Origin of the sequence: Levilactobacillus tongjiangensis (assembly GCF_003946345.1) — a bacterium.
In the GTDB taxonomy this organism is placed as follows: domain Bacteria; phylum Bacillota; class Bacilli; order Lactobacillales; family Lactobacillaceae; genus Levilactobacillus; species Levilactobacillus tongjiangensis.
In genome coordinates this window covers 1-115,343 of the sequence record NZ_RHNY01000004.1, presented here as the reverse complement: position 1 = coordinate 115,343, position 115,343 = coordinate 1, and the positions used below count along the sequence as shown (strand labels likewise).

Annotated in this window: 87 protein-coding genes and 4 pseudogenes; 26 read left to right on the top strand and 65 right to left on the bottom strand. The window is 47.9% G+C overall.

All coding sequences use genetic code 11. The features are described from left to right. Positions 1-147: 147 nt before the first annotated feature. The 4 genes from EKM75_RS03280 to nudC (EKM75_RS03265) form a co-directional block, all read right to left on the bottom strand. A complete protein-coding gene (locus EKM75_RS03280; protein WP_125692084.1) occupies positions 148-5,253 on the bottom strand; it encodes a DUF5776 domain-containing protein in 5,106 nt (1,701 codons plus the stop codon). Positions 5,254-5,340: 87 nt separating this feature from the next. Beyond that, the gene (locus EKM75_RS03275; RefSeq protein ID WP_125692082.1) at positions 5,341-6,852 is read right to left on the bottom strand and encodes a phosphodiester glycosidase family protein; all 1,512 of its coding nucleotides are present in this window, start codon (positions 6,850-6,852) and stop codon (positions 5,341-5,343) included. A 519-nt stretch (positions 6,853-7,371) separates the two neighbouring features. Then, a complete protein-coding gene (nudC, locus tag EKM75_RS03270; RefSeq protein WP_125692079.1) occupies positions 7,372-8,193 on the bottom strand; it encodes an NAD(+) diphosphatase in 822 nt (273 codons plus the stop codon). Between the two features lie 95 nt (positions 8,194-8,288). Then, positions 8,289-9,113, bottom strand: a complete 825-nt coding sequence (nudC, locus tag EKM75_RS03265; RefSeq protein WP_125692077.1) for an NAD(+) diphosphatase — start codon at positions 9,111-9,113, stop codon at positions 8,289-8,291. Positions 9,114-9,379: 266 nt separating this feature from the next. Between nudC (EKM75_RS03265) and EKM75_RS03260 the strand changes: the two genes are divergently transcribed. From EKM75_RS03260 to EKM75_RS03240, 5 genes are all read left to right on the top strand, one after another. Next, a complete protein-coding gene (locus EKM75_RS03260) occupies positions 9,380-10,297 on the top strand; it encodes a hypothetical protein (RefSeq protein WP_125692075.1) in 918 nt (305 codons plus the stop codon). A gap of 215 nt (positions 10,298-10,512) precedes the next feature. After that, positions 10,513-11,397 carry a hypothetical protein gene (locus EKM75_RS03255; protein ID WP_125692073.1) on the top strand — a complete coding sequence of 295 codons (885 nt, stop codon included), beginning with the start codon at positions 10,513-10,515 and terminating at the stop codon, positions 11,395-11,397. 171 nt (positions 11,398-11,568) lie between these two features. Further along, positions 11,569-12,396, top strand: coding sequence for an undecaprenyl-diphosphate phosphatase (locus EKM75_RS03250; protein ID WP_191988789.1), 828 nt, complete (start codon positions 11,569-11,571; stop codon positions 12,394-12,396). Between the two features lie 294 nt (positions 12,397-12,690). Next, positions 12,691-13,095: an aggregation-promoting factor C-terminal-like domain-containing protein gene (locus EKM75_RS03245; RefSeq protein ID WP_125692069.1), complete on the top strand. Its 405-nt coding sequence runs from the start codon at positions 12,691-12,693 to the stop codon at positions 13,093-13,095. 200 nt (positions 13,096-13,295) lie between these two features. Then, entirely contained in the window at positions 13,296-13,835 is a 540-nt protein-coding gene (locus EKM75_RS03240) for a hypothetical protein (protein WP_125692067.1), read from the top strand. Positions 13,836-13,892: 57 nt separating this feature from the next. Here EKM75_RS03240 and EKM75_RS03235 read toward each other — a convergent pair whose 3' ends face one another. The 3 genes from EKM75_RS03235 to EKM75_RS03225 form a co-directional block, all read right to left on the bottom strand. After that, positions 13,893-15,062: an AbrB/MazE/SpoVT family DNA-binding domain-containing protein gene (locus EKM75_RS03235; RefSeq protein WP_125692065.1), complete on the bottom strand. Its 1,170-nt coding sequence runs from the start codon at positions 15,060-15,062 to the stop codon at positions 13,893-13,895. Positions 15,063-15,257: 195 nt separating this feature from the next. Continuing rightward, entirely contained in the window at positions 15,258-16,073 is an 816-nt protein-coding gene (locus EKM75_RS03230) for an aldo/keto reductase (protein ID WP_125692063.1), read from the bottom strand. Between the two features lie 58 nt (positions 16,074-16,131). Continuing rightward, positions 16,132-16,998 (bottom strand): aldo/keto reductase, encoded by an 867-nt coding sequence (locus EKM75_RS03225; protein ID WP_125692215.1) that lies wholly within the window; start codon positions 16,996-16,998, stop codon positions 16,132-16,134. A 118-nt stretch (positions 16,999-17,116) separates the two neighbouring features. On the opposite strand from EKM75_RS03225, the gene EKM75_RS03220 reads away from it, so the two are divergent. Both EKM75_RS03220 and EKM75_RS03215 read left to right on the top strand, forming a co-directional pair. Next, positions 17,117-17,992 (top strand): LysR family transcriptional regulator, encoded by an 876-nt coding sequence (locus EKM75_RS03220; protein ID WP_125692061.1) that lies wholly within the window; start codon positions 17,117-17,119, stop codon positions 17,990-17,992. A 176-nt stretch (positions 17,993-18,168) separates the two neighbouring features. Next, on the top strand, positions 18,169-19,209 hold the full coding sequence (locus EKM75_RS03215) for a zinc-binding dehydrogenase (protein WP_125684292.1): 1,041 nt from the start codon (positions 18,169-18,171) through the stop codon (positions 19,207-19,209). A gap of 416 nt (positions 19,210-19,625) precedes the next feature. Here EKM75_RS03215 and EKM75_RS03210 read toward each other — a convergent pair. From EKM75_RS03210 to EKM75_RS03200, 3 genes and pseudogenes are all read right to left on the bottom strand, one after another. After that, a pseudogene (locus EKM75_RS03210) lies at positions 19,626-20,880 on the bottom strand (RNA-guided endonuclease InsQ/TnpB family protein). Between the two features lie 356 nt (positions 20,881-21,236). Beyond that, positions 21,237-21,530 carry a type II toxin-antitoxin system RelB/DinJ family antitoxin gene (locus tag EKM75_RS03205; protein WP_125684296.1) on the bottom strand — a complete coding sequence of 98 codons (294 nt, stop codon included), beginning with the start codon at positions 21,528-21,530 and terminating at the stop codon, positions 21,237-21,239. A 150-nt stretch (positions 21,531-21,680) separates the two neighbouring features. Beyond that, entirely contained in the window at positions 21,681-22,256 is a 576-nt protein-coding gene (locus EKM75_RS03200; protein ID WP_125692059.1) for an NADPH-dependent F420 reductase, read from the bottom strand. A gap of 186 nt (positions 22,257-22,442) precedes the next feature. Between EKM75_RS03200 and EKM75_RS03195 the strand changes: the two genes are divergently transcribed. Then, a complete protein-coding gene (locus EKM75_RS03195) occupies positions 22,443-22,889 on the top strand; it encodes an Rrf2 family transcriptional regulator (protein WP_125692057.1) in 447 nt (148 codons plus the stop codon). A 674-nt stretch (positions 22,890-23,563) separates the two neighbouring features. Here EKM75_RS03195 and asnS read toward each other — a convergent pair. Beyond that, positions 23,564-24,955: an asparagine--tRNA ligase gene (asnS, locus tag EKM75_RS03190; RefSeq protein WP_125692055.1), complete on the bottom strand. Its 1,392-nt coding sequence runs from the start codon at positions 24,953-24,955 to the stop codon at positions 23,564-23,566. 959 nt (positions 24,956-25,914) lie between these two features. Continuing rightward, entirely contained in the window at positions 25,915-27,045 is a 1,131-nt protein-coding gene (locus EKM75_RS03185) for a GGDEF domain-containing protein (protein ID WP_125692053.1), read from the bottom strand. Positions 27,046-27,680: 635 nt separating this feature from the next. Between EKM75_RS03185 and EKM75_RS03180 the strand changes: the two genes are divergently transcribed. Further along, positions 27,681-29,333, top strand: coding sequence for a peptide ABC transporter substrate-binding protein (locus EKM75_RS03180; protein ID WP_225426643.1), 1,653 nt, complete (start codon positions 27,681-27,683; stop codon positions 29,331-29,333). A 659-nt stretch (positions 29,334-29,992) separates the two neighbouring features. On the opposite strand, the gene EKM75_RS12695 is transcribed toward EKM75_RS03180, so the two are convergent. Beyond that, the gene (locus EKM75_RS12695; protein WP_164508715.1) at positions 29,993-30,169 is read right to left on the bottom strand and encodes a hypothetical protein; all 177 of its coding nucleotides are present in this window, start codon (positions 30,167-30,169) and stop codon (positions 29,993-29,995) included. Positions 30,170-30,506: 337 nt separating this feature from the next. Between EKM75_RS12695 and EKM75_RS03175 the strand changes: the two are divergent. The 4 genes and pseudogenes from EKM75_RS03175 (at position 30,507) to EKM75_RS03160 (ending at position 34,531) form a co-directional block, all read left to right on the top strand. Then, positions 30,507-31,550 (top strand): annotated as a pseudogene (locus EKM75_RS03175) (ABC transporter ATP-binding protein). Further along, the gene (locus tag EKM75_RS03170; protein ID WP_125692210.1) at positions 31,543-32,448 is read left to right on the top strand and encodes a carbohydrate ABC transporter permease; all 906 of its coding nucleotides are present in this window, start codon (positions 31,543-31,545) and stop codon (positions 32,446-32,448) included. Before EKM75_RS03175 ends, EKM75_RS03170 begins: the two are co-directional and overlap by 8 nt. Before the next feature lie 2 nt (positions 32,449-32,450). Continuing rightward, complete coding sequence (locus EKM75_RS03165) at positions 32,451-33,272, top strand: carbohydrate ABC transporter permease (protein ID WP_225426651.1); 822 nt, start codon at positions 32,451-32,453, stop codon at positions 33,270-33,272. A 5-nt stretch (positions 33,273-33,277) separates the two neighbouring features. Further along, positions 33,278-34,531, top strand: coding sequence for an ABC transporter substrate-binding protein (locus tag EKM75_RS03160; RefSeq protein WP_225426641.1), 1,254 nt, complete (start codon positions 33,278-33,280; stop codon positions 34,529-34,531). Positions 34,532-34,684: 153 nt separating this feature from the next. On the opposite strand, the gene EKM75_RS03155 is transcribed toward EKM75_RS03160, so the two are convergent. The 3 genes from EKM75_RS03155 to EKM75_RS03145 all read right to left on the bottom strand — a co-directional run bounded on the left by EKM75_RS03155 (position 34,685) and on the right by EKM75_RS03145 (position 39,313). Further along, positions 34,685-35,632, bottom strand: coding sequence for a helix-turn-helix transcriptional regulator (locus EKM75_RS03155; protein WP_225426640.1), 948 nt, complete (start codon positions 35,630-35,632; stop codon positions 34,685-34,687). Between the two features lie 218 nt (positions 35,633-35,850). Beyond that, positions 35,851-38,310 carry a phosphoketolase family protein gene (locus tag EKM75_RS03150; protein WP_125684325.1) on the bottom strand — a complete coding sequence of 820 codons (2,460 nt, stop codon included), beginning with the start codon at positions 38,308-38,310 and terminating at the stop codon, positions 35,851-35,853. Between the two features lie 274 nt (positions 38,311-38,584). After that, positions 38,585-39,313 (bottom strand): GntR family transcriptional regulator, encoded by a 729-nt coding sequence (locus tag EKM75_RS03145; protein ID WP_125692047.1) that lies wholly within the window; start codon positions 39,311-39,313, stop codon positions 38,585-38,587. 798 nt (positions 39,314-40,111) lie between these two features. Here EKM75_RS03145 and EKM75_RS03140 point away from each other — a divergent pair. After that, positions 40,112-41,941: a DUF5776 domain-containing protein gene (locus EKM75_RS03140; protein WP_125692045.1), complete on the top strand. Its 1,830-nt coding sequence runs from the start codon at positions 40,112-40,114 to the stop codon at positions 41,939-41,941. A 111-nt stretch (positions 41,942-42,052) separates the two neighbouring features. Here the strand turns inward: EKM75_RS03140 and EKM75_RS03135 are convergent, their stop codons facing one another. Both EKM75_RS03135 and EKM75_RS03130 read right to left on the bottom strand, forming a co-directional pair. Next, positions 42,053-42,250: a helix-turn-helix domain-containing protein gene (locus tag EKM75_RS03135; RefSeq protein WP_164508720.1), complete on the bottom strand. Its 198-nt coding sequence runs from the start codon at positions 42,248-42,250 to the stop codon at positions 42,053-42,055. 40 nt (positions 42,251-42,290) lie between these two features. After that, positions 42,291-42,863 (bottom strand): DUF2975 domain-containing protein, encoded by a 573-nt coding sequence (locus EKM75_RS03130; RefSeq protein ID WP_164508714.1) that lies wholly within the window; start codon positions 42,861-42,863, stop codon positions 42,291-42,293. 256 nt (positions 42,864-43,119) lie between these two features. Between EKM75_RS03130 and EKM75_RS03125 the strand changes: the two genes are divergently transcribed. Then, positions 43,120-44,049 carry a tyrosine-protein phosphatase gene (locus EKM75_RS03125; RefSeq protein ID WP_125692039.1) on the top strand — a complete coding sequence of 310 codons (930 nt, stop codon included), beginning with the start codon at positions 43,120-43,122 and terminating at the stop codon, positions 44,047-44,049. Positions 44,050-44,202: 153 nt separating this feature from the next. Continuing rightward, positions 44,203-44,562, top strand: coding sequence for a hypothetical protein (locus EKM75_RS03120; RefSeq protein WP_125692037.1), 360 nt, complete (start codon positions 44,203-44,205; stop codon positions 44,560-44,562). A 110-nt stretch (positions 44,563-44,672) separates the two neighbouring features. Here the strand turns inward: EKM75_RS03120 and EKM75_RS03115 are convergent, their stop codons facing one another. Continuing rightward, entirely contained in the window at positions 44,673-45,446 is a 774-nt protein-coding gene (locus EKM75_RS03115; RefSeq protein ID WP_125684350.1) for an ABC transporter permease, read from the bottom strand. 16 nt (positions 45,447-45,462) lie between these two features. Continuing rightward, positions 45,463-46,398: an ATP-binding cassette domain-containing protein gene (locus EKM75_RS03110; protein ID WP_125684353.1), complete on the bottom strand. Its 936-nt coding sequence runs from the start codon at positions 46,396-46,398 to the stop codon at positions 45,463-45,465. 151 nt (positions 46,399-46,549) lie between these two features. Between EKM75_RS03110 and EKM75_RS03105 the strand changes: the two genes are divergently transcribed. Next, positions 46,550-47,068, top strand: coding sequence for a MarR family winged helix-turn-helix transcriptional regulator (locus tag EKM75_RS03105; RefSeq protein WP_125684355.1), 519 nt, complete (start codon positions 46,550-46,552; stop codon positions 47,066-47,068). A 273-nt stretch (positions 47,069-47,341) separates the two neighbouring features. On the opposite strand, the gene EKM75_RS03100 is transcribed toward EKM75_RS03105, so the two are convergent. Further along, positions 47,342-47,905, bottom strand: coding sequence for a hypothetical protein (locus tag EKM75_RS03100; protein WP_125692035.1), 564 nt, complete (start codon positions 47,903-47,905; stop codon positions 47,342-47,344). A 30-nt stretch (positions 47,906-47,935) separates the two neighbouring features. After that, on the bottom strand, positions 47,936-48,496 hold the full coding sequence (locus EKM75_RS03095; protein ID WP_125692033.1) for a hypothetical protein: 561 nt from the start codon (positions 48,494-48,496) through the stop codon (positions 47,936-47,938). A gap of 373 nt (positions 48,497-48,869) precedes the next feature. Between EKM75_RS03095 and EKM75_RS03085 the strand changes: the two genes are divergently transcribed. From EKM75_RS03085 to EKM75_RS03060, 6 genes are all read left to right on the top strand, one after another. Next, positions 48,870-49,757 (top strand): LysR family transcriptional regulator, encoded by an 888-nt coding sequence (locus tag EKM75_RS03085; protein ID WP_125692031.1) that lies wholly within the window; start codon positions 48,870-48,872, stop codon positions 49,755-49,757. Positions 49,758-50,011: 254 nt separating this feature from the next. Then, entirely contained in the window at positions 50,012-50,389 is a 378-nt protein-coding gene (locus EKM75_RS03080) for a hypothetical protein (RefSeq protein WP_125692030.1), read from the top strand. Positions 50,390-50,469: 80 nt separating this feature from the next. Next, positions 50,470-51,420: a DMT family transporter gene (locus tag EKM75_RS03075; RefSeq protein WP_225426639.1), complete on the top strand. Its 951-nt coding sequence runs from the start codon at positions 50,470-50,472 to the stop codon at positions 51,418-51,420. Between the two features lie 13 nt (positions 51,421-51,433). Beyond that, on the top strand, positions 51,434-52,081 hold the full coding sequence (locus tag EKM75_RS03070; protein ID WP_125692028.1) for an NAD(P)H-binding protein: 648 nt from the start codon (positions 51,434-51,436) through the stop codon (positions 52,079-52,081). Positions 52,082-52,111: 30 nt separating this feature from the next. After that, positions 52,112-52,783 carry an NAD(P)-dependent oxidoreductase gene (locus EKM75_RS03065; RefSeq protein ID WP_225426650.1) on the top strand — a complete coding sequence of 224 codons (672 nt, stop codon included), beginning with the start codon at positions 52,112-52,114 and terminating at the stop codon, positions 52,781-52,783. Between the two features lie 141 nt (positions 52,784-52,924). Next, positions 52,925-53,671, top strand: coding sequence for an alpha/beta hydrolase (locus tag EKM75_RS03060; protein ID WP_125692024.1), 747 nt, complete (start codon positions 52,925-52,927; stop codon positions 53,669-53,671). Positions 53,672-53,817: 146 nt separating this feature from the next. Here the strand turns inward: EKM75_RS03060 and EKM75_RS03055 are convergent, their stop codons facing one another. The 4 genes from EKM75_RS03055 to EKM75_RS03040 all read right to left on the bottom strand — a co-directional run bounded on the left by EKM75_RS03055 (position 53,818) and on the right by EKM75_RS03040 (position 65,516). Beyond that, complete coding sequence (locus tag EKM75_RS03055; RefSeq protein WP_125692022.1) at positions 53,818-56,358, bottom strand: AAA family ATPase; 2,541 nt, start codon at positions 56,356-56,358, stop codon at positions 53,818-53,820. 253 nt (positions 56,359-56,611) lie between these two features. Then, entirely contained in the window at positions 56,612-62,881 is a 6,270-nt protein-coding gene (locus tag EKM75_RS03050; RefSeq protein ID WP_125692020.1) for an MBG domain-containing protein, read from the bottom strand. After that, positions 62,862-64,433, bottom strand: coding sequence for a lectin-like domain-containing protein (locus tag EKM75_RS03045; protein ID WP_125692018.1), 1,572 nt, complete (start codon positions 64,431-64,433; stop codon positions 62,862-62,864). Before EKM75_RS03045 ends, EKM75_RS03050 begins: the two co-directional genes overlap by 20 nt. 771 nt (positions 64,434-65,204) lie before the next feature. After that, positions 65,205-65,516, bottom strand: coding sequence for a hypothetical protein (locus EKM75_RS03040; RefSeq protein WP_125692016.1), 312 nt, complete (start codon positions 65,514-65,516; stop codon positions 65,205-65,207). A 556-nt stretch (positions 65,517-66,072) separates the two neighbouring features. On the opposite strand from EKM75_RS03040, the gene EKM75_RS03035 reads away from it, so the two are divergent. Then, positions 66,073-66,498, top strand: a complete 426-nt coding sequence (locus tag EKM75_RS03035) for a MarR family winged helix-turn-helix transcriptional regulator (RefSeq protein WP_125692014.1) — start codon at positions 66,073-66,075, stop codon at positions 66,496-66,498. A 6-nt stretch (positions 66,499-66,504) separates the two neighbouring features. Next, positions 66,505-67,662: an MFS transporter gene (locus EKM75_RS03030; RefSeq protein ID WP_125692012.1), complete on the top strand. Its 1,158-nt coding sequence runs from the start codon at positions 66,505-66,507 to the stop codon at positions 67,660-67,662. Positions 67,663-67,993: 331 nt separating this feature from the next. On the opposite strand, the gene EKM75_RS03025 is transcribed toward EKM75_RS03030, so the two are convergent. From EKM75_RS03025 to EKM75_RS02970, 12 genes and pseudogenes are all read right to left on the bottom strand, one after another. After that, positions 67,994-68,698 carry a hypothetical protein gene (locus EKM75_RS03025; RefSeq protein ID WP_125692010.1) on the bottom strand — a complete coding sequence of 235 codons (705 nt, stop codon included), beginning with the start codon at positions 68,696-68,698 and terminating at the stop codon, positions 67,994-67,996. A 415-nt stretch (positions 68,699-69,113) separates the two neighbouring features. Next, positions 69,114-69,639: pseudogene (locus EKM75_RS03020) on the bottom strand (phosphoketolase family protein); the annotation flags it as partial. Between the two features lie 120 nt (positions 69,640-69,759). Continuing rightward, on the bottom strand, positions 69,760-71,004 hold the full coding sequence (locus tag EKM75_RS03015) for a HEPN domain-containing protein (protein ID WP_125692008.1): 1,245 nt from the start codon (positions 71,002-71,004) through the stop codon (positions 69,760-69,762). A gap of 593 nt (positions 71,005-71,597) precedes the next feature. Beyond that, positions 71,598-71,843, bottom strand: coding sequence for a hypothetical protein (locus EKM75_RS03010; protein ID WP_125692005.1), 246 nt, complete (start codon positions 71,841-71,843; stop codon positions 71,598-71,600). Positions 71,844-71,955: 112 nt separating this feature from the next. Further along, positions 71,956-72,171 (bottom strand): annotated as a pseudogene (locus tag EKM75_RS03005) (2,3-bisphosphoglycerate-dependent phosphoglycerate mutase); the annotation flags it as partial. Positions 72,172-72,279: 108 nt separating this feature from the next. Beyond that, on the bottom strand, positions 72,280-72,879 hold the full coding sequence (locus EKM75_RS03000; protein WP_125692003.1) for a DUF6037 family protein: 600 nt from the start codon (positions 72,877-72,879) through the stop codon (positions 72,280-72,282). A 28-nt stretch (positions 72,880-72,907) separates the two neighbouring features. Next, on the bottom strand, positions 72,908-74,656 hold the full coding sequence (locus EKM75_RS02995; RefSeq protein WP_125692000.1) for a hypothetical protein: 1,749 nt from the start codon (positions 74,654-74,656) through the stop codon (positions 72,908-72,910). 317 nt (positions 74,657-74,973) lie between these two features. Then, positions 74,974-75,219 carry a hypothetical protein gene (locus EKM75_RS02990; RefSeq protein WP_125691998.1) on the bottom strand — a complete coding sequence of 82 codons (246 nt, stop codon included), beginning with the start codon at positions 75,217-75,219 and terminating at the stop codon, positions 74,974-74,976. A 125-nt stretch (positions 75,220-75,344) separates the two neighbouring features. After that, positions 75,345-76,037, bottom strand: coding sequence for a 2,3-diphosphoglycerate-dependent phosphoglycerate mutase (locus tag EKM75_RS02985; protein WP_057732225.1), 693 nt, complete (start codon positions 76,035-76,037; stop codon positions 75,345-75,347). Positions 76,038-76,652: 615 nt separating this feature from the next. Beyond that, complete coding sequence (locus EKM75_RS02980; RefSeq protein ID WP_125691996.1) at positions 76,653-77,735, bottom strand: AI-2E family transporter; 1,083 nt, start codon at positions 77,733-77,735, stop codon at positions 76,653-76,655. A gap of 218 nt (positions 77,736-77,953) precedes the next feature. Next, positions 77,954-79,138, bottom strand: a complete 1,185-nt coding sequence (locus EKM75_RS02975; RefSeq protein ID WP_125691995.1) for an ROK family protein — start codon at positions 79,136-79,138, stop codon at positions 77,954-77,956. 436 nt (positions 79,139-79,574) lie between these two features. After that, the gene (locus EKM75_RS02970) at positions 79,575-80,471 is read right to left on the bottom strand and encodes a hypothetical protein (protein ID WP_125691993.1); all 897 of its coding nucleotides are present in this window, start codon (positions 80,469-80,471) and stop codon (positions 79,575-79,577) included. Positions 80,472-80,677: 206 nt separating this feature from the next. On the opposite strand from EKM75_RS02970, the gene EKM75_RS02965 reads away from it, so the two are divergent. Next, positions 80,678-81,874, top strand: a complete 1,197-nt coding sequence (locus EKM75_RS02965) for an SAM-dependent methyltransferase (protein WP_125691991.1) — start codon at positions 80,678-80,680, stop codon at positions 81,872-81,874. A 363-nt stretch (positions 81,875-82,237) separates the two neighbouring features. Here EKM75_RS02965 and EKM75_RS02960 read toward each other — a convergent pair whose 3' ends face one another. The 27 genes from EKM75_RS02960 to EKM75_RS02835 all read right to left on the bottom strand — a co-directional run bounded on the left by EKM75_RS02960 (position 82,238) and on the right by EKM75_RS02835 (position 115,152). Continuing rightward, on the bottom strand, positions 82,238-82,471 hold the full coding sequence (locus EKM75_RS02960) for a hypothetical protein (protein WP_125691989.1): 234 nt from the start codon (positions 82,469-82,471) through the stop codon (positions 82,238-82,240). Between the two features lie 305 nt (positions 82,472-82,776). Further along, a complete protein-coding gene (locus tag EKM75_RS02955; RefSeq protein WP_125691986.1) occupies positions 82,777-83,124 on the bottom strand; it encodes an AzlD domain-containing protein in 348 nt (115 codons plus the stop codon). Positions 83,125-83,141: 17 nt separating this feature from the next. Continuing rightward, positions 83,142-83,942 (bottom strand): AzlC family ABC transporter permease, encoded by an 801-nt coding sequence (locus tag EKM75_RS02950; protein ID WP_125691984.1) that lies wholly within the window; start codon positions 83,940-83,942, stop codon positions 83,142-83,144. Between the two features lie 198 nt (positions 83,943-84,140). Next, positions 84,141-84,656 carry a GNAT family N-acetyltransferase gene (locus EKM75_RS02945; RefSeq protein ID WP_125691982.1) on the bottom strand — a complete coding sequence of 172 codons (516 nt, stop codon included), beginning with the start codon at positions 84,654-84,656 and terminating at the stop codon, positions 84,141-84,143. Positions 84,657-84,749: 93 nt separating this feature from the next. Beyond that, the gene (locus tag EKM75_RS02940) at positions 84,750-87,857 is read right to left on the bottom strand and encodes a YhgE/Pip domain-containing protein (protein ID WP_225426648.1); all 3,108 of its coding nucleotides are present in this window, start codon (positions 87,855-87,857) and stop codon (positions 84,750-84,752) included. A gap of 312 nt (positions 87,858-88,169) precedes the next feature. After that, positions 88,170-89,498 carry a serine hydrolase gene (locus EKM75_RS02935; protein ID WP_125691978.1) on the bottom strand — a complete coding sequence of 443 codons (1,329 nt, stop codon included), beginning with the start codon at positions 89,496-89,498 and terminating at the stop codon, positions 88,170-88,172. Positions 89,499-89,549: 51 nt separating this feature from the next. After that, positions 89,550-90,725, bottom strand: a complete 1,176-nt coding sequence (locus EKM75_RS02930) for a sensor histidine kinase (RefSeq protein WP_125691976.1) — start codon at positions 90,723-90,725, stop codon at positions 89,550-89,552. Positions 90,726-90,812: 87 nt separating this feature from the next. Then, positions 90,813-91,502 (bottom strand): response regulator transcription factor, encoded by a 690-nt coding sequence (locus EKM75_RS02925; RefSeq protein ID WP_125683610.1) that lies wholly within the window; start codon positions 91,500-91,502, stop codon positions 90,813-90,815. 678 nt (positions 91,503-92,180) lie between these two features. Next, positions 92,181-93,320, bottom strand: a complete 1,140-nt coding sequence (gene guaB, locus EKM75_RS02920) for an IMP dehydrogenase (protein WP_125691974.1) — start codon at positions 93,318-93,320, stop codon at positions 92,181-92,183. Between the two features lie 953 nt (positions 93,321-94,273). Beyond that, a complete protein-coding gene (locus EKM75_RS02915) occupies positions 94,274-95,911 on the bottom strand; it encodes a teichoic acid glycosyl transferase (protein WP_225426638.1) in 1,638 nt (545 codons plus the stop codon). A gap of 91 nt (positions 95,912-96,002) precedes the next feature. Further along, a complete protein-coding gene (locus EKM75_RS02910) occupies positions 96,003-96,632 on the bottom strand; it encodes a hypothetical protein (protein WP_125691970.1) in 630 nt (209 codons plus the stop codon). 1,523 nt (positions 96,633-98,155) lie between these two features. Further along, positions 98,156-98,884 carry a DUF1129 family protein gene (locus EKM75_RS02905; protein WP_125691967.1) on the bottom strand — a complete coding sequence of 243 codons (729 nt, stop codon included), beginning with the start codon at positions 98,882-98,884 and terminating at the stop codon, positions 98,156-98,158. Between the two features lie 16 nt (positions 98,885-98,900). Then, entirely contained in the window at positions 98,901-100,001 is a 1,101-nt protein-coding gene (ychF, locus tag EKM75_RS02900; protein WP_125691965.1) for a redox-regulated ATPase YchF, read from the bottom strand. A gap of 5 nt (positions 100,002-100,006) precedes the next feature. Beyond that, a complete protein-coding gene (locus EKM75_RS02895) occupies positions 100,007-100,213 on the bottom strand; it encodes a DUF951 domain-containing protein (protein ID WP_125683597.1) in 207 nt (68 codons plus the stop codon). Positions 100,214-100,233: 20 nt separating this feature from the next. After that, a complete protein-coding gene (locus tag EKM75_RS02890; RefSeq protein ID WP_125691963.1) occupies positions 100,234-101,118 on the bottom strand; it encodes a ParB/RepB/Spo0J family partition protein in 885 nt (294 codons plus the stop codon). Next, positions 101,108-101,875 (bottom strand): ParA family protein, encoded by a 768-nt coding sequence (locus EKM75_RS02885; RefSeq protein ID WP_125683594.1) that lies wholly within the window; start codon positions 101,873-101,875, stop codon positions 101,108-101,110. Before EKM75_RS02885 ends, EKM75_RS02890 begins: the two co-directional genes overlap by 11 nt. A gap of 14 nt (positions 101,876-101,889) precedes the next feature. Further along, on the bottom strand, positions 101,890-102,723 hold the full coding sequence (gene noc / locus EKM75_RS02880) for a nucleoid occlusion protein (protein WP_125691961.1): 834 nt from the start codon (positions 102,721-102,723) through the stop codon (positions 101,890-101,892). Positions 102,724-102,742: 19 nt separating this feature from the next. Then, the gene (gene rsmG / locus EKM75_RS02875; protein WP_125691959.1) at positions 102,743-103,471 is read right to left on the bottom strand and encodes a 16S rRNA (guanine(527)-N(7))-methyltransferase RsmG; all 729 of its coding nucleotides are present in this window, start codon (positions 103,469-103,471) and stop codon (positions 102,743-102,745) included. Between the two features lie 538 nt (positions 103,472-104,009). Continuing rightward, positions 104,010-104,882, bottom strand: coding sequence for a metallophosphoesterase family protein (locus EKM75_RS02870; protein ID WP_125691957.1), 873 nt, complete (start codon positions 104,880-104,882; stop codon positions 104,010-104,012). Between the two features lie 276 nt (positions 104,883-105,158). Next, positions 105,159-105,284, bottom strand: coding sequence for a hypothetical protein (locus EKM75_RS12995; RefSeq protein WP_263853488.1), 126 nt, complete (start codon positions 105,282-105,284; stop codon positions 105,159-105,161). Positions 105,285-105,424: 140 nt separating this feature from the next. Next, positions 105,425-106,339 carry a ribonucleoside hydrolase RihC gene (rihC, locus tag EKM75_RS02865; protein WP_125691955.1) on the bottom strand — a complete coding sequence of 305 codons (915 nt, stop codon included), beginning with the start codon at positions 106,337-106,339 and terminating at the stop codon, positions 105,425-105,427. 81 nt (positions 106,340-106,420) lie between these two features. Next, positions 106,421-107,734: an NCS2 family permease gene (locus EKM75_RS02860; protein WP_125691953.1), complete on the bottom strand. Its 1,314-nt coding sequence runs from the start codon at positions 107,732-107,734 to the stop codon at positions 106,421-106,423. 877 nt (positions 107,735-108,611) lie between these two features. Beyond that, positions 108,612-109,871: a NupC/NupG family nucleoside CNT transporter gene (locus EKM75_RS02855; protein ID WP_125691951.1), complete on the bottom strand. Its 1,260-nt coding sequence runs from the start codon at positions 109,869-109,871 to the stop codon at positions 108,612-108,614. Positions 109,872-110,146: 275 nt separating this feature from the next. Then, positions 110,147-110,971: an alkaline phosphatase family protein gene (locus tag EKM75_RS02850; protein ID WP_125691949.1), complete on the bottom strand. Its 825-nt coding sequence runs from the start codon at positions 110,969-110,971 to the stop codon at positions 110,147-110,149. A gap of 1,354 nt (positions 110,972-112,325) precedes the next feature. Then, the gene (locus EKM75_RS02845; RefSeq protein WP_125691947.1) at positions 112,326-112,841 is read right to left on the bottom strand and encodes a DUF4411 family protein; all 516 of its coding nucleotides are present in this window, start codon (positions 112,839-112,841) and stop codon (positions 112,326-112,328) included. Next, entirely contained in the window at positions 112,826-113,971 is a 1,146-nt protein-coding gene (locus tag EKM75_RS02840) for an ImmA/IrrE family metallo-endopeptidase (protein WP_125691945.1), read from the bottom strand. Before EKM75_RS02840 ends, EKM75_RS02845 begins: the two co-directional genes overlap by 16 nt. Positions 113,972-114,510: 539 nt before the next feature. Further along, positions 114,511-115,152 carry an SDR family oxidoreductase gene (locus EKM75_RS02835; RefSeq protein ID WP_125691943.1) on the bottom strand — a complete coding sequence of 214 codons (642 nt, stop codon included), beginning with the start codon at positions 115,150-115,152 and terminating at the stop codon, positions 114,511-114,513. Between the last annotated feature and the right edge of the window lie 191 nt (positions 115,153-115,343).

Here is a 115,343-nt window from a genome sequence, read left to right as displayed (position 1 = left end):
TAGTATACCCTTTATTGCGAGAAAACAAAGAGCGTGAGACAGCAGGCTCATTGATGTCGCACGTTTCAGCAAAAATTAGTTTAAAAATACAGCAAGGGCCTGGGATAAGCTCCCAGACCCTTGCTGTATTTTCTTCATCGTTACGGGTTACTTAACAAAGGCATGACTGGCGGTGATGTACCCACCAGTAACGTGGTAACGTAGAACACCCTTATCAGAGTAATCCCAACCGGTAACTTTCAAGCTTGTTGCTCGCGTCACGTGACGCAACTTATGCTTCAAGTTCACATCTCGGTAAAGGTTGAGACCTTGCTTGATGGTCACACGCTTCACTTGATGATGTTTCCCAGCTTGGACCTGTTGCTTGTTGGCGGTAATGAATTGACCATTTGTCAGCTGGAAACGCACGTTGGCTTTCTGCGTCACGATGCGTTTCACCTTCAGAATTTGACCTTGACGGTAAGTGTGCTTGACCTTACCCGTCAATTTGACATTACCGTAGGCTTTCAGCCCCTTAGCACTGATCACTGTCAAAATCTTAGGTGCCTTTTGGTAATCTGCATTCTGGACAAACTTAGCACTAGCCGTGATGTAGCCACTCTTGCCGTACGTCTTTGAATGACGGTTAATATCCCGAACGTGGTAACGGGCGTGACCACCCTTGGTCGTCGTGCCCAATACCTTGAACTCAGGTTGGCGCATCTGTGGTTGTTTCTTAAACGTTGCTAACCGGTTAGCCTTGGAGAAGGTTGGCTTCCGATACAGCGCTAAGCCCTTGATGGCCACGACTTTACCTGGTTGCTTAATCGTTTCGACTTGGTCACCAGCGCCTTCAGAAATGACGGGAGTTTCCGTCTTCAAATCAGCTTGGGCCTTGGCCAAAGCCGTCAACACGGCTGTAACATCCTTAGCGGTTGCCTTCGCATCAGCCAAGACCTTTTCCGCTTGAGTCAGCGCCGTCTTGAAGGCTGTTTGACTATCAGCCGTGTAACCCTTCAAGTCAATTGCCTGAGCTGCAGTCAATTTTTGCTTCAACGCTGCTTTATCGACCTTGTCATCAGTTTGATGGCTGGCACCAGCGTTGCCACTACCAACATGCGTGATTCGTGCCAGCTTCGATTGAGTCTGGACCAAATCAGCCAGTACACTCGCAATTTCAGCAACCGTTGTCTTTTCAGCTACTAGAACTTGCTCAGCCTTGGCCAGTGCGGCTACGAATGGCTTTTGACTGTCAGCCGTATAATCCTTCAAGTTGACAGCCTGAGCCGCCGTGACCTTCTGCTTCAGCTGTGACTTGTCCAGCTTAAGTGCTGCTTGGGCTTTGGCCAGGTTAGCAATCGCGTTGTCGATCGCCTTACCCGTTGCCTTTGAATCTGCCAGCACTACTTGGGCCGCGTCCAGCGCTTGCTTAAAGCTGGCTTGACTATCGGTCGTGTAGCCCTTCAAATCAACCTGCTTGGCTGAATCAATTGCTGCCTTAAGGTTGGCCGTATCGAACGTCAACCCTGTCTGCGCCTGGTCTAAAGCAACCATAGTGGCCGCAATTTCATTGACCGTGGCATCATCCTTAACCAAGACCTGCTTAGCATCTGCCAGAGCTTGCTTAAAGGCGGCTCGACTGTCAGCGGTGTATTTATCTAAGGTAACTGCTTCAGCAACCTTAACCAACTTCTCAAGTTCTGTTTTGTCTGGAACCAGCGCAGATTGTTTCTTGATCAAATCAGCCAGGACATCCTCAATCTCATCAACGGACGCCTTAGCATCAGCCAAGGTCTTTTCAGCCGCAGTCAGTGCCGCTTTGAAAGGTGCCTGACTATCAGCGGTGTAGCCCCTCAGATCAACGTTCTTGGCGATTTTTACCATATTGCCAAGTTCCAACTTATCTGGCAACAACGCGTCTTGAGCCGCAACCAGTTTGGCAGTGACTGCATCAATTTCGTTAACCGTGGCATCCGCCTTACCCAAGACCTGTTTAGCTTCATCTAAGGCTTGTTTGAAGACTGCTTGAGAGTCGGCCGTATATTTCTTCAACCCAACTGTTTCAGCTGCCTTAACCTTCTTTTCCAGTGGTGCCTTGTCCGGAACCAGTGCAGCCTGCGTCTTAGCTAAATTATCAAGTGCGCCGTCAATGTCTTCAACCGTCGCTTTGCTATCCTTCAAAACTTTATCCGCCGTAGCCAAAGCTGCTTTGAAAGGTTCCTGACTGTCTGCCGTGTACTTCTTCAAGTCAACAGCTTGAGCATCGGTCAGCTTTTGCTTCAACGTTGACTTGTCCAGTTCAAGGGCTGCTTGTGCTTGAGTCAAACGTGAATCGGCCTTGGCAACCTCTTCTGCAGTAACTTTCCTATCTCCGGAAATGGCCTTTGCTTCGCTTAATGCTTGCGTGAAACGGTCACGACTCTCAGGTGTGTACCGCTCTAAGTCTAGCTTTTCAGCTGCAGCAATCGTCGCATTCAGCCGAGTCTTGTCCGCTACCAGGTTGTCCTTGGCATTATCCACGTCGGTAATCATTGAATCAATGGTTGCCAGAGTAAATGCATCATTATTCAGCATCAGTTCCGCGGTCGTCAAGGCATGTTGGAAGGCTTCCTTGTTTTCAGCCGTGTACTTGGACAAGTCAATCTTCTTAGCTTCAGCCAACTTACGGCCCAGGGCTACCTTAGCCGCAGCGAGGTTCCAGTTGTGGGCCTTCAGTTCAGCCTGATCAACGACCTTGCCATCCACGTCCTTCGTGACCAGCTTCATCTTCTGACCATCAACTTGAACGGTCAGGTAAACCTTCTGATTCTTATCCTCTTGCTTCTGGATGTAATCCCAAGCTTCTGGTTCATTTGGCAAGATGTCATACGTCTTGTCCCCGGTATGACCAGCAGCTACGTAGGTCGTCCCCTTCACCTTGTCTTCCTTACCAGCAACTAACGGCTTCGTCCGCCCATAGGAGTGATCATGACCACTGAAGACCACGTCGATGCCTAGCTCATCACATACTGGTGGCAGCATTTTGTGGAACATTGAGGACTGTGAATCGGCTGGGTTCTTATTGTATGGTGGTTGGTGGGTCGCAACGACCTTCCAGGTCTTATTTGACGCCTGCATGTCCTTACGCAACCAGTCCAGTTCCTGCTTCATTTCTTCAACGTTGTCGGTCCACCCTAGAGAAGCGATGTGCACGTTGCCGTAATCGACTGAGTAAGTGCCCTTCTTGTTGACCGGCGCACCGTTATGGTCTGGTGTTCCCAGCATGGCAGTTGCTTTGCTCCCGTCATCCCCCATGTACTCGTGGTTACCAAGCACGTGGATCATGTCCAGAGAATCGTAAACCTTATGCTTATTGAACATTTCAGACGTGACGTCGGCCTCGTTAAAGATGGCTTGGTCATCGTTAAAGTCACCCACATGAAGGGCAAAGTCAGGGCGGTTCTCGTCCTTTTCTAAGCGATCCACGATCTTGTCAAAATCAGCTAATTGAGAGGCTGAGTTGACCTGAGTATCTCCGAACACGTTAAAGCTCAACTTGTCGGTATCAGTCAACGTCTTGAAGTGCCGGACGTCTGACCACTTGTCACCATTCCCCACGCGATAAGCATACTCGGTTCCCGGCTTCAATTCCTTAGCCGTCACACTGTTGACCCGGATGGCTTTGCCGTCACTCACGTAAGTAAACGTCTTCTGCTCACCCTTGTAATCCTTGAATGCCTTCTCGTGGTCCGCCTGATATGCCTCGTCGGTTGCCACTTGCATAATGGCGTCCTTAGTATCCGTTACCGGATTCGTAAACCAGGTAATGGTCTTTTGCGTCGCTGGATCCTGCGTGGACCCGGCTAACAGGTTGGATGGCGTATCAGTCTTGGCTGGCGTGAATACTTGAACCAGCGTCTTAAAGCTGCGTTGCGTCCCCTTCGTTCCGAACAAATTAAACTTACCAGCGTTAGCCGACAGCTTATCACTCGTCAACGTTCCCTTGTCATCAGTCTTACCGATAACTTCGGCTGCTTCACCAGGCTTGGCCATGGCTAAGTCCACGCCCGCAACCGGGTTATCTTGACCATCCACAACGGTCACACTGCCGGCCTTGCCGACAATCAATTGGCCGACCTTCAGCTGATAATCAGACTGAATTTTAGCTTTGATGGGCTGGGAAGAAACGGTATTGATCATGTCAGCATTGTTGCTAGTATCATTGAACGTCACACTGCCACTCGTTAACTGATATGTCAGTGAAGTACCATTTTCCGTTTCGGCAGGCGTTTCAACGGTCACCTGAGCCAGAACGTCTTTACCAGCGGAACTACCCTGCGTGTCCTTGATATGCAGCTTTAGTTCACCAGTCTTAGCATCGTAATCATAGGTGTTGTCCTTAGAATCGTTTGCAAACTTCACGCCCTTGACTGGGAAACCCTTGCCCAACTGAACGGTAAATTCACCATTCTTGATGTTGGTTAAATCATCGGCAGTCAACTCAAACGTTGTGTTGCCACCCAATTGGGCCGTGTCGCCCTTGATTTTGCCTAAGGTGATGCCAGTCTTGTTACCGGACTTCATTTCAAAGTAGGTGTCCTTGTCAGTCCGGTTCCCAAACTTATCGTAGGCCACGACCTTCACGTGATGAATGCCATCGCTGTATTGATACCCGCGTAATGTCATCGTCCCATCGGGATCAAACGTGTACTTCGTACTGTCCGTGGTCCGGTCAACACCATCAATGTAAATCTTGTTCTTTTTCCAGTCGATACCGGACATGTTTGGATCATCCTGGTCATCGTGGACCTTCGCAGTGATGGTAATTCCTTGCTTATTGAAGGTCTTATCCGCCACGGAAATGTCATCCACAATTGGGCTCTTTAAGTCATCCACGTTGGCCCCATAAACGGCGCGGATGTTATCCACGAAGATACTCCCCTTCGTCCTCGGCGCACCATCTGGGTTACCAGCCTTAAGTGCCATGACCCGAACCACTTGCTTAGGGAATGTCTTAAATGGTCCCTGATAGCTCGTTGGAATTGGTGCTTCAACGTACTTCCAGCCTAACCAATCGATTCCTACTTTAGAGTCGGTAAAGTTTAAAGGTTTGGCCGTTCCCTTAGCATCATAAATCTGGCTTCGTAACCACAACCCTTGTGACTCTGGTGTTCCGTAGACCCACATCCCCAGAGCAGTTGGTGCACCAGGAATTTCCTTGGCATCCCCAGGACCAGCGTAAGCCCCCAAGGTCGTTCCTTTTTGTCCATGAGTCAGGTCAAACTTAACCTCCAAGGCGTGATCACCGAAACGAACTTGACCCTTACCAGGTTCGGCTAAGCCTAATTCATTGGCTTCACCACGGCCTGAACCGCTGACCTTCTAGTCACCGAGTCCCTTTTCAAAATCATACAGCACCGTTGGCAACTGACCGATTTCAACGTCAACGGATTGTGAGATGTCCGTCCCCGCAACCGTGGCCTTCACCGTGCCCTTAGCGTGTTTACCAGCGGAGTGTAAGTTACCTTGCGCATCGATGGTTCCCAATTCCTTAGGGAAATCCCATGTAATATCGCCATCTGATAAGTTCACGTCGCGGCCCTTATACCGAACCTTCATTCCCAGTGATTCGGTGATATCTGTTTTCATACTCAATTTTTTATTTAAAAATTCAACAGAATCTGGCTTGGCAATGGTAATTGTGGCACTTCCCACGACCTTATCACCTACGGTCAGGTTGGCCGTAACATCACCTAGCTTGCCCTTAGGCTTGAAGATACCGGTCTTTGCATCGATATCTCCCAGGCTAGGATCAACTAACGTCCACGTCGCACTATCTGGTAAAGTAGCGTCGTAACCAGCTTTGTCGACCCCTTTGGCCGTAAAGTTGACCGTCGCGTTGGGCGTGTAGACCGTATCCTTAGGCGTCACCTGAGCCCGGTCAAACGTGTGATTGGATTTTTCCGTTGTGGTGATCAGCCAACTGTTAGCCACTTTCCGTTCTTCACCGTCGGAAGGCTTATTCTTCAAGCTCAAGCCCGTGTCCCCCGGTGTCCGTGACAGGTACGTCGCCGAGCCCCCACCATCGAGGTTCAAGGCATCGACCGCTCCTTGGTCCTTCATGGTTTGAGACAACTCAGCCAGCGTCATCCCGTTAGAATACGGTGATTGCTTACCATCGATGGTCACAAAGAAAACGGACTTGTCCGCCCGAATCCCAACAGCAGAACGCGCGGCAAATTCACCACCGACTTGCGTGCCAGGGTTCAACGCTTGGCCATCCTTGACCAACATGATCAGACCACCGAGGGCTTGCCTCAAGTCACCTTTCTTCGCCTGATATTCCGCCTGGCTCCCAATCAGCGGCTCGCCATCCTTGGTTACCCCAAAGAAGGATTCCCCACTGTCTGGCTTAGTAGCATGGATTTCCACACCGTCCTTAACCACATTTCCAAGCGGTTCTCCGGTCCCCATGTTAAAGAAGTCTGAATTCAAACCAGCCACAACTTGGTGGCCACTCTTAATGGCCGCGTTGGCTTCATCCCGCACCGTTTGCAGGCCAAAGCCCTTCCCGTCGTCTGGCGTACCCGCATACAGGCCCGCCGTTTTCTCCTTGAGATCCACGGATACCGTGTGCATCACGGTCCGGTCACCCTTGGTGTTCTTGTAGGTCACCTTTTCCTCACTGATTCCGGCGGCCAACTGGTTCTTGGTCTCCTCAATCGTGTTGGCCTTAACGTTAACCGGTTGGCCATCCTTAGTCTGTTTAGCGGCTACCTTAGCCGATAAAATTTGGTGGGTCAGCGTATTGGCCTGCGCCACTGGTGTCATCAGCGGTGTCAGGACCAGGGCAGTTGCGAGCGTTGCCCGTAATTGTCTTCTTCGTTTAGTCACTGTGTCTTTAATCCTCTCTGGTTGTCAGGCATCAAGCGGCAATGTTTCTGTTTTCATAACTTTTTCTTGCTGGTGGAGCGCTTGAAAAGAAGTGTACCTGATTTTCAGCCAGAAATGGGGGACCTTACGAAGTCTGTACAAGTTGTCTACAGAACCTTTACGCGTTTATAAAGGTGGCAATATCGCACCGCTTTCTGTATGTGTATTCATAATTATTTATATACTACGATAGCTGACCTAGCAGAACCAATAGTCGCAGCACTTAACTATCAGCGGTTTAACCCCACCACCAGCCGATTGAATTCATCGCTAGATTATTCGCTAGCAGCTGTTGGTCCTTGGGTCTTCGATCAACTCCACGATTTCTTTGAAAACTGGCAAGTCACTTGCTGGTTAATCATTTTTTGGTTATCACCGTACTCGTTGGTCTACGAGTTATTTCAGATAACTAAAAAAGCCGTCTAGGAAAATTCCCAGGCGGTTTTCGTTTAACAAAAGAATAGCCGATTAATTCACGCGTTAAACTTCATGATTCCGAAACGCTTCGATCATCTTCCACGTCAGACTCAGTGTCGTGTCATCATGTGGAATCTCTTCCCGTTTGAACCACTGGGCCTTGGCTAATTCGTCATGCTCTAATCGAATCGACTTCTCTTGGTCCAGATCAGCAAAGAAGCCCACCAACAGAGACTCAGAAGGCGCCCACGGTTGGCTCCCAAAGTAGCGAATATTGTGGACGGATAGTCCCACCTCTTCGTGGACCTCACGCGCAATCGTTGCTTCTAGCGTTTCACCAATCTCTGCGTAGCCTGAAATCAGTGAATACCGGTTGTACCCCGTCAAGAACTTGGTCATTAAAATACTATCACCATCCGTGACACCCACGATAATTGCTGGCGAAATCTTAGGGAAAATCAACTGGCCACACTGGGGGCAACGCAGGGCCCGTTCCTTGCTGTCCTGTTCCATCCGGTGACCACAGCGACCACAGAATTGATTGGTCTCGTACCACCAGCCCAGATGTGCAGCCGTAGCAGCAGCGAAGGCCAACCAATTTGGCGTCAATTGGGTAAACCGACGCGTTTCAACGTACTGGTAGGCTGCATCCTCTGGCACCTGATCGGCCACTAGGTAAAACGCCGTCTGGTCTATCGAGAATAGATACGTGTACGCCGTCCCGGGCAGTTGCCACTTGGCAGCCACCTCCTGATAACGAGGCAATGTTCCGTCGTGTAAAATGGCTTCGCGGTTGTGGTAAAGGACCACATAATCCGTCCCAATTGGAGCGCGGCGTTGGTCATAGTGATTGTCAAAAACTTGCGGACTGATATCTTGAAACATAACCCACCCAACTTTCCAGAAAGTAATTATTTATCATCTTAATCTTTCCTGAGTGGCCAAACAAGTACGCAGTTTTTTCTGCCCTACTCGTCTTGCTACGCGCGACCATCACGAAAGGCCTGCCGCATCTCCCAGGCCAGAATAAATTTCGCGCCATCGGTAGGCATTTCGTCGCGCTGGAACCACTGCGCCTGCGCCAACTCATCACGTTCCAGGTCAATTGCCACATCCTCATCCAAGTCGGCAAAGAAGCCCACTAACAATGACTCGGAGAACGCCCACGGTTGGCTCCCAAAGTAGCGAATATTGTGGACAGCTAGTCCAACTTCTTCGGATACTTCTCGTTGAACAGCCGCCTCCAGCGTTTCACCAATTTCGGCAAAACCCGAAATCAGCGTGTATTTATCGTAGCCGACCGCGTACTTGGTCAGAAGAATCTGGTTCCCCTTAGTAACAGCAACCACGACGACCGGCGAAATATTCGGGAAAATCTGCCGACCACAGTTCGAGCAGCGCAGCGACCGTTGCTGCTCGTCCTGCCGCATGGCGTGACCACATCGCCCACAGAACCGGTTCGTCTCATACCACCACGCCAAATGAGCCGCAGTAGCACCAGCAAATCCCAACCAACCCGGCTGCATCGTTTGAAAGGCTTTGATTGGTTGATACTGGTAATCTGCATCCGGCATTACCTTATCCGTTAACAGGTAAAATCCCGTCTGGTCAATGGTAAATAGGTACGTGTACCGTGTCGGATCAATTTGCCATTTATCCGTTACCTCTTGCACCCATGGCAACCGCTGCCCCTGAAAAATCACGGCGCTGCGATTATCATAAATCAGCACGTAGTCCGTAGCTAATGCTGCCCGTCGCTGCTCATAGTGATTGTCAAAAACCTTAGGACTAATATCTTGAAACATACTCCCACCCAACTTTCCTTGAAGTCTTTGTCTTAATGTCTCATAGTTTACGCTTAATTTGTCTTTATTATGAGTATATTTCTGAAAACGGTTATCAATTAATTGGCTGGTGCCGCCATGATTGGCCACGCTATCCCTTATCTGGCAACGTTTTCACAGAGACGACACCTGAAAATAATTAAATAACGTGCTATAATCTAAAACGCATGCTTCAAAATTCGGATTTTATATAACTAGTCTTTAACTAAAGGAGGACCTCCAGCCCCATGCACTTATCCAAACTCGAATTACGGGACTATCTCATTGGCTTTACCTTAGTTCTGTTTATGGTCGCCATCGCCACCTGGCTGAACGACTATGAAATTATCCTACCAGAAATTGGCGCGCTGACCGCCGGTATGTGGATCTACCACAACCCCACCTGGATCGCCCAACCATCTAAAATTTTCCTGGCACCTTCCGGAACTGCTGTCATTGGGTTCCTATTGAATCAGCTGGCCATCGGGTACGCCGAAAAGGTCTTATTGACGCTGATTCTTATTTTGCTGTTACTCAATGTCTTACGTTCTACGTTGGCGCCATCCTTTGCGACGGGACTCCTGCCCATTATTATCAATGCCACGCACTGGTCATTTATCCTGGCCATCTTCACGTTCACGTTGATTCTCATGATTGGGGTCCTCCTTCAGGGGCACTATCGCGGTCTGCCTGCTGGACAACCACTGCACTGGCAACATATGCTCGGCTTCAGTCTAGCAGCCGGCATCTGGGTCGCCGCAGTCTGGATCGCCGGTTTCCCTCAAATGGCTGGAATTCCACCCGTATTAGTGGTTTTCTTCGAAGTTTCCCAGATGCCTAACTATAGAGGAAAATTGGCGCTAAAACACATCGTGGCGTTGAGTGGTGCCGCCACCTTGGGCGTGCTGGTTCACCTCATATTGGCATCCTGGCTGTTATCAGCGTTAGTCACACTTCCACTAGTCTTTATCCTGCTACAACTCCTACGCATCAAGTTGCCCGCAGCGTACGCTTTTCCACTGCTGGCATTGGTCTTACCGGCCAACATGTTTCACACGTTACCCATTGCGGCTACGTTAGCTTCGTGCTTTTTCTTAGGGTCCGTCGTCATCTTCCATCAAGTGGCAGACTGCGTCCGGTTATCTTCTGAAAATAGCGAAATATAGACGAAAGACCTGACAACTAGTCAAAGTTGTCGGGTCTTTTTTTTAATAACGATTAACGTCTAACCGTTTTGTTTCCAAGTGTCATTCGACCAGAAAAACGGTTGAATAATTTTTCTAATAACTGGGCCAGTCCTTTACCGGGTCGACACGATTAAGGTATCCGCCAGCGAATGAACATGCTATGCTGTGGCTAACATTATTGGAGGAAAACGACTATGAAAAAACACCTAACGACCCTACTTGCTATTGGCCTGTTAGCAGGCTCACTGGGAACCCTTACCGCCCACGCCAATTCGTCGGAACCGCCCTACGTCAGTCCCATTTCTGGTAGCGGCTGGCTCCACGATACTGAGTCACAACTGGGCTCATTTCACAACACCTATTACCGCTTGAAGAATAAGACCAAGGCCACGATTACGATGTCCAAAACGTCCGGTGGTGGGACAGTTACTAAGCCCATTACCCTGCCTAAAGGTACCATTGTTGCCGCCAAAAAGGATGGTAAATGGTTAGAAGCACGTTACAACACCATCAGCTATGGCTTAAAAAAGAAAGGCATCCCTACTAAAGGCGTTGCTGGTGATGGAGACCTCGCCTTCAAGATTAAGCCGACTCAGGCAACTAAGATCACCCGACCAACCTACGCTCCGGCATACGGAACTGGCGCTTATTTAAGCGGTGGCTTGAAAGCCATTGAACAGCTAGCGACGTACAAATATAATCAGGTCACCGTGACCTCCGATGGCTACCTTGAATACTTTCCTGCCGCCAAAAAGACGTTTACCAGCCACAACCCATTTACGGATACCGACTACACGTGGTCCGTCATGCACGCAACCAAACCAACCCAGAGCATCAAGATTACCAAAGCCATCAAAAAGGGCGCCACTGTGAACCTATTTACGAAGGTAAAACCCATTGGGATTCCCAGTCAACGGATCGCTAAGAGTGGCAAATTCCAATACAAGGTGGCCCTGAAGAATCGCCACCAACCGTATACTTACGAAGATAATTCGTACGCTGATGATACAGCTATTGCCAGCACCTACAGCATTGGTAAAATGCAATTTTACACGGTAATTGGCGGGGGCTTCAACTAAAAGATAATTAGCGCGATTAAATACAACAGCCAGGTCTGGGATTTTTCCCGGACCTTTTTTCCTTCAACTAGCTAACGTTTACATACCTTTTACCAAACTAACACGGCAGCTTTACACCCTTACTGTATGATTGAGCCTACTGCAACTCTACATATTAAAGGAGAACCAATCGTGTTAGATATCATTAAAGCTATCATTCTCGGCATCATTGAAGGAGTCACCGAGTTTCTGCCAATTAGTTCCACCGGACATCTATACCTGGCAGATGAATTCATCAAACTCAACGAATCCACTGCCTTTATCAATATGTTCATGGTGGTCATCCAGCTGGGCGCCATTCTGGCCGTCCTAGTTCTCTACTTTAACAAGCTAAACCCTTGGGGCCCTCGCAAGACTAGCTTGGAACGCCATCAGACCTGGGTCTTGTGGCTCAAGGTCATTGTGGCCGTGTTGCCATCGATCATTGTGGGACTTCCGCTAAATGACTGGATGGACGCCCATCTCACCAATTGGCAGGTCATCGCCACAACGTTGATTATCTATGGAATTCTGTTCATTATTATTGAAGCCTACAATCGACACCAACGTCCCCGTTTTGACAACCTCAAACGCCTGCCCATGAGTATGGCTGTTTGGATCGGTTTGTTTCAAGTTCTGGCCATGGTCCCCGGAACCTCACGCTCCGGCGCAACCATTCTGGGGGGGATCCTACTGGGAACCTCACGCTACGTGGCCACCGAGTTTTCCTTCTTTTTGGCCATCCCCACGATGTTCGGGGCTTCTTCCTTAAAGGTTCTAAAATACTTTCTGCACGGTAACCACTTTACCGGTAGCCAACTCATCGTTCTCTTCACTGGTGTTATTGTTTCATTCATGGTGGCCTACCTATCGATCAAGTTTCTCTTGCGGTACATTCGGAACAACGATTTTAAATTATTCGGTTGGTATCGCATTATTTTGGGACTCATTGTCATCGGCTACTTCGGCTTTTTTCGGTAAAATTCACAAAGTTTAGTTAGAATGACAAAACTTTGTCAAAATTGACAAATCTTATTTTACAATCATTTCTTACCCCGTTAATTATTTAGACGTGGTCTAAACCGCATCAGACCGGCGATATGACGTACTGTTACTTATAAATAAGTTGTACGCTTAAGAGTGTCGACCATTCTCTTGAAATATTATTTAATCTAATGTGACGCCCTTTTAACTGCTTAGTAATCTAATTGCAACACTCCTCGGGTATGCTAGTAGCATAGATTATACGGAATAGGAAGAGTGTTTAAATAAAATATGTCAAAACTAAAAATCAAATTTGCAACACTATTACTACTTTTCGGCTTCGCCTTCGGTATGGCTACCGATGTGACGTCAAGCCTGACTAATCAGGAAACTACGACGACTGCCCAAGCAGCTACGAAATTATCTGCCTCACAAAAAAAGCAAATCACTAAAATCAACTCTGGTTTATCTAAGAAGCAAAAGGCTGCCAAAAAATGGATTGCCTTCCGTGAATCTCGTTACAGCTACAAGGCCCGTAACGGTAACTGTTACGGCCGTTACCAATTACTGAAGTCTTACCTGCATGGTGACCTCTCAGCGGTTAACCAAGAAAAAACCGCTAACAAGTACGTGAAGAACCGTTACAAGACTTGGACTAAGGCTAAGTCATTCTGGCAACATCATCACTGGTACTAAACACAAGTAAACGAGCAAACATCTACCTTGGATGTTTGCTCGTTTTTTTGCCTTCAAGCTAGGCGGATAAAACGTCAGAAGGTCTCTAAACAGCGGCCACATAACGCCTTAGCTATTTTTCTTTACCACAATTTAAATTGTTCAATCCGGCCAAGTCTCTTAAACTAGAGGAAAACAGTCGAAGAGGACGCGCGTTTATCATGAAAAAATCACTCGTATTTGGAAGTCTTATACTACTGGTACTCCTGATTCTGGGCGGTGGCTGGGCGGTGAGTCAGCAGCCCGCAACTCAGACTACCACGGCTACTACGAAACCTACCAAACCCAAGCGACCCAGCAATCGCCTCACCTTGACAGAACTCAAGCAGCATGAAAATCTCCGTTACGCTGCCATCATCTATTACGCCTTAAAATATACCAAACTTCAACGGTGGCAAGAAGCTTCCGATTTTAAAGCTGGTTGGCAAGTTGAGGTCTATCCTCATCACGGCCATCCCCAATACCTCGTCTGGCCCGATAAAAATGTGACAGATCAGGATAAGAATCTCGAACCCAACCGCTTTAAACTCACAGCGAAGGACACTGTCACTTACAATAGTTTCATCGTCCACTCCTTTAGTAAAGACATGACCCAGACCACCAGCTTAACCAAAATTGCAGCAACTATCAGTCACCATCACAAGGGACGGGCCGTTCGGCAGATGGTCCCTAACCTCACTGTTAAAACCCATCATAACTAAAGGTTGTCAAAATAAGGGGTCGAGACCTGCCGTCTCGACCCCCTATTTTGACACATTTTAAGAATGTTTAGTCTCCTGAATCATGCCTTCCGTTCCAGCCGTGATCAACCCCTCAATTTGTTCCAGGAGCATCAACAACCACCCAAAGGCTATGACAAAGGCAATCAGTTCAAACGCCGTCAGTGAAAAATATCCCAACCATCTAAAGAGAATTTCAGCAATCACCAGCGCTATTCCCACCCCATACGACAGGTACAAGAAATCCTGTGTAATTTGAGGCAGTAACCAGCGAACGCCCACAATCAAGGCAATAATAAAGTACACCAGAAAAGTTGCCACCTGATCATGCAAATCGTGAGAAATGGCGTTGTTGGGAAAGACCCCCACCATCCCCAAATCCACCGCTGTCAGTGTCAGTAAGATGCGGAGCACCCAGAGCCGACGTGAATTGGGAAAGACTTCGTGCAGGCTCACGAATAAATAGTCTATCAGGGCAATCATCAGTAACGCCGCAAACATCAACGTAGCATTGAATTGCCACCCACTAGATGCTCCGTTTGTTCCCAAAAAGCTGAGGTTATGCTGCCACCAGTATTTCTGATTGTTCACAGCCATGGAGATGACGACCCCACTGATAATAACTAGCGTGAGCACGGTGGTCAGAACACTAGCGTCTACCATCAGGGAGAAGTAGACCATCGTGGCATTTACAACCAGGCTAAAGACAAAGAGGATAATACTGGCTGTAAATGAGCCAAAGATGGCGCCCTTGAATAAAACGCCTAATAGCCACATACTCCCGCTCAGCACCAACGCCAGAATCAACGCAAACGACAGCACGATGACCGGAAAGTTTCGCCAGTAGATGTTTTTGGTGAAATGATTTAAAGGATTATTTCGGTCATGAATAAAGAATCCGGCGAAGAGCAGTGTCCCCAACACCACCCCTACCAGAATAATGGCCGTCGCCAGGGACTGTTCACCCACCAGTTTTACCTTGTGCATCCCCTGTGAGACACAAAAAATAAGGAACCCCACGCTCGCAAATAGGGCCAGTAATAGCGGCCAAAACACCACCCGCTTTTGGAAGACCTGTTGGCGAGGCTCCGCAAACTGGACGACCAACCGGTCCCGCTTCACGACCAGCTTAACTGGCGTATCCTCCCGTAATTGCAGCTGTTCACTGACTGCCGCCGGAATCTTCAATTGATAATCTTTACTTTTCATGTTTTCCTCCGCTACTTGTTTTCACAATGACTCCCATTATACCAGAGGGAACACCCTAACCGACTTGTTATCAACAAATTAGAGTACCATCACCTGGTACACATTTCAGTACACTAAGTGAGAGCTAAAAGGGGGCCTGGAACTTTTGTCCCAGACCCCCTCGTTCTAACCTAATAGATTCAATTCATTAATCCCCTAGTCGTCAGCGTGAACATCAAAAGCGGCCAACAGCATTCCCTGAACGCCATCAGCATCCGGATCATGCATCCCTTTTCCCTTGTCGAGACCAATTAGAGTGGTCATTTCAGCTGGCGTCAGTTCGAAGTCGAAGATAGCCAAATTGCTCTTAATCCGAGCAGCGTGGACCGACTTAGGAAAAACGATAACGCCGAGTTGATTTTCAAACCGCAAGATGATCTGACCGGCATCCTTGCCGTACTTTTTCGCTAAGGCGACGATTGCGGGATCATTGATCAGTGACTGATTTCCCTGACCAAGTGGTGCCCAGGCTTCAAGTTTCACGTCGTTTTCAGCCAGCAATTGCCGTAACGGTTGTTGCTGGAAGTAGGGGTTAAACTCAACTTGGTTAACGGCCGGCACCGTCTCAAATTGTGGCACAAATTTCTGCCAAATCTTAGGCGTCATGTTCGAGGCCCCAATTGAGCGAATCTTACCGGCCTGTTGGGCCTCTGCCATCGCGCGCCAAGCACCGGGAACGTCCCCATATGGTTGGTGAATCAGGTAAAGATCCATGTAAGCCAATCCAAGCTTCTTCAACGAAACGTCAATGGCCTTCTTCGCCGCTTCGTAGCCAAAATCTTGGAGCCACAGCTTGCTCGTTACCCAAATCTGGTCACGGGGAATGCCGCTATCAGCGATTGCTCGGCCAACCTCGGCTTCGTTAAAGTAGGCCACGGCCGTATCGATATGTCGATAACCTACCTGTAAAGCTTCCAGTACGGCCCGGTACGTTGACCCATCGCTGGGAATTTGATAAGTGCCAAACCCCATCGCGGGAATCTCATTTCCATCATTTAATTGTTGGTGTCTTTGTCATTATCATCTCTCCTTAGCTAAGTTGTTTTAAACTTGATCCGAAAATTTGTTCAATCGTTACGGGATCCCGGTGATCGAAGAACTGACTCTCTTGCTTGTCTAATGACTGCATCGTCTGCATTTCAGTGGCCGTCAACTCAAAGTCGAAAACGTTCCTATTCTCAATCATTCGTTCCTTGTGAACTGACTTAGGAATCACTGTGATTCCCCGTTGCAAGAGCCACCGTAAAATAACCTGTCCCGTTGCTTTGCCGTGAGCTTGCGCAATTTGGGCAATCGTTTCATTTTGGAAAAGATTGTGTTTCCCTTCGGCAAAGGGGGCCCAAGCTTCAACCCGGACGTCTTCACCCTGATTGAACCGCACCTCTTCAGGCTGTTGGTACCAAGGATTGATTTCAATTTGATTGACGGCCGGTTTGACCGTCATCGTCAGTTCTAAATTTTTTAATTGATCGGCGTAAAAGTTAGAGACCCCGATTGCCCGAATTTTGCCAGCTTGTTGAGCTTCTTCTAAGGCACGCCAAGCCCCCATCGTGTCGCCATAGGGTTGGTGTAGCAGGTACAGGTCCATATAGTCCAAGCCTAAACGCTTCAAGGAATCGTTGATTCCCTGCTGAGCCCGTTCGTAAGTGAATTCTGAAACCCACAGCTTTGACGTGACGAAGATTTCATCACGGGGTACACCACTCCTCTTGATTGCCCGGCCAACTGCCTCTTCATTTTGATAGGCTGTCGCGGTATCTAGTAGTCGATAACCGGCTTGTAAGGCGTTGACGACGGCTTCTTCACATTCTTTTAAATCAGGCACTTGGAAAACACCAAATCCTAATTGTGGCATCTCAATTCCATTATTTAATTTAATTGTTGGCACAGTAGTCATTTCGCTCGTCCATCCCTTCATGGCTTGAATGACTCTACTATACTGGCAAACGCCTCAGTTGAAAATTACTAGATAAACATGCTAGTATACGAGTGACGTATACTAGGAGGGACTTGCCATGTTGGAAAACTACTTATTAGAAGAATTGGTGACCTTTGCCCAGACCGGAACCTTAGCCGAAACCGCGGCACAACTAAACGTCACCCAGCCCACCGTTACGCGGGGCATGCAAAAATTGGAGAGTGACCTTGGCGTCCACTTATTTGACCGCCAACCCAACCGGCTCAGTCTGACCCCCACCGGTGAATTGGCCGCCCGAGAAGCGACTGCCCTGCTCCAAGCGCAGAACCAAGCCGTCGCGCGAATTCATAGCTTCGATCAAAATCAACGAACTCTGCAGATTGGCACCACGTTGCCCGGTCCCCTGTACATTCTGAATGACTTGCCCTTGCCCACCAACGTCACAGTTAATCACCAGCTCCTGACGACTGCCATTGACGAACTGCTCACCCAACACGATTACACAGTAATTTTTTCCGACCATCAGCTAACCGGCGAAGCATTCAATTCTCAGCGAGTTGGTTACGAACGGCTGGCCGTCAACCTGAACAAGTTCATGTTTCAAGCCAACCAAACGACCATCACCTTCGCAGAGCTAAGGGACCTTAGTTTCATAGTTCTCACCAACATCGGTCCGTGGCGTGAAGTTATTCAACGAGACATTCCGCACGCGAAGTTTCTCTACCAAGAACAACGAGAAGCCTTTGATGAGATTACCAAATACGCCGACTTCCCGTATTTCAGCACCAACATTTCTGACATTATTCCGCTAGAGGCCAACCAAGAATTGCCAGCCACGGCGAATGACAGCCGCGTTCGGATTCCCATCAGTGATGACCAGGCACAACTAGCCATTTATGCTAACTTTCTCCGGTCAGAAAAACAGCGCGTCCAACCCCTGATCGACCAAGTTACGGCAAAGTGGCCCGACTAACAACCTGTACCATGCACGTTAAGTATAGATAATGATACGTGATAAGCATTAGACATGCCGGTAATTTCCCGTTAAGCTAATCCATGATGACCAAGCACCATCACGAAAGTAAACATTCTTTACAAACAATTTGTGAACGCTTAAAATTCTGATAGAAACATCTAGGAGGTAACACGATGAAATCAACTGTATTTGTAGAACCAGGTAAGGTTAAAGTCGTTGATGCTGATATGCCTAAGATTCAGGCACCTGATGACGTGATTATTCACGTTGTACGGACCTGTGTGTGTGGCTCAGATCTCTGGGCTTACCGCGGCTTAGAAGACAAGGCTAAAAACTCCGAAAACTCCGGTCACGAAGCTATTGGAATCGTTGAAGAAGTCGGTTCCGACATCACAACCGTTCAACCCGGTGACTTTGTCATTGCACCATTCACCCACGGCTGTGGCCACTGTGCCGCTTGCCGTGCCGGTTTTGACGGTGCTTGCCAAAACCACACGGACAACTTCAGTAGTGACGTGCAATCCGAATACATTCGTTTCCAACACGGCGAATGGGCTCTGGTTAAGATTCCTGGTAAGCCAGCCGACTACAGCGATGAAATGCTGAAGTCCTTGCTGAGCCTGGCCGACGTCATGGCTACAGGTTACCACGCCGCTCGCGTTGCCAACGTTAAAACTGGCGACACGGTCGTCGTTGTTGGTGACGGTGCCGTGGGTCTCTGTGGCGTTATCTCCGCTCAAATGCGTGGTGCTAAGCGCATCATTGCCATGAGCCGTCACGAAGATCGTCAAAAATTAGCTATGGAATTTGGCGCCACCGACGTTGTTGCTGAACGGGGTGACGAAGCCGTTGCCAAAGTTATGGCATTAACCAACAACTCCGGCGCTGACGCTGTCTTGGAATGTGTCGGGACGGAACAGTCTAACGACACAGCCATGAAGGTTGCTCGTCCAGGTGCTATCGTGGGCCGGGTTGGTTTACCTCATGAACCTAAGATCGACATGGCACCATCCTTCTACACCAACAAGATTATTGCTGGGGGCCCTGCTTCTGTAACGACTTACGACAAGCAACTCTTGTTGAAGGCTGTTCTGGATGGCGACATTCACCCTGGTAAGGTCTTCACGAAGTCCTTTGCCTTGGATGACATCGACGATGCTTACCAAGCTATGACTAAGCGTGAAGCTATTAAGTCCTTGGTCGTTGTTGACTAACTAGCCAACTGGAATCTACGTTAACGCTAGTCATACTAAAACTTATTCTAAAATTCTTAAAGAGAGCTAACGTCATTTTCTGACGTTAGCTCTCTTTGTAATTGCACTAATCTTCTAAATTATTACCGATTCTTTTGTCCAATAAACTCAGCTAGGCCTAACTGATCTTCCGCGCTTAACCAGCCAACTGATGTAAGAGCCCCGATATCTTCTCGCTTTACTTCTAAAATTACCCCTATATCAATATAAGTTTGACTCTGTCAACCACGCCCGTTTAAAAACGAACGCTTGTGAGAACCGCACCCTTTGGCATGGCGACCACAATTTGCTTAGATACAGCGCTAACCTACGAATAGGACTTATCCGCTAATTACCAAAGCCTTTTAGATCCGCAGGTTGCCAGACAGACTCTTTTATTACAAAGTTGCTAACCCCTTAGCTAAAATATTCTTAGCTGCATTATAATCACGAACATGTAACGTCCCGCAACTAGGGCACATCCACTCACGGTCAGCCAACGTCAGCTTGTTCTTACCGGTCATGATGTGCCCACAATGGCTACAAGTTTGCGTTGTATTCCGGGGATTCACAGTCAAAAATTTCCGGCCATACCAATCAGCTTTGTAGGACAGCATGCTCAGTAAAGTTCGCCAACCAACGTCCGAGATGCTCATTGCCAAAGCGTGATTCCGCAACATATTTTTACTCCGCAGTTCTTCAGCTACGACTAAATCGTGGTTTTTGATTAAGGTCGTAGAGACGTGGTGCAAAAAAGTTCTTACGTTGATTGGTAACTCTGAGTTGCAATTTGGCCACTAATAACCGTTGGCTTTGATAATTCTTTGATTCTGATAACCGTCGTTGACTCTTTTTAGCTCGTCTGGCCCGCCGTGACAGTTTCCGTTGAGCCTTAGCCAGCTTTCCTTTAATCATTCGATAGTAACGGGGATTCTCAATTACTTGTCCATTGGAGTCTGTCAGAAAATTATCGAGATTCAAATCAATGCCGACTTTAGATTTGACAATTGGTTGCTTGGCAGCAAATGGATGTTCCGACCCAATCTGCATGGACACAAAGTAATGACCCACAGCGTCCATCGAGACTGTTGTCGTCCCAATTCTAATATCATTAGCTCGTTCTAAAATCTTTAGTGGAAGTCCCTTGAATCGGAGATGCCCTAGCTTGGGTAGTTGTAGGTGGCGGTTGTCAGTTAGTCTAACACTACCATTCTCCATAGTTGGGGCTATCACTTTAGCACTGTAAAGACACGATGTCTGATAAGTCTGAGTGTAGCCACGCTTATGAAATTTAGGCGTCCCGGCCTGATGAACCTGACGGAATAGCTTCCAAGCAGTCCTATAATTCTTGATAGCATTAGCTTTCATCAGACTGTCAAAATCCGGATGATTTAACCACCCATGAATATTGGAAATAGCAGTTGACGGCTTCTTCAGACGTTCAGTCAGATCAGTGATTCGCTTCAAAACAAGCGCAATTGGTGTTTTAACTTTCTTCAGCCAAAATAGATCATTGTTCATCCCGTTCATTTTGTTATAAATGAAGCGACTAGCATCACTGTTACGTTTGATTAGCCGTTTTTGTTCGGTTGAAGGAAAGACTCTAACCTTAACCCCATAATGATAAGGTAACTGGGCCATCGTTTTCGCCATAAACTGCCACCTCCCTTTGCTTGATAACAAGCGTACCATATGAGTATATCGTATCCATAGCAAAGCGTCTTACAATAATATTTATGAAGATAACATATGAGCTTCGCTGATCAACGAAAGGCATAGTCGCATTCATCCCTTGCTTGAAAGCAAGGGAATTCTGCCTAATTTATATTAAACCAGAAGTACGCCAATCCTTCAAAGGGTAGTATTGTGCTTGGATTCTGCGAGACTTGTCGATATATTTTGTTGTCATCCGATATAACAAAAAAGTTTTTGGATACACACCAACAATTAATACCGGACGCCGTTTTCCACCATTAACCTGTGCATACGCAACGTATATTGTTACAATCTCATTTGGCTTCATCATCACCTGCTAACCACTGTGAAATCTCAGCCGGTGATTTTAATTGCTTAACATTTCCAGAATCAATTTCTTTTTTAATCACTTTCTCTAGTTGTTCTTGGGGTGTTATTCGTGTTAATTGAAAAGGAAGTCCCTCAGTAGCCACGACCTGTTTGTAGAAGGCTGTGACTGCCGCAGTGGTGTTTAACCCAATATCAGTAAATATTTGTTCTGCCTGATTCACTAAATCTCTATCAATATTTACTTGTACCCGCTTCTTATCATGCGACTTTGTTTGCATTATGCTCCCTCCTTTTCTACTCCTAATATACTCATGTTTTACTCATTTCAAACGAAATTTGCTTATCGCCTCAAACCCCGAAAAGGGACCCAAGCATCGTTCACCGCTGCTTGAGTCCCTCATTTATAGTCTTCTATTATGCTGTTTGGTTTACTTTAAAACGCCGAAGCCACCAGTCCAGCCAATCTTTTCGCCGGCTGCTAAAGTCATTTGTAAGAAACCAAAGCTTTCAAGTTCACGCGCCCGCTTCAAGGAACCGGCATCAACGAAAGCCACACCACTGTCAGTCAATGCATCGGCAAATGCTTGCTTAGCATCAGCGTCGTCACCGGCAGCCATAACTGTCGTTTGTGCTTGGTCACCGACCTTGCGACTCTGTAAGGTTGCCGCAAAGGTCGTGTTGAAGCCCTTGATAACCTTGGAATCTGGTAATAAAGCAGCGATTTGGGCAGCAGCTGAGCTATCAGCTGGAACAACTAATTCGTCCCAAGTTTCAAAGTTCAGTGGGTTCGTAATATCGATAACGATTTTCCCTGCTAATGCCGCCTGGTTCGCCTTGGCAATGCTTAATGCAGCGTTGTAAGGAACGGCCAAAACAACGATTGATCCTAAGTTTTCTACGGGATCGGCAGAATCAATAAAACTAACCTGATTCCCGCCTTGCTTGAAGACGTCACCAATTGATTGACCCATGTTACCTTTACCAAAAATTGTGATTGCTGACATAATGCAGACCCCCTGATAAGTTTTTAAATTTTGTATTCTTTTTAAGTACAGTTTTAAGGATAACTGCTTTTCTTTAAAATGTCAATCTATTAGCATAATAAATAAATTAGTTAGGCGTTTTACCTGATTTTTAAACGAAACTGTTATAGAATATAATACATAATCTTAACAGGAAGGAGCCTCCATATGGCAAATACCCAGTTCAGCGATACCATCCACGTACTGGTCTACATCGCCTATTTCAAAGGCAAAAAGATGACCAGTCAAGAAATCGCGAGCAGTCTCGAAACATCTCCTAGCCTGATTCGTAAAATCATGGCTAATTTAAAACACCACCAGTTGTTGGCCCCCACTCACGGTCCCACCCAGCTTGCACTGGCGCACGACCCGGCTGAGATCACCCTGCGTGACATCTACGCGACGCTACCTGGTCAAGCACCCCTACTGAACGTGGACACACATACGTCTCAAAGCTGTCCAGTCGGCCAAACGGTCCCCAAGGTCTTGAGCCACTACTATCAGGAGATTCAGGCCGCAGCAGAAGCCAAAATGGCTAAGATCACCTTGCAAGACATCCTAAACGATGTGACACTGATGCAGCGGTTAACGTCAGACGACGTCCAGTTCGGCTGATTTTTCAGTGTTGACTAAAGGTTGAAAGCATACCTGATACAACAAGGATTGGGTTTGGGGGTTTAGTCAGACATAGTGGAAAATTGACGCCTTACCGTTCGCCAAATTTGGACTGGAACGCGACAGGAAGGACGGGACAAGCCAAAGGGCGGTCTTGCCCCTCACTTGAAGCCGCAAAGCACGTCTTCAAGTCGCCATTTTCAAGAAAACCACTTGAAAATCCCACGGCTGAGTCCAAATTTGGCTCACTCTCGGCTACCTAGTGGCGCGCCCCAATAATATTGAGCAAGTGCGATCATTCAGGTATTTAAGATAGCTTAGAACCCGTTTAGCCGGAGGCGGTCAGAGGTGGAGCCAGCTGTGTCGACGGTGTTAGCCGATTCTCGGCTTACAGCGTGGGACGTGTTTGGAGACTGGTGTTTTTCCAGGCTTCAAACCGAGCCGAAGGACCGCTTTCCAGGCCGCAGGCGTTCCCCACAGCAGGCGGAATCTCTGACCGCCGCAGGTGACTGGACAAGACTAATTTTAAGTCTATAACGACTAACTATTCTTGGTTTGATAACGGTTTTCGAATTTTCAACCTTTAGTTGTTAAATCAAACTTAATTACCAGCACAAAAAATGGCCTCCGAGATAAACTATCTCGGAGGCCATTTTTGCAATTAAATAATCACCTTAGAATTCAGCGTTACCCGGTGTACGTGGGTAAGGGATCACGTCGCGGATGTTTTCCATCCCGGTGACGTACATCAGTAACCGTTCGAAACCGATACCGAAACCAGAGTGTGGCGTTTCGCCGTACTTCCGGAGTTCTGAGTACCATTCGTATTCCTTTGGTGGCAGGTTGAAGTCCTTGATCTTTTGTTCCAATTGAGCGACCCGTTCTTCACGTTGACTCCCACCAACCAATTCACCGATACGAGGAACCAGCATGTCAGCAGCGGCAACGGTCTTGCCGTCATCGTTGTCACGCATGTAGAAGGCCTTGATATCACGTGGGTAATCGGTCAAGAAGGTTGGGCGACCGTAAACCTGTTCACACAGGTAACGTTCGTGTTCAGATTGTAAATCAATCCCCCATTTAACGGGCACGTCAAACTTAACTGGGGCCTTTTCCAACTCTTCAATGGCTTGCGTATAAGTAATTTCCGCAAACTTTTCACTGATGGTTTGGTGTAACCGGTCCAGCAAGTCGTCGTCAACGTTGTCGTTCAAGAACTGCAATTCATCCTTGGCGTGCTTCAAGAGGTAGGATACCACGGACTTCAATAACTCTTCAGAAACCTTCATGCTGTCGTGTAAATCAGCAAAGGCCATTTCTGGTTCAATCATCCAGAATTCTGAGGCGTGCCGCGCGGTATGAGAATCTTCTGCCCGGAAAGTAGGACCGAACGTATAAACGTCTCGTAAGGACAGAGCAAAGGCTTCAACCTGGAGTTGACCACTCACTGTCAAGTTCGTTTCTGCCTTAAAGAAGTCCTTGCTGTCGTCAACTTTACCGTCCTCGGTCTTAGGCAAGTTGTTCATGTCCAACGTGGTCACCCGGAACATTTCGCCGGCACCTTCACTATCACTACTCGTGATGATTGGCGTGTTCACGTAGGTAAATCCGTGTTCTTGTAAGTATTGGTGAATGGCAAAGGCAGCCAATGACCGGATACGGAAGACTGCGTAGAACGTGTCCGTCCGTGGCCGTAAGTGAGCCATGGTCCGCAGGTATTCATACGTGTGCTTCTTCTTTTGTAAGGGGTAGTCGTTGTCAGAAGCCCCTTCCAACACAATTTTGGAAGCGTGAACTTCCAATGGTTGTTTAGCATCTGGCGTGTAAACAACCGTCCCCACAACCTTAATCGTGGAGCTCAAAGGCAGCTTCGTCATTTCGGCGTAGTTTTCCAAGTCACTACGCATCACGATTTGTGCGTGCTTCATGCTTGAACCATCGCTCAATTCAATGAATCCAACTCGCTTGGAGCCCCGAACGGTCTTAACCCAACCGTGTAAAACAATTTCTTCATCTTCAGCAAAATGCTGGTCGCTAAATAAATCTTTTACTAAAACTTCTGCCATGATTACTCTCCTTTATGGTGAAAATCCCGATGATGACACAAAAAAAGATCTATCATCCCTCTAAATAGGGACGAAAGATCTTTCCGCGGTACCACCCAAATTGTTTTTAATGCAAAACCAACTTTAATAAACGTACTAATATACGTACCGTCGTTAACGTGACGGGGGACGGTGAGGCCTACTCTCTAAGGTTTCAGCCCACAACAGAAACGGAGTTCTCCTCGATTGGCGGGTGGCTAAGCTGACACTATCCTTAGCTCGCTGAACACCCGTACCCAATCCGGCGCTGACCGTTTCATTCGTTTTTATTTCTATGCAACTGTTGTCAGATTATCACAAATGGGGCTAACTTACAACTGACAGTTAACTTGTTTGCATCAGTCTAATATTTTACTGTTAGCTTGGTCGGGCTTCTCGCTCGATTTGAAGCCACGAATCCCCCGTGTCTTCAAAGTCGCCCGTGCTGTAAGCTGGAAGATCCCCAGCAGACACCACTTTCACGGCTGGCTCCATCTCTGACCTCCTCCGGCTCTGATTGTATTTTGCACGACACCCGCTGCAGGCGTTAGTCGTGGCATATACTTTTGCTAATTGACAACGGATTGGTTCCACCGTGAAAGCCGAGAGATTGCCAGATATAAACGCAATTGTACCGGCACCGCCTTTCAATATCCAGCGACCGCTAAGACGGAAGAGAATCCTACGTTGCCACTGCCAACAGGCCCGTCATTCAGCCATTCTGAAAATTTATCAGACGGTCTTCAGACAAGCCGTCATGCGACGCCTCGTGAGAAGTCGTATGCTACGTCCTGAGGTACCACTGCTGCTGGCCCCTAACCAAGCGGTATCCCAATTACTTCACGCACACGAACCTAGTGTTAGAAAGGGTGTGAGACAAAAGTCCCACACCCTTTTTGTGCTCTGAACATATTAGTCGAGACAGGCGATAAACACACCAATTAATCCATCGTAATCAGCATCCGCCCGTGACGTTTAGAGTGGTAAAGGTTCTTGTCGACCCGGTTGTAAAAGTCCATTGGGGAACGATCATCCGCATTGGCAACCGCCACACCGACAGAAATCGTGACGTGAATTTGGTCCGTGTCCGTCTCAATCGTCACGTGGTTCACCGCCGCAAAAATCTGATGAACCACCGAGGCCGCCGCATCTAAGTCATAGCTTGGGAAGAGTAGGTTAAACTCCTCTCCACCGGTCCGGTAGAAAGAAATCTGGTCGTCATTGGCCGCAATCACGGTCTGCACCACCGATGATACTTCTCGCAGCACTTGATCGCCGACTGAATGCCCATAGGTGTCATTGATTTGTTTAAAATGATCGATATCAAACATCATCATAGTCAGCGGTTGTTCTTGCTTACGACTCTCCGCAAATAAATTCTCAATCGCACTGGTGTACGCTGCAAAGTTTTCCGTTTGAGTGAGCGCATCGTGACTGGCAAATTTGGCCAGTCGCACCTTTATTTCGCTATCATGGAACAGCATCGAAACGTAAACAAACAATAAAGCCTCGAAAATCACCAGGTAGATCCATTCCTGCCAGAACGTGGTCCAGGTAAACGCAAATTTAAATTTCATCCACAACCACAGTAAGCCGCCAAAGGACATCCCAACCAGCATGTACACCGCAAAGACACTGTGACGGCCATGGCATCTGACCCGAATATCATTGAGTATCCAGAAAAAGACCATCAACGTTATGGCGTGCCCCCACGACTGCCAGTAGCCCAATGAGCCATTAAAGGCCATGTAGATCAAAACAATCGGGAAAAAGAAATAGTACGAGACGTGAATATTTAGAAAATACGCACAGAAGATAATCGCAATCAGTTGAAAATTCATAAACTGCCAGGCATCCTGACTGCCGATGACTAGCGTTTGAATGCTAAATACAAAAACCAGCATGTAGATGACGCCGTACCAGGTATTGATAACGTCGTCGCTTAGCTTGCTACGCCGGTTGTGAAGCCAGGTTGCCAGCCAATTATAAGAGACCCAATAGAGCGTGAGCACGCCTAATACGAAGAACACGCTCGTCTCAAACGGTGGGACTTGCCAGTGTGACCATGTCATGCCGAAACCTTCTTCATCCATTAGGGTGTTGACCGGGTATCGTCTGTATCATGAATATCCGGCCAATCTGCCAAAGACAACGTCAAAAAACGCCACCATTCCGCAGTCTACTAAGCAATATAGTCCTTTTAATTCCCCAATACCACTATCAGAAACCGGTGCGTGTGACGTGATTTAAGGGGCGTTAACTGTTATCATCCGTCCTCATTTTTCCCAACCAACAGCCGGGTAACCGTAGGCATTCGTCCCCATCCTAGCAATGTTCAATCAATTAGCTCAGTTCCGGTTGCGTCCATGTAGGCGGCTCACCTTCCCGCCAATGACTAGTTTACCCGTATCCTGAACTGGCTGACAACTTCCCGTTTGCTAATTGAGGGGGGCAGTTTACCCGTTAGCACTTAAGGCAAAGCCCCTCCTCACTAATACTAACGAAATGCAACGGCCATTTGTAACCCACTTTCTGAGAATCGTTAAATTAATATTATAATATTAATTGTATTGGTTAGAGATAGTTTACAGTTGCTTAACTTAGTCAAACCCTGCTATACTATCTTTGGTTGTACCTTGGACAGCATCGCCAATTGTGACGACTGCCCGCGGTACGTGGTTAATAGCTTATATTAGGAGGTTCTCTTATGTCTCAAGTATCGTCTCGCTTGCGCCGGTTGGCTGTGGTGGCCACTTCCGCAACACTGATGTTGACACTCGCTGCCTGTGGTAAAAAGTCCGACGCATCTCATCAAGATTTGGTGCGCACAACCAATTTATCATCGAATTTTTCAGTCTCCACGTTAGATATTTCCAAGTCCCGCGGGTTCTACCAAACCGGGAATTTGTTTGATACCTTGCTGACCGTGGATAAACACCATAAAGTGGTTGCCGCGTTAGCCACCAAACACACCGTGTCCAAGGATGGCAAAACCTACACTTTTACGATTCGCAAGGGCGCCACATTTAGTAACGGTGATCCGATCAACGCCCAAAGTTTTGTCTACTCGTGGCAGCGCTCACTCAAACCAGCCACCAAGTCGATGTTCCCGTACATATTTAAAGGCATCAAGAATGCCATGGCCATCAACGCTGGCAAGCTGCCCGCTAGTAAGCTGGGGGCCGTCGCCAAGGATGCGCAAACGTTGGTCATCACCCTGGACCACCCCATCGCTTATTTTGACAAACTGATGACCTACCAGGCCTTCTCACCACAGGACAAAAAGCTCGTGGATAAATACGGCAAAGCTTACGGCACGGCACCCGATAAGGTCGTTTATTCCGGTCCCTTCAAAATGAGTAAGTGGGAGCCCGAAAGCAAGAACTGGACATTCGTTAAAAATGATAAATACTGGGACAAGGACCAGGTCAAGCTGACTAAAATCAACCTGTTCTACGAACCAATTCCCCAAACGAGTCTGAACCTCTACCAAGCTAAAAAGCTAGACTTTACCATCCTGTCTAGTAATCAGTACAAGAACTTCAAGGGTGATAAACGGCTGTTTGCCGGTCCTTACTCGTACATGAACTACATTCTATACAACCAAAATTCAAAGGACGCTACGCTCAAACGGGCCTTCAACAACGTCAACATCCGTAAGGCCATCTCCCTGACGCTAGACCGTAAACAAATCGTCAAGGACCTCTTCAGCGGTTCCGCCCTACAACCAACTGGAATGGTCACAAATTACCTGAGTTACAACGCCAAGAATGAAGACTTTGGGAAACTCCAAGATGCTGGTGAGAGTGTGACTCACAATCCGAGCATAGCCAAGACTTACTGGAAGAAGGGACTCGCCCAGCTTAACGTGAAGACGTTGAAGTTCTCCCTATTGACGTCCACGGACGATGCCTCCAGCAAGTTAGCCGAACTGGTCAAAGCATCCGCCGAAAAACAGCTCTCTGGGCTCACCATTTCGTTACAGACGGTACCAGACCAGATTGCCTATCAACGGAGCACCAACGGCCAATATGACGCCTATATTGGGGGCCGTGGTGCAGACATCGCGGACCCCATCGAGTTTTTGAAGCCGATGCTCAGCAGCAATCCCCAAAACTACGGTGGCTGGAAGAACAAGCAGTATGATAAACTGATCAATGACTCCACGACCGACAATTTGAGCGCCACGGGACGGTGGAATAAGCTACTCCAAGCTGAAAAACTCCTGGCCGATGACCAGGCTGAAACGCCACTGTATCAAAACTATAACTACTACTTGAAGGACACGAAACTGCACGGGATGGTGCACAACTCCGTGGGCGCCCAGTGGATCTACAAGTACATGTATATGACGAAATAACTGATTGCGTTGTGGCAGTCATGATGGCAACCTGCCGTGAGGACGCTCCAGCCTGAGAATTGAACTGTCGACTCGACTTGAAGCTACAAAACCCACGCAGTCTTAACTAAAATACTTGTATCCGGTAAAAATCCACTTCAAGCCCAACTAACTCAAAACCGGCTAAGTCCTTAGGGCTTAGCCGGTTTACTTATCTATTTAACTTAACTAAAGGTTGAAAGTACTGAAACACCTACTATGTCTGATACAACAAGGATTGGATATTAGGGTTTAGTCAGTCGTGGGAAATTGTCGCCTTACCTTTCTCCTAGTGAAGCACCAATAATATTGATTAAGTGCTGTCACTCAGGCGTTTAAACTAGCCTAGTTTCCAAGAACCCGTTTAACCGGAGGCGGTCAGAGGTGGAGCCAGCTGTGTCGACGGTGTTAGCCGATTTTCGGCTTACAGCGTGGGACGTGTTTGAAGACTGGTGGGTTTTCCAGGCTTCAAACCGAGCCGAAGGACCGCTTTTCAGGCCGGAGGCGTTCCCCACAGTAGGCGGAATCTCTGAACGTCTCCGGTGGCTGGTGAGACTAATTCCAAGTCTATAGCGTCTTACTATTTTTGGCTTGATAACGGTTTTCGAACTTTCAACCTTTAGATTTAATCTAGTTTACTACTACCTGCGAAAAATCATGCGGCCAATATCCTGACTGAAAACGGTAAAACTAAACCCAACTAGCGCCACCAACGACGCTACTACCGTTGAGAATTGAAACCCATACGCAATGACCCCCAACCCCACAATGGCGATAACGTCGCCGAAAATACTGTGGCGCTTCCCCTCTTTTGCCATTTCATCTGTTCCCCCATCTCTGTCTGATTCACAGCTAACTCTAGCAGAAAACAACCAGCGGACGAAATGAAACGTCTTACAAGTATTGTTATATCAAGGCTTCTAGCAGTAACTTACCGTCATAGCAAGGCGCTTTAAGTCAGAATATTTTCACAAGAACGAATAATATCGTATAAAAATAATTTGTACCACAATAATTTTGAATCAGCTATAATGAGAGATATCTATACTGAGTAAAATCATTACCATTCAAACAGTTACTGGTACGTGATTTCCTAGTCATTCGACGCAATACGTCGCCAAAATATTGTGCTTTTTAACGAAAGGAGGCGCCACCATGCAGGTTGCCCTTCAAAACATCACATTAGCCTATGACCACCATCCCGCCATCCTAGACCATTTTTCAGCAACCATCCCCGACGGTGAGTTAGTCGCGCTACTGGGTCCTAGTGGGAGCGGCAAAACCACGATTCTAAATCTGTTTGCCGGGCTACTGACGCCGGCAGCTGGTCAAATTTTGTTTGATCAGGCCGACGTCACCTCACAGGATAGTCGGCAGCGTAACATTGGCATGGTCTTCCAGGATTACGCGCTGTACCCCCACCTCACCGTGCGAGATAACATCGCGTTTCCCTTGAAAATGGCCCACGTCAAGAAACGCAACCGCTATCAACGGGCTACGGACTTGGCAGAACTAGTGCAAGTGACCGATCAACTCGACAAGTTTCCCCGTAACCTTTCCGGTGGACAACAGCAACGAGTCGCCATCGCCCGGGCACTCGCTAAACAACCCAACCTCCTGCTACTAGACGAGCCTCTGGCCAGCCTAGATACAGCCTTGCGTGAAGAGCTCCGTACTGTCATTCGACACATCCAACAGCAGACTGGCGTCACGACTTTGCTGGTGACCCATGATCAGGAGGACGCCCTCCAAATTGCCGACCACATCATGATTCTCGCAAATGGTCAGCTCCAACAAGTTGGTACCAGCGCCGAACTATACCGGCACCCACATAACCAGACCGTCGCCGCATTTATCGGTCACCCCCCAATCAACCTGTTACCAGTCGCAACGTTACCGACAAAGTTACGCGCCTTGCTACCAGCCACCATACTCGAACAGGCAACCACCCTCGGGGTCCGGAGTGAGGCAATCCTGCCAACCACGCCTGACATAGCGACCTTTGCGGCTGAAATTACCCAATAGGTCCAGCTGGGGCGTGACACCCAAACACACCTACATAATCTAATCGGCGATTTCGTCAGTACCGCCATCGCCCCCACGACTGCAACTCAGGTCGCCCTAACCGTTGTACCACAAGGCTGTCATCTATTTAACCGCACTGGCGGGTGCCTTTGGTCGGGTGATGCTCATGCTTAACGCCAAACCCAGTGTTAAATCGACCCTCAAAGCTTTACTCTACCTGACACCCTTCCTCATCATTACGGGAATCTTTGCCGTTTGGCCCTTAATTCATGCGTTCCTAATAAGTAGCTACACCCACTATAACTATTACACCAACCAGGTTGGCGCGATTGGCTGGGGAAACTTTGTCACACTCTGGCATGATCCCACCTTTCAACTCGCCTGTCGAAATACGCTCCTGTTAGTGCTCATCGTCATGCCCATCACGGTTCTACTCTCCCTGCTGATTGCCCTCGGAATCAACCACTCACGCCACTTGGCGGGCTTCTTCCGGACCATTTACTTTCTGCCGTTTGTCACTTCCACGGTAGCCATCGGCCTGGTCTGGAATTGGTTGTTTCGGTTGGATGGTGGCCTCCTCAACCGGTTTTTAGGTTACTTCGGGATCAACGCCATTGACTGGTTAAATGACCCCCACTACGCGTTAGCCGCCCTGATGGTCGTCTGCGTTTGGCAAGGCTTGGGCGTCAACATCATCCTATTCCTGGCCGGCCTCAACCACATCGATCAACGATACGCCGTGATTGCCACGCTCGATGGTGCAAGTCCTTGGCAACGATTTACTAACGTGACTGGGCCGTTACTCTTGCCCATCACGGTCCTGATTGTCGTCAACACGAGCATCACTAACTTTAAGGTGTTCGATCAGGTTTACGCACTCTTCCACGGTACGGCCGGACCCAGCAACGCCGACCTCACGCTGATGTATTACCTGTATCAAAAATTTTACGTGGAAAATCAATTTACCTTAGCTGCTGCTAGTGGGGTCGTCCTATTCGTCCTGGTCGGAAGTCTAACCCTCCTGACCTACGGCTATTATCGCCACCGTCGCCGCCAGTTAGGGGGTCGTTAATGATGCGACATTATCTTGCAGTGCTTACTCGCACCTTCTTCCTAACACTGGGGGCGGTTCTAATACTCCTGCCGTTTGCCTGGATGTTCGTCACCAGCCTTCAGCCAGCCGCCACGACCCTGACGATTCCAACGACTTGGCTGCCGAAATCACTACAGTGGCTGAATTATTGGCACGTTTGGCAGGCGGCGCCGTTTGCCCGGTACTGCCTCAACTCCTTACTGGTGACTGCCGCTACCACGGTCGGCCAACTCATCACTAGCATTTTAGCTGCCTTTGCCTTCACGTATCTCCAATTCTATGGTCGTCGGACCTTATTTGGCCTATTGATTGCACTCATGCTGGTACCCGGAGAACTACTCTTGATTCCCAACTTCGTCACGCTGGCCCAATTCCACTGGGTGGACACCTACGCGGCACTCATCGTTCCGTGGCTGGCCAGCGTCTTCATGGTGGTGGCCCTCCACCAAGCCTTTCGTGCCCAACCGGCCACCCTCTACATTGCAGCGCATCTCGATGGTGCCAGCGATTGGCAATACCTGTGGCACGTCTTAGTTCCAACGACCCGGCCCATCATCACCGCAGTGGCCCTCCTGCAGGTGATTGCCTCCTGGAATGCCTTCATGTGGCCCCTCATCGTCACCAACAGCGACAAGCTACGAACCTTGCCGATTGGCTTGATTACCTTCACCACCGCAGAGGGTGCCAACTATCCCCTCTTGATGGCGGCTACGGTCTGCGTCATTTTGCCATTATTAATTCTCTACTTAGGTCTCCAAAAGTACCTAGTCATGGGGATTTCCACAACCCATTTGAAAGGATGAATCCAATGAAACGTTTTTTTCGTCTCAGTCTTAGCCTGGGTACGCTCCTACTGTTAGGCACACTCAGCGCTTGTACGCAGCACCAAGCCAAACCCATCGCTCAGCAACGAGTGACGGTGACCTTTTGGCACGGTACTAGTGGCGCCAGTGAACAGACACTCAACCAAATGATCAAAGACTTCAACCACTCCCAGTCCACTTATAAAGTCGTGGGAAATTCTCAGGGAGATTTCGCCAACGTCCAGCAAAAGATTACGGCTGCGGCTAAGTCACATACCCTACCAACGATGGCCCAGACCACCTATACCAACGTTCCTAACTATGTACGCGGCGGTTTTGTGACGCCACTGGACCCGTACCTCGCCAAACAAACCGTGGGTAAAATTGCCCCTAACTTCAAAGCGGCAACTCAGTACCAGGGCAAGACCTACGCACTCCCCTTCTCCAAATCAATTCGGGTGCTCTACTATAACCGCGACCTTCTCAAGCAGCATAATATCCAGGTGCCCAAGACATGGGCGGCCGTAGCCAAAGCTGGCAAGAAAGTTCGTACCCAGGGATTGACCGGACTGGCCTTAGATCAAAGCCTTTCATCCGAGGTCGATTCACTTGCTCAGGCAGCTGGTACGCCGTTGTATCAACGACGACCGCAACTTACCAGTCCGGAAATTGTCGGGGCCACCCACGTCATCTACGACATGTTACAGGCCAAGACCGCGACGACGGCCGGTGCAGACGGCTTCGGTAACGTCAGTTTTCTCAAGGGCAAGACCCTCTTCTACAGTGGCTCGTCCGCTGCGCTAGGTATCATGCAGACCAGCACACCTAAAGGACTGCACTGGGGAACGGCACCACAGCCGAGTTATCAAGGTAAGCGGCGCCCCGCCATTGCCGGTAACGATTTAGTTCTCTTCAAATCAGCTTCTAAGGAGCAACGTAAAGGTGCGGCGGCCTTCATGCAGTTCTTACTAGCCAAGAAGCAAACGTTGAAGTGGGCCAAGGCCACCGGTTACCTCCCACTAACGACGACCGCGCTAAAGAGTCAAAATTACCAAAAATATTTACGCCAACACCCCTTATCAAAGGCAGCAGCCCAATCACTACCTGACGGTTTCATGGACCCCACCCTCGTCGGGTACACCCAATATCAGGCTGACGTGAACCAGATGCTCAGTCAGTTGAGTAGTGGCGAAACGACACCAGAAAAAGGATTGGCTAAGCTGCAGCAGCAAGTAAAAACCATGCTTGCTGATCAATGATCACTAAAAAGATAGTTCCGGAAATCAGGTATGATTTCTGGGACTATCTTTTTTTACCAATTTTATTTCAGCCAAAACGACTGTGGTTCTATTAATTATAAGATGTGACTGCAACCTACGTCAGCAAAAGAAGGTCGATTGGCTAATCTAAATTCACTCATCATATTGCCGATAAGCAGCGGCCAGTGCGTCACGCATTCGTTTGACCAACGATGGGGGCGACAGAACCTGGAGACCCGCTCCCTGACTCATGAGCCATAGCATCGCCCCGTCTACCTTAATGTAGGCTTCCACCACGTGGCTGCCGTCCGCATTTGTTTTGATAACCCGTGAATCGGGAAAATGGTCCAGCACCGTCTGAATGTAGTTCCGATAGATAAACCGCACCTGCGTCATCGACCCGGAATCTAGTAAGTACGTGTAATGCCGATGTTCCTGCAACGAAAACCGTTCGTCATAATCCAGTTTTTCTCCAGGCAGCTTTTCCAAAATATCTTCGATACGGTCGAGCCGGTACAACCAGTAACCATGGTGTTCTTCGCTATACATGGCCACGTAAAAATAAAAGGTCTCAAAAAACAACGCTACTGGCTGCGCGTGATGAATCTGGGCAGTCATCTCTTCTAGGCGGCTACTCCGATAGGAAAAGACCATCTTTTGGTTCTGAGCGATACTGGTGGTCACTTCCCGCAACCGATGGAGCAGTGGTTTAGCCCGAGATAGTGGCACATAACTTCCCCGAGAGAGTTTTAACTGTTGACGCACTGCCAGCTGCATCTCAGGCGAAAGATTCGAACTCAGGTAGGACAAAGTCGCTGTCAGTTCCGGTTGATTCAGCGCTCGCGAACCTAACAGAATGTTACTAGCCGTTAAAACCATTGCAGAATCCGTCGATTCACTTTGCCGCGACAACCGATACGTCCCCTGATCCTCAACTAAGTCACCAGCAGCGTACTCCGATAGTGCCCGACGAATGTATGCCAAGTCTCGCTGGCTAGTTCGCCGACTAACCCCATAACGCGACTCAAGCTCTCCCTGTTTCAAGGTCTCACCAACCATCAAGCGAACCAACAACTCTGCTATTCGCTGATTACTTTGCATACGCTTCGCCTCCTACCATAGACCTTATGAACAGCCCTTAATTATCATAGATAACCCAATTATGGGTCGTCACACAGAAAAAGTAAACCGTCACCTGCATTTAACAATTATCTACTACAAAAAAGACGCGCAATTCACTTAAGAATTGCGCGTCCCCGTATCCTAACCACCGATTGGCAGTTAACACACTAGTTAAAATTTAGGTTCATTGAAAGAAATTACTTCTTCAATGGCGTCCATTGCCACTTCGTAAATTCTTCAATATCATGACCTTCGTCACGGGTAACCTTAAAGTGCTTAGCTAAGATGTCATCCATCTTCTTGTCGAAGGCCTTACCGGCAGCTTCGTCAATAGCACCCTTGTTGATCAAGATGTTAACAGCATCTTTGGCTTGGTGGAACCGGTCTAATTCGGAGTATACACGCATGTCGTAAGCAGTCGTGATATCACCATCTTCACGGTAACCATGTACGCTCAAGCCTAAGTGTTGACGTTCGTAGAACATTGATTCGATTAAGTCTTCGTACCCATGGAAACCAAAGAGTACTGGCGTACCGGATTGACCGAATAATGAACTGAACTTGTCATCAGATAAAGCACGTTCGGCGTTCAATGGCCCGTTCTTCTTTTGCAGACGTTCCAATTCAACAACGTTGACGTAACGCATCTTAACAGATGGGAAGGCGTCGTTGATCAGGTCTACAGTAGCCAAAGTTTCGATGGTTGGTTCAACACCGGCGGAAGCAAAGACGATATCAGCATCTTCACCTTCAGCAACAGTGGAAGCCCAGTCGATAACCTTGATACCTTCAGTAGCCAATTCTTCTGCTTCATCAACAGAGAACCATTGTTGACGAGGTTGCTTAGAAGCAACGATGTGGTTAACCTTTTGACGGTCCTTGAAGGCACGGTCAAAGACAGCTAACAACGTGTTCCCATCGGCTGGCAGGTATTGGCGAATGAAGTCAGACTTCTTTTCAGCCAAGTGGGTCAGCATACCTGGATCTTGGTGGGTGTAACCGTTGTGGTCTTGTTGGAACACAGTGGAAGTAGAAACCAAGTTCAGAGATGGGTAATCGTTACGCCAGTCTTCGGCAGCAGCCTGACGGATCCACTTGAAGTGTTGCGTCGTCATTGAGTCGACAACCCGCAAGAATGATTCGTAAGACGTGAACACACCGGTACGACCAGTTAAGGTGTAACCTTCAAGCCAACCTTCAGCTTGGTGTTCTGACAATTGTGCATCCAAGATACGGCCTTCTGGAGCTTCGTATTGGTCATTTGGTTCCTTGACCTTACTCATCCATTGACGGTTCGTAATCTTGAACATTTCCCAAAGACGGTTGGACATCGTTTCATCAGGTCCGAAGATCCGGAATGATGATGGGTTCTTAGTGGCAACGCCAGCAAAGAAGTGTGACAGAACGTTCATGTCCATGTTTTGGTTAGCATCTGGCAGGTTAGTCCCACGGTTAGATGCATCGATCTTGTTAGCGAAGTCTTTCCAGTTAGGCAAGTCCAGCATGTCAGCCTTTTCGCCACGGTGACGACCACCGTTCGTAACTGGGTTAGCAGCCATCCGCTTGTCACCCTTAGGGGCGAAATCAGCGACTTCTGCCTTCAATGAACCATCAGTGTTGAATAATTCAGCTGGCTTGTATGAGTTCATCCAGTCTTCAAATTCTTGTAATTCATCGAAGTTGTTTTGGCTTAAACCAAGTGGAACTTGGTGAGCACGGAATGAACCTTCGATTGGTTCGCCGGCTGGGTTGTGCTTAGGACCGCCCCAACCCTTAGGCAAGCGAGCGATAACAACTGGCCAAGCTGGGATAGTCCCATCTTCGTACTTGCCGTTTTCGCGGGCGTCTTTTTGGATTTGCTTGATGTCAGCAATAGCTTGGTCAAACAATTTAGCAGCTTTTTCATGGTAAGTCATGTAGTCATGGATATCTTCGTTTTCAAGGAAACGAGGAGACCAGCCCAAACCTTCGAAGAACTTAGCGATCTTGTCGTCGCTCATCCGAGAGAATAACGTTGGGTTGGAAATCTTAAAGCCGTTTACATCGAGGATTGGTAATACGGCACCATCATTCTTAGGGTTCAAGAACTTGATGGAGTTCCATGCAGTCATAGCAGGACCAGTTTCAACTTCCCCATCACCAACTACAGTAAATGCAATTTGGTCTGGGTTGTCTAAAACGGCACCAGTAGCATGTGAGAGTGAGTAACCAAGTTCCCCACCTTCGTGGAGTGAACCTGGCGTTTGGGCAGTCATATGAGAACCAATCCCACCTGGGAATGAGAACCGCTTGTACAAGCGTGACATACCTTCAAGGTCCTGAGTAATTTCAGGATAGTCATCAGTGTACGTACCGTCCAAGTAAGAGTTGGTAACCATAACTTGGCCACCGTGACCAGGGCCACCGATATAGAACATGTTCAAACCGTACTTGTTGATCAAACGGTTAGCATGTGCGTACAGGAACGTTTGGCCTGAGATAGTACCCCAGTGCCCGATAGGCTTAACCTTAACGTCCTCTTTTTGGATTGGTGTGTTGGTAACTGAGAACAATGGGTTGCTCTTTAAAAAGATCATCCCACCGGAAAGATAAGTTGTAGCACGCCACCAGGCGTCAACCTTTTCCAAGTATGACTTGGAATCGTAATCTACTGCCATGAATTTTACACTCCTTCGTCTTAGGTAAACAAACTTCTACACAATCAACGTGAATCAGAGGTTAATTTATATTCCCAATAATACCGGAAAATTTCAAAAAGTCAACCTTTTTCAAAATTGATACGGTCCAATTCCAAAATTAGTTAGATTTTCTGGTGATTATTGATTAATTACCCCTTCAAAAAGCCGTTCACGCAGAACGATTGCTTGAAGGGACAATCCATCATCCTTGTCCGCCTACCGGTAAATTTAGCACCTTCCCGGTAAAAATCAACTAATCTTCATTCAAATTAACAAATGTATTATATTTCATATACTGATAATGCAACCGCATGTTAGAAACCTCAAACGGGGTCCCATCATCCAAGAAAAAGATGCCGTCCATGACGCCTACCGGTTCCGTCGCCGATAAATGAAGCAGTTGCCGGTCTTCAACCGTTGAGGGGGCCACCGAAATTGATAAGAATGATCGCGTCACCGATTTTCCCTGGGCCGCGTTTAAGTAATTGAAGATAGAGGTCTTCACGGCATCCGGAGATAGATCAGGCAAAATCTTGATGGGAATGTACCCTGTCTCAATAATCACCGGCTGCTCTTCAAAAATCCGGAGCCGTTTAATCCGGTAGACAAAATCCGAGCTACTGAGAAACAGATCCTGTTGTAACTCAGGGGTCGCCGCAATCACCTGGTAATCTAGGATGTCACTCTGGGGCTGTTCATCCCCGATTTGGAGGCTATCCGTCACACCCAGATTTTTCCCCTCAAAGCGGAAGATCGACTTATCTTTTAAGTACAGCGGATTCACGTAGGTCCCGGAACCCCGTTTCTTAAACACGATTCCCTGCTCAGATAACACGTTGAGCGCTCGCTTAGCCGTACTCCGACTCACTTGATAGCTCTCGCTAAGGTGCCGTTCATCGGGAAACTTGCGGTCCGCGAACTCGCCACTGAGGATTCTTTTTTTTAGGTCGTTGACGACCTCTCTGTAAATCAAATCTGCCATCATTTTCTCCTACGTTCCGCTTCACACGCTAATAATCGCTCCCAGTATAACAGACTTTTCTAATTGGTCTTACCAATTTGCTCAAAGAATGAACCGCCCATTTTTTAAGTGCAGTGAGGACCGGTTGTTCATTAAAAACGGGACCCTCATACGTTAATAATTCTCTCAACATTTGGTTGCCTTTTAGCGTTTCTAAATATTTACCCATAAACGAGTCAATATCGTTCATTATCACGGTTGCTCAATGATACACTAACAATGGTAACTAAAGGTTGAACACACTGAAACACCCACCATACCTGATACAACCAGGATTGGGTCAGACATAGTGGGAAATTGCCGCCTTACCGTTCGCCAAATTTGGACTGGAACGCGGTGGAAAGGACGGGACAAGCCCAAGGGCGGTCTTGTCCCTCGCTTGAAGCCGAAAAACACGTCTTCAAGTCGCCATTTTCAAGAAAATCACTTAAAAATCCCACGGCTTAGTCCAAATTTGACTCACTCTCGGCTACCTGGTGGCGTGCCAATAATACTGAGCAAATGCTGTTATTCCAGTGTTTAAGCTAGCTTAGTTTCAAGAGCATGTTTAACCGGAGGCGGTTAGAGGTGGAAATAGCTGTGTCGACGGCAGACGGAATCTCTGACTGCCGCAAGTGGCCGGGTGAGACTAATTTTAGGTCTATAACGCCTGACGATTCTTAGTTTGATAACGTTCTTCGAGATTTCAACCTTTAGCACTAGTAATAATCAATCGATTTGACCCGTTTAACACATATTTGTTTCAGGGAGGTCTATCTAATGAAGTGGAAAGTCGGATTACTCACGTTAGGATTGCTCGTCGGTTTGAGTCCATTAGCTCCCATTCTCCATCAGGGAAGTCTGCCCTCAGAACACCTTGCCCAAGCGGCTACACGCGATGAGACTAGCTATTCGGGCACCATTGGTTCGGGTGAAACTAGTATTCCCTGGACCTTGGATAACGGCACACTAACGCTACAGGGTGGCACGTTGCGCAAATTTTCTGGTCGCTGGATGATGATTCCCAATGGCCAACTTCTGACTGATCTTGTTGAAGACAATCAAGCTGGCCTAACCAAGGCTGACTTTCAAGCAAAGGTCCAGAAGATTAACATTGCTGGCAAGCTTAACGTTGGCGCCAACCCCGCCTATCTCTTCGCTAACTTTTCCAGTGTGACCACGTACACTGGTCTAAATAACCTGGACGTCAGTAACTTGGATGCAACCGGTCTTGCCGGCCCAACTGGCCTAATGGGCATGTTTGCCGGCAATCAATCCTTAACAACTTTTACTGCGCCAAGTTTCACAGCCAACAATCCCCACTCCATAGCAAATATGTTTCAAAACGATAGTTCGCTCGTTTACTTGGATCTTTCCAAAATGCAAACAGATAATACTACCAACCTGAATGGCCTAACGTTGGGCTGTACAGCCTTACAGGTGCTCAATTTAGGTAACTTCTCTTCGTCCGACAAACTCACTTCTAATTACAAAGACTATATTGACGCCAACGCCCAAATCAACTGTCTCACCGTCAGTCCCACTCACATTCTCAACGATAGTGGCCTCTACGATCTAACGAACAGTAATTCAATGGTCACTAATCGTTGGCAAGAGGTCGGTAATGGCAAAGTCAGCTTTAATTTAAACCGCCAACCACCATTCGCTGGCTACGACGGCTTTCTGCAGAATTATCAGGTTTACGACCCTCAAGGCGCCGTTCTGGGTGACTCGGACACAACGGTAAATGACAGTACCCAACAACTACTGAATCTCTATGATGGTCAAGATCACGGGCTCACTGGCAATCAAACGTACGTGCGTGAACCCCAACCTGGTATGGCCATCAAGGAACCTGAAGTACCAGCACCGACACCGACCCCCTCACCAACCACACCAACGGAAAATGACACAGCAGACTTCCAACAATTTTATCTCTCAGCGATCAAAAAAATCGGTCTGTATAGCCGTAAGAACTTCAGTGCAGCCAACCGACTTGCCTGGTTTGCCAAAAAGCCACAGATGAAGCAGCCGACCTTCTTAGTAACTGGTGTTACTACCTCTAAGGCTGGCAATGACCGCTATCAGGTCAGAGACACCAACCGGCATTCCCAAACGTATGGCGAGACCGGCTACGTCACCACTAAGAACGACTACGTCACGGCTAGCTACTACCAAAACGCCCCGCAGACTGTGACTGTCATCAATCCTGGCGGCATCAACGGTTATGGCTCCGCAGCGTTGTCTCAACCCCAGGTTGCCTACGCCCAAGGAAAACAACTAGCCGTCAAAAAGGTCGTCACCCGTGGAAAGACGACCCGTCTACTCCTCACCAATGGTAAATACATTTCGGGAAACCGCCACTTTGTCGTTGCTGGAAAATACAGTGTTCCTGTCCAAATCCGCGCCAAGACCGCCGTAAACCGCTACGCTAACGTGAACCTCACTCAACGGAAACAGCATTACCCACAGCAAGTGCACCACACCTTCAAAGTACTCGGCTGGGATTACTCTCAAGGCCAGAACACGACAACCGCCGGAACGTTGCGCTATCGGGTTGCCGGTGGGTACATTACCGCTAATCCACGATTGGTTAGAGCAATGAGGTAGTAGAAAATTGTTATTTTTAACTTTATAAAAGCAAAAGAATGGTGCGAGAGATTTAAAATCTTTCGCACCATTTTTTTATTATCGATTAAGTATCTATTGTGTTCAACTCACCTATTTATCTTCTGACTCTGTCGGATCAGCCACATATTTCAAAATATCACCGGGCTGGCACGCTAAAACCCGACAAATTTTTTCCAATGTGCTGAAGCGAATGGCCTTAGCCTTGCCCGTCTTCAAGATGGACAAATTGGCTGGTGTGATGTCAATGGCAGCCGCGAGTTCTTGACTGCTGATATTCCGTTCCGCCATCACCACGTTTAATGTCAGTTTAACCACCGAGCATCCTCCTTTACACCGTCAAATCGTTTTCAACCTTCATGGTCATAGCGCGTTCATAAATTACTGAGATGACTTTTAAGACGATTAGTAACCCGATTGAATCAATCGTATTAGTCCACGTTTGTGAAAATGCCCCATTATTATACCCCCGCAGCCAGCTACTGGTGAGCTGATTACCACCGGCGAGAAAGAATTCACCGATGACCACGTAACATTGGGCAACAACTAGTCGCTTAACCGCTGCGATATTGTTCTGAGAAAAGTAGTCTTCTTCGACCACATTATTGAGCAATTTAACCATTGCCTTAGCAAACATGATGGAAGCTCCTATCCAAATTGCTGAGCCAACGGCCATCAATAACACGTACGGCCAGCCCGGAAAACTGGCCATCGCTCCGGCCGTCAAATGATGGGCTGAGTATCGTAAGAAGTCATCATTATCCAAAACCGCTTGCGCCACGTCCCCGTGGTAACCCTCATAAAGGTACCCCAGTGGCCACAAGAATCCCACATAAGCAAACAATATCGAAATCTGAACAATCACAATCATTAAATTCGTAAAAAACTTCACCCATTTTGGCATAGCCAACATCCCCGTTCCTTTATTCACTTTCGATATTAACATATCGTTATTCGATAATCAATAATTGAACAACAATAATTGATTTTCGCCACTCTTATCATTTTCGACGTACTAAAAACCAGCTCGCCCCATCTTTTATAAACGATGTTATATCCAATTTCTTTCATGCCCCTTATCTTTACATAATCAACACCATTCTCTTACATTCGTCAGGTATCCTAGGATTTGCACCAAGATAAGAGGAGGAGTTTGCGATATGAATAAACGAATCAGTACCTTAGTAACCGCATTGCTATTGACCACCACGTTGGGTTGGCAACAACCACTGCTGTCGGTTACAGCCGCTGCTAAGACCAAGACGACTCAGACAACGAAGAAGACTAAGGCCAAGACGGTCAAGTCCCAGTCGACTCACATCAAGTTGCAAGGTGCTTCTAACGCCCGTGACTTGGGCGGCTACGTTAACCAAAAGGGTCAAAAGATTAAGGTGCACCGCTTAATTCGTTCCAACAGTCTTTCCACTCTATCTAAGTCTGACCAAAAGAAATTGGTTAAAACTTACCACGTGGCCACCGACGTCGATCTGCGGACCGTCATTGAACAACAGAAAAGCCCTGACGTGAAAATGAGCGGCGTTAAACTAGTTAAAGCTAACGTCTTCAAGTCCTTCGGTGCCTTCCCAGACTTTTCTAAGAAGGATGCCGGCGACAAGATGATGAAGAAGTCTTACCACGACGCCATCACCACTGCCCAGGGGCGGAAAGCTTACAAGTCCCTCTTCCACCAATTACTGAAGAACCCTAAAAACAAAGCCGTGCTCTGGCACTGTTCAGCCGGTAAAGACCGTGCCGGTATGGGAACCGTCCTGGTTCTGTCTGCCTTGAATTTTAACAAGAAGGCGATTGCCAAGGATTACTTGAAGTCCAACACTTACTTAGTCGACACGAATAAGGAAAACTTGGCCAAGCAAGAAGCTGGCTGGAAGGCTGCCGGTAAGGATCTGACGCCAACCGTCATCAGCAACTTCAAGGCCCAAAATGGTGTCAAAATGACCTACTTAAACACTATGTACAAGGCCGTTAACACCAAGTACGGTAACATGGATAACTTCCTGCACAAGGGCTTAGGCTTATCCAACAAGCAATTGAAACAATTGCAAGCCAACTACCTAACCCCAGCTAAATAAGGGCATAGCTATTTGAATAAGGCCTAAATCATTTTGGCTAAATAACAAAATAATACGTTTTATCAAACTTTAGTTGAAATTAAAATAAAGCCTCCTCAATAATGTTACCGTTAGAAGTGTTCTAACTGAAACAAATTTGGGGAGGTTTTATTTATGAAAAAGTCAGCAATCATCTTAGGAGTTATGGGGATAATCAGTACGTTAAGTCTTAGTCCAGTGGTCAGTTCCGCTAATACGCTGGTGGGAACCGTACAGTACCACCGGTATCATGGGACGACAACAATCAAAAAGAATTACCAGCACTTTAAACTAACTAATCATCAGCCCAACAGCACCTACAAGATCATCAAGACCACCAGCTGGAAAAACGCCAAACTCAAGGCTGGTAGTAAGGTCTCGATTGACCTGATGGCTAACCAAGGAACCCAATACGACTGGTACCGTATCCGATCAACGAACAAACACACCACGCATCGTTACTGGGTCTACGGGCAGGCTCTGAATCTCAAATAATCACAAACTGGCTAAGTCCTTTTAAACAGGGACTTAGCCAGTTTTATTTTTGCCAGATTTCAGACAAACATATTTGGCATCTTTACTCACTCTCTACCATAACTCCCTGACTAATTCCGGTCGTAAGCCCAAACCGCCAGCGGTGCAAAGATCGCCACGATGATCACATCAAAGACAACGACCAACAACGCCTCGTGCGTCCAACCACCCGTCGCCAAGATTTGCCGAATGGCTGTGATCACGTAGGTGACTGGGTTCAGGTTGGCGATGAACCGTAATGGCTTGGTCAACGAGTGCAGTGGGACGAACGCGTTCGACATGAACGACAGGACCAGCATCGTCATCAGCGAGAGACTTTGAACGGATGCGGCACTCTTAGCTAACAAGCCCAACAGTGCAAAAATCCAGGACAACGCCCAGCCGGTGAAAATCGCCAGAAGCCCAATCACCACGACCCACTTGAAACCGACGGCTGGCCGCCAACCCATCAGGTAGCCAGTGGTCAGCGACGTGATGGTCGCCAGCAATAAGCGTAGACTGTCAGCAAACAGTTGCCCCGCCAACGGTGCAATGTGGGCCATTGGCAACGACTTAAATCGGTCGAAGACGCCGGAGTCGAGGTCCTCTCTGATTTGAGCCCCAGAACCGGTTCCGGCTGACAACATCGTTTGAATCAAAATTCCTGGCACGATGGTGGGAAGGTAGGCCCGGACGCCCCCAGCAATTGCCCCACCAAATAAATAGCCAAACATCAACATGAACATCACTGGCTGAATAACCACATCCATAAAGCTATCCGGATTGTGAATTGTCTTCAATAAGTTGCGGTACGCCATTGTCGCCGTGTTCATCACGACGTTTCCCTTGTGCATTCGTACATCCATCTTGCATCCCTCTTCCTTAGTTCTTACCAACGGTTAGATTCATGAAGACGTCATCTAGCGAAGGTTCCTTCACTGAAAGATGGCTGATCATGATTTGTGCTTGTTTGAGTGCCGCCAGAATCGGTGGCAACTGGGTAATTTGTTTTAACGGGACGCTCAGTTGTTGGCCCGTCTGTTGAATGACGCCGGTCACTTGCCCGGTCAACAGCTGAACGGCCGGTTGAACCTGATCTTCCTGACTGACAGTGAAGGCCAATCTCGCACCGCCAATCTGTTCCTTGAGTTCGGCCGGCGTCCCCATCTTCACGAGCTTGCCGTGATCAATGATGGCGAGATTATCTGCTAGTTGGTCGGCCTCCTCGAGATACTGCGTCGTCAACACGATGGTTGATCCCTGCTTCACGAGTTGCCGAATCGTCGTCCACATTTGCGCTCTGGTACGGGGGTCTAACCCCGTCGTTGGTTCATCTAAGAAAATTAAGGTCGGTCGGGTAATCAAACTAACGGCCAGGTCCAGCCGACGCCGCATCCCACCAGAAAAGTTTTTCAGCGCCTTATCCGCCGACTCTTCTAGTGAAAATTCTGCTAGTAACTCAGTCGTCCGTTGCTTAGCGGCCGTACGTGAAAGGCCATTCAGTCTGGAGAAAATCATCAGGTTCTCCCGTGCCGAAATATCTTCATCGACGGAAGCATATTGACCGGTGAGACCAAACATGGACCGGGCCAGTCGACCTTCCTTCACCGTGTCATGACCAAAGATCGTTACCTGACCCGCATCGGCCTTGAGTAACGTCGTCATCATCCGTAAGGTCGTGGTCTTCCCCGCACCGTTAGGCCCGAGTAAGCCAAAGACTTCTCCTTGACGCACGTTAAACGAGATATCATCGACCACCGTCTTTTGCCCAAACCGCTTGGTCAGGTGGCTGACTTCAATTGCATTCTTTGTTGACATATTGGTCCCCTCTTAGCTTTCACATTTTAATCAGGTCCCCCTGACTAAAATTATAATAAGGCCCCCTGATAAATTTGTCAACAGTTTCTCTCAAATATTGAATGCCCCTGCTAGCCATTGTCGGGTATAATAGCCGTAGGAGGGCGATAACATGCCTAATATAAATAAACAAAAAAGTGCGGCTGGAAAACTGATCGAGTTCGGAATGGTCAGTCACACCGCCGACGAAGTAGCCCGCCGCTACCATGCGGAACAGGATAAACACCCCCTGCGGTTTCAGGGACAGGGAAAGATTCTCCTGACGCTTGCCCAAGCCGATGGTCTCTCACAAAAGGAGCTCGCCACCCGCCTAAATCTAACGGTGCAGTCCACAGCGGAGTTTGTTAACAAACTGGTTAAAAAGCAGCTCGTTACCAAAGAAAAGTCGACGTCTGATCGGCGCAAGACCATCATTCGCCTGACTGACTTGGGCCGTGAAACGGCGGCCACCGAAACGGCTCAGGTGCCGGCCTATCTGGATTCACTGACGGATACGGAACTCGACCAGCTCACCACCATCTTGACGAAAATCAACCATAACCTTTACGACGAAATCGACACCATTACCCCCGACCAATCTGGCAAATTCCAGCAGGTCGTGGCGGACCGGTTACGCGACTGGTTTTTGTAAATTTAAGAGGGCGACAAACGGCGATTAGTCAATGAGCATTAACGTCGCTAGACGAACAATCCTGGTCTTGGATTGTTGGTTTAACGGCGTTGACTGCCGTTTGTCGCTCGTTTTGACTAGATATGTTCGGAACGAAAAAAAGGTTTGAGACTTTTGTCCCAAACCCAAATTAATAAATATCACTATTCTCGATGACCACAACCTTGGACGACCACCGGCTGTGGTTTTTTGTACGCGAAATTTTCAGTTAACCCTTGAATCTCTCCGACTTAACTAGTTGGTAAAGTCTTCAACTGCTCCTGTTGGATTAAAGGCCTTCGCTTGGCCCTTGGTACTGTAGTAGTGTTGCAGGTGAGCTTCGCCATCCCCCATGTTCCACATGGTGTATATGTACAGCGACTTAATTTGTTTACCCTTATAGTGACGCTTAACAATCTTGTAAGACTCGGTGCCTACCGTGCCAAAGGCAGAGTCCTTGTGGTGTTGTTGCCACTGCTGATCAACCAACCAGCCCTTGCTCATAAATAAAAGATCATTGTACTTACCCTTTTTAATGTTATTCATATCTTTATTTAAAGCGGTAACTTTCACGACTGAGCTACCAGAATGCCATTTTTTATTGTAAAAGCTGCGGTCAGACGTCTGTTGCGCCCCGATTGTGTACTGATCATAGTGACCGCCTTGGTAATAGTACCAGGTACCCTGAAACTTTTGTGGGAAACTGGCTAAGCTCATCTTGGCACTGGCTTGCGCATCCGTCGTTGGATTGGCAACGACCAGGGCAGCGCCAAATCCAACTGACGCTAGGAGTACCCCCATCATCTTGGTTAATTTCATTGTTCTATTCCTCCTAATTTCATGAATGAGTTATTTATGTAACGCACCAACTGGATTAAAGTACTTGGCCTGTGCCTTAGTCTTGTAAAAGTGATCCGTTACCTGTTTGGTCCCTTGAATTGTCATAAATTGCTTGCTGTAGAGCACCTTGACGGGTTTACCCTTGTAGGTCTTGTGGATGACTTTATAGGTTCCGCCACCATTCGTCGCACCAATACCATAAGCCAACACAGTGGTGTAACCACCCTTTACGCTCCGGGCACTAGTCCAGTGGGCCTTCTTAGAACTCGACCCCTCAGTAAACGTCCGTTGACTCTTAAGTGGATGGATAGTCCCCGTCCACTTCGCCTGTTTTTGGTAAAAAGGATTAAGGAAGTTTTTGACCGTCATCTTCTTCGACGAAATTTTCATCGACTTGTAGTAATAACCATTGTTTTCCTCATAGTGGTACCAAGTTCCCCGCATTGCCTTAGGGAACGTTTTCAAACTGCTCGTTGACTTGGCTTGGGCCTGGGTAGGTACAGTGACGACCGCCGTCGCACCAATCGTCGTGGCCACCATCAACGCACTAAAAAGTCTATTTACTCGCATGGTATCTTTTCCTCCTCAAAATCAAGTTCATTAACCAGCATTCATTGACACGGTTAATGACTATTTATGTAACTAACTACGCTTCAGTATAGCAAGCGTGGGTGTCACAATTTGTCGTTTGACGGAGTAGTGAATCAAAAATTCAAATAATAATGGTACTTATCGTTATCTGATCCAATCATCTATCCGAAAAAATGATGGTAACTTAGTAAGCAATCCAGCAAACTCAGTGAGTCAAACGATAGCCGTGCTACGTGCTGAAGAGCTATGCCAACAGCTGCTTACCTTACGCCACATTTTCAATAAATCTTGGCAAGCCACCCCCAGTCGGTTATGCTAATCAGTAATAAGTCTGGTCAAAGGAGCTGGTATCGTGTTTCGTCAAATTGAATGCTTCATTGCTGTCGTGAAAAATCACAGCTACACGCAGGCTGCCATCGACTGTCACCTGTCCCAATCATCACTCTCCCAACGTATCAAAGAGCTGCAGTCCAGCCTAGGCGTCACCCTGATTCAACGAAAGGGCCGCAGTTTTGAATTAACTGCCGCGGGCGTCTACTTCTATCAACACGCGCAAGTAATTCTTGATCAGGTGGACCAGCTCGTCACGAAAACTCAGGCCATCGCCACTCAGGCCGCCGAGACTTACACCCTTAAATTGGGTTACTTACGCAAGTTCGGTTCACAAGAATTCCTCCAAGCCGTTGCCGAGTTCTCTCGTGAATTTCCGCAAGTCAAAGTACAAATTCACAGTGACTCTTACGCCGAACTATTCAGTCAAGTACGTGACGGCCACCTTGATTTAAACTTCTCCGATCAACGCTACGAACTCTCATCGGCATTTGAAAATGAATTCTTAACCGCTGCTGACTATATGGTAGTCGTCGGTCCGCAAGCCTTTACTAACAATCAGGCCGTCATTGATACCACGGAGCTCGCAGATCTACCCTGTATCTTAATTACCGGAGCCGACGAATATGCCTCCGAGCAGACCTATTATCGTGAAGTACTCGGGATTCAAAGCCCCTTCCAAATCGCCTCTAGCTTCGGCGAAGCCCAAATGCTAGCAACCACCGGGCAGGGCTACATCGTGGTAAATAGCCGGACCGCGCACCAAATCAACCTCACAGCCAATCGGGTTCTCAAACTAATGGACCACGGTCGGGACCTCACGCAACACTACTACGCTTACTGGAAGAAGGACAATTCTGGTTACTACATTGAAACCTTTGCCGAAATCTTAAAAGCACAGTTTGATTAGCTGCGTAAGTAGAACAGTGCCGACAGTCTTTTGTCGCACGTTCAGCAATATACGTTCAGCGCGTTAAAAGGGTCAAGGACAAAAGTCCTTGACCCTTTTTTTATCCCAACTCCCTTCGTTAATCCCCGTCTGACCAACTTTCTGCTAACACATCGGTTTATCCGATTTATTCAATCGTGACACGCAATTGGTTTTCAGTTCCGGGCCCGTTAAGATAAGAATCGTTCAATTGATTAAGAAAGGAACTTAGCACCATGCAACCTTCACCACTCACCTTGCTGGCCTGCTGTGATCAGCTAACCGTTGCCCTAGTTCACAGAGACATCTGTTGGCTCAACCAAGGCCTGGCAGTCACAGCTAAACGTCATTCCCGCCAGGGTATCGTGCAAGCCAAATACGATTGGATCGACGCAATTCAAAACGAAAATTTAACCTACACCCACATCGGTTCACCGACCCACTCGGAGGTAATCGATCATTGCGGTCGGGTTCAGGTTAAAGCTACTATGCACGCGGTTAACCAACCGACTACTCCTGTTTTCTTACAGCTGACATTCATTTGGGATCATGGCTGCTGGCAACTTAGTCAGGAACGGGACCTATCGAAAAAACCGATTGATTGGATTGGTTAGTCGGATTGGTTAGTCGAATTGGTTTTCCGTCGTTCTCCCCGTAAGATAGGCTTCTAGTCAAAATTAAAGGAAGTGATTGCGTGTTACTCTTAATGTTTCCAGTTGCTATGGGCGTCGGTCTAGCGATGCAAACGGCGGTCAACGCCAAGCTGCGTGGCTTTGTTGGTTCCCCGTACCTCTCATCTGGCGTTTCATTCTTGATAGCTTGGCTGTTTCTCTTACTGCTCAGTTGGACCACCCACCAGACACTCGTCATCAGCAGTAGTTTTATCACCCAGCATCCCGGTTGGCTCTGGCTGGGTGGACTGTTTGGCGCTATTGCCCTAACTGGTAACGTGGTGCTCTTTCAAAAAATTGGGAGTCTCCAAACAACCGTGTTGCCCATCATGGGGCAGATCATGATGAGCACTCTGATTGATCAATTTGGTCTCTTCCAGTCACCCACAAATCCCTTAACCCTCGCCAAAGTAACTGGATTGCTTCTCATCATTGGGGGTGTCATTCTCTCACTGGGTCTATTCGACCCCCGCGCCCCCTTATTAAAAGCCACCGAGCAACGCACCCACCGTGGATCCCAGCTTCTCTATCAGATATTTGCAGTACTTGCCGGGATGCTCATGGCCATGCAAACTGCCATCAACGGCTACCTGGGCACGACACTGCATTCACCAATTCACGCTGCCTTTATCTCATTCAGCATTGGCGTGCTCTGCCTCATCTTAGTTAACCTATTCACCCGTTCTCACCTAACCAATCTTCGGCGGGCATTTGCCCAAGGTCGTCGGTACTGGTGGGTCTGGATTGGCGGGGTAATTGGGGCCCTATACGTCCTGTGCAGCTCCTGGCTGGTACCACTGATTGGAACGGGACAGGTCGTAGTTCTCGCCCTATTTGGCCAATTAGTATTCAGTGCTTTAGTTGAAAATTTTGGGTTGTTTGGCTCTCAAGTGAATCGTATTACGCGTTCCAAAATAATCGGTTTAGTTATTATGTTCGTTGGTGTCTTAACCGTTAAAGTCATTACATTCTAGGAGGATATATCACATGAAAAAAGTTTTAATTCTTGGTGCATCTGGTTCCATTGCCACGTTAGTTACCCGTAACTTACTAGATGACTCACGGGTGCAACTCACCCTATTGGTACGCCATCCTGAACGTTTGGCCACTGACATTAGAATTGATAGTCGCGTGACCGTCGTCGTTGCTGACGTCGTTAAGGACACCGCCCAGTTGGCTGCTGCGTTACAGGGGCAAGACTTGGTCTACGCCAACCTTTATGGCGCTAATCTCAAGCAACAAGGTGCAGCCGTCGTCGCAGCCATGACAGCAGCCAAGGTCAACCGAATCATCTGGATTTCTGCCAACGGAATTTACAACGAAATTCCTGGTAAGTACGGCCAATGGAACGCCCAAATGTTAGGGAGCACACTAACTGCGTACGCTGCTGGGGCTAAAGTCATCGAATCCAGTCGCTTAGCGTACACCATCGTTCGGCCAGCCTGGTTCTCCGATAAAGATATGGTGAGCTATGAGCTCACACAAAAGGGCCAAGCCTTTAAGGGGACCGAGGTCTCCCGCAAGAGTGTGGCCGCCTACCTAACTACCCTAATCCTTGATGACAGCCAAGCAATCAAACAATCTATCGGTATCAGCGAGCCCGACACAGCGGGGGCCAAGCCCAGCTTTTATTAAGATTTCAAAGAAGGTGTTAGTTTGAAAATTATGATCATTGGTGCGTACGGTCGGTTAGGCCGACTGGTTATGGGCGCTGCTAGCAGGCGCGGATACCAAGTCGTTGGCATCGCCCACCGACAACATGCTAATTCAAACCTATCACCCGTCCAGATCAAAGATATGTTAGATCTAACATCAGCAGACCTCACAGGAATCGACGCAATCGTAGATGCTGTAGGCGCCTGGACACCGGCAACAGAGTACGTCCACACCGCTGGTCTCGCACACATTGTCTCACTGCTGCGCGGGACACCCATTCACTACCTCAAGGTGGGCGCAAGTAGCACCCTCTTCACCAACACGGCCCACACGTACACCTTGCAAGAGCTACCGGACTACTACCCCGATTACATGCAGGATCTCTGCAACGCACACGCTGAAGGGTTGGCAATTTTGCAAAGCGCTAATGACATCAACTGGACGTACGTGACGCCTACCTATAACTTTGACCCTAACGGCCAGAGTACCGGGACTTACCACGTAACCTGTGAGGTTTTTCATGCTGCTAACTCTGGGAACCCGGATGATGGCCAACAAGACTATATCACGTACGCTGATTTTGCTAAGGGCATGCTAGACATCATTGCCGGGAATCAGTACATTCGACAGCAGATTACGCTGTTTACTGGAAACAATCCTCACCCAACACAGCGTTATTAACCAGATTGAACGTTGAAATACCAGTAAAATATCATGCGCCTTTTCTTTGACCCCGTTAAATACTAATTAAAAAAGTTGTGACAATCCTTAAATCTTCAACTATCCTAGACGTAGCGTCAATTTGACTGGGAGGTTTTTAGAATGGAATTTAATGTTATCAGAGATGGCCTCACCCTAGCTGGTATTTATGAGCCCGCACCTGAACCAAACGGAACGATTGCGATCCTCTTTCACGGTTTCATTAGTGACCGCGGCTATACACCGACCGCCCTGCTGGAACAGCTGGCTCAACGCTTACGGACGGTTGGTGTGGGGACGGTCCGCTTCGACTTCAACGGTTGCGGTCACAGCGATGGTGACTTCGCCAACATGACCGTTCTGAACGAGATTGCTGACGCCCAGGCCGTGTTGACTGCGGTTCAGACCCGCCTCGCGCCAAAACAAATTGACCTTTTAGGCCATTCGCAAGGCGGTGTCGTCGCCAGCATGTTGGCCGGTTACAACGCTGATTTAATTCACAAGGTCGTCTTGATGGCCCCGGCCGCCACCCTCAAGGATGACGCCCTGGCTGGCCATACGCGGGGGTTAGTCTATGATCCGCAACATATCCCCGCTCAGCTTCCGCTCGGCCAGGGGAAGGCACTGGGGGGCTTCTACCTACGGACGGCGCAACTGCTGCCAATCTACGAAACTGCCCAGAACTTCTCTGGTCCCGTCTGCCTAATTCACGGTGACGCTGATCAGATTGTGGCTTACAGCGCTTCACAACGTTATGATGCCATTTACCAACACAGCACTTTGCACCTCTTGCCCGGCGCAAGTCATGGACTGGATGGTGCTGCCCGTGACGATGTACTTCGGCTAGCGACTGATTTTATTAAAAACTAACCACTGGCGACTTTGAAGACTGGTGTTCTGCCAGTCTGAAGCGTCCCCACAGCAGGCTACATCCCTGTCCGCCGGAGAGCGGCTAAATAGCCAGTGCACACTAAAAGCCGTCCCCAAAATCGGGACGGCTTTTAGTCTACATAGCTTTAATCAACTAAATGGAATTTTTCAAAATGGGCCTTCAGATAATCCAGTGTCAGACTCTTGTCCGTCTTGATCAACTGCTGTGGCTCACCGCTAGCCATCAACCGGCCACCAGCTTGCCCACCCTTGGGACCGAGATCAATCAGGTAATCGGCGTTGGTCATCAGGTCGAGGTCATGTGTGATGATGATAATCGTGGCTCCCTTGGCCTTCAGACTGTTGATCACACCCAGCAGCGTTTGCACGTCTTGAGGATGTAGGCCGACGGATGGTTCGTCAAAGATAAACAGGGTCTTGCTCTGACGCTTGTTCAAGTGACTCATGAGCTTTAGCCGTTGGGCTTCCCCACCGGACAGGCTTGGCGTGCTCTCACCTAAGTGCAGGTAGCCCAGCCCCATTTCATCCAGCAACTGAAGCTGCTTTTCAATCTTAGGCACCGTTTCAAAGACGGCTAACGCCTCACGGACCGACAAGTTCAACAGGTCGACAATACTGTAGCCGTGCCACCGAATCTGTTGAATCTCATCCTTATAGCGTGCACCGTGGCAGTATGGGCATACCTCTTCCATGTCCGGCAAGTATTGAATATCCAGGGTAATGGTGCCCAGTCCGCCACACTGTTCACAGGCCCCCTGCTTGTTATTGTACGAGAAGTAAGCGAGGCCAAACTTCTTGGCCTTGGCTTCCGGTAAATTGGCAAACATCCGCCGCAAATTATCCATGATGGTGGTATAGGTGGCAATCGTTGAGCGGGCATTCTTCCCGATTGGCTTGGCATCCACGGACACCACGTCCTTCAAATGAGTCTTCAAGGTCGTCACCTGCTTGGGCAGGGCAGCCTGACTGTTTGCCGCCTGAATGGCTGGGACTAAGCTGTCCAAAATCAAACTCGTCTTGCCGGCACCAGAGAACCCAGTGACGGCGGTAATCTCATTTCCTGGAATGGCCACGGCTACATCGTGTAGATTAAAGTAATCCTGCACCTCAAACTGTGTGGTGAGCTCGCTGGCCTTCCGACTAGTGGGCACCTTATCATGCATGATGTTAGCTTGTCCCGAAATGTAAGGCCCAATCAGTGACTGGGGATTGCCCACTAAATCGTGAGGCGTTCCCTCGGCAATGATTTGACCGCCGGCATCTCCCGACCCAGGACCAATCTCAATCACCCAGTCGGCAGCTGAAATGATGTCGACTTCATGGTCGACCACGACCAACGAGTTTCCTTGGGCAATCAGTTCCCGAAAGATCCGAATGAGTCCCTTAACGTTATCGGGGTGTAACCCAATGGAGGGTTCATCCAATACGTACAAGACGCCCGTCGTCTCGGTCCGAATGGTCTTAGCTAGTTGGAGCCGTTGGAGTTCTCCGGTCGACAGCGTATTCCCATTCCGCGATAAGGTCAGGTAATCTAGTCCCAGCTCCAGCAGGGGCCGCAACGTATCCGTCAAGTTCTTGAAGAGTACGTCAGCCATGGCCTTCATCTCAGTAGGCAACTCACTTTGCGCCGCAGCTTGCCACCCGGCTAATGATCCCAGGGTCAGGTCAGAAACTTCAGCAATATTTTTACCCCCAACTAATTGTGTCAAGAGCTCTGGATTCAACCGCGTCCCGTGACAGGTCGGGCACACGGAAAAGTGGAAAAATTCGTTGACCTTCTTGATGGCTCGGTCACTCTTCACCGTCTTTAAGGAATCGTAAACGGCTTCGTGGGCGTTCTCATACAACGTGTTGTCGGTATGAAAGACCCGACCAGTAGAAGTCCGAAAGTCCACGGGATACTGCTTCTTGGCACCGTTGAGCACAATGTCCTTCTCCCGGTCACTGAGGTCCTTGTAGGGCACGTCGATGCGGACACCCAACGTTTCCGCCACCGTCGGCATAAAGTTTCGGCCGGGCAGATGCCATGAAGCCACGACCCCTTCGGCCAGACTGAGATTCTCATCACCGATCAGTTTATCCTCGTCTAAGGTCTGAACCGTCCCCGTCCCATGACATTCTGGGCAGGCACCGCCGGAGTTGAAGGCAAAGTCTTCAGCTGATCTTGCCATGAATTCGACCCCACACTCCGGACAGGTCACAATTCCCATCTTACTGTCTGAGCCACCCGGTAGATCCATGGCTTGGGCAACTTTCAGGCTAGGCGCAATCCGGTGGCCGTTGGGACACACCATCGAGCCGAGCCGTGAGAAGATGAGGCGCACGACGTTGAACAGCTCACTCATCGACCCCACCGTTGAGCGTTCGGAAGGGACTCCCGGCCGTTGCCGCAGGGCAATCGCGGATGGAATGTGCCGAACCTCCTGGACCTGTGACCGCTTGCTTTGACCGATTCGCCGTCTAGTGTAGGTGGATAGCGCCTCCAAGTACCGTCGCGACCCCTCCGCATATAAAATCCCCATGGCCAGCGAACTCTTCCCGGAGCCCGAGGGACCTGAGATTGCCACAAACTGATTCAACGGAATGTCCACGTCAATATTTTTTAAATTATGGACGTTACCACCACGTACACTAATATGTTCACGTTGTTTTTCACTCGTTGTCATACTTGCCCACCTTTGCCTTTAGTTTCGTTTATGTTATCTTTCATTCTAAACTATCCTGTAACGTTACAGTCAAGTTTGGACTGAAAATCGCTCATTCTTTTTAACCGACGTCGCCGCTCCCTACAGTCAGCCCCTATTACCGGACAATCCACGAAAAGATCACTCATCATCTACGAATACTAAAAAGCCGTCTCTGGCTCGAGACGGCTTTTTAGTGGATCTAGACTATTTCTGATAACTCTAATCGATCAAGTTAATGTGAGCGCCGACGAACAAATGGCGTTACCAACAGTGCCAACAAGATTGCCCCTAATTGTGCCAAGAAACTTTCATTCTTTTGGCCCGTTTGTGGTAATTCTGTTTCCTGTTGATTTGCTTGTTGTTCCTTGGTCAGCTGTTGAGACTGAACAGGTTCAGTTGCAACAGTATCACCCGCAACTGCTTGATTAACACCACGATGAGTTGTTCCACTTTGAGCCAGTGGCTTCACAGCAGCCGATTGCTTACGCAGGTTCTGACCCTTGTTTGCAGTGGCTTTCTTTACTGCTTTCTTCACTGCTTTCTTTCCTGACGTTCCCTTGCGACTAGTTGCTTTGTCAGCAAGTTGACGCGTGAAGGTTGGAACTGTGCCAGTCTTATCAAACTTAACGATGGTCGAACCACCCTTACCGTCAGGCAGAGCTGCCTGTACAGCACCTGGTTCAATCGCGCGTTGCTCAATGAGTTTACCATTCTTCAGCTCACTAATAATCCGTTGGCCGCTTACTGGATCATACGTATAAACTACCTTAAGACCATCAGACCACTTCTTGGTAATCTTCACGACCTTATCGGCGTCCTTAGCTGGTGCATTAACGCCCGCACTGAAGACTGCTGGCGCATGCGTAAACGTTGGCGCTGCATCGGGTTGATCAAGTTTGACAGTTACTGTACCACCGGCACCATCCGACAGTGTTACTTCTGAAACTCTAGGAGCATCGGGATTTTTGGGATCAACAGGTTGCTGCTCAAGTGGCTTCTGAGCAACGGACTTCCCGTTTCTCAGTTCGCTTACCAGCTGTTTGCCATTGTCGTTGGTGTAGATTGTCTCGCTACCATCTTTCCACTTCTGGTCTACTTTGACGATATCGCCAGCAACATTTTTCGTCGTGGCAGTAACGTTACCAAGTTTATCAGTCACGGTCACCGTCGTATCATGCGCAAACGTTGGCATGTCGCCTGGTTGCCCCGTGTTAACGATGGTTTCAACGCCATCACCACTCTTCAACGTGGTCGTCGAAGGAGAAGAAACTTCTTCCTGCCGATCAATCTCTTTCCCGTTGTTTACCTCAGTTATCATTGCTTTACTACTGGTTGGATCATACGTGTACGTCGTCGTACTATTATCCTTTGGCCACGTCTTAACAACCTTGATAACGTTACCAGCATCGTCCTTTGTCACAGTCGTAACAATTCCAGAATCATCTGTCGTTGTATCCGTCGTGTCATGTTCAAACGTTGCCAGTTTGGTCGTAGGATCATAGGTAACGATAGTGCTCGTCTTATCATCATCAGTAATAGTTACCTTATGAGAATCAGCGGGAATCTCCTGTGAGTCGACGATTGTTTTCCCGTTCTTTTGTTCACTCACATCACCTTTTCCTGTGGACGGATCAAGCTTGTACGTGGTTTGGGTACCATCGGGCCAATTCTTAACGACTTTGACAGTATTACCAGCATCGTCCTTCGTTGTAGCAGTAGTGATATCATTATCAGTCACCGTGTCCGTCGTATCGTGTTCAAACGTTGGCATCTGACCTGGTTCGACAGGGTTAACAATGGTTTGAGCAGCATCACCACTCTTCAACGTTGTCTTAGCAGTGATTTTGGTCGTAGGATCGGCAACGAGTGTCGCTTGGTCAACCTGCTTACCATCTTTTTCTTCAGTTACCGTCTGGACCTTAGTGCCTGGATCATACGTGTACGTCGTCGTACTGGTCGTATTATCATCATTTGGCCACGTCTTAACGACCTTGACGACATTACCAGCATCGTCCTTCGTTGTAGCAGTAGTGATATCATTATCAGTCACCGTGTCCGTCGTATCGTGTTCAAACGTTGGTGCTGCCCCTGGTTTGCTTACGTTAACGACGGTTTGAATGTCATCACCATTCGACACAGTTGCAGTTGAATCAGTGGTTCCAGGCTTAGGGTTGGCAACAAGTGACTTTTGTTTACTACCATCTTTTTCTCCAGTTACTGTCTGAGCCTTAGTGACTGGATTATACGTGTACGTCGTTTGGGTATCATCGGGCCACTTCTTAACTGCTTTAACAACGTTGCCTTCAGCGTCCGTCGTTGTGGTGGTATCACCATCCGTCTTTGTTGTTTCATGCGAGAACGTTGGCAGTTTAGACGTAGGATCAAGTGCAACGATAGTGTTCGTATTCGCATCGTCAGTCAGCGTAAGCGGATCACCAGCAGGGTTAAACGTCTGCTGGTCAAGCGTCTTGTCGCCCTGCTTCTCCGTTACCGTCCGCGTACCATTGTCATCCGTGTAAATCGTTTGAGTACCATCGGGCCACTGCTTAACGACTTGGACAGTATTACCAGCATCGTCCTTCGTTGTAGCAGTAACGGTTCCAGAATCATCTTTCGACGTCACCGTCGTATCGTGTTCAAACGTTGGCATCTGACCTGGTTCGACAGGGTTAACAATGGTTTGAGCAGCAGCACCACTGTTCAACGTTGCCTTAGCAGTGATTTTGGTCGTGGGATCGGCAACGAGTGTTTTTTGGTCAACCTGCTTACCATCTTTTTCTTCAGTTACCGTCTGGACATTAGTGCTTGGATCATACGTGTACGTCGTCGTACTGGTCGTATTATCATCACTTGGCCACGTCTTAACGACCTTGACGATATTACCAGCATCGTCCTTCGTTGTAGCAGTAACGGTTCCAGAATCATCTTTCGATGTCTGCGTCGTATCATGTTCAAACGTTGGTACTGCCCCTGGTTCGCTTACGTTAACGATGGTTTGAATGTCATCACCATTCGACACAGTTGCAGTTGTTTCAGGCTTCCCGGTCTTAGGGTCGGTAGCAAATGTCTTTTCGTCAACCGTCTTGCCATCTTTCACTTCCGTAACCGTCTGCTCTCCATTATTCAAAGGATCAGACTTGTACGTCGTTTGGGTACCATCTGGCCACTGCTTAACGACTTTAACAACGTTGCCTTCAGCGTCCGTCGTCGTAGTAGTATCACCAGCCTCATTTGTCGCCGTTGTCTCATGCGAGAACGTTGGCAGTTTAGACGTAGGATCAAGGGCAACGATAGTGTTCGTATTCGGGTCGTCAGTCAGCGTAAGCGGATCACCAGCAGGGTTAAACGTCTGCTGGTCAAGCGTTTTGTCGCCCTTTTTATCCGTTACTGTCAGCTTACCATTGTCATCCGTATAAATTGTTTCGCTGCCATCAGCCCACTGCTTATCAATCCGCACGTTACCAGCTGCATCTTTTTCAGTGGTTGTCTTATTACCCTTACCATCATCAGTCTGACCCAAAATCTTCAGTGTCCCATTGTTAACGGTAACGGCATAGTTTGCTGAATCAGACTTTCCAGTAATTGTGTACGTCCCAATTTCAGTCTCAGAGATTGGGTCCAGTGTAACACCGAGCTCATCACTCGATTCGCCATCGACTAACTTATCACCCGCTGAAATGCTAAAGCCATTCGCACCATGTGCCGAGCCGTCGTAATCAGTAGTGACATCATTAATCTTCACCGTAATTGGCCGCTTATTCACGGTCAATGTACCTGTCCCAAAAGTAAGTGTGAAGTTGCCATTGGCCTTGCTCAAAGTATCCTGAGCAGCTTTGGTTAATTGTACCGTGTAGCTACCGGCTGGTAATTTAGCAGCAGTTACCACTGATTTTGTCGTTGTATCAACAAACTCGAAATTGTCCGCACTAAGTTCACTAGCAGGTGCCCCGTTAACTGAGACTGACAAACTTGGTAATGGATCACCATAAGTCATAGTGGTCCCCGTGACAGCCACGTTGCCATCCGCTGGGTTAATCGTAAAGGTTCCTGGAGTAAAGGTGACTGCGTAATTCGGGTTCAGTTTTGAAGACGAATCCATCGTGATATCATACGAGCCAACACTTTCTCCTGACGTCCGAGTAAGCTTCACGCCGAGATCATCAACAGCAACTAAACCAGTGCTTGCGCCAGTACTGGTATCGGTTAACTCTAGGTCAGGATCTGCATCGCCATAAGTCTTATCAATATTTTTCGCTGTCACTGAAACTGGCCGTGGGGTTACAGTCAGGGTACTCGTCCCAAACGTAATAGCATAGTTAGGATTTTCCGAAATCAGTCGATTTTTGGCAGTCTGGGACAATTGTAGCGTGTACTTGCCATTAGCTTGTACTTTGGATGCGCCAACTGTATTACCAGTAGTATCCACAATTTCAAAGTCAGCTTGAGTAATGTTACTAGTGGTTCCTGGCACGTTGTCTGTGGACGTGAACGTAGGGAATTTATCGCCATAAACCATGGTAGCGGCACCTAAGTCCACAGAACTATCTGCTTGCGCAATCGTCAACTTGCCCGGAACAACGGTAACGTTATAGTTATCTGAAGTTGCAGTCCCGGTAACAGCATCCGGATACGTTCCAGCGTTGACTTGGGAAATTGGGTCCAACGTAACCCCCAGATTAGTAGGCGTATCGTCCCCGACCAAAGCACCATCGGGTACGCTGAAGCCATTGGTCTCAGGCGTAGAACCATTGTAAGTAGCCGTAACGTTATTTGCTGTTACTGTAACGGGCTTCTTGTTGATAGTTAAGCTTCCTGGAGTAACGGTAATGGTGTAATTCTTGTTCAGATTTGACGCAGGGTCAGCACTGATTGTATATGGCCCAGCTTTAACATTTTCACCAGCAACCCGTTCGAGCGTCACACCCAAATCAGACAGTTGGTCCTTATTGGCTAGCTCACCGCTTGAGACACCGGTAAGCTCAAATTTAGGATCACTCTCACCATAAGTCTTCGTAAGTGTTGGTGCGGTTACGGTGATGTCTCGTGGCGTCACGGTTAACTTGGCCGTTCCAAAATCACCAAAAGTATAATTCGTATCTTCCTTCAAAGTGTTCTGTGCATCAGTGGTATATTGAATCGTGTAGTCGCCACCAGCTTGTAGCTGATTACTCGAAACAACCTCTTTAGTAGCATTATCAACAATTTCAAAATCATCCTGAGTAAGTGGATCGTCTGTATTTGCTAATTTCGATCCTAAGCTACCCACGATTGTTGGTTCTGCACCGTACACCACACTAGTATCTTGAATAGTTGGTGCCACAGCTACGGGGTTAATCGTGACCGTTCCAGAAACGTAGAGCCCAGCATTTGGGTTATCTGGCGTTAAGCTCTTAATATAGCTCCGCCCGGCGTCCGTTAACTTGAAGTAATAGGTACCCACGTTTTTAGGCGTAACCGGTGTATCTGAAGCAAGTGCATCAACGTAATAGAAGTTATTTGGATCGGCAAATAAGCCCGCCAATTGGTCAGCAGAGACTGTAACACCAAACCCGTCACCAAAGACAGCTTCAGGATTTTTTAATGGCGTACCGTAGTCCTGTGACCAAGACTTAAAGCTCACCATGCTAGCTTGGGTTGCGGCGTTAGTCGTCGACATATTATCTACATCGTTTTTAAATTCACTGAGTGACGTATCCATGCCACTGATGCCGGCATAACCAGCCTGACTGTCTGTAACAATGGTTGCAGGATCAGTTGAATTCTCCGCATCCTCCAGAGACGCTTTAGCATCCGCATTGGTCTTCGATAGATTCTCGTAGACCGCGTTCACGGAATCCAGCAAACTCTTTGCGGCAGTCTTTTGATCAGCCGTGATGTCGGGTGAAGCCACAAACTTATCATAGATATCTTGCGCCGCAGCCTTCTCAGTATCGGCCTTAGTTTGATTGTCAGTCGCCTGTTGAATCCACTTATCTAGCGTCGACTTCGTTGGAACCAAGATACTCTTACTATCCTGGAGCGTCGTGGAATCCGTGGAATCCGTCCCAGCGGCATTAGGAACCGTCGACCAAGTGTAGGCTGGCGTACTACCGTCAGTGATAGCTTTGCCATCTTCACCGATTGGCGTAGCGTTGAGGGCATCCGTGACAGATTGATTCGTCCCTACAGTTACATTGGCCGTAACTGGGGTCCCATCAATCGTTTCACCGGTAGCCGTGTAATAGTGGTTGATTGGGTTAGCAACATCCGTTGCTGTTGACGGCGTTGTACTCGTGTTAATCAGCACAGTATCATTGGCGACCGTTTTGCCGGCTGTGGGGGCGGCCAGAGTAACGGTCACTGGGGTATAACCAGGCACTTGAACAACGACTGATTTACCGGCAACCGTGGTCACTTGGATAGGATCCATGCCAGGAATAGGCTCCTTGGTCACGGAATCGACTGGTGTGACTTTGGCTGTAAAGGCTTGGGCAACGGGAACGCTAAATGCTTGGGTAGCCATCCCCGGTCACCTTGTAGCTGTAGTACGCTGCATCAGCAAGACTCTTGTCACCAGAATAATGAACCGTCCCATTGCTAGCAGTGGCTTGGTCACCATCAACAACATAAACATTGCTAGTCGTACTTGCAGGGATTACTGTAACCAGGCTAGGATCCAGGGTTGGATCTGCAGCCACTGCCCGTTCCGCTGCTTCCTTCGTAGAGAACACAGAAATGGTATCCCCGATGTTAGCAGTAACTGGCGTAGTGGTACTTACAGGGGTGTCTCCGGCCGTAGCATCTGCCACATTGACAGATACTGTAGCTGTCTTTGGTGTGTAGGTAAAGCTGTCGATTCTGGCGGAGTAATCATTAGTCTGAGATCCAGTGGAAGCAGCAATTGAAATTGAATATCCCTGTTTTGTGTCGATGTTAGTAAGTGTTCGCTCAAATGTTTGACCAGCAATCGTGACGCTTAACTTTTTTAACATTGCATCATAGGTCATCGTGAAGTTATTAAGTGAATTATCGGTCGCCCGATTTAAGGTAAGGCCACTAGCAGCTTTCCAGTCCGTTGAACTGGTAACATTTTGCATAACACCGTTAGCATCAGTTGACCGCCAGCCAAAGTAAGCACCTGTACCTGGGTCAACAACTTTGCTATCATCCGAGCCATCATTATGAATGTCATCGTAAACGAAAGCAAAGGCGTTTTTCAAACCGCCTACTCCTAAGTTACCACCGGTTTTACCTTGCGTTGCATAACTTGGATCACCAGGTGCGAAGACAATGCCAACACCATCAGCCCCGCCGTCAGCTTTCGACCCAATGCCTAAGGCACCAGTCATCGAAAAATTATGGCCAAAATCAATTTCGTGTTCAAAAGAAACATGGGCAGTTTGGGGACCAGTAGCCGTCGATTTAAAGGTATCACCCGTAGACGTAACAGATACATAAGGATGCGATCCATTATTCGTCAACTGCCAAACACCCTGCTCATTAGCCGCGGATGACAATGTATTCAGTTCAGTGGCTTGAGGGCTGGTGTCGCCCTTAGAATTATAGTTTCGGACAGTATCCGTAAAGTGGTCCTGAACCTGGCTACCGGATAGCGTCACGCTGGATCCATCCGTCTTACCAACTGACATTGATTGATCTGGCGTTAAGGTTTGATACTGTTTAGGAGACGTAGCCGCGTCAGCAGTTGCGCTTGCAGCTACTTCTCTAGCAGAAATATCCGCTGATTCAGTGCTAATAGACGCTGGAGAATATGATTGCGTTGCTGGTACTGAATTTGTTGGTGCCGTACCTGTGGGCGTCGTTCCACCAGTCTTGTCGGAGTTAAGTTTCGCACTCCCAGACATTTCTGGCGCTGATGATGAAGACGTGTCCGTCACTGGGGCATCCCCCGTTGCTGCATGCACATCAACCGTTCCCGTACTTTCAGCGATGGCTACTGCAGAAAGACCAACTAGCAGTGTCCCAAATAAACGGGTCTTAATCTTCCAGCCCGTATGTCCCTTGTATAAAATAAAGTTCTTTTTTGCATTTTGATTCGCAACCTTTTGTCTCAAGCTTGACCTCTCCTTTTAACGATATTGAACCCTCATGTGTTCAGTACCACTTCATCTATATCCCAATCCACAACCAAAAAAAGATTGCTTCCTGACACAACCAGTCACAATCAGTTAGTAAAATTACCTTTCACAGGTTAACCTACCTATAATCACAGCATCTAGTGGATTCATCTTACTGGCAAAGTTTAGTCAACGCCTGCCAGTAAATCTTCGCGATGTATAATCCAGAGTTTTACCCGCTCAGAAGTAACTTGTCAAAATAAATTATCTAGTCATCAGACTAGCCGAATTATACATAGGCCAGAAAATAGTGTCTCACAGTTAAATGACTGTGTTGCTAATGTAAAATTCAAAAACCGTTTTGACTACCAACCTTTTCGCGGTTATTTTAATCGCAATCTCATTATAAGTGTGACAAGGCTAACATTCAAGACGTTTATGCTTTGATTTTGTTAATAACCACAAATAATATTTTGTGTTACCAACGTTTATACAGAGCCGTGTATACGACAGTTAAGTTATCAAACTTTCCACAGTCCCAAAATTAATAATTGAGTTCCCGTCAATAGCCGTGTTGGCCGCTTTTATAAGACTCGTCCACCACTTAAAAATTATTAGGTTCTGTCATAGAGTTCCTGAATATAGGGTCATCCAAGGATTCCTGGATTTCACCGGGATAATTTCAAAAATGACAGTATAGAAAAGGAGTAGGCTCTTTATAAAAGGACCTACCCCGGCTAAAATCAACCTATTTTGACTAAACGCCTACTATTCGCCAAAAATTAGTGCAAGTAGAATCATGCCAGCACCACCCAGGACAACTGCAAATAATCCGAAGGCGATGAAGAAACTGCCGATAATCCCCACTCTGTGTTGTACCAGTTTTACTGAGATATAATCGGCCCACGCTAGAATTGACATTCCGTACAAACCAAACCCCCAATCATGTAATTTGGTGACCGCCAATAGAATCAGACTAGCAACAAGCAAAACCAGTCCAGTAATGGGGATCACTCGGTTCACCGTGGTCCGCGTGTACGTCCGACCATAGCGTTCAGTGATTCTTCGATACCAGCCCATGCAATCACCTGCCCTTATTGTTAACGCTGCGTTAAATAATCGCGTAACCCGGTTTGGTTGTTGCTAACATTTCCTATTGTATTCAGCCCCAACTGAAGGTCAAAATTATCAAAAGAAAATTCGCTACTATGATTGCTGAGCTAATTATGGCGTGTCCAGATTTTCCACGAAATTTCATCGGAGCGACTGGTGGTCCACTGAAAACGTCTAAACTTTCAAGCTGTCATTCAGGTCCATCGAATTACCGTAAACTGCAAAATAGTTAAAGAACTCGGCCAAGCAACTTTTGGGGAGCGATTGGTTGCTTTAATCTATAGTTAATTCCAAAAGTACGGTTGGCCCTAATCACGGACTGGCCGTACTTTTTGAGTAGTATCGCTATTTTCTCAGAGAAAAGCCTTGATGCCTTGCTTGCTCTTCGTGACCACGTAAAAATGGACAATCACCACACTCCAAAGGTCGAGCCTATTTCATGAATCAACCGATCCTCATTTTAAAAAAATAGGTCTACCCAAACTATACAGTATACTGTACAATATACGCATGAGGTGATCACATGAATAGAGACGACATGATTTCACGCCAGCTGCTACTGTTGGCTCGCAGAATTAAGCAGCGACGAAATCTTCACATTAAGAATTTGAATTTAACCACGGAGCAAGGGGATGCCTTGCGGTACTTTGCGGAACATCCCCATCAAACAGTCGCAATGTTTAAGGACTATCAAGGAATTACCCACCAAACCGCCCGCGTAATCGTCCAACACATGGTAAAGGCAAAGGTCGTGCAGCTAGTACCCAATCCCGACGACGGCCGATCAAAGCTCGTCGTGGTGACGCCGCTAGGGTCCACCAAATACGATCAACTTGATAAGCACGGCTGGCAAACGAGTGCAGAACTTTTCGCTGGCTTTACACCGGAAGAACAACAACAATTTCTAGCATTAGCCCGCCGCGCTAATGCCAACTTAGAAGGGAAATGATTTGGCGTGCACACACGCTTATATACCAAAGATGTGACCTTAGTTTTAGTGGCCAGTTTCTTTTACTTAATGGGGCCAATGTTAATCAATCCAATTATTGCCGGATTTTCAGCTAATATCGGTGCTAGCAGTATTTTAGCTGGTGTCATCGCCGGGGCAATGAACTTGACCGCGCTAGTCTTGCGGCCATTAGCCGGAAATTTAACCGACCGCGTGTCCAAATACACGCTCACGCTGATTGGCGGCATCTTGCTCTTACTAGCGAGCTTAGGCTACACGTTGACCACCAACGTGGCGTTAGTTCTGATTGCTCGAGTGATTAGTGGGGTTGGCTATACGTTATGTTCCGTCTGTATGGCCACTTGGATGGCTGACCTCTTGCCAGCCGACCGAATTGGTTCTGGGATGGGAATTTATGGGTTGGCCAGCGCCTTAGGAATGGCCGTGGGCCCGGCAGTTAGTGTGTATTTATACCAACGCTACAGTTACCAAAGCGTCTTTTGGGTCGCCGCCCTGTTCAGTATCCTCATGCTGATCGTCATTCAGTTTGTCGGCAACCATGGCCGTCCCGTTTCCCCACGCCAAACGAGTACGACCCCTGCTAAAAAAGTTCAGTTGGTTCAACCCAAGGTCGTTCCCCTGGCAGTCATTTTACTGTTATTTTCGTTACCCTATTTTGCCACAGAAAACTACATCGTGAGTTACATTGCTCACCGCCACTTTGCCGTGCCAGCGGGCGTCTTCTTCCCTACCTACGCCATTATTTTATTGGTGATGCGGATGACATTACGCGATGCGTTTGACCACGTGCCATTCAAGAAATTCTTCTGGCTATGTTTAGGCTTTAATTTGGTGGGCATAATCGGCTTAACTGATTTAAACAATTGGCTTATGTTGTTCCTGGGGGCCTTTGGCTTCGCTGCTGGTTATGGCTTGATGTTTTCAATTTGCCAAGCCAAGGCGCTATCGCTCGTGCCAAAATCGGATCGTGGCTTAGCCAACAGCACCTTCTACATTGGTATCGACCTCGGGATGTCTGGTGGACCGATGCTGGCGGGACTCATTACTGCCATTCTCCCCTGGGCATGGCTCTACCCAGTTATGGGGCTGACATTGCCAGTGATTGTGGCCGTTTATTGGATTGATCACCGGTCGTTGGCCTGATGATTGCTTGAATTTAACGACTCCTTCAGTAGTAAAGATTGGTGCCCAAATTGGCGGTCTAACTCCTGACGAAACCATCGTGCTATTGTAAAAAAAGCACCACCACATGTTTAAATTGCACGTGGTGATGCCTTTTCTATTGATTTAAATCAGCTATTTGGTAACAACACTTTGATTAGTGAGGCACTAACAATCTTAGCTAGCGTCCGCAGCTTCCGTCACAAACACATGCTTATCATCTACAACTCAACGGCGTTCAACCTCAAGCTAGCCCGGAATAACCGGGCTGAGTTTAAGGCGACTTCTTTGAGCACCTTGAGTTTACTTCTAGCTAAGCCAGGCTCTCAATTAAGTTTCCCAGCGTTGCTCCAAACGTCGCCATTTTAGTCGTTGCCAGTTGCCAGTTATCCCCAGTAACTTGTAAGTTCTTTATTTGGCTAGCCATTGCAGCTAAATCTGCATTTTGAGATTTGTTAAACCGACCCTTAAACAGCTTATAAACCCTTAACAGTGCTGTTCTGTCCATCTTAATTTCATCTACTTCATTGCCGTATACATACCCATATGTTAGTCGACTACCCATATCTTTGTATCCATCATAGCTTCCAGTTGCTTCGTCCTGGAGCTGTGAACTAGCCGACATCATCGCCCGGTTAAACGAAATAGAATCATTTTCTAAAATCTTAGCCTTGTTCACTGGTGCCTTGCCAGCCGTCAAATACTTTTTGTAGATCCAGCCAGACTTGTTACCAGCCTTGATGTAGGCCAAAGTGCCCCTCTTACCCTTGTTCTTAATGACAGCTTTCTTCGTCATGTACCAGGTCGTGTGCTTATAATGCTTCATCACATAGTGACGCTTGCTCAGTTTAGCACTCGTATAAATATTTCCTTTTTTTCCATGATAAGCCCGCTTAGCCACGCTAGTCGTTGAAATAACCTTCACACGGCTCTTGGCACTAGCCGATGTCGATTCAGCTGGAACAACTAGAGCCAAACTCAATGCAGCCAAAGCACTTGCCTTAACGATTTTTTTCATACTATGTATCTCTCCTTTTGTTTTTTCTTAATTGGACATACTTTGGGACAACTTTTGTAAATTCCTTTTGTCCAGATAACTCTCCTCCTAATGTTTCCATTAGTAGTTATTGCTAATTCATAGGTCTTATTATACAAAACGGTGGTGACACAATATGTCGTTTTAAATGCTACCACGAAAAAACGCTTGATACTTTGAATACTACTAGCGGAATTCCTGGCAGCCTCAGTGCGACAAGCATCGCTAACTAATTTAGTTTAAATTGTTACGCAAAAAATCCGTGACCAGTTGGCTGCGGATTTTTCTATTGCCATTGCAAATAAAAAAGGCCAACCCATCACTGGATTGACCTTTCATCACACCACTTACGAAAGAATCATAAGTCATGCATTTAAGTTTTGATTTAACTAAAGAATTACTTCTTCAGTGGGGTCCATGCCCACTTAGTGAATTCTTCAATATCGTGAGCTTCGTCAATAACACCCTTGGAAATCAAGGTGTTAACAGCATCCTTGGCTTGGTGGAAACGGTCAAGTTCGGAGTATACACGTATGTCGTAAGCAGTCGTGATATCACCATCTTCGCGGTAACCATGAACGTTCAAGCCTAAGTGTTGACGTTCGTAGAAGAATGATTCGATCAAGTCTTCATAACCGTGGAAACCAAAGACAACAGGAGTCCTGGATTCGCCGAAGAATGAACTGAATTCAGCATTGAGCAAGTCAATGGCAGCCAACGTTTCGATGGTTGGTTCAATACCAGCGGAAGCAAAGACGATATCAGCATCTTCGCCTTCAGCCCCAGTCGATAATCTTCAAACCGGTGTAAGCCAGTTCTTCGGCTTCGGCAACGGAGAACCATTGTTGACGAGGTTGCTTGGAAGCAACGATGTGGTTAACCTTTTGACGGTCCTTGAAGGCACGGTCAAAGACAGCACTAAGCTCTGACGAATACAAATACTTCACTAAGACCACAGCAAAGATTACATACGATACTGGAATCTTAAAAAGCTTCTGAATTTCTTTACCTAGTTTTTGAATCAAACCAATCGCTTCTCCCAATTACTCACTCCCCTTGCTTCCAAATTTAAGCAATTTCACTTGATTTTGCACGCCGACTTTATTCAAATCTTCAAAATCATTAACTATCGCAACAATAAGCCGGCGAATATAAGTCAACAGTATGTTCAAATCTCTAGAGGATACAGTGGTCAACTCACCATGAGAGAAAATTGACCGACGGCTATATAACTTCTTCATTTTATCAAAAATTTCTATTCTCTCTTCAGCATCTCTACCAATTAAAAATGCTACATTCTCTGACACCTGAGTTGTAATACTTTGCGTCATTGTTTTCTCTTCCACTAATGACTCCACAGCAGACATCATCTTAGTGAATTTAGTGTCCGCTTTATCACTCGCAATACCTTCCGCAATTAACTTATTTGCATTAAAAAAGTTTCTCTCTAACTTCGTGGACTCATTTTCCCCAAACATAATTAGTCTATTTTCATATTCCGCAATAATTTTCAGATACTTATTTCTCGTAACATCTTCATCTAATTTTACCTTAAACACTGACCTATCTGCCGCATATGCAAAAATCCCATTTGACTTTGTAAGAGCTATTCTTTCTGAATTACGTTGTGAAGGGAAGTCACCAATGTACAGTCCTCGTGGCTGATCAACTTGTCCCCACAAGGTTTGGAACGCATTCAACATTGATTCCACAATATTAGCTGCCCACTCTGCAGCTCCTCGTGGATTGCTGGCCCTTACTTTTAAAACGGCAAAATTACTTTGGAACAGGGGGTCATCTGCATTGTCAATTTCATTTTTTTGCTTTAGTTCAGACACAACACCCTCTTTACTGCTTGCAGGATAGAAGATGATCGGACCTATGGTACACTTTTCAGTTAGCATTATTCCAGTAACTGGAATGATACAATCAAACTCTTGATCGTCCGCTGAAATCATCTCAATAATTTTGCTAGTTAATGTTTTATCAAGATTCTGTTGGTCAAACTTCTCTTCATTTTTGCGTTCACAATAATCCCCTAATACTTCAGTTATCTTATTAAGTACATCTTGTCCCAAAGAGCCAGCCTCAAAAAAATGGAAGTTCTTGCTACCAATAACTTCCTCCTTTAGCTCAAGTAAACGTTCTGAAGAATATCTATAGCTTACCTTGGTTCCCATAACAGTCGCTTGACCAATATTCTCCCTTGTAACAGGCTCAACACTTTTCACAACTTCGCGTACTAGCGTCTCTAATTTTTCAGTCGATAGTTCGTCCTTTTTAGACATTACGAACATCACGCCTCTTTCTTGTCAGCTCAATCCGAGCTATTTTTTCTAGAATTGTACAATTAACTGCTATATTATTGCAAGTTCCATATAACTCGAACAAATACTCTTTTGAAATTCAATATCGAACTATACGTAATGTTCATTTCAGCTGTTGTCTCTACCCATTGCATCAAAAAAATGCTGAGTACCACAGTGGCACCAAATACTTCCAATCACCTATCTACTTCACACGCACACCACTTCCGCACTTCCTTAGTCCGAATATCCACAATTCTTATCAACTCCATAATCACCGTTATTCCAATCTTCAGCATAATTCGTTTTGCTAAATACCAATCAAACATCATTCAGTCTCAACTTCCAACTCGGATCAATTTAACCTACCATCCCCTAATGCACCAGCTACGCACATCACATCAAGTTCTTCACTGGCCAGATTGTACCCAACCATTTCATTTTAGAGCGCCATACATGTAAACCACAACCCATGAAAGGGTGCTCCATAGCAAAAGAAAATCACATATTTTTCAAAGAGATTTTAAAAAAGTGACTAGCTCCATTGATAAGAGCTAGTCACCTTATATTGCTTACTATTCAGCTTTTTCCGTCACAAACGTATGCTTATCATCCAACACATACTGGAACTCCACAGCGTTCAACATCAAACTAGCCCGGAACAACGCCTTGATCCCCTGCTCATTACTCATGACCACGAAAAACTCCCGGTCGGTACCGCTGACCCGTTGAAAGCTCTCGTAATCCCCAGAGAACCCTTCTTTACGGAATAAACCAATGATCTTCATCTTTTCCAGTTGTGTTACTTCTTTATCTGCCAAAATACAATCTCTTTTCTCTTATAAGTATGCTGCTAATTATTAACGCTACCAGCCAGTTTCAGGCCACGAAAAAGCCGCCCCCCATGTGCGAGGCGGCTCTGAGTCAGAAGGACTACTTGCCCATCTTCGTCTTGCTAGTCATGTTTAACTTGTCATCGAAGTCGTAGACAACTGGTTCACCAGTAGCCATTTCGAGGTCCATGATGTCATCGTCGGAGATCCGTTCGATGTACTTGCTTAAGGCACGTAATGAGTTACCGTGGGCAGCGATGATAACGTTCTTGCCGTCAAGTAACTTAGGTGCGATTTGGTCTTCCCAGAAAGGCACTCTGATGACAGTGCAAAGTCATATAAAGTCATCAACGTCAAATTTTACACTAGTATGTTCAGGTCATATTAGTGACGAGATAATAATTAAAAATATAATGCTACTCTTTTATTTATGCTTATTAATATCTTGTAAAAATCGTGTTTTTGTTTCAGAAAAAGCATCATTCCTTTCATCAGTATACCGAACACTAACATTTTTAGTCTTAATCATTTCATACAAATCAGGCAATAGATGTCGCGTTTTATCCCGGTTTCCGACTGATACATTATGACCATCACCATTAACGTCATGTCGAATTAAGCCATGGTAGTAAATAGCATCTGGATTTGGAAAGTGATAACTATGCGTCACCTGACTACGATTTTGTTTTCTTTTAGAGGCCACACGAATATTTGCATCAATATCTTTATACAGGTTAAATAAGTTAAATCCATTGCCATTTCTTGAATATGGAACTTCAAAAAATTCTCTAATTTCCTTAAATCTAGTAGGCAAGGAAGTTTCGACACGGAACATTCCATCAATATCTAATAGTAATTCCTGCTGAGTATTGAACTTTATAAAAATCAAACAATGTTTCTCCTCGTTATGAGGATTAATACCATATAACAATGTAAACCTTAAACTATTATATGAGAACTCAAAAGAGTCATTTCCTTGGAACACTTCACTTGCTAACCTGTAAAATTTAACTTTATACGCCATTACGATTCACTCCCGACTTTATATAAGTTTAACTTATCTTTTGACGTAAACTGCCCTTAACAAAATCAAAGATCGGGAATTTTTGTAATTGCTTCTTTTCAATATCGTCAACTTCACCCCATGCTTCTAAAACATCTTCATCCGATGCCTCTAACAGTAGCTTAGCTGCAAAACGCTCACGGGATTCTCCGTCTTTCGATATCTCAAATAACCTCTTCATCTTAGAAAGGCTAACTCTATCGCGTCTCTTAAGCGCTTGCATATAGTTCAAAAATGAAACATTTTCATCGGAATCATACTCAAAAGTCATCTTGGTTATATAAATCGCCAGATCCCGGAAACTATTATTCTGAGTTTTTTCATAAGCACGAAGTAATTGAAAACTATAATCGTTTGCGTACCTTTCCTCAACATCTGAATTGACTCCAGTTTCTTCAAACCATGTCTGTACTAGTTTGGGATCGTAATCACCAATCTCTTCAATTGGATCATCACCATACGTATAAGGATTCATTTTAAACTTAACTCCGCTGTGATTATAAACCATCGATAAAGAATCGATCGTAGCCTTCTGAAAAATGCTTCGTATTATTACCTTCCTATTCTGATCCTTCACTGGAATAATCATAAGATAGAACACTTTCCCATCTGCCACGACCCGGTATACACCATGTTCCTTTTTATTAGGATGCTTATATTTGTATATCACAGCATGTAGAAGCTTGTTAACATCTTCAGGAGGATTCTTCATAAAAAAAGGAAGATGTGTCTCTCTCTCCAATATCCTGACGATTTGAAGCCTATCTCGAAGTTCAATCATTGTTTTTCGTAGTTTTGTAACATCTGGATCATCTTTATTCCATCCAAAGTATTCTTCATGGTCATTTAAGAAGAAAGTACCTTTAGTATCCAAAAACGTTATTAATGTATTTGTATTTCTTACCTGTGTAGTAAAATCATCCGAATCATGAAAGGTTACAGTAACCTTGTTGTCTTTGATGATAATCTGAATTTTATTTTCTACACCTGTATTAATTTCAAGATACCCCTTACGACCCTTAACTTCGGAAATAAATTCTTCCGATTCCTCTTTGAACCTAATTCTGGCTGATTGTAGTCCATAAACTTCCACAGTATCTGGATCAATTGTTGAGTATGGGATAGGTGTTCCGTCAACCACCTTGTACATTGTGACATCCGATCGTTTTAAAACATCTTCTAATTTTTCATCACCATATGTTCGTAGTTGAAGTTGCTTAGGCCTATCATCCGCTTCAACATTTAATGTTGTTCCTTGTCTCTCAATCTGGTCGGCTGATCTGCACAACTGCAAAAGTGCCTCATGGTTATCCTTTGGAAACTCGTGTACCCAAATACTTTTAGAATTCTTTCCATGCATATTTCTCAAAATCCTATCAACAACTAATTTAGACAATTCTCGGAAGTAAATTTTGTTCTTTGTATCATCCACACTATCCACAAAAACAACAAAAAGAAACAATCCACCATATCGTCTAATTCCATCTAACATCTTTCTAGTTGCTGAATAAGTCATCTTATCTTTGGGAGCACGGGTTGTTCCCTTAACCTGAACCGGCATTCGACCTGCCAAATCCTTTACGGCGTATTCTGCATCTTTATCCGAACTATATAAGAAAACAGCACCATCCTCCACTGGCGTTTTATCGTTGAAATCGATTTCAGCTTTGACGTGCATCCTACCGAGCTTGTTGTTTAATGAGCTAATTGCACTTCGTTCAATAACTTCTTTATTCATGAAGCGCCCCCACAATATTTTTATCATCCACTAATCAATTTAGTTTATTATCCTTTTACATGTAATTATAGCCGATATTAGTTTCAAAAAAAACACTAGAGGAACTTTATCCCCTAGTGTTTTGGTTCTATGATGAAGGCTGCGACATAACTAGCCTCTGTAGAACAAAAATAAGACACGAAACCTTTCCATGCTCTTGATTCTCGAACCACTTTCTCCTAGTGGAGACCAGCTTGAGGATGTTCAATGCCAGAACGATGATTTTAGTTTCTTTTTTGGGTTAACTCCATTGATAAGAGCCAACCACCTTACATTGACTATTCAGCTTTTTCCGTCACAAACACATGCTTGTCATCCAATACATACTGGAACTCCACGGCGTTCAACATCAAGCTAGCCCGAAACAGTGCCTTGATACCCTGTTCATTGCTCATGACAACGAAGAATTCCCGATCAGTGCCACTGACGCGTTGGAAGCTTTCGTACTCGCCAGTGAAACCTTCTTTGCGGAACAAACCAATAATCTTCATCTTTTCAAGTTGCGTTACTTCTTTATCTGCCAATGCCAATCTCTTTTCTCTATGCTAAATTTTCGGTCAACAGCGGCCCCTCTAGTGACCGCTAGTGACATTTTTTTCCACGAAAAAGCCGCCCCCACAAACGAGGCGGCTCTGAGTCAATCAGGTAATTACTTACCCAACTTCGTCTTGTTAGTCATGTTTAACTTGTCATCAAAGTCGTAGACAACTGGTTCACCAGTAGCCATTTCGAGGTTCATGATGTCATCGTCGGAGATCCGTTCGATGTACTTGCTTAAAGCACGTAATGAGTTACCGTGGGCAGCGATGATAACGTTCTTGCCGTCAAGTAACTTAGGTGCGATTTGGTCTTCCCAGAAAGGCATAACGCGTTCCAGGGTAACCTTCAAGTTTTCACCACCGGGTACGATGTTAGGGTCCAAGTTAGCGTAACGTGGGTCCTTAACAGCTGAACCTTCAGCATCTGCATCCAAAAGTGGAGGCAAAACATCGTATGAACGACGCCAGATGTGAACTTGGTCATCACCGTACTTCTCAGCGGTTTCCTTCTTGTTCAGGCCTTGTAAAGCACCGTAGTGACGTTCGTTCAAACGCCAAGTCTTGGTTTCTGGAATCCAAAGTTGGTCAGATTCTTCCAAGACGTAGTGTAACGTCTTGATTGCCCGCTTCAGAACTGACGTGTAAGCGTAGTCGAACTTCATGCCAGATTCCTTGATCTTTTGACCAGCAGCCTTGGCTTCTTCGACACCCTTTTCGCTTAAATCAACGTCAACCCAGCCAGTGAACTTGTTAGCTAAGTTCCATTCACTTTGGCCGTGGCGAATCAATACTAATTTTGCCATCACTTATGACCTCTTTCTTTTCTTGTATTATTCGTCTTATTTTACACCATCTACCGGCAAATTTCAGCCTAATTGTCGCGGCATTTTCATGTATCCGCTTTCTTCTTGGAATTAATTAACAACTGCTAAGAAACGAGAGTGAGCCACAAGGCGGTTAGTCAATGAGCATTAACGTCGACAGACGAATAATCCCGGTCTTGGATTGTTTGTCTATCGGGGCTAAGCGGAATTGACTGCCTTTTGTCGCACGTTTCGACTATTTACGTTCAGAGCACAAAAAAGGGTTTGAGACTTTTGTCCCAAACCCGTTCAAGTTATTTAAATTTCTAAAAGTTAAACCACTTGTACGACCAACCCACAGTCGCAACAGCACCGGCACAACGCTAGTATCACTCCACCCCACTAACGTAGCCGGAGGTCGCTAGGGATGGTGACCGGATGTGACGGTGGCATTGCCTCGGCGACCTCCCGAGGTTAGGCCACGGGACGAGCTTGGAAACTCGGTGACCTCCCGAGGTTTCAAGTCGAGGAGCAAGACCGCTCCTCAGGCTTGCTCCGGTCCCCACAGCAGTAGCACCATCCCTGGCGGCCACAGGCGGCCATCCCACGCAACGACTAATGTTCGTCGTTACTATGGTTCCGCCGATACTCCTTGAGCTTTTTAACATCGACATGCGGTGCCTGGTGCAGCCCATGCACCGGCCGTACCCCCAGGATATCCAGGAAGAACGTAAAGATTGGGACCCCAACGATCAGACCCCAAACGCCAAAGAGTTGTTCCCCCGCCAACAGCACCACGAAGGTGTAGAAGATGGGCAGTTCCGTTCGACTCGACATGAATTTGGGATTCAGCACATAGGCTTCTAACGCGTGAACGACCACCATCATAACCAAAATGTAGACCACGTAGCGGAAGCCACCAACTGAGTACCCCAGAATTGACAACGGGACGATGGACACGATGACCCCGGCCACAGGAATCAGGCTCAGGATAAAGATCATGATGGCCAACGTCGGCAACTGAGGCATCCCCATAATTGCCAGCACCACCGTCGTAATCACCGTGTTGCACAGGGCAATGAAGAACTGCGCTTCCAGCACAACCCCAAACGTATTCACGAATTTAGTTGCAAAGAAATTGATATCTTCAAAGAACCAGCCGTACGTACTCGTCAGGAAGCGCTTGGAGAACGCCGTCATCTGTTTGCTCTCGATGGTGAAGAAGAAACTCAGGATCATCGACATGAACAGCGTGACCCCAAACGACCCAATCGTTGAGATGTAGGTCAAGACAATCTTGGCCCCACTCTGGAGCTGGCTCATGAAGTTGGTATTGTTAATGTAATTGGTCACGTAACGAATGATCTCGTTATTATCGTTCCCCGGTTTCTGGTAGAACTTATACAAGTTCTCGACCCCGTGGATCGACGACGTCATAATCTGCGGCAGATAGGTCGTTACCGCCCAGTACAGGCCACCAATGACTAACACGTAGGTCACCGTCACAATCAGCGCAGGCGGCAATTTAACCACCTTACGAATCGCCTTAACCAGCTGTAGCACCAGAAAAGTAAAAATGAACGTCAATAGAATCATGTTCATTTCCGACCGAATCAACCATAGGACAAATATCAATAGTGCCAGCACCGTAAATCGCCGGAGCTGGACGTTTTCAACGAAGCGTTGCCATAAACTCACTTGTGGTCCTCCCTCTGTTCCTCAATACCCTCATTATACCCTAAGGGGTCAGATTCCCTAGTATTTTTGTCAGGCAACCCAGCGTGTTTGCCAACCATCATTCTTAGCCGCCTCGGTCAGCTAATTTTGAGGCCAGTCACCAAAAAAGAAGCTCAGTCCCAACGGACTCAGCTTCCCCATTTTCTCATTCATGCGAGCATTCTGCTCATTCTCTTATTTTAAGATTCAACTTCTTCTAGAACCGCCGACCGCTGATTGCCAAACGTCAGTTGCAGGTCGTCTAAGGCCAAAGCCTTGTGGATGATAGCGGAGGCCCCACCCATCAGGGAGGCTTCCTTCGCGTTCTTCGTTAAAATCATCGGTGCCTTACGCATGATGGCCATGCTGTCCACGTAAGTCCGCACCTTATCCATGATTTCTGGCAGGAGTTCCAAGATTGGTGCGTTGACCACGATGGCGTCCGGCGCAAAGGTATTGGACAGGTTGCCCAACACTTTCGCCAGGTAGAAGGCAAATTCATCAAGAATTGCCAACAACTCTGGCCGATGCCCCAGGTAGTCACGCCGGATTCGGTTCACGTCGACCCGGTCGAGTTTCTGGTACGCCATAATTTTCTGAAGGACCGGCCGCTCCGCCACGTAATGGTTGACGGTGTCCGACGTCTTTTCCTCATAACGGTCCGCCAATGGGCAGGAACCGATGTTACCGGCCTCGCCGTTATGGCCACGGTACAGGTGACCCTCGGTAATGATGCCGGCGGAGACCTGATCCCGAATCGTTACGGAAATCAGGTTGTTGTAAACGCCCTTGCCGGAGAAGTCACGCTCGTAGATAGCGGACTCGTTCGCCAAGTTTTCCAACACGACCGGTACCTGGAACTTGTCACTGAAGTATTTCGCTAAATCAAAGTTCTTAAAGCCCTTCAGTGAGGCACCCAGAATCTGGTTGTCGTAAATGACACCGTCCAGCCCAAACGAGATACCCAATAGCTTAGTCTCGCTGGCCGCAATGGTGGCCGCGATTCGTTCGTCGATCATGTCCAACACGGTCGTCAGATCAACGTCGCGGGTCGACACACTTTGATAATTCTCAGACCGCCCATCTAACCGACAGGTAATCATCGAGAAGCGTGACCGCAAAATGTTAATACTAATGACATAACCATACCCCACGTTTAGTAATGCCATAACTGGTTTTCTACCACCGTTCCGGGTGCTGACCCCGTGACCAACCTCACGGATCAACCCTTCACTGAGTAATTGACTATAAATGTCAGAGACCGTCACCTTATTCAGACAGAGATTTCTTGAAATTTGACTACGAGAAATTGGCCCAGCATTCACGATCTGCTGCAAAACCTGTTTCTCATTGGTTGTACGCATGATGTGTTTGTTGATAATCATAATTTTCTGGTAACACTGCTCCCCCAAATAGCTTTGGTGATTCGGGAATCAAATCAGTTATTAGGTCGCCCATCCCCCAAGATTGGTGCTCACCCGCTATTTTTCGGGGGCCGTGTTACCCACCCCCTTTGTAGATTCTGATTCTAAGTCTATAGTAAGCCAACCATACCAATTTGTTATAAATAATGACTCGTGAACTTTTTTACTGGTTTAAACGTTGAATGTCCGGGAAACCAGCGTCACTGTGGGGTTTATGTCATTAAAATAACTAATCCACCAACCAAATTAATTATACACCCACCGAAACTATTTGTTTGCTAACTTACCAATCGGGTTAAGTTCCGGGACTGTTTCGTTCAAAAAGGTAAGTTTTGACTAAAAATAGACGCCCGCACCAGCTAAACTGCGTTAACTGATGTGGCGTCTATCGCTGACTCTATTTCAAATATTGTTGGGCGTACTTAGTTAAAGACATGCCCTTCTTGCTAGCTGATTGTAACGCGACCCGCACGTCCTGATCACTCATGGCGTTTGCCTGGCCCCCAGCTGCGTTGATAGTCTTCCGGGCACTACTAATCTGCCCGGCCGTAATTACCTTACCGTTCAATTCCTTTTGCTTCTTCGTCACGGTGTACTCGTTGGTACCAGAGTAGTTGTTCGCCGCAGCCTGTTCAGCAGACGTCAAGCCAGCACTGGAACTGCTAGTAGCTGTATCACTACCGCTTTGGTTGCTGGACGACGCATCCGTCGTTGCATCGGACGTCACTTGACTCGTTTGACCAGCATTGTTGGCCTTACGTAGAGCCAACGCCTGAGCGTAGATGTCCTTGTAGTACTTCTGCTTGAACTTAGTGTTCGTGAATAATTCATCCAACGTCGTGTTCGATTGCCCGTAGTTCAAGGCTTTGTTCTCACCCTGGGCTTTACTCAAAATCTTCTTAAATTGCTTAGCGTTATTGCGAACCACTTTGACGTTCTTGTACGCCGCCTTGGCTCTGGTAACTAAGACCTTGGACCCACCGGTCATGCCCTTGACGTCTTGGTAGTGCTTCTCAGCGTTATCAAACTTCAAGGAATCCATGGCGCTATCAGCGGCCACGTACCGTTGTGTCTGTGTCAAATACGTCTGTGCGGTCTTATCGTTCAACCGACGCTTTAAAGCGTTCTGGAAGTAACTTTCCGCTTGCGTGTAGTGTTTACTTTGAATGGCTGTCCGCCCGTTGGCCATTGCCGCCTGGTACTCTTTGGCTGTCGCATGATGATTCGAATATGCGTAACCACCAATCAGCAGTGCCACCACGATTGTTGCCACGACCCATACCCATTTTTTCAAAATGAAGACCTCCGCTGGTTAATTGTACTTTCATTATACCATGCTGACCCGGTGTCCGCCTACATTTGAAAATACTCTCACCAAAAGTAAAGGTTAATCGCTTACATTAAGTCGTCACCCTTACGTTAAGGGGGGTAATTGGCGTATAATGGCTAAGTAATTTTGTTTCTCTGTCATTGACACCGAAACCGGAAAGGACTCCAGACATGCTTGAAAAAACTTTTTACAAAACGTTTCTGAGTCACACCTTTAACATCCCCGTTCGCGTTAACTATTGGGACGGATCATCTGATGTATATGGGACTGGCACTCCCGAAGTCACCATCACAATTCATGAGGCCATTCCAATTAAGGAAATTTCTCGCAACGCATCCATTGCGCTGGGGGAAGCCATCATGGACGGTAAGATCGAGATCGATGGCAGTATTGAAGACTTACTGACGGCCGCTTACGAAAACGCCGACAGTTTCTTCCACAACAAGAAGTTTATCCACTTCCTGCCTAAACAAAAGCATACCGAAAAGGAAAGTAAGACTGACGTTCAAAACCATTACGACATTGGGAATAACTTCTACAATCTCTGGTTGGACGACACCATGACTTATTCCTGTGCCTACTTCGAAACGCCAGACGACGACCTGTACACGGCCCAAGTCAACAAGGTCCACCACATCATCAAGAAGTTGAACCCCCAACCGGGCAAGACGTTACTTGATATTGGCTGTGGCTGGGGAACCTTGATGTTAACGGCTGCCAAGGAATATGGTCTGCACGTTACCGGGATCACGTTGAGTCAGGAACAATACGACTACGTGAACCAACGTATCGCTGATGAAGGCCTGGAAGACGTTGCTGAAGTCCGGTTGGAAGACTACCGGGAATTAGGCAACGAAAAGTGGGATTACATCACCTCCGTTGGGATGTTTGAACACGTGGGCCAAGAAAACTTGGGCCAATACTTCGACTGCGTTCAAAAGTACCTGATGAGCGACGGGGTTGCCTTGATTCACGGGATCACCCGTCAACAAGGTGGCGCTAACAACGGTTGGTTGAACAAATGGATCTTCCCAGGTGGCTACGTTCCTGGCTTGATTGAAAACACCACCCACATCATCGAGAGCGGTTTACAAATCGATGATATGGAACCCCTTCGTCGTCACTACCAAAAGACGGTCGAAATTTGGGACAAGAACTTTAACGAACACCGCGATGAAGTTACCAAGATGTTTGACGAACGTTTCGTTCGCATGTGGGATCTTTACCTACAGGCTTGCGCTGCGTCCTTCAAATCTGGTAATATTGACGTGATTCAGTATTTGATTTCTAAGGGCCCTTCAGCCCGGATGTTACCTATGACGCGTGATTACATGTACGATGAAACCCACGCCAAGGTAGCAGACTAAGCCAAATAGATCGGGTGACCGCGGATCACTCGATATGAATGTTAAAAGCACCGTTTCAACCGGATTGATCACTGGTTGAAGAGGTGCTTTTTGTTTTGAATTATGGTTGTGTAATTCCGTTGTCGGTCGGCCGGTACGCCGTCCCGTGGGGTAGACCTGAAGCCTATGGTCCGGTCTTCAGGGCAACTTTGAACCTCAAAGAACGAGTTTCAAAGATTGACCCGTACTCTAAGGCCGGAAGCCCCCCCGCCTAAGACTACCGCCACCGGACTCTGTACCGGCCGACCGACAACTATATCGCAATGTACTGCACCAAACCTTATCATCACCTACATATTTACCTTCAAAATTGTCTCGTTTTTCTTAATCATCTAAATGTAACTCTTGTAGTGTCTCTTGCCACGATTTCGTTCTAAAACCGTCAGCCTGCCAATCTTTCAGTGCTTGCCTCAAAACTAGCTCACTCTCCCATTCAACAAGTCTTTCACTCACAACTTGTTGAATGTATGCCGCTTTACTCATTCCATGATTTTCTGTATACGTAGTCAGTAACGCATCAAGTTCTGCATCAAACTGAATCGAAATAACTTGTCCCACAGAGACGCCCCCTAATCTATCGACAAATGTACTGCAACATCATCCTTTGAACTAGATAAAGGTCTTCCGATTTAAATAACTACGCAAAATTCTACTCAAAAAATCTGCCAATGTAGCGTCGCCCCTAAACCGATTCGCGTGCTTTTCATCTCTCCTGTTTCTCGGGGGAAAAACGTGTTATGCTTGGCCTCCATCAGAGATGGTGAACATCATTAACTTAATTTCAAAGATAACTTTATCAATAAAAAAGGCCTCAAAAAAGACGGAGCCAGCAGCTCCGCCTTCGTCATATTTGTTAAATTTAGTCACGCAATAACCAGCGACAACAGGAAAACAGCAATTAATCCGACAACTACGGAAAGTGCCATTGACCGCGTCCTGTACGCAATGAACACCACAATAATGGCTGCAAGCATTTCAGAGAACTTGGTGAACATGAATTGATAGCTTTCGCTATTGATAAAGATATCCTTGACCACCAGTGCCGTAAATAACGATACCGGCACATACTTCATCCATTCGTTGAACCATTCGGGAATTGCCCGCTTGGTGAACAACATCAGGGGAAGAAAGCGCGGTACGAAGGCAACGAAAAAGCCTAGAATGATTAGCCAAAAGTGTTGCGTACTGGTCCACGTATTAACTGTACTCATATAGCGTCTCCTGTGTCCTAATTATCCGTATTCTCGACTGCCGATTTCTTTGATCCAGGGCTGTGCAAACGCCACAACCAATGGCTATCCGGCAAACGGTTGCGCAACGTTGACTCAAGTAAGAACCCGATCAGAGAGGCAATCAGGGTCGAAATAACTAACCCTAACGTACTCTTAGTCAACATCATGCACAGTGCTGCAAGCACACCGGAAATCAAACAAATCACAATGGTCAGTCGGTTCTTGATCTGCATCACAATCATGTAGATGAACAAAGCCGTTAACGCAAAGTTGACGATGCCTAGGTCAATCTTCAAGGCGCTACCGATCAAACTGCCGATAACGTTGCTGACTGCCCAAAATAGTAAGGAATAATGCTCCACCATCAGAGCTTCCTTACCCGTCCACTTTTTATCAGTGGCAAATTTTAAGTAATTGATGGCGTAATTTTCATCGTTAAGAGAGACCGCGAAGATAAATAGAAAGCGGTTGGATTGGCCCTTTAAGTAAGGGGATAGACTCGAACTTAATAACGCATACCGTAATTCCAAGAAGAATAGCATCAAGACAATTGAAAGTAGAGGGGAATTAATAGTCAACATCGTGGCAATTAAAAATTGTGCCCCACCGGAAAAGATCAATAACGAAACTAATCCAGTCAGTAAGGTATTGAACCCTGCCGCGTGAAGCAAAATCCCACAAGCCAGCCCGATTGGGATGTAACTTAAGTTAAGGGGCATGGCTACCCGCAGTGTCGACCGCCATAAGGGTTCATTGGGGTCAGGCACCTGCTTGGGGTTTGGCCGTCGTTTATTCAAAAATGTTTGCCTCCGTCGAATACTCTGAGATATGAAGCGAGTTAACGGGTGAGACCCGTCATCCATAAAACCACACGAGGATATTTTAACATGTTTCAGGCTATTTTCATATAACAGATGTGATATTTAGCAAAGGTAATCCTGCATTGGGTCTGCTTTGATTAAATGTTTGTGAAAATCCAAAGGCAGTTTTCATGTCTATTCATCCCCGCTCGATTTCACGAAATGCCGACCGTAGACTTCCAAGTCCGCTGAAAATCCCGCCATATCAGCGATGGCTGGCAAGTGGCCCCACCGTTCATAGCCCTTCTTCTCAAATAATCGGCGGCTCGCCTGGTTATGCCCAAAGATGCGAGAAATAATTGTCGTAATTTGACGGTCAGGAGCGACTTTAGCCACCCAGTCGAGTGTCTGACTGCCCACGTGCATTCCCTGCGCTTCTGCGGCCAAATAGAGGGCAATTTCGGCCGTTTGGCTGTACGCTGCACGGTCGCTGTAGGGCTCCAGGCCCACGTAACCAACGACCTGATTTTCATGGACGATGACCCAGAGTGAAAAATGGTGAGAATCAAACTCCCGAAACCACGGTTGGCGTTCCGCCACCGTCATGGGCGTGAGGTCTGCCGTACTCTGCTTAGTGGCAATGGCCTCGTTATAGATGGCCACGATTCTCGGTTGGTCAGCCGGTGTGGCTAAACGAAAGGTTACGGACATTAGCAATTCCCTCTTTTCTCATTATGAAATCAATTATACGCAAAAAGCGTCGCGAAACCAGTGGCTTCGCGACGCTTCATTTAGGACTTGTTTTTATGAATGGTTCTTGGCGTTTGGATCTTCAACCGCCTGTAACTCTTGGTTGTTATCCAATTGCGAGATACCCATCAAGCGTTTCTTCTGTAACCAGATCATAGTTGGCCAGAGAAGTGCCAATGCCAAGATCGTAAACAGAATCAGGACCCAAACCGCTTGTCCGACCATGCCCGTCATCCCTGACGTAATGGCTTGACGGAATCCGAGGATTGAGTAAGTCATTGGCAGGAATGGGTGAACAACGTTGTAGAAGTGGTTGGTAACTTCCATAGGGAACGTCCCACCGGAACCACCAAGTTGTAGCATCAAGAGCACCATGGCAATGAAACGACCAGGGTTATCCAGTAACATCGACAGGAACATCACAATGAACATCGACGCCTCGGCAAAGAGTACTGAAACCAGCATCATTTGTCCTGGGTGATCAACACTCAAACCACCTAACATCATCAAGGCTGGTTCAATCAGCCCCATTGCCAATGCTTCAACGGCACCAATGGAAACCTTACTAAAGAACCAACCGGTAGCGGTCCCGTCTTTACGAGAGACCTTCCGAATTGGGAAGGCAAAGTTGAAGACCAAGGCCCCAACGTAGAGGGCAACGGACAGCACGTAAGGTGCCAATGCGTGACCATAGTTAGGCACGTAACTGTAGCTTTCATGCTTCAGCTTAGTTGGTGCGGCAAACATGTCGGCCGTCTTGTTAGTCAATGGTTGTGCCTGAATCTGATCAGCACCTGACTTCAAGGACTTAGCTAACGTGCCATTCCCATCAGAAAGTTTCTTGGCACCGCTCATCAACTGGCCACTGTTGTCGTCCAGCTTTTGTGAACCATCAGCTAGTTGGGTAACCCCACTAGTCAATGCTGGTACCTTGCTGTTCAGTTGGGTCAAACCACTAGCCACCTGGCTAGCTCCTTGGTTCAGCTGATTACCACCAGCCACCAATTTAGGCGTACCAGCCTGCAGCTTACTACCAGCAGCAGCAAGCTTAGGTGTACCAGCAGTCAACTGATTAACCCCAGCAGCTGCCTTTTGAAGACCACCACTGACTTGAGATGCCCCGCTAGCAACCTTAGAGGAACCACTCTTCAAAGTAGTTCCCTTCTTGGCTAACTTAGCAGTCCCATTCACAATCTTAGTTACACCATTTTGCAAAGTAGGAACTTGTGCGTTCAAACTAGAAATCCCACTGTTCAATTGAGTTGATCCAGCAAATGCTAAGTCAACACCTGATGTATATTGCCCAACACCATTACTTAACGTCGAAGCACCGGCGCTTAATTCATTAGCACCATCGATAAGATCAGATAATTGGCCGGAATTATCGGCTAACGTCTTTAAACTCCCCAATTTGTTTTGCAAATCAGTAAGATTGGCGCCCTTTGCCCCGGCAACAACAGCTTGAAGTTGTTGTGCAGTTGTAGCATCAAGTCCGGTTGTATTCAACCCCGCCATAACTTTACCAAGTGCTGTTTGTAACGCAGCGGTTGCTGTTTGAACCGCCTGAGTTGCCTGTTCTAACTCTGTCGCGTCACCAGTAACATCACTATTGGACTTAGTCGTCACAGTGTTAGACGACCCACTGCCCGCAGCATCCTGCAGTTCAGCTAATTGCTTTTGCAACGTTGCGGTGTCAGTGCCAACCCCGTCACTATCGCCCTTTTCAGCGGCAATTTTGGCAGCGGTAGACTGAGCTGCCTTTATTTTACTGCTGAGATCAGTCGAACCACTACTCTTAGTGGTCGTTTGCCCTTGGGATGCATCCTGTTTCAGAGTCTTGGCAGCAGCCTTTTGATTAGCTAAAGCTGCATTCAATTGTACTTCTGCCTTCGTCAAATCTTGCAAAGCTGGCGTTAAGTCTGAGGCAATGTTCTGTAGGCCAGGATTAGCTTGCAATGCCTGCATATTTTTAACTAATGCTTGTGCAGCTACAATTTGATCTGAAACACTCTGACCAGCTGCATTAGGTTCCGTTAAGCCATTCAGCTCAGACTTCACAGAACTAACCCCTTGGCTCAGCTTAGAAGCACCAGCAGCGACTGTACTTGCACCAGAGTTCAAGTCTTTCGACTTACCACTAAGTTCCGACAAGCCAGAATTCAACGACTTACTTCCAGTGTAAAGTTTCGAGACACCGTTAGCTAATGGACCAACTCCGCTGCCTAATTGCTTAACACCAGTCTTCAGCGTGTAAACACCATTTACATACTGATATACACCCGAGTTCAATGACTTGGTTCCCGCAGCCACTTGATTAGCACCGGAAGTCAATTTTGGCATACCAGCACTCAACTTGCTAACACCGCCAGTAAATTGATTAACTCCACTGACGTATTTGCTTGTCCCACTAGCATACGTATTAACTTTACTTGTGTACTCACCCAGACCGGAATTCAATTTCTGTGCACCAGTGTTCAACTTCTGAATCCCAGTCGCCAGTGGTCCCACGGAGGTCTTCATTTGTTGCAGACCATTGTTCAACGTGTGAACCCCGGTCGTGTAGGTGTTCAGGCCATCAGTCAAGGTGACCGTTCCGTCCTTTAACTTAGCGGAACCGGTAGCAGCCTTTTCCATCCCCTTACCAACAGAGTAGATCTGCTTAAAGGTAGCTTGGGCGTAAGCCTTCGTTACCTTAGAGCGAATCTGACTGTCGAGTTGCGATGAACCCACTTCACTCATAACTTGCGCGATGTAGTTGGCTGACCCGTTCGTCTTGTAGCTAAACGTCATCTTCTTAGGATGTTCGTTCAGCGCCGTAGCGGCGTTGGCCGAGAAGTTCTTAGGGAAAGTGATCACCGTGTAGTACTTGTGATGCTTCAACCCATCTGCCGCGGTCTTCGCGGAGACAAACTTCCATCCTAATTGATGGTTCTTCTTCAAATTAGTCACCGTTTGGTCACCAACGTTTAGCTTCTGTCCCTGATACGTCACTGGTTGGTCTTGGTTGACGACCGCAACGGGTAATGAACCGGTCTGTCCATATGGATCCCAGACAGACTTCAGAAAGAAGATACAGTAGAGGAATGGAATAAACATAATGGCCAACACAGAGATCAAGATCAACCGGTTGTGCCGAATGTAATTCCACTCGCCTTTAATCATGTTCACGAATTCCAACTCCCTTTTATCCTCAAAATATCCTTAAAATTGCGCGTTCTCAGCTAATAATAAAAGTATCTTCGCACACTATTACTTGACTTGTCAAAAACACAACACGGCATTCATTAATCAATGAAATCGCCGTCAACCGCTAGCGGCCGGTCTTAATCACTAATTTTTCGCCTAAAATAAAATTTACATTAGGAATCTAGCAGTTAAGGGGACTAACTGAATAATCTCACCAAGCAACTTGATCCATATCAATTGTCGCATTAAAAAATCGCCCACCATCAGTGAGCGACTCTACCATCTAAATTAGAATAACGCGACGATGGACCGCCACAGCCGAACAAAGATGTTGGCTTTCTCAACGGTTTGCGTCACCTTCAACGGTACCTTCGTCGTCTTGGTATTGCCCAAGAAACCTAACTGGTCACCCTTCAAGGAAATGTTGGCCGTTCCAATAGTTGAATTCTTTGAAACGGGTGCTTCCAAGGCGTTGTTCTTGGTCAGATTCCCCTTCAACTGGGCCTTGGCCTGCACGTTGCTGGCCACTTGGTCGTTACGAATCCAGAGCTTAACGCCACGCGTCACCACCGTCTTAGCAGTTGGTTGTTTCGCATCGTTCGTCTTCACGGACTTGGCCCCAGCCACCTGGCTGTCTGCCTTAACGTCGACCGTCTTGAAATTGTTGTAAACGTACGACATCATCTTTTGCGTTTGCTTGAAACGAGATGGGTCGGTCTCAGACTTGTGAGCGGCGTGTAAGACCACCGTCACGATCCGATTTCCATTGTTGTTGGCGGTCCCAGTAAAGTTGGCCCCGGCAGCGTCGGACGTCCCCGTCTTCAACCCATCAACGTGGAGCTTAGAATAGGCTGCGGATAAACCTTTCAACATCCAGTTCCAGTTTTCCATCTTCGTGGCATCAGCGGTGCCCTTTTCAAACCACTGCTTAGAAATCTTTGTCGTCTGTAAGACTTCTGGATATTTATTCAACAAGGCCACTGTCAGCTTAGCTTGGTCAGCGGCAGACCACTTGTTTTCCGTGGAACCACTCACGTTGTCGTACCCCAGGTTACCAACCTGTTTGTTGGTCAGCCCACAGGCGTTGTAAATGGCCACGTCGGTCATGCCCAATTTTTTAGCTTGCGCCTTCATCTGGTCAACGAACGCGTGTGGTGACCCAGCTACGGCCCCACCTAACGCCTCAATCGCCCCGTTAGCGGAGTAGATCAATGACGCCTGGTACAGGGACTTCACCGTGTAGCTGTGACCCGCCCGCAGTGGGACGTTGGACAACTTGGTGTTCTGAGCAATCTTAGCAATGTCCTTGTTGACAGTGATTTTTTGGTCCCATTTCAACTTACCATTGTGAATCGCCTGGAGAACCAGGTAGATGGACAACAGCTTCGTCATGGAAGCGACGGGTAACGCTTGGTCGCCGTTCTTTTCGTACAAAATCTGGCCGGTCTTGGCGTCAACGGCAATCCCCGCCTTGGCCTTCAAGTTAACGGTCGTGCTGGTCTTACTGGTCGTTGCCGCCTGGGCCGTTACCGGCGCCGTCACGGCCGTGCTCATACCCCCGGCAAACAGCGTAACCGCCGTTACCAGGCCCATGACAACTTGCTTTAATCGTTTCATTGAATTAAAACTCCTCTATCTTATGTAGTGTCGGCGTGAACCGACGCTGACTTACTTGCGCGTAACTGGACCCTTCAACCGTTGCGGAATCTCCAACGGGTGGTCGTGTTTGACTGGCAAATGAATCACAAAGCTGGTGAGTTCGTCGTCCGACTCCACGAAAATGTAGCCGCCGTGCAAGGCCACAATGCTCTGCGCAATGGCGAGTCCCAGCCCGGTCCCACCGGTTTCCTTGGAACGCGATTCTTCAACCCGGTAAAACCGTTCGAAGATCAACGCCAGGGACTCTTTAGGAATCTTCGGCCCATCGTTCGTGACCCGAACCTCCAACTCGTTGTCGCTCAGGCGCTTGGCGTTCAGGTTGATTTCCTTACCGCCGTCGCCATACTTCAACGCATTAGAGACCAAGTTGTTAAATACCCGGACTAATTTCTCCGGGTCAGCCTCCATCATGAGGGTCGCTGGTTCACTGGTCGAGCCAATCGTCATGCCCTTCTTCTGGGCCTCCAGCTCAAAGCTAGCGCCAAGCTGTTCCAACATGGCTGCTAAGTCAATGTTGTTCAGACTCAACGGCGTATCGGTCTGCCGCACCTTGGTGTATTCAAACAAATCATCCACCAGGGACTTCATCTGTTTCGATTTCAAAAAGGCCGTATGCGTGTATTTTAACAAATCGTCTTTCGTGTGATACTGCTGGTCTTCAATCAAACCTAAGTAGCCAATAATCGAGGTCAATGGCGTCCGGATATCATGACTAACGTTCGTGATCAGCTCATCTTTCGACTTCTCGATGGCCCGTTCTTCATCCATTGAATTGATCACGGAATCCACTAGAGCGTTGACGGAATCCACTACCCGTTGCACGTCCCCACTGACCCGAAACGGAATCCGGTGGTCAAAGTGGCCGTTGGCAATGTAGTGTAATTCGTCAATGATGTGGTGTAACTGCATCTGGTGATACCGCCGAATCAGGCGCCACCAAACAACGACCCCGTCGGCCAGTACCATGAAGGTCACGAAGACGTTTTCCCAACTCCATAGTTGAAAATGGTTGGGGCCAAATACCACAGACCGTTTGATGATAAAGATCCCATCACGCAGTCCGGGGTTGCTTTCGATAGCCTGACTGATCAGCACCAGCAATGCCAGGTTCAGCATCAACAGGAGGATGACCGTCACGACACCTTCCATGAAGAGCGCGCTTTTTTCTCGTGTCGTTAACTTCATGCGGCGGCCCCCAGTCCGCTATTTAATTGGGATGTGTGTAAATTTTCCAATGGTAACTTCCCTCTCCAATAGCCGAAACTTGTTGGCTTAGTGTGATTCAATCTTGTAACCGACGCCCCAAACGGTCTGAATAACCTTTTCGCCGTTCGTGGCTTCTTCAATCTTGTCCCGCAAGTGACTCACGTGGACCATGACGGTCTTGGCCGAAACAATGCTTTCTTGACGCCAAACGCGTTCAAAGATCTCATCGGCTGAAAAGACCCGGTTAGGGTGACTCGCCAGTAGGTAGAGAATCCCAAATTCCAGCGCCGTCAGCGAAATGGTCTTGCCGGCAATCGTCTTAACTTCATGGGAATCCTTGTTGATCGTCAACGTCCCGATGTCCAGAACGTCTGGCGCATCGTCGGTCACTTGGTCTTGGCTCCGCCGTAACAGAGACTTGACCCGGGCCATAACTTCTAAGGGGTTAAATGGCTTGGTGACATAATCATCGGCACCAGAAATCAGCCCCTGAATCTTATCCATGTCACCGGTCTTGGCGGACAGAATCAAAATTGGAATCTGTGAGTCCTTCCGAACTTCTTTCATGACTTCGATTCCACTCATTTCGGGCATCATAATGTCCAAAATCATCAGTGAGATATCAGGCGTGGTGTGCAATTTGGTCAGCGCTTCCTTACCGTCATAAGCGGTCAGGGGTTCGTAACCTTCATTTTTAATGTAGATTTCAAGTAACTGAGCAATTTCTTTATCGTCATCGACAACTAAAATTTTCATCGTGTGCTAATCTCCTTTAACAGCTAGGCAACTTCACTAGCGGTCTTTCCCCGTAGGTTTACTGTCTATTTTAGCAAATAAACGCCGGAGCGCGGCCCGAAAACCCGAACCTTTAGTCGGGCGTAAGGCACTTTACCATTCCTTAATCTTACACTATTTACCCGCTCCTGACCAACTTAGGGTTTGTGACTGGGTTGGCGCTTTGTTGGCGCCTTGTTTACGCCTTACCGGGCGGGCCTGTAGGTGCTGGAACGCCATGGGCACGGCTTTGAGCCAAAGGGCGGTCTCAAAGACCGACCTTTCTCTAACCTGAGAAGCCCGCTCAGCTAAGAGAAATTTCATGGCTGAGCACCTACAGGCCCGCCCTCACGGCTGACATCACACCAACTGCAACACAGGTTCACCCTGACTTGGCCGCCCGGTTCATCGTCGCTGAACATAGTCGTACATCTGTATCAGCCGTGAGGGCGAGAAAAATAGGCTCAGCCGTGGCACTGCCTTAGCACGGCGTTCTTCCGTGGTTAGGCAGAACCGAGTTTCGAGACCGCTCCTTGGCTCGAAATCGCGTTCACAGCGTTCCAGCTTATTTTTCTCGCCCGGCAAGGCGCCAACAAAGCACCAACAAAAAAAGGACCAACCGTTAAGCAACGGTCAGTCCCTGCAATTTAAAAAATCTGTTTACTTGTAGTTAGGTGCTGCCTTCGTGATCTGCACATCGTGTGGATGTGATTCGATCAGACCGGCGTTAGAGATCCGGACGAATTGGGCGTCGTTGATCAGGTCTTGAATCGTGGCACTACCCGCGTAGCCCATCCCCGAACGTAAGCCACCAACCATTTGGAAGATGATGTCGTTGACGCTGCCCTTGTATTCCACGCGGGCTTCAATACCTTCTGGCACTAACTTGTTGGTTTCGTTGACGCCGCCTTGGAAGTACCGGTCGGCTGACCCATGTGACATGGAGGCTAAACTCCCCATCCCACGGTACGTCTTGTACTTCTTGCCGCCATCTTCAATGATGTCGCCAGGTGCTTCGTCAGTCCCGGAGAACATGGAGCCAAACATCACAGCGTTACCGCCGGCCGCAATGGCCTTGACGATATCACCAGAATACTTGATCCCACCATCGGCGATGATTGGCTTGCCAAAGTCACGGGCAACGGCTGCGGCATCGTAAATTGCTGTCAGTTGAGGCACCCCAACACCGGCAACGATCCGCGTCGTACAGATAGAACCAGGGCCGATACCAACTTTGACCACATCAACACCGGCTTCAAACAGGGCCCGGGTACCTTCACCCGTGGCCACGTTGCCGGCAATCAGCGTTGCGTCTGGGAATTGTTGACGAATTTCAGTAATCTTACGAATCACCCCAGCGGAGTGCCCGTGCGCCGTATCAATGATAATGGCGTCCGCGCCAGCCTTGAGCAAGGCGTCGGCCCGGTCAAAGGTGTCGGAGGTTACCCCAACGGCAGCAGCAACCAACAGGTGGTTGTTGTCATCCACTGCAGCTTGAGGGAATTCACTGGCATCATTTTCGATAGCCTTGACGTTAGCCACCATCTTGGCCTGTTCCTGGGCGCTCATATTCTTGTGGATGACCCCCAGGCCCCCGTTACGGGCCATGGTTGTCGCCATCTTGGTCTCAGTGACAGTATCCATTGAGGCACTCAGAAATGGAACGTTCAACTTCAGGTTTGGCGCTAATTGGGTACTTAAGTCGACTTCATTCGGTAAAACGTGACTTTCAGCGGGTATTAACAAAACATCATCAAAAGTGATTCCTTCTTTAGCAAACTTCGTGTCCCAATTAGACATGGTTGATATCGCTCCTCTTTTTTTCAGTCTCAGGCTCGGTTAGGAATCCTGGGAGATATTGTTTCTTAATTTACCAGTCTAGGCCAGTCAGGTCAAGGACTCTCATTGAACTATCATCGTTTTGGGCAAATTTCAAAGCAACCACGCCATTTCCCGCTGTGTACCCAATCCAATATAAAGGGCGTTAGAGTAGTCTCCAACGCCCCTTATATTAGAGTTGTCATATCATTAATTGGTTAAAAAATATCTGGCTTCGACAAAATTGCCGCCTACAAAAGTCAGGAGCGGCGCCTGCCGTGGGGACCGCTTTCGGCCTGAGAAACAGTTCGCCAGCTCGACTTGAAGCCTCAGAAGAACTCTGAGTCTCCAAGCTCGTCCCGTGCTCTAACCTCGGCAAATTTCGCCGAGCTAAGACCACCGACACGGCCGGCACCACTCCTAACTTTCTCCGGCTACATCGTCCGCTAATCACCATCGGTTTAGTTTGAAATTTCAATCATAGTCTTAACCACTAAATCTTTCGTCGTTAGCCATAACTTAGATACTGAGTGAGCTAGCTATTTTGACGCTTCAATTAATCCATCATCAAAACGACAAAACCATTGGCGTAGCCGTCCCCGCACAGCCAGCCTACTACATAAATCAGCTGATCCAATCCAAACAGCGGTCAAATGGTCAGCATACCCTATGCCAGGCCCAGTGACGCCACAGGTTGCATCGGCCAGGTAGTGGTCACCCGCCATCGTAGCCGCAGGTGACCAGAAATTTGGCCCGCGGTGTCGACGGAATTGGTTGGCGTTCTTGGCCGACCTAGTCCGTGGGACGAGCTTGGAGACTCGGCGGGTTACCGAGGCTTCAAGTCGAGGGGCAAGACCGCTTCTCAGGCTTGCCCCGGTCCCCACAGCGGGCCAAATTTCTGGGCGCCGGAGGCGGCAAATAAAGCAACAAGAACACTACCGAAGCCGATACAACCAGTAGGTCACACTGACCCCTTCAAACATCTGGGTGTGCTGCGCCACTTCCCGGTAATTCTCATTGAGCGGTTTCGCCAATTTCGCCGTCCCAGGGTTCAGGTTACCGCTACTAATGCGGCCGCCCCCGCCCTGCCACTGCTTGACCGTCTTGCCGGCCGGCGTATTCAGCACGACCCATTCCACCTGGCCCTGCTTGATCAGATTAACCTGCGACTGCAGAATTTGTGGCGCTGAGGCCTGGGAAATGTTGTAATTCTGAAAGAAATACGTCGACGGTACGGCGCCCGATGCGGTATAAAACCCCATATCGATCGAGCCATAATTCAACATCGTCAGCGGAGCGTGAGCCGCACGCATCATGTGTCCAAAGACAAGTTGCGCGGGCTGTTGCGGCTTGGCCGTTGCCTTCTCCGTGATGGACGCATTGTTCGGAAATATCTTGGAATTCGTCACGTTATTGTTCACGCCCAGCACCAGGAACAGGCTGATGAGCAGCGTCGCCAAAATCACAAACGTGTCTTCATTTTCATTTGGCAACTGGACCCGCGCAAAGAACAGCTTGCCCAGGTACACGAAAGGTAGAACAAAGCCCGCGAAATAAATCAGCTCATAATACTGGTACACCGCCCCCGCCTGGTACCCGTACAGCGCAAAGAGGTCACAACCCAGTATCGTCAACAAGTACAGGCCGCGCGTAAAGTTGTGCTGGAATACATCGCGCTGGAACGTCACCAGCAGCGTTCCCACCACGCCCAGTAAGAAGAACAGGACGTTGTTCTGGAAAAATTGGGAAACGACCGTCATCGACTGCACCAGGTTGGAAAACGCGGCGACTGACGAGGTCAGGTAAACCTTGGTGTTGAACAGAATATACACGTTGATGAACGCGCTCAATCCGCCCGTGACCAGGAAGTAAATCAGCCACGGGACGGTCGTCAACAGGAACCCGCCGGCACTCCAGCCCACCACGCGTCCTAGTTGCCGCCACTGACGCTTTGCCAGCAAGACACCCACTAGTCCCAAATAAAAGACGATCCAAGCGCCTAGCAACGTATACTTCGACAGGAACACGACCCCCACGATGGCGCCCTGCGCGAAGAACCACCAGTGACTGACCGTTAACCCCCGTTGGTCCAGTAAGACCAACAGATAAATCAGCGAAATCAATAGTGGCAACGTGAAGAATTCCACCGTGTCGCCGTAATCGTAGTACGGGTGATACAGAAAAAGTAATGGCGATAACAACGCAATCAATAACGCGCCCAGCTGGCTGACCCTGAGTAGCTGACCCAACTTGTAGACCAGAAACATGGCCGCCACCAGCGTCGCAATTTCATAGACAAATATCAACAAGAAACTGCGATTGCTGACCAGGTAGGCCAACCCGTGGAGGAAGTAGACGTACGGTCCCTTCTGTTCAAAAATATCCTTATAGGGAACGATGCCGTGCATCATGGCCTTGCCGACCGTGAAGAACGCGTTGTTATCCGGTGACGTGTCAAAATAAAATGCCGGGGAGGTGTAAGAGCAGAAGGTCATGATAAACACGCCCACAATCGTCAACAACCCCAGGACCTGACTATTTTTACTATGCAGGTGTGTCCCTATTCGCTTCATAATAATTGCCCCTCCCCATTAATTCGGTGAACAATCAATCTCTCTGCATAAGAAAAGGCGTGGTCACCCACGTCTTTTTGAAACTAATCGGCTACTTCTTGATCAAGTAGTGGATAGTGTAGGCCTTGTAGCCCTTTTCCACAACAGTGAACTTGAAGTACTTGCCGCCCTTGTTCAATTCCTTAGCTTCCTTGGCAGTCAAGCGAACTTCAAACTTGCCGTTCTTCTTGACCCGGAACTTCTTAACAAACTTGCCTTCACGGTTGCGTAACGTTACTTCAGCACCCTTGCGGACCTTCTGGAAGAGAATGACGCGAGAATCCTTCTTGTAGTGTAAACGCCCACGCATCTTCTTGGCAGCGCTCATTTCCTTTTCCTTAGCAGGCTTCTTCGCAGGCTTTTCTGGTTTCTGTGGTTTTTGCGTTGCGGAACTGGATGATGAGCTGGCGGTGCTGGAGCTATCAACGGCGCTACTACTGTTGGCAGCACTGCTGGAACTGCTGCTGGATGCACTGCTAGAACTGCTACTCGACATCCCAGCAGCTGGGGCAATCGTATCAGAAGGTCCCGAAGGCACAATGGCACTAGCAGGAGCACTCCCGCTGCCACTACCACTCGCAGCATCAGCACTACTTCCATCAGCGTTAGCGGTCGTGGCAATCCCCCCGGCAAGCGTCAACGCGGCAACCAACCCTAAAACATATCCAAAGACTTTTTTCATAAAAAATCCTCCCCGAGAATATGGATTTTTTCGTCGGGCCCGGAAGCAGCTCAACTACTTGGTTGCATAATAGGGCCATCCGCTTGCCGGGTCAAGCACCAACTTTTCACAGGTTCTACCCGATTTGTGAGTGCGCCCATTAACCGCTACGGGCCAACATTTAGCGCCAAAATTCCAGACTGTACGTCCGCCAATACCAGCCATCTTTTCACAAGCAGGTGCGCCCCTGTACTACTACGCCCATTTATTGAAAAAGACCATCCGAAAAAACTTTTTTCTATTATTCCGACTAAAACTAAGCGAGTGTTCAGGCTTGCATTTACTGGTCTGATGGGATTGTGAGATTGTCGGTTGTGTACCGCCTACCGGCCGTCAAATATAGGCTGGAACGCGGTGCGCGCGTTTGGGAGCCAAAGAGCGGTCTCCCAAGCCGGCGCTGTCTAACCGGAGCAGACCACTCCGCTAAGACAGTTCCACGGCTGAGCCTATATTTGACGACCTGATGGGATTGTCGGTTGTGTGCCGCCTGCCGGCCGTCAAATATAGGCTGGAACGCTGTGCGCGCGTTTGAGAGCCAAAGAGCGGTCTCTCAAGCCGGCGCTGTCTAACCGGAGCAGACCACTCCGCTAAGACAGTTCCACGGCTGAGCCTATATTTGACGACCTCTCGGCTAACATGGCTGGCACCCATTAGTCTGGTAAAGTCATGCCACAATGCAGTTCCTATCTAACTAACATTAAATTGATATCCTAGATAACACGAATTAGTCTCCCGTATTAGTCGACCGTGAAATACGGCCACCAACAGAACAGGTCACCACAATTTAGAGCCGGAGGCTGACCGGGGCCACGCTGTGTCGATGTTCTTAGCGGTCTTCGCTTAGAACATGGGCCGACCTTGGAAACTCGCGAACTTAGCGAGGTTTCAAGGCGCCTGAGAGACCGCCCTTTGGCTCTCAGGTTCGCCCCATAGCGTGGCCCCGGTCAGCCGCAGGCGGCAATACCAGTGGTGCGTGTCGATGTTCTTAGCGGTCTTTGCTTAGAACATGGGCCGACCTTGGAAACTCGCGAATTTAGTGAAGTTCCGAGGCGCCTGAGAGACCGCTTTTTGGCTCTCAGGTTCGCCCCACAGCGTGGTCCCAGTCAACCGCAGGCGGCGATACCAGCAGTGCGTTGCCCCAGTCAGCCGCAGGTGGCGATAATTGGCATTCACTGCAACAAAAAGGCCGGAACAAAACGTCCCGACCCCATGACAAATTAAAATATAACTGGTACTCGGCAACCAGAGTGGACCAGCTAACCACCGACGTGAGCCGGAGGAAGCCAGGGACTGCGCTGTGTCGATGTTCTTAGCGGTTTACCGCTTAGAACATGGGCCGACCTTGGAAACTCGCGAACTTAGCGAGGTTTCAAGGCGCCTGGGAGACCGCTTTTTGGCTCCCAGGTTCGCCCCACAGCGCAGTCTCTGGCAGCCGCAGGCGGCCACCATCCACCTTGTCAAAAGCTTAGGTTTACCCCAAAGATTTAACCGAAGAACCCACCAGTAATCTTGTAATGCCGGCGAATCCAGTACATACCGATACCAGAGAACACTGCCAGCATCAAGCTAGGCCAACCACCCAGAACTGGGTTGATCGTCCGTGGCATCAGCTGTGCGAAGAAGAACAGCACCATCCAGATCAAGAACCCACCTAGAACGATCAACAGGCGAATCCACCCGTTGTACTTGTGCTTGATCTTTGGATCGAACAGCTTAGGCATGATCGGCATAATGAACCCGGCACCGATCGCACTAATAATGATAGCTGAAATCCCAATTGGGCTGTTGCTTTCCTTGACCAGGTTCGGGCTAAACAGGTAGAGTACCCCGAACATCAGGTTAAAGATCATGAAGAATGACAGCGCGTTGTAAATCATGTTTGGCCAGTAATCAGGACCGCCAAAGACTTGAACCTCACGTTCAGGCCCTTCAACGACTTCCTTGACCCGCGCATCGACATCCCCGTACAGGTTCTTAGCGGTTGCTCCACTCTTTTGGCCGTCAACTAATTCTGCGACCATCTTTTGGACAGCGGCCGCCTTCTTTTCCGGCGTCAACTTGGTCTTTTCCAAGGCCTTATTGAACCGGAACATGTAGTCAGCGTTCCGCTTGGTCAGCCCGACGTTGTCAAAGGCTGCCCGTTCGTTAGACGCAACGGTATTGCGGTTTTGGTGAACGCCCGCGTTCCGTGGCGTTTCTTTGTTATCACTCATCTATACAGTTTCCCTTCTAAACGTTGAAACGGAATTCGACGATGTCGCCGTCTTCCATCACGTAGTCTTTCCCTTCGACCCGGAGTTTACCAGCTTCCTTAACGGCACTTTCAGATTCAAATTTATCCAAAGAATCAAAGGCCATCACTTCAGCACGGATAAACCCACGTTCAAAGTCGGAGTGAATAATCCCGGCTGCTTGAGGGGCCTTAGTACCCTTCTTAAACGTCCAGGCACGCGTTTCCTTACCACCAGCCGTAAAGAACGTTTGCAGGCCTAACAGCGTGTATGAGGCCCGAATCAACCGGTTCAACCCAGGTTCCTCGACACCTTCAGCTTCCAAGAAGTCTTGCTTCTCGTCATCGTCCAATTGGGCGATTTCTTCTTCGGCTTCAGCGGCTACGGCAATGGCTTCGGCGCCTTCCTTAGCAGCGTAATCCTTGATGAGGCCAAAGTACTTAGAATCCTCTGGATCAGCCATGTCGTCTTCGGCAATGTTAGCCACGTATAAGACTGGCTTAGACGTCAATAAGAAGAGGCCCTTAACGATCTTGGTTTCTTCTTCATCGAAGTCAATGGTCCGAACGGCACCGCCGGCTTCGAGCACTGGCTTGATTTTTTCGAGAACGGACAATTCAGCCTTGGCTTCCTTGTCACTCCCCTTAGCCGCCCGTTCAACCTTGGCCAACCGCTTGTTAACGGCTTCCAAGTCGGAGAGACCGAGTTCCAAGTTGATGGTTTCGATATCATCGATTGGGTCGATCTTCCCTGAAACGTGGGTGATGTTGTCGTCGTCAAATGCCCGCACAACGTGAACGATAGCGTCCACTTGGCGAATGTTTTCCAGGAATTGGTTCCCTAAACCTTCACCCTTGCTGGCCCCCTTAACGATCCCGGCAATATCCGTAAATTCAAACGTGGTTGGCACAACCTTTTTGGCTGGAATCAGTTCTTGAATCCGGTCGAGCCGGCTATCTGGAACTTCCACCATCCCCACGTTCGGGTCAATGGTTGCGAATGGGTAGTTCGCCATTTCGGCTCCGGCCTTTGTAATCGCGTTAAATAAAGTGGACTTACCGACGTTGGGCAGTCCGACGATCCCTGCAGTTAATGACATAAAAATTATTCACTCTTTCCATTGTCAGCGTCGGCCTTACGGACCAGCACCTTTTTAAGTTTTTTTTCGAAATCACGCCGCGAGAGCATTACCACGTGCCCGCAGTTGGTACACTTGATTTTGATGTCCGCACCCATCCGGGTAATTTCCCAACGGTTTGTGCCGCAAGGATGGGGCTTCTTCATTTCTACCAAATCACCTAAATCGTACATGGCTTTCCCTCCAATGTTCGCTAATCCAAGTGGATATCCAGTAGGTCCAAGATTCGGTTCAAATCATCGTTAGACATGTATTCGATCTCAATGTGTCCCTGATGATCCTTGTTCGCGGCCTCGTTGATGGAGACTTGCGTGCCGAACCGCTCTTGTAGTTGATTCTCAGTCGACCGGAGGAATGGGGACTTCTTCTTGGCCGGCTTCTTGGCGAGCTTCTTCGCTGCACCATTCAACTTGCCAACTTCGGCTTCCAACGTCCGCACGGTCATACCGTCTGCAATTGCCTTCTTAGCCAAGGCGACCAATTTACTCTTATCCTTCAAGGACAACAGCGTCCGGGCCTGTCCCATTGAGAGCTCGTTGTGTTGGAGCATGTCCTTCACAGCCTTAGGCAGTCCCAGCAAACGCAGGTAGTTGGCAATATATGGCCGACTCTTCCCCAACCGTTCGGAAACTTGGGCCTGCGTCAACGTTAATTTAGTCATCAACGTATCGTAGGCTTCGGCCTCTTCCAGTGGCGTCAAGTCTTCGCGCTGGAGGTTTTCCAACACGGCGATCTCCATCATCTGTTCCTCGGTCACGTCTCTGACAATGCCAGGAATCGTGTCCTTGCCCGCCAGCTTGGACGCTCTGAAACGCCGTTCGCCAGCTAGGATTTCATAGCGTTGGACCTGCTTGTCCGGTTGACGCACGATGATCGGTTGAAAGACGCCCGCCTTTTGAATGGAAGCGGCCAGGTCGTCTAACCCCTTCTTATCAAACTTCTGCCGTGGCTGATACGGGTTGGGCCGGATATCGGCTAACGTCAGGTCAGCAACGGTCTCTTCGCCGGTGTCCACGCCGTTTTCCGCAAACAGCGCGTCGATTCCCCGTCCTAAACTTTTCTCTTTCTTACTTGCCATGGGCAGCTAGCACTTCCTTTGCGAGTTCAGAGTAAACTTCCGCGCCTTTAGATTTCGGTGCGTAATCAATAATTGGCATGCCGTGACTAGGTGCTTCCGCTAACTGAACGTTCCGCGGAATAATCGTGGCGTAAACCTTGTTTTGGAAATACTTTTTGACTTCTTCGTTGACCTGCTTACCCAAGTTCGTCCGGGCATCGTACAGCGTCAACAGCACGCCTTCGATCTTCAGGTCGCGGTTAAAGTGTTTCTGGACCAGCTTGACCGTGTTCAACAGCTGCGTTAATCCTTCCAGCGCATAGTATTCACTCTGCACGGGGATCAGGATCGAGTTGGCCGCCGTAAACGCGTTGATGGTCAACAGTCCCAGCGATGGCGGGCAGTCGATCAGAATGTAATCGTAGCTGTCCTGCACGTCGTCGAGCGCGGCCTTCAACCGCGTCTCCCGCGCCATCATAGGGGTCAGTTCAATTTCGGCCCCAGAAAGCTGGATGGTTGCTGGCACGACGTCCAACCCAGGGTGTTCCGTGTGTAAAATGGCCTCCTGGATGGGTGTTTCGTTGACCAAGACGTCGTAAATTTCACGCTCAATGGTGGCCTTTTGAATGCCGACCCCACTGGTAGCGTTACCCTGTGCATCGGTATCCACCAGCAGGACTTTTTGGCCAGCTGAAGCCAAAGCGGCTCCTAAGTTGACCCCGGTCGTGGTCTTACCCACACCGCCCTTTTGATTGGCTAATGCAATGATGTAGCCCATATGTCGTTCCACCTCTAGCTTTCTTTGGGAATATCTATTGTGATGCGGTAACCGTCAGCCGTCTCCTCTTCCTTGGTCGTCAACGTCATTCCGGCGTCGGTAACCATCTTGACTGACTTACGAATGGTGTTCACGGCGATGCGGGTATCTCCCGTTACGCTACGCTTTGTCACCCGGCGACGCTTCTTCTTGGGTTGCTTTTGTTTGGCAATCAGTGCCTCGGTCTCCTTGACCGTAAGGCCCTCATCGATCACCGTCTTCAGCACGGCACCCTGTTTCTCAGTGGGCACGGCCAATAACGCCCGGCCATGCCGTTCCGTAATCTTATGATCTAAAATCGCGTCGGTCACGGGGGCACTCAGCTTGAGCAGCCGCAACTTATTGGCCACAAAGCCTTGGGACTTTCCAATGCCTTCTGCCAGTTGTGCCTGCGTCATGTGGTTGAGTTCCATCAACTGTTGATAGGCATGGGCCTCTTCAACGGCGGTCAATTCTTCACGCTGAAGGTTTTCGATCAGCGCCATAGAGGCCGTTTCGTCGTCGTTCATGGATTCGATAATGGCTGGCACTGTTTCCCATTTCAAATACGAGACGGCCCGAAACCGCCGTTCACCGGCGATCAATTCGTAATGGTCGGTCTCGTATTCCCGGAGCACGATGGGCTGTAAGAGCCCGTGCTCTTGAATAGTTTGGGCCAGCTCCGTAATGCCCGTGACATCGAAGCGACGCCGCGGTTGAAACCGGTTGGGAATGATCTGCGCAACCGGAATCATCACCACGTTTTGTTTCACAGGATGTGCCGGATGCGTGGCTTTTTCCCGATTATTTCCAAATAATGAAAATGGCAATTATCTTACCCCCATCCCATTAATCTTCTAACGGCTCCCGGTTCGGTGTTCCCGCCTTACGTGGGTACCGCTTAGGTGTGTGCTTGACCTTATCAATGACCACGATGTGCCGTGGGTCGTTGGATTCAGGCAAATTAAAAGCATGGTCCGCGTTCAGCTTCCCGCCCAACGTGGTGATCGCCGTCTGGCTGACAGCCAATTCATTTTCCGTCTGAGCCGCCTTTAACGCCACGAACTGACCGCCGACCTTAACTAGTGGCAGGCACAGCTCACTCAGCACGGACATCCGGGCAACGGCGCGGGCCGTCACGAGGTCAAACGCTTCTCGGGAATCGGCCCGCTTGCCACCGAACTCTTCGGCCCGAGCGTGATGAAACGCGACGCCGGTCAAGTTCAGTTTGGCTGCCAGTTCGTTCAGGAAGGTGATCCGTTTGTTCAACGAATCCACGATGGTGATCTGCAGTTGCGGGAACAAAATCTTCAACGGTAACGAAGGAAAGCCAGCTCCGGCTCCTACGTCACAGAGCGTCAACGGTTCCGTCCGCATTGCAGGCACGTAAAAAGCGGGGGTCACCGAGTCATAAAAATGTTTCAAGTAGACGTCGGGCTCCGCGGTAATCGTGGTTAAATTAACGTGTTCGTTGGTCGCCACCAAGAATTGGTAGTAGTCAGCGAATTGTTGTTGCTGTGTGTCGTTTAACGCAATGCCCTGCGCAGCGAGCGCGGCACGAAATTCTTCAGGATTCATGCAATATCTCCCAGTTCACTTCTGTGAAACACAATTGTTTCACGCTTATTTATACTTTACCTTACTTACAGGCGAAACGCAACCGAACTGACGGTTCAATTGGGGTTCGCCTTCACGTCGTTTCCTATTATACCGAAAAGCGGCGTCACATGAAACGGCAATTGCCCACGGAAAATAAGATGAGGGGTGATTCCCGTTGACCTACTGGGAATCACCCCTCCATGAACTCTTTTCAATTTACTTTAATGCTCGCCTTACCGGTCACAGCAGATGGGCTGGAACGGTGCCGACACAATTTTAAGCCTCGAAAACCCCGAGTCTTAAAACTTGGTCTTATTCTAAGCGTCGGTAACCCACCGGCGCTAAGAATAACGAGGCGCCTGAGCCCATCTGCTGTGACCTCTCGGCTAAGATTAGCCGTTGATTGTAATTCTTCATTCAGATTAATTGTTAGCAACTCTGGTTGGTTATTCTTCTAGAATTGAGATCACTTGCTGCTAGACTGCCCGCTGCCTACGAGAATCTTGGGTTATTCACCCTACATCGACGGCCCCGCCGCTCTCTTTGAGAGGGTTAGCCTGGGGCGATGCTTGACGAAGCCCGTGCTGTTGACGTCGATGGTGTCGATGATGGTCTGGCCCAAATATAGCGGCTGGTGGGTTACGCTCGCCATCCCCCGTTGAATCGTAATGACGTTGTAACTACAGCCGTCGTGGACCTCGTGACGGTTCGGATCCTGACAATCAATATAGGTGGACGCCGATCCCACCGCCGTTACTGGAATGGTCAAATCGACCAGATAACTGGCATCAAAGTGCAGGTGCCCGGCAAAGATACCGCCAATGTTGTGACCATGCAGAATCGCTAGCAGTTCGCGGTTATTCTGGAGCAAGGCGTAGCGCATATTGTGCAAAGCCGGCGCATCCAACGGGTGGTGGAGAAAAATAAAGGCTCGCCGCCGGGGCGCTAGGTGAAGATTCTTGTTCAGCCAGTCTAGTTGCTGACGATCCAGCCAGCCGGCCTCTTTATTCGGTTCCCATTTGGAATCCAGAAAGTAAAAATCCATGTTCTGATACATTTGCTTGTACGCATAATACGGTTGGTGTGCTTGTTCTAAGTAGCCGGTGTTAAAGGCTTCCCGGTCGTCGCCATCCCCTAAGATAACGTTGATCGGTGCTCCTAAGCGCTTCGCCTGTTGGGCCAGGTACTGCCGAAACCACGCATAGTCCTGTGAGGTCCCCTCCTGTAGCAGGTCGCCCCCCACCACCACTAAGTCCGGTCGGAGGTCGTGCGCTAAAACATCGTCAAAAATGCGTTGTAGTTTGGCCGTTGGCGGGAGCTGCTGGTGGTACTGCGGTTCCGCCGTGGTTAACTGTGGATCAGATATGTGAACGATTGTGAATTTATTCATGCCCCCGTTGCCCCCATCAAATAAACTTGCGGCCACCGGGACAGCACCCGGCGACAGCAGAACCCCGACTATCACTAAGTTACTCCCTAGCATAGCGGATTCTTGTAAATAATTGATGTGGTCTCTGTCAACATCTTGTAAATTTTCCGCAAACACTGAGCAAACTTACCGAGCCACCCGATTCTAGTCCGCCAAAATTACCGATTCAATTTCTTTTCATCACATAACTAATCAAGGCCCCCAGAAACAACTCTGAGGGCCCAGCTTTATTTTCAATCAGTAGCGGTTCTTCGGCTTCCGCACGAACCATAGCATGGGGAGCCAGGTTAAAATCAACAAGATCAACGTATCCATATCCGTGGCTGACATGGGACCATCCTCTTCCCCTAATTTTGACCCCATCATATCAGGCTCATGTAACGATTCTGTATGGAAAGACCACTCGTTTCTGTAAAGTTTTTGCTACCAAAAAAGGTAGCGTCAGACCGCAGCCTGGCACTACCTTTATCGTCGTTATATTAAACAACATTCACTTTGCGAAACTAGTTCTTAATGGCCCGAACTTCTTCAAGGAACCACTTGTTGAAGGCTGCGTCGTCAATGTCGACAGAAACCTTCGCGTTGGTCTTGCCATCATGGTAAGCCCCACGAATATCGCCGACCGTTTCACCGATAGATGGGCCATCGGTCACAACATCGATCCACATGTCCTTGGTCGTGATTGCTTCTGGGTGCAACAGGTAGAAGATGGTGTTCACGTCATGCATGGCGATCCCAGCATCACTGTTGTCACCATCGTTAACGATGATGTCGTGTAACATCTTCCCAGTTTCACTGATCTTAGGCAGTTCTTCGATACTTTCGTGTGTCAGCAAAGCCTTCATGGTGATGTCCAAACCAACCATCACGATTGGCACACCAGACTTGTAAACGATAGCGGCAGCATCTGGGTCGGTGAAGACGTTGAATTCAGCAGCACTCGTCATGTTCCCCATGCCTAATGAACCACCCATGGCAACGATCCGTTCGATGTGGCTCTTAACTTCTGGGTATTCAGAGAAGAGTAAGGCAATGTTGGTGTATGAACCAGTTGGCACCAACGTGATTGGATCTGGGCTAGCCATGATTTCGTCATGCAACGCTTCAACGGCCGTCTTGTGTAATGGTGTTGGCAAATCAGTTGGGAATTCGTAGCCAGGCATCCCGGAAGCGCCGTGAATCCGAGCAGCGTCTTCAAAGTCCTTGAACAGTGGTTGTTCAGCACCACCGGCAACTGGAATGTCTTGGTTGAAGAACCGAACGATCTTCAAGGCGTTGATGGTGGTCTTGTCGACCGTAACGTTACCAGCAACCGTGGTGATCAACTTCAAGTCGATCTTAGGGTCGTTGATAGCCATGGTCAAAGCAGCTGCATCGTCAATACCTGGGTCTGTATCCATAATAATTTTGATAGTCATAATAAAATATCCTCCCAATGAAATTAGTTGTAATTTTATAAAGCGGAAACGCTTACGTTTTAGGCTGGCGGTTAATTCCCGCTATAACATGGCACTGAAGACCAAGTCACACAGGAATAACACACCAAGCAGATAAACTGGCCAGGTCAATTCTTTGGCCTTGCCCAACGCCACTTTCATGATGGGGTAGCAAACAAAACCGAAAGCCAACCCGGTGGCAATACTATTGGTGAACGAAATTAACACGATGATCAGAAAGGCTGGGAACCACTCGGAGAAGTCCTTCATGTCAATGTTGCCGATGGCAGCCATCATAATGGCTCCAGTGATAATGATCACCGGTGCAATGGCGGCTGAAGGCACGTAGGCCAGCAGTGGCACGAAAATCAGGGAGAGGGCAAACAGGACTGCGGCCACTAAGGCCATGATTCCAGTCCGACCCCCGCTCTCAATTCCGGAGGCACTTTCGGCAGCGGCAACGGTCGGGCTGGTTCCTAGGAATCCAGACAAGAACGTGGTAACCGCACTCCCCTCGAAGGTCTTCTTGAACTTCTTGTGGTTCGGCAACAGGCCTTGGAGCAGGCCCATCGACTCAAAGACCAAAATCATGGTCATTGAGAAGGCCGCTAAGATGAACGGTGTGCTCAACCAGTGAGAGAAGTCGTTTTTGAAGACGATTTCGTGGTATTGGCCCAACCGTGCTAAATCAACGGTGGGGGTGTCACTATCCTTTACACCCAGGAAGAACGCCAGCAAGCTCGTGGCAATAATGTCGATGAAGAAGTTGCCTTTAATCTTGCGGATGTAGAGGATCAAGCTGAGTACCAGGCCAAACAGTGCCAGTAACGGCGTGGGTTTGGTCAAATCACCCAGCACGACCAGTGAAGTTTTACCGGCGACAATCAGGCCCGCTTTTTCCAGGCCGATTTCAACCAGGAAGAGTCCGATTCCCGCGGTAATCCCACTCTTCAGCGATTCTGGAATCGCCTCCGAGAGAATGGTCGAAACTTTGGTGAAGGCAATCAACATGTAAATAAAACTGGCGACCGCCGCGATACCCAGTGCTTCTTGCCAACTCAGACCCATGTTCACCACGATGGTGTAGGTAAAGAAGGCGTTGACCCCCATCCCTGGCGTCAAGATCACCGGTGCGTTGGCCCAAAAGGCCATCATCAAACACCCAATGACTGACGAGAAAATGGTGGCGAAGACGCTCAAGTCCGTGGGAATCCCCGCGTCCTTTAGGATCAACGGGTTCACGATAATAATGTAGGAGATGGCGAAGAACCCCGTCACCCCGGCGATTATCTCATTTCGAACGACATCCTTATGTCGCAGTGCTTCGCGTAGCGTCATATTGTTTGCGCGTTCCACCTGCGTCTGTTGCTTATCCATAAAAATCCCTATCTTTCGGTGCGCCAGCTGTGACGCACAAACTTCACGGGCATTGCAACCGGAGGGTCTCAAACTTCCGGCTGGGTTTCACTTTCCCGCTGAGGAAAGGTCGGACACCCGTACGGCTGACAATTGCCAACCGCCTTATATTTTAACATGGTCCTTCGTTACTGCCAAAAGGTTATGGGCTTAGTTGTTGGGTGGTCACCTGTTGGGTGGGCTGAAAGTCAAAAAACTGAGGTGCCCGCCTGCGGCTGGCAGGGACCGCGCTGTGGGGCAGACCTGGGAGCCTAAGAGCGGTCTCCCAGGCGCCTTGCAACCTCGCTCAGTTCGCGAGTTTCCAAGGTCGGCCCATGTTCTAAGCGGTAAACCGCTAAGAACATCGACACTGCGCGGTCCCTGCCATCCTCCGGCTCACGATTGGTGCGTCGCCACAACCACGTGAGCGACCCACAACTAAGCCCATGAACCGGCCGTAACTCAGACTGCATGCTAGTTGGCCACTATTGGTTGTGAGCTAGCAAGTCTGAGTTAACACTGTTGTCTCACTGAAAATCAGGGCCAATTGTTGCTGCCCCCCACTTCACCAGAACCATGGTTTTAACAACCACTATCCAGCGAACGGAGGGCCGGGGGCTCAGGCGTGGAACTGTCTTGGCGACGAGCTTTTCGTCGGTTAGACAGCGCCGGCTTGGGAGACCGCTCTTTGGCTCCCAAACGCGCGCACACCGTTCCAGCCCCGCAAGGCCCGCAGTGAGCGGCATCCTTACACCATTTTGCCACTAAAACCAAGGTCCTAGTGACACAGATGGCCCAGGAAGCTAGTGCCCCTGGGCCATCCAATTTTTAGCCTACTCGCATGAGTGAGCGTTTAATTTTACCAAACAAACAGTCCTACAATTCCGGCTGATAGCAAGGAAACCAGAATCCCGGAAAGGAGCATGTAACCAACGTTCTTAGAGATAAGTTCGTTGTTTTCACGGTCAACGATCCCCTTGAAACAACCGATAATCATCCCAGTAGTTGAGAAGTTAGCGAATGAAGTCAAGAAGACAGTCAGGATTGCCCGGTAGTGAGGTGAGAAAGCATTCGTGTTGATGGTTGAAGAAATCTTACCCATGACAACGAATTCGTTCGTAACCAACTTAGTACCCATGTACTGTGCGAATCCGAACGCATCGTGTACGTTCAGACCCATTAACCATGCAAATGGGAACATGATGATCCCCAAAAGGTGTTCCAGGGATAACCATGGGTATACCAAGCCAAGCAACTTGTCGATCAAAGCAGCTAAAGCAACGAAGGCGATAACGTTGGCGGCGATGATCAAGATCAGACGACCAGCACCCAAGATGGAGTCACCCAAGAATGAGAAGAATGGTTCGCGCTTCCCGTCATCTTCAACGGCGCCTTCTTCAGCAGCAGCGGAGTTAGACCCACCGATTTTGGCGATGGTATCTTCTTCTGGGGCCACTTCAACAGGGTTCAACATGTTCGTCACGATGATGGCGTTCAAGATGTTAATTGGAACGGCCGTCAAAACGAATTGCCCAGGAACCATTTGGGTATATGCACCCAGAATGGAGGCAGTGATACATGACATGGACATCATGGCAAGCGTCAAGTTACGTTCTTTACGCATGCTCTTCAATTGTAATTGAGAAACGGCTAAGGCTTCAGTGTTACCTAAGAACATCATTTCAACAGAGAAGAATGATTCGAACTTAGGTTGACCAGTAATGAAGGAAAGGCCACGACCAACCCACTTGATGATCCAAGGCAAGATCCCGATGTAAGTCAGGATATCGAACATTGGAACAACCAATAAGATTGGCAGCAATGAACTGGTAATGAAGTTCATGGACTTAGCAGTCCCACCGAATTGTGGCGTTACCCAGTTAGGTAAGGCGAAGACAATCCCTTGGTAGGCAACTTGCACTAACCAGTTGAAACCATCTGCGGCACCCTTAACAATGTCTTGTCCGATTGAGAAACTGGTGAAGAACCAGGCTAAGATCAAGTTAAGTACTAAAACAATGGCAGTTGATTTCCAATTAATTTTCTTCTTATTCTTAGAGAATAAGAAAGCGATAGCGAGGTAAACGATTACCCCTAAAATATTGACTGCGACTAGCATTGGTCAAAATACCTCTTTCCGATATTATTGTTTGATGCACGAGCGTTCCCGCACAAAAGTTGACACGATGTTGCTGCAGAAATTATGTAACGCATAACTTCTGTTACGAACGAACGAAGCCGGTTCGTAACGGTTGAGTCTCAGCGACCACCAAGGAAAAAATTGGTGAATAATTGATAAATTACAGCTTAGTGGTCAGCTGACCTTTGCAACCCAATCGAACTTATCCGGTATGACGCTCCCTCACCCCCTTTCAAGGTTCGTTCTGCACTTATTTATTGCGTAATTTCATTTAAAAAGCTATGTCCGGCAGCGTAGGCTGCTAAACCGAAGTTCTCGAGGACCGTGGCCCCCACGTCGGCTAATGTCCGGCGAATGCCCAACGCGTGTGCGCTTGGCCGGGACGGGGAGTACGCCAGTAATGGCAAATACTCACGAGTCGGCGTGACTGCCATGGTCGGATCGTCGGCATGGGTGGCGGTGACGATCAATAAATCGTTGGCCCCCATATCATGCTTGACCTGGGTGAGATACCGGTCGGCGCTTTCCAGGGATTCCCCAAATGCGTGGGGGTCTTGCTGGGAACCGGCGAACCGAAAATCTGGTAGAACCACGTAGGTCAATCCTGAAGCTGGCTGATATAACCGGTCGTAGAGAATCCGGAAAGCATCCTGATTACTCCCAAGTTGATACCGCTGCGCCAGGTCCTGCGTTTGGAGATAACTGAGAAAGGGTCCGGCTAGACTGACGTCATAACCAGCCGTGGGTAAGGTGTCAAACACACTTTCCGTGCGCTCACGCCCGGTGAAATCCCACATCTCGCGTAATCCCGTGGCGCGTCGGTTGCCTTCCGCCTGCACGTGCAAGCGGCCAAAGAAGCCGGCGGGATGATCTACCGGAGGAACTCCGGGGACGGGATGGTCAACACGAATATTACCAAGCCCCAACTGCTGTAATGTTGGAAGATTTAGTTTATCGGGCCAACTAACCGCCACGTGACCCAACGTATCGGCGCCCACAGATTGAAAGCGGTTAGCGTCCGACGCTTCGCCCAGACCCAATCCAGCAAAATCAATCACAAAAATGCGATGAAAGGCCACTACTTCTCACTCCTTAGGTCAACGTGCCATAAAATTCTTTAACAAATTTTTTCAGTCTAGTAATAATATACCTTTTCCGAACCGGCCTGTAAATGGTCGATTGCGGAAAACTGTTTATCAGCTGTTTCCGAACATTAAGGCGATGAATCAGTTACGGGAAGCCGTCTGTTCGGGAGCATTCCGAACGACGTCTTTAATTTGCTAAAAGGATTTACCTTTAACAATTACCCTAGTTTTCAAAGATCAAAAAGGAGCTGATAGCCCGGCTAGTCTACGGGATTTCCCATTAAACTATTTATACCGAGACCATTGTCTAAAACTGTAAATCTCTGGTTGACCCGAACAACAAGTCCCTTGGAAATCAAAAACGGGCTTCAAGTTTATTTAGAGAATAACTTGAAGTCCGCTAACTCATGGAAAGGAGGTTGTGATTGTTACTAAATTTCCGTTGCGTAAACTTTTTAATTCTTAATCGCCTCATAACTGTCGTTTCCACTGAGCAGACACAGCCCTTTTAACTCTTTCACTATTTATCTTCCGGCTGCCGTTTTCAGTTTTACTTGGAACTTAATTCCTTCATCACTTTACCAAGACTCGCTATTAACGATTCTTCTTGAAATCCTTGTGAACCTCGCCGCAGTGACATCCGAGCTCTAGCTTGAATCTGGAACTGTTTACAAGTCTTTAAACACTTACGCTTACAACAAGCACTAAGTTAAACCTTTATTCAGTTTTTCGTGAACCATATTCGTGAACCATGATACATGACCCAAATCCTTTTGTTTGGAACCGCTAGAGTTCGTTAGAAGGTTTATCGGAGTTGTTAAATATCATTCAGTATCTCGGAGTTTCTGAAAAACCTGATTTGCGCAAATAACGGAAATCAGTTTCTATTGAAAACAATGACTCTTTAGATTAACTGGTGTTGCTATCACAACTCTTTGTTCCTTTCCACAAACATATAGTATCACGTGCTGGAAGCGTTTGCAATAGAAAAGCGTTAACTTTTGCTCAAAAACGCACAAATAGAATTTTAACCACTACTTCACTGCTCGTTTAGATAGCCGGTAATCCTTGATAGGTCAGGGTTAGTGAGACGCTGGTAACCCCGGCTAATGGCGATTCTCGGTTACAGTTCTGACTGAAACGGTTGTGCCTCGCCCGGTTGTGCCACCACAATTATGACTTAAATATTTTCATGTTGAATTCGTTATATTTTTCAAATTCATGGGTGTTTGAAAATTCCAATCACTGGCCGCAGAGATAAATCGTCGGTGATGGACCATTTTCAATGGGATTCATGCCATAACTAATCAAAACGACACCTACAGCTTGGAGGTACCGCTTTGATTAGTCATAGCGAAAGATGCAATTTATCAAGTAACTCATAGAGTGTTAGGGTAGGCACCCCAAATTGCTCTGCCACCGCAGATATTTTAGGTTCTTGCTTTGAAAAAGCTTGCTCATCTGGCATGAACGCATGACCATTGCCATCTAACGTTACAATAGCTTGGTGATTCACCATCGCTGTCGCAATCAGCCACGGATCGGCCTTATCCGGACTCTGCCATTGTGCAATGCCAGCGATATTCCAGCGTGTCGCCGTCGTCACCCAACTCATTACTTGGCTATAAGCCAAAATAATTTCTGAGGTTGGTTCAAGCAAGTCCCCGCTAAATGCTGTTTCTGCCCAGTTTACAAGTGTATCTGGATACCGTAGCTCCGCGTAAACTAGCGACGTCATCCCCAACGTTTCATCAGTAGTCAGTCTCTGCCAGATCGATGGAAAAACATGTGGCCGATACCACTTTGTATGAGCGTCAATCAGCGAATTCGTATCCAACAAATAATCCACTATGCGTGCTGGCATAATTTATCAACTGTGGCAGCGTAAGTTTTTAAGGTCACGCCTAGCATTTCAGCTGCTTGGTTCACAGGTAAACGCCCGCAGGCTTCATCACTAATAACAGCATCTGCAAACTGGCGATCAACCCGTGATACCGCCGTATTATAAAAATCACCACCAGATTCTTTCGTTCGTGACTCGACACTTTGCCCTTGGATAGTCTTAGCCCAATTTATTTCACGACTATCTGTCAATCCTAATGTATTCAACCGAATTGCCGTGGTCACTAGACTCGTATGAAAAATACGGCTCAACTGCTTAAGATTGGCCGCACTCGACAAATCGTTGGATAACGTCGCAGTAACGCGTTTGGCGGGTAACAGCACATTACTCGTCACCTGATTGATCCAACGTTCATGGCTAATATCCATGTCGGGGGAAACGTTAAGAATCTCATCATCACCGAGTAGCGCATGAATAAATTCGTGTACTAGAGAGAATATCTTCGCCTTCCTACTGTCAGTGCTATTCAAAAATATTAATGGAACTACCTCATCAGCTAAAATAAATGCCCGGAATTCAGCAACGTCTAGTGGTCGGTGCGTATTCGTGCCAACCACCCCATTTTGCATGACCATAATTCCTAGTGAACTAATTTTTTTCCGTAATTGATTAAAGAACGCCTCATCGGTTGAAGGCTGAGAAAATTTATCCTCTAATTCCAATAGCTTATGGACTTTTGTAGCTGCTACCTCTGGACTTAACTGTCGTGAAAGGCTACCAATCAGCTTAAATTTGCGACCATCATCTTGCGCAATCAGATAGTCCTTCATCCACTCCTGCCGAGCCGCCATCGTATGAATTGTTTCAATCAACCGCCGGCTAGGATGAACGGTCGTGTTATTAACTGTTCTAAAACTTGCAAACTCATATTTTTCGTGTGGAACTTCTGCCTGAAAGAAATAATTGAATGGAATTCGCGTATCGCGGCTAAAGTTTTGCAATTGCTTAAATGTGGGATAATCACGATCAGTTTCTGGGTTGATCCACGATTGCAGCTGATACTTCTGCCGTAATTCTTCCTGAGACTTCTCGCCATGAGTCACTGCCCAACTAATAACCGATTTTGCTACTGGCACTCTCAAAACTGTCATTGCTTATCTCACCCCTCCTCAAACTTTTCACTAAGTCTAGCACACTTTCCCAACATCCCTTCTGGTTAAGCAAGCAGACGGTACACTCTTTAACTACGCAGACCAGCACTCAATTTTTCTTTAATTCCCAATTTATCTGCGAACACGTCAGCTACCGACAATTTAATTATTAGAACAACCGTAAAACAAGCACGTGAAGCCCACTTTGCTTAACCAGTAACGCAGCTTCCGGCGGCGCCAGGCTCAAAAAAAATACCGCTAGTGGCAGTGCCACCAACGGTATTTCCGCAACGTATGAATCAATTTCCGGCAAATCCATGGGTTCTTGTTTGGAGGAAAAGTTTCACAGAATAGCTTTAGTAAATTGATTCCAATTTAGGTGATTCCGATCTTCTGGCTATGTACGGAGTCTTTCTCAACGCACACCATAGTTATACCGCGAAAACGGAACCATTGCACTCTTTTTGAATCGCCTGATTTACCCCCACCCTTGGACAATGCCCACCGGTGGGCGTTTACAGATAAAAATAAGTTTTCGATTAGTACCAGGAAGGCTTATCCCCATCCGTATTAGGCTTGTTGACCCCTAGTGACGCACGAATTGCTTGGCTAGGATCAGCCACTAACTTGTTGACCAAGTCGGCGATACTCTTCCGAGAAACCTCAGTTCCCTTGAAGGCCTCACCCTTTTGGGTCGTCTCGTAATTGACTTCGTCCTTGTTGGACAACCAGGCTGGCCGAATCAACGTGTAATCTAAGTCGGAGCTTTCAATGACCTTAGCCGCGGCACTGTAAGTCTCCAGGTAGCCACCATCCAACATCTGATGGTTCCATTTGCCATAAGCGCCAGGAACTTCATCGTAGATGCCCAACGTTGAAATCCAAACTAAGCGCTTCACACCAGCGGCGTCCATAGCACTTACCACCGCCTGGGCTTCGGCCTCAATGTTGTGGCCAGCCAAGTTGGCGTATACCACGTCAATACCGCCCATGGCTGCCTGCAGATCAGTTGGCTTGCTGGCGTCACCGTCAACCACCTTGACACGGTCGCTGGCCGCACTGGCTAAGCGCTTAGCGTTCCGAAGAAATAACGTTAAATGAGCGTCGGATTCTGCCAACAACTGAGCCGTAGCCAGCTTGGCAATCTTACCATTGGCACCGAGAACTAATACGTTTGTCATATTGAAGAACCCCTTTTCGTTTTTGTTTACAGTTATACTGTAATACTCACAGTTACATTTAGCAAGCCAAGTGTCTTAACGATTAAACTAAAAAAACGCCAAACCATTATGAGTTGTACTAGTCCCTGTCAAGTTGTCATACGAAATAATATAATTTTATGTTGTCTCTAAGCGGCCTCATTCCGGTATTC

What these genes read in the sequence shown, in the direction of transcription:
- guaB (WP_125691974.1), bottom strand. Translation starts at nt 93,320, where the DNA reads ATGTCTAATTGGGACACGAAGTTTGCTAAAGAAGGAATCACTTTTGAT.
- nudC (WP_125692077.1), bottom strand. Translation starts at nt 9,113, where the DNA reads ATGTTTCAAGATATTAGTCCTAAGGTTTTTGACAATCACTATGAGCAG.
- EKM75_RS12995 (WP_263853488.1), bottom strand. Translation starts at nt 105,284, where the DNA reads ATGGGGTCAAAATTAGGGGAAGAGGATGGTCCCATGTCAGCCACGGAT.
- EKM75_RS03205 (WP_125684296.1), bottom strand. Translation starts at nt 21,530, where the DNA reads ATGCAAACAAAGTCGCATGATAAGAAGCGGGTACAAGTAAATATTGAT.
- EKM75_RS02870 (WP_125691957.1), bottom strand. Translation starts at nt 104,882, where the DNA reads ATGAATAAATTCACAATCGTTCACATATCTGATCCACAGTTAACCACG.
- EKM75_RS03110 (WP_125684353.1), bottom strand. Translation starts at nt 46,398, where the DNA reads ATGTCAACAAAGAATGCAATTGAAGTCAGCCACCTGACCAAGCGGTTT.
- ychF (WP_125691965.1), bottom strand. Translation starts at nt 100,001, where the DNA reads ATGTCATTAACTGCAGGGATCGTCGGACTGCCCAACGTCGGTAAGTCC.
- EKM75_RS03050 (WP_125692020.1), bottom strand. Translation starts at nt 62,881, where the DNA reads ATGGCTACCCAAGCATTTAGCGTTCCCGTTGCCCAAGCCTTTACAGCC.
- rsmG (WP_125691959.1), bottom strand. Translation starts at nt 103,471, where the DNA reads ATGAATCCTGAAGAATTTCGTGCCGCGCTCGCTGCGCAGGGCATTGCG.
- EKM75_RS02845 (WP_125691947.1), bottom strand. Translation starts at nt 112,841, where the DNA reads ATGCCAGCACGCATAGTGGATTATTTGTTGGATACGAATTCGCTGATT.
- EKM75_RS03185 (WP_125692053.1), bottom strand. Translation starts at nt 27,045, where the DNA reads ATGACATGGTCACACTGGCAAGTCCCACCGTTTGAGACGAGCGTGTTC.
- EKM75_RS02855 (WP_125691951.1), bottom strand. Translation starts at nt 109,871, where the DNA reads ATGCTAGTCGCAGTCAATATTTTAGGGGTAATCGTTTACCTCGCTATC.
- EKM75_RS03200 (WP_125692059.1), bottom strand. Translation starts at nt 22,256, where the DNA reads ATGTCAGCAATCACAATTTTTGGTAAAGGTAACATGGGTCAATCAATT.
- EKM75_RS03070 (WP_125692028.1), top strand. Translation starts at nt 51,434, where the DNA reads ATGAAAAAAGTTTTAATTCTTGGTGCATCTGGTTCCATTGCCACGTTA.
- EKM75_RS02890 (WP_125691963.1), bottom strand. Translation starts at nt 101,118, where the DNA reads ATGGCAAGTAAGAAAGAGAAAAGTTTAGGACGGGGAATCGACGCGCTG.
- EKM75_RS02930 (WP_125691976.1), bottom strand. Translation starts at nt 90,725, where the DNA reads ATGAAGTTAACGACACGAGAAAAAAGCGCGCTCTTCATGGAAGGTGTC.
- EKM75_RS03195 (WP_125692057.1), top strand. Translation starts at nt 22,443, where the DNA reads ATGGCAAATACCCAGTTCAGCGATACCATCCACGTACTGGTCTACATC.
- EKM75_RS03130 (WP_164508714.1), bottom strand. Translation starts at nt 42,863, where the DNA reads ATGCCAAAATGGGTGAAGTTTTTTACGAATTTAATGATTGTGATTGTT.
- EKM75_RS02840 (WP_125691945.1), bottom strand. Translation starts at nt 113,971, where the DNA reads ATGACAGTTTTGAGAGTGCCAGTAGCAAAATCGGTTATTAGTTGGGCA.
- EKM75_RS03105 (WP_125684355.1), top strand. Translation starts at nt 46,550, where the DNA reads ATGCCTAATATAAATAAACAAAAAAGTGCGGCTGGAAAACTGATCGAG.
- EKM75_RS02935 (WP_125691978.1), bottom strand. Translation starts at nt 89,498, where the DNA reads ATGAAACGATTAAAGCAAGTTGTCATGGGCCTGGTAACGGCGGTTACG.
- EKM75_RS03240 (WP_125692067.1), top strand. Translation starts at nt 13,296, where the DNA reads ATGAAAAAATCACTCGTATTTGGAAGTCTTATACTACTGGTACTCCTG.
- EKM75_RS02835 (WP_125691943.1), bottom strand. Translation starts at nt 115,152, where the DNA reads ATGACAAACGTATTAGTTCTCGGTGCCAATGGTAAGATTGCCAAGCTG.
- EKM75_RS03215 (WP_125684292.1), top strand. Translation starts at nt 18,169, where the DNA reads ATGAAATCAACTGTATTTGTAGAACCAGGTAAGGTTAAAGTCGTTGAT.
- rihC (WP_125691955.1), bottom strand. Translation starts at nt 106,339, where the DNA reads ATGACTATCAAAATTATTATGGATACAGACCCAGGTATTGACGATGCA.
- EKM75_RS03150 (WP_125684325.1), bottom strand. Translation starts at nt 38,310, where the DNA reads ATGGCAGTAGATTACGATTCCAAGTCATACTTGGAAAAGGTTGACGCC.
- EKM75_RS02975 (WP_125691995.1), bottom strand. Translation starts at nt 79,138, where the DNA reads ATGATTATCAACAAACACATCATGCGTACAACCAATGAGAAACAGGTT.
- EKM75_RS03035 (WP_125692014.1), top strand. Translation starts at nt 66,073, where the DNA reads ATGAATAGAGACGACATGATTTCACGCCAGCTGCTACTGTTGGCTCGC.
- EKM75_RS03165 (WP_225426651.1), top strand. Translation starts at nt 32,451, where the DNA reads ATGCGACATTATCTTGCAGTGCTTACTCGCACCTTCTTCCTAACACTG.
- nudC (WP_125692079.1), bottom strand. Translation starts at nt 8,193, where the DNA reads ATGTTTCAAGATATCAGTCCGCAAGTTTTTGACAATCACTATGACCAA.
- EKM75_RS02925 (WP_125683610.1), bottom strand. Translation starts at nt 91,502, where the DNA reads ATGAAAATTTTAGTTGTCGATGACGATAAAGAAATTGCTCAGTTACTT.
- EKM75_RS03170 (WP_125692210.1), top strand. Translation starts at nt 31,543, where the DNA reads ATGCTTAACGCCAAACCCAGTGTTAAATCGACCCTCAAAGCTTTACTC.
- EKM75_RS03040 (WP_125692016.1), bottom strand. Translation starts at nt 65,516, where the DNA reads ATGGGCTGGTATCGAAGAATCACTGAACGCTATGGTCGGACGTACACG.
- EKM75_RS03260 (WP_125692075.1), top strand. Translation starts at nt 9,380, where the DNA reads ATGCACTTATCCAAACTCGAATTACGGGACTATCTCATTGGCTTTACC.
- EKM75_RS03055 (WP_125692022.1), bottom strand. Translation starts at nt 56,358, where the DNA reads ATGACAACGAGTGAAAAACAACGTGAACATATTAGTGTACGTGGTGGT.
- EKM75_RS03135 (WP_164508720.1), bottom strand. Translation starts at nt 42,250, where the DNA reads ATGGCGGAACGGAATATCAGCAGTCAAGAACTCGCGGCTGCCATTGAC.
- EKM75_RS02945 (WP_125691982.1), bottom strand. Translation starts at nt 84,656, where the DNA reads ATGTCCGTAACCTTTCGTTTAGCCACACCGGCTGACCAACCGAGAATC.
- EKM75_RS03065 (WP_225426650.1), top strand. Translation starts at nt 52,112, where the DNA reads ATGATCATTGGTGCGTACGGTCGGTTAGGCCGACTGGTTATGGGCGCT.
- EKM75_RS02885 (WP_125683594.1), bottom strand. Translation starts at nt 101,875, where the DNA reads ATGGGCTACATCATTGCATTAGCCAATCAAAAGGGCGGTGTGGGTAAG.
- EKM75_RS03180 (WP_225426643.1), top strand. Translation starts at nt 27,681, where the DNA reads ATGTCTCAAGTATCGTCTCGCTTGCGCCGGTTGGCTGTGGTGGCCACT.
- EKM75_RS02995 (WP_125692000.1), bottom strand. Translation starts at nt 74,656, where the DNA reads ATGAATAAAGAAGTTATTGAACGAAGTGCAATTAGCTCATTAAACAAC.
- EKM75_RS03225 (WP_125692215.1), bottom strand. Translation starts at nt 16,998, where the DNA reads ATGACTACTGTGCCAACAATTAAATTAAATAATGGAATTGAGATGCCA.
- EKM75_RS03080 (WP_125692030.1), top strand. Translation starts at nt 50,012, where the DNA reads ATGCAACCTTCACCACTCACCTTGCTGGCCTGCTGTGATCAGCTAACC.
- EKM75_RS02985 (WP_057732225.1), bottom strand. Translation starts at nt 76,037, where the DNA reads ATGGCAAAATTAGTATTGATTCGCCACGGCCAAAGTGAATGGAACTTA.
- EKM75_RS03100 (WP_125692035.1), bottom strand. Translation starts at nt 47,905, where the DNA reads ATGAAATTAACCAAGATGATGGGGGTACTCCTAGCGTCAGTTGGATTT.
- EKM75_RS02860 (WP_125691953.1), bottom strand. Translation starts at nt 107,734, where the DNA reads ATGGATAAGCAACAGACGCAGGTGGAACGCGCAAACAATATGACGCTA.
- EKM75_RS03220 (WP_125692061.1), top strand. Translation starts at nt 17,117, where the DNA reads ATGTTGGAAAACTACTTATTAGAAGAATTGGTGACCTTTGCCCAGACC.
- EKM75_RS02940 (WP_225426648.1), bottom strand. Translation starts at nt 87,857, where the DNA reads ATGATTAAAGGCGAGTGGAATTACATTCGGCACAACCGGTTGATCTTG.
- EKM75_RS03140 (WP_125692045.1), top strand. Translation starts at nt 40,112, where the DNA reads ATGAAGTGGAAAGTCGGATTACTCACGTTAGGATTGCTCGTCGGTTTG.
- EKM75_RS03235 (WP_125692065.1), bottom strand. Translation starts at nt 15,062, where the DNA reads ATGAAAAGTAAAGATTATCAATTGAAGATTCCGGCGGCAGTCAGTGAA.
- EKM75_RS03245 (WP_125692069.1), top strand. Translation starts at nt 12,691, where the DNA reads ATGTCAAAACTAAAAATCAAATTTGCAACACTATTACTACTTTTCGGC.
- asnS (WP_125692055.1), bottom strand. Translation starts at nt 24,955, where the DNA reads ATGGCAGAAGTTTTAGTAAAAGATTTATTTAGCGACCAGCATTTTGCT.
- EKM75_RS02910 (WP_125691970.1), bottom strand. Translation starts at nt 96,632, where the DNA reads ATGAAAAAAGTCTTTGGATATGTTTTAGGGTTGGTTGCCGCGTTGACG.
- EKM75_RS03120 (WP_125692037.1), top strand. Translation starts at nt 44,203, where the DNA reads ATGAAAAAGTCAGCAATCATCTTAGGAGTTATGGGGATAATCAGTACG.
- EKM75_RS03095 (WP_125692033.1), bottom strand. Translation starts at nt 48,496, where the DNA reads ATGCGAGTAAATAGACTTTTTAGTGCGTTGATGGTGGCCACGACGATT.
- EKM75_RS02915 (WP_225426638.1), bottom strand. Translation starts at nt 95,911, where the DNA reads ATGAAGCGAATAGGGACACACCTGCATAGTAAAAATAGTCAGGTCCTG.
- EKM75_RS03115 (WP_125684350.1), bottom strand. Translation starts at nt 45,446, where the DNA reads ATGGATGTACGAATGCACAAGGGAAACGTCGTGATGAACACGGCGACA.
- EKM75_RS03060 (WP_125692024.1), top strand. Translation starts at nt 52,925, where the DNA reads ATGGAATTTAATGTTATCAGAGATGGCCTCACCCTAGCTGGTATTTAT.
- EKM75_RS03230 (WP_125692063.1), bottom strand. Translation starts at nt 16,073, where the DNA reads ATGGGGTTTGGCACTTATCAAATTCCCAGCGATGGGTCAACGTACCGG.
- EKM75_RS03155 (WP_225426640.1), bottom strand. Translation starts at nt 35,632, where the DNA reads ATGCAAAGTAATCAGCGAATAGCAGAGTTGTTGGTTCGCTTGATGGTT.
- EKM75_RS03255 (WP_125692073.1), top strand. Translation starts at nt 10,513, where the DNA reads ATGAAAAAACACCTAACGACCCTACTTGCTATTGGCCTGTTAGCAGGC.
- EKM75_RS03025 (WP_125692010.1), bottom strand. Translation starts at nt 68,698, where the DNA reads ATGAAAAAAATCGTTAAGGCAAGTGCTTTGGCTGCATTGAGTTTGGCT.
- EKM75_RS03145 (WP_125692047.1), bottom strand. Translation starts at nt 39,313, where the DNA reads ATGGCAGATTTGATTTACAGAGAGGTCGTCAACGACCTAAAAAAAAGA.
- EKM75_RS02955 (WP_125691986.1), bottom strand. Translation starts at nt 83,124, where the DNA reads ATGAGTACAGTTAATACGTGGACCAGTACGCAACACTTTTGGCTAATC.
- EKM75_RS03160 (WP_225426641.1), top strand. Translation starts at nt 33,278, where the DNA reads ATGAAACGTTTTTTTCGTCTCAGTCTTAGCCTGGGTACGCTCCTACTG.
- EKM75_RS03125 (WP_125692039.1), top strand. Translation starts at nt 43,120, where the DNA reads ATGAATAAACGAATCAGTACCTTAGTAACCGCATTGCTATTGACCACC.
- EKM75_RS02905 (WP_125691967.1), bottom strand. Translation starts at nt 98,884, where the DNA reads ATGAGTGATAACAAAGAAACGCCACGGAACGCGGGCGTTCACCAAAAC.
- EKM75_RS02895 (WP_125683597.1), bottom strand. Translation starts at nt 100,213, where the DNA reads ATGTACGATTTAGGTGATTTGGTAGAAATGAAGAAGCCCCATCCTTGC.
- EKM75_RS03000 (WP_125692003.1), bottom strand. Translation starts at nt 72,879, where the DNA reads ATGGCGTATAAAGTTAAATTTTACAGGTTAGCAAGTGAAGTGTTCCAA.
- EKM75_RS12695 (WP_164508715.1), bottom strand. Translation starts at nt 30,169, where the DNA reads ATGGCAAAAGAGGGGAAGCGCCACAGTATTTTCGGCGACGTTATCGCC.
- EKM75_RS03015 (WP_125692008.1), bottom strand. Translation starts at nt 71,004, where the DNA reads ATGTCTAAAAAGGACGAACTATCGACTGAAAAATTAGAGACGCTAGTA.
- EKM75_RS02965 (WP_125691991.1), top strand. Translation starts at nt 80,678, where the DNA reads ATGCTTGAAAAAACTTTTTACAAAACGTTTCTGAGTCACACCTTTAAC.